This is a genomic window from Streptomyces sp. DH37 (assembly GCF_029813835.1).
GTDB lineage: Bacteria > Actinomycetota > Actinomycetes > Streptomycetales > Streptomycetaceae > Streptomyces.
Map to the genome: position 1 here is coordinate 1 of NZ_JARVKV010000003.1, position 113,143 is coordinate 113,143.

At 72.7% G+C, this 113,143-nt stretch carries 105 protein-coding genes, 3 tRNA genes and 1 riboswitch (1 of these 109 cut by a window edge); of the genes, 45 read left to right on the forward strand and 63 right to left on the reverse strand.

The genetic code is table 11. The annotated features are described in order from the left end of the window. Positions 1–41 precede the first annotated feature (41 nt). The 9 genes from QC029_RS02100 to QC029_RS02140 all read right to left on the reverse strand — a co-directional run bounded on the left by QC029_RS02100 (position 42) and on the right by QC029_RS02140 (position 9,552). Complete coding sequence (locus tag QC029_RS02100) at positions 42–605, reverse strand: bacterial proteasome activator family protein (protein WP_279553563.1); 564 nt, start codon at positions 603–605, stop codon at positions 42–44. 101 nt (positions 606–706) lie between these two features. After that, positions 707–1,432: a hypothetical protein gene (locus QC029_RS02105; protein ID WP_279553564.1), complete on the reverse strand. Its 726-nt coding sequence runs from the start codon at positions 1,430–1,432 to the stop codon at positions 707–709. A 65-nt stretch (positions 1,433–1,497) separates the two neighbouring features. Further along, the gene (locus QC029_RS02110) at positions 1,498–2,487 is read right to left on the reverse strand and encodes an NAD(P)H-quinone oxidoreductase (RefSeq protein WP_279553565.1); all 990 of its coding nucleotides are present in this window, start codon (positions 2,485–2,487) and stop codon (positions 1,498–1,500) included. A gap of 10 nt (positions 2,488–2,497) precedes the next feature. Next, entirely contained in the window at positions 2,498–3,559 is a 1,062-nt protein-coding gene (locus QC029_RS02115; RefSeq protein WP_279553566.1) for a TrkA family potassium uptake protein, read from the reverse strand. 4 nt (positions 3,560–3,563) lie between these two features. Then, positions 3,564–4,934, reverse strand: a complete 1,371-nt coding sequence (locus QC029_RS02120) for a molybdopterin molybdotransferase MoeA (protein ID WP_279553567.1) — start codon at positions 4,932–4,934, stop codon at positions 3,564–3,566. After that, on the reverse strand, positions 4,931–5,881 hold the full coding sequence (locus QC029_RS02125) for a DUF6457 domain-containing protein (RefSeq protein ID WP_279553568.1): 951 nt from the start codon (positions 5,879–5,881) through the stop codon (positions 4,931–4,933). The genes QC029_RS02120 and QC029_RS02125 overlap by 4 nt, the downstream gene beginning before the upstream one ends. A 34-nt stretch (positions 5,882–5,915) precedes the next feature. Then, positions 5,916–7,319, reverse strand: coding sequence for a dihydrolipoamide acetyltransferase family protein (locus QC029_RS02130; RefSeq protein ID WP_279553569.1), 1,404 nt, complete (start codon positions 7,317–7,319; stop codon positions 5,916–5,918). Continuing rightward, positions 7,319–8,413: an alpha-ketoacid dehydrogenase subunit beta gene (locus tag QC029_RS02135; RefSeq protein WP_279553570.1), complete on the reverse strand. Its 1,095-nt coding sequence runs from the start codon at positions 8,411–8,413 to the stop codon at positions 7,319–7,321. The genes QC029_RS02130 and QC029_RS02135 overlap by 1 nt, the downstream gene beginning before the upstream one ends. Beyond that, positions 8,410–9,552, reverse strand: coding sequence for a thiamine pyrophosphate-dependent dehydrogenase E1 component subunit alpha (locus tag QC029_RS02140; protein WP_279553571.1), 1,143 nt, complete (start codon positions 9,550–9,552; stop codon positions 8,410–8,412). The genes QC029_RS02135 and QC029_RS02140 overlap by 4 nt, the downstream gene beginning before the upstream one ends. A 178-nt stretch (positions 9,553–9,730) precedes the next feature. Between QC029_RS02140 and QC029_RS02145 the strand changes: the two genes are divergently transcribed. Further along, positions 9,731–10,231 carry an Lrp/AsnC family transcriptional regulator gene (locus tag QC029_RS02145; RefSeq protein WP_279553572.1) on the forward strand — a complete coding sequence of 167 codons (501 nt, stop codon included), beginning with the start codon at positions 9,731–9,733 and terminating at the stop codon, positions 10,229–10,231. Positions 10,232–10,321: 90 nt separating this feature from the next. Here the strand turns inward: QC029_RS02145 and QC029_RS02150 are convergent, their stop codons facing one another. After that, positions 10,322–10,954 (reverse strand): TetR/AcrR family transcriptional regulator, encoded by a 633-nt coding sequence (locus QC029_RS02150; RefSeq protein WP_279553573.1) that lies wholly within the window; start codon positions 10,952–10,954, stop codon positions 10,322–10,324. 180 nt (positions 10,955–11,134) lie between these two features. Between QC029_RS02150 and paaN the strand changes: the two genes are divergently transcribed. Beyond that, positions 11,135–12,847, forward strand: coding sequence for a phenylacetic acid degradation protein PaaN (gene paaN / locus QC029_RS02155; protein ID WP_279553574.1), 1,713 nt, complete (start codon positions 11,135–11,137; stop codon positions 12,845–12,847). A gap of 36 nt (positions 12,848–12,883) precedes the next feature. Here the strand turns inward: paaN and QC029_RS02160 are convergent, their stop codons facing one another. Continuing rightward, on the reverse strand, positions 12,884–13,429 hold the full coding sequence (locus tag QC029_RS02160; RefSeq protein ID WP_279553575.1) for a CGNR zinc finger domain-containing protein: 546 nt from the start codon (positions 13,427–13,429) through the stop codon (positions 12,884–12,886). Positions 13,430–13,560: 131 nt separating this feature from the next. Between QC029_RS02160 and QC029_RS02165 the strand changes: the two genes are divergently transcribed. Both QC029_RS02165 and QC029_RS02170 read left to right on the forward strand, forming a co-directional pair. Then, the gene (locus QC029_RS02165) at positions 13,561–14,037 is read left to right on the forward strand and encodes a VOC family protein (protein WP_279553576.1); all 477 of its coding nucleotides are present in this window, start codon (positions 13,561–13,563) and stop codon (positions 14,035–14,037) included. A 68-nt stretch (positions 14,038–14,105) separates the two neighbouring features. Beyond that, the gene (locus tag QC029_RS02170; RefSeq protein WP_279553577.1) at positions 14,106–15,065 is read left to right on the forward strand and encodes a pyridoxamine 5'-phosphate oxidase family protein; all 960 of its coding nucleotides are present in this window, start codon (positions 14,106–14,108) and stop codon (positions 15,063–15,065) included. Positions 15,066–15,146: 81 nt separating this feature from the next. Here the strand turns inward: QC029_RS02170 and QC029_RS02175 are convergent, their stop codons facing one another. The 3 genes from QC029_RS02175 to QC029_RS02185 form a co-directional block, all read right to left on the reverse strand. Further along, complete coding sequence (locus QC029_RS02175; protein WP_279553578.1) at positions 15,147–15,818, reverse strand: TrmH family RNA methyltransferase; 672 nt, start codon at positions 15,816–15,818, stop codon at positions 15,147–15,149. Then, on the reverse strand, positions 15,815–17,071 hold the full coding sequence (locus QC029_RS02180) for an HTTM domain-containing protein (RefSeq protein WP_279553751.1): 1,257 nt from the start codon (positions 17,069–17,071) through the stop codon (positions 15,815–15,817). Before QC029_RS02180 ends, QC029_RS02175 begins: the two co-directional genes overlap by 4 nt. A 170-nt stretch (positions 17,072–17,241) precedes the next feature. Beyond that, positions 17,242–17,829: a DUF5819 family protein gene (locus tag QC029_RS02185; RefSeq protein ID WP_279553579.1), complete on the reverse strand. Its 588-nt coding sequence runs from the start codon at positions 17,827–17,829 to the stop codon at positions 17,242–17,244. On the opposite strand from QC029_RS02185, the gene QC029_RS02190 reads away from it, so the two are divergent. The 6 genes from QC029_RS02190 (at position 17,810) to QC029_RS02215 (ending at position 21,798) form a co-directional block, all read left to right on the forward strand. Beyond that, positions 17,810–17,998: a hypothetical protein gene (locus QC029_RS02190; protein WP_279553580.1), complete on the forward strand. Its 189-nt coding sequence runs from the start codon at positions 17,810–17,812 to the stop codon at positions 17,996–17,998. The genes QC029_RS02185 and QC029_RS02190 overlap by 20 nt on opposite strands. Before the next feature lie 219 nt (positions 17,999–18,217). Then, positions 18,218–19,216: a 1,2-phenylacetyl-CoA epoxidase subunit PaaA gene (gene paaA, locus QC029_RS02195; RefSeq protein WP_279553581.1), complete on the forward strand. Its 999-nt coding sequence runs from the start codon at positions 18,218–18,220 to the stop codon at positions 19,214–19,216. Further along, positions 19,213–19,500: a 1,2-phenylacetyl-CoA epoxidase subunit PaaB gene (gene paaB, locus QC029_RS02200; RefSeq protein ID WP_279553582.1), complete on the forward strand. Its 288-nt coding sequence runs from the start codon at positions 19,213–19,215 to the stop codon at positions 19,498–19,500. The genes paaA and paaB overlap by 4 nt, the downstream gene beginning before the upstream one ends. After that, positions 19,497–20,219 (forward strand): 1,2-phenylacetyl-CoA epoxidase subunit PaaC, encoded by a 723-nt coding sequence (gene paaC, locus QC029_RS02205; RefSeq protein WP_279553583.1) that lies wholly within the window; start codon positions 19,497–19,499, stop codon positions 20,217–20,219. Before paaB ends, paaC begins: the two co-directional genes overlap by 4 nt. Then, positions 20,216–20,734 carry a 1,2-phenylacetyl-CoA epoxidase subunit PaaD gene (gene paaD, locus QC029_RS02210; protein ID WP_279553584.1) on the forward strand — a complete coding sequence of 173 codons (519 nt, stop codon included), beginning with the start codon at positions 20,216–20,218 and terminating at the stop codon, positions 20,732–20,734. Before paaC ends, paaD begins: the two co-directional genes overlap by 4 nt. Beyond that, a complete protein-coding gene (locus QC029_RS02215; RefSeq protein WP_279553585.1) occupies positions 20,731–21,798 on the forward strand; it encodes a 2Fe-2S iron-sulfur cluster-binding protein in 1,068 nt (355 codons plus the stop codon). The genes paaD and QC029_RS02215 overlap by 4 nt, the downstream gene beginning before the upstream one ends. Before the next feature lie 57 nt (positions 21,799–21,855). On the opposite strand, the gene QC029_RS02220 is transcribed toward QC029_RS02215, so the two are convergent. From QC029_RS02220 to QC029_RS02235, 4 genes are all read right to left on the reverse strand, one after another. Beyond that, positions 21,856–22,197 (reverse strand): rhodanese-like domain-containing protein, encoded by a 342-nt coding sequence (locus QC029_RS02220; RefSeq protein ID WP_279553586.1) that lies wholly within the window; start codon positions 22,195–22,197, stop codon positions 21,856–21,858. 101 nt (positions 22,198–22,298) lie between these two features. Continuing rightward, complete coding sequence (locus tag QC029_RS02225) at positions 22,299–23,108, reverse strand: hypothetical protein (RefSeq protein WP_279553752.1); 810 nt, start codon at positions 23,106–23,108, stop codon at positions 22,299–22,301. Between the two features lie 274 nt (positions 23,109–23,382). Continuing rightward, positions 23,383–24,783 carry a DUF2252 domain-containing protein gene (locus QC029_RS02230; RefSeq protein WP_279553587.1) on the reverse strand — a complete coding sequence of 467 codons (1,401 nt, stop codon included), beginning with the start codon at positions 24,781–24,783 and terminating at the stop codon, positions 23,383–23,385. Positions 24,784–25,029: 246 nt separating this feature from the next. Continuing rightward, positions 25,030–25,113 (reverse strand) — tRNA-Leu (locus QC029_RS02235). A 315-nt stretch (positions 25,114–25,428) separates the two neighbouring features. Between QC029_RS02235 and QC029_RS02240 the strand changes: the two genes are divergently transcribed. From QC029_RS02240 to pknB, 6 genes are all read left to right on the forward strand, one after another. Beyond that, positions 25,429–26,235, forward strand: coding sequence for a DUF3662 and FHA domain-containing protein (locus QC029_RS02240; RefSeq protein WP_279553588.1), 807 nt, complete (start codon positions 25,429–25,431; stop codon positions 26,233–26,235). 10 nt (positions 26,236–26,245) lie between these two features. Next, the gene (locus QC029_RS02245; RefSeq protein ID WP_279553589.1) at positions 26,246–26,746 is read left to right on the forward strand and encodes an FHA domain-containing protein; all 501 of its coding nucleotides are present in this window, start codon (positions 26,246–26,248) and stop codon (positions 26,744–26,746) included. Positions 26,747–26,771: 25 nt separating this feature from the next. Then, the gene (locus QC029_RS02250; RefSeq protein ID WP_279553590.1) at positions 26,772–28,388 is read left to right on the forward strand and encodes a PP2C family serine/threonine-protein phosphatase; all 1,617 of its coding nucleotides are present in this window, start codon (positions 26,772–26,774) and stop codon (positions 28,386–28,388) included. A 13-nt stretch (positions 28,389–28,401) separates the two neighbouring features. Then, positions 28,402–29,817, forward strand: coding sequence for an FtsW/RodA/SpoVE family cell cycle protein (locus tag QC029_RS02255; protein WP_279553591.1), 1,416 nt, complete (start codon positions 28,402–28,404; stop codon positions 29,815–29,817). Then, on the forward strand, positions 29,814–31,280 hold the full coding sequence (locus tag QC029_RS02260; protein WP_279553592.1) for a penicillin-binding transpeptidase domain-containing protein: 1,467 nt from the start codon (positions 29,814–29,816) through the stop codon (positions 31,278–31,280). Before QC029_RS02255 ends, QC029_RS02260 begins: the two co-directional genes overlap by 4 nt. Positions 31,281–31,406: 126 nt before the next feature. Continuing rightward, positions 31,407–33,419: a Stk1 family PASTA domain-containing Ser/Thr kinase gene (gene pknB, locus QC029_RS02265; protein ID WP_279553593.1), complete on the forward strand. Its 2,013-nt coding sequence runs from the start codon at positions 31,407–31,409 to the stop codon at positions 33,417–33,419. Between the two features lie 135 nt (positions 33,420–33,554). On the opposite strand, the gene QC029_RS02270 is transcribed toward pknB, so the two are convergent. The 5 genes from QC029_RS02270 to QC029_RS02290 all read right to left on the reverse strand — a co-directional run bounded on the left by QC029_RS02270 (position 33,555) and on the right by QC029_RS02290 (position 37,298). Further along, complete coding sequence (locus tag QC029_RS02270; protein WP_279553753.1) at positions 33,555–34,298, reverse strand: class E sortase; 744 nt, start codon at positions 34,296–34,298, stop codon at positions 33,555–33,557. Positions 34,299–34,341: 43 nt separating this feature from the next. Then, a complete protein-coding gene (locus tag QC029_RS02275; RefSeq protein ID WP_279553754.1) occupies positions 34,342–35,439 on the reverse strand; it encodes a class E sortase in 1,098 nt (365 codons plus the stop codon). A 140-nt stretch (positions 35,440–35,579) separates the two neighbouring features. Beyond that, entirely contained in the window at positions 35,580–36,233 is a 654-nt protein-coding gene (locus tag QC029_RS02280) for an aminodeoxychorismate/anthranilate synthase component II (RefSeq protein WP_279553594.1), read from the reverse strand. Beyond that, entirely contained in the window at positions 36,230–36,415 is a 186-nt protein-coding gene (locus tag QC029_RS02285) for a hypothetical protein (protein WP_279553755.1), read from the reverse strand. Before QC029_RS02285 ends, QC029_RS02280 begins: the two co-directional genes overlap by 4 nt. 130 nt (positions 36,416–36,545) lie before the next feature. Continuing rightward, positions 36,546–37,298 (reverse strand): DUF881 domain-containing protein, encoded by a 753-nt coding sequence (locus tag QC029_RS02290; RefSeq protein WP_279553595.1) that lies wholly within the window; start codon positions 37,296–37,298, stop codon positions 36,546–36,548. Between the two features lie 163 nt (positions 37,299–37,461). Here QC029_RS02290 and crgA point away from each other — a divergent pair, with 163 nt between their 5' ends. Then, the gene (gene crgA / locus QC029_RS02295; protein WP_279553596.1) at positions 37,462–37,719 is read left to right on the forward strand and encodes a cell division protein CrgA; all 258 of its coding nucleotides are present in this window, start codon (positions 37,462–37,464) and stop codon (positions 37,717–37,719) included. Between the two features lie 262 nt (positions 37,720–37,981). Here the strand turns inward: crgA and QC029_RS02300 are convergent, their stop codons facing one another. Next, a complete protein-coding gene (locus tag QC029_RS02300) occupies positions 37,982–38,872 on the reverse strand; it encodes a rhomboid family intramembrane serine protease (RefSeq protein WP_279553597.1) in 891 nt (296 codons plus the stop codon). Positions 38,873–39,116: 244 nt separating this feature from the next. Then, the gene (locus tag QC029_RS02305; RefSeq protein WP_279553598.1) at positions 39,117–39,644 is read right to left on the reverse strand and encodes a peptidylprolyl isomerase; all 528 of its coding nucleotides are present in this window, start codon (positions 39,642–39,644) and stop codon (positions 39,117–39,119) included. Positions 39,645–39,844: 200 nt separating this feature from the next. Here QC029_RS02305 and QC029_RS02310 point away from each other — a divergent pair, with 200 nt between their 5' ends. Further along, a complete protein-coding gene (locus QC029_RS02310) occupies positions 39,845–40,501 on the forward strand; it encodes a DUF5324 family protein (protein WP_279553599.1) in 657 nt (218 codons plus the stop codon). Positions 40,502–40,666: 165 nt separating this feature from the next. Here QC029_RS02310 and QC029_RS02315 read toward each other — a convergent pair. After that, positions 40,667–40,739 (reverse strand) — tRNA-Ala (locus tag QC029_RS02315). Positions 40,740–40,868: 129 nt separating this feature from the next. Between QC029_RS02315 and QC029_RS02320 the strand changes: the two genes are divergently transcribed. Then, the gene (locus QC029_RS02320) at positions 40,869–41,420 is read left to right on the forward strand and encodes a DNA-binding protein (protein ID WP_279553600.1); all 552 of its coding nucleotides are present in this window, start codon (positions 40,869–40,871) and stop codon (positions 41,418–41,420) included. A gap of 52 nt (positions 41,421–41,472) precedes the next feature. Beyond that, the gene (locus QC029_RS02325; protein ID WP_279553602.1) at positions 41,473–42,891 is read left to right on the forward strand and encodes a serine/threonine-protein kinase; all 1,419 of its coding nucleotides are present in this window, start codon (positions 41,473–41,475) and stop codon (positions 42,889–42,891) included. 104 nt (positions 42,892–42,995) lie between these two features. On the opposite strand, the gene QC029_RS02330 is transcribed toward QC029_RS02325, so the two are convergent. The 12 genes from QC029_RS02330 to dnaA all read right to left on the reverse strand — a co-directional run bounded on the left by QC029_RS02330 (position 42,996) and on the right by dnaA (position 59,622). Continuing rightward, complete coding sequence (locus QC029_RS02330; RefSeq protein WP_279553603.1) at positions 42,996–44,276, reverse strand: hypothetical protein; 1,281 nt, start codon at positions 44,274–44,276, stop codon at positions 42,996–42,998. A 20-nt stretch (positions 44,277–44,296) separates the two neighbouring features. Then, positions 44,297–46,249 (reverse strand): VWA domain-containing protein, encoded by a 1,953-nt coding sequence (locus QC029_RS02335; RefSeq protein WP_279553604.1) that lies wholly within the window; start codon positions 46,247–46,249, stop codon positions 44,297–44,299. A 203-nt stretch (positions 46,250–46,452) separates the two neighbouring features. Beyond that, entirely contained in the window at positions 46,453–46,587 is a 135-nt protein-coding gene (locus tag QC029_RS02340; RefSeq protein ID WP_217655894.1) for a DLW-39 family protein, read from the reverse strand. Between the two features lie 234 nt (positions 46,588–46,821). Continuing rightward, positions 46,822–46,895: transfer RNA gene (locus QC029_RS02345), tRNA-Ile, on the reverse strand. 94 nt (positions 46,896–46,989) lie between these two features. Further along, the gene (locus QC029_RS02350; protein WP_279553605.1) at positions 46,990–47,553 is read right to left on the reverse strand and encodes a DUF3566 domain-containing protein; all 564 of its coding nucleotides are present in this window, start codon (positions 47,551–47,553) and stop codon (positions 46,990–46,992) included. Positions 47,554–47,671: 118 nt separating this feature from the next. Further along, entirely contained in the window at positions 47,672–50,323 is a 2,652-nt protein-coding gene (gene gyrA, locus QC029_RS02355) for a DNA gyrase subunit A (protein WP_279553606.1), read from the reverse strand. Between the two features lie 40 nt (positions 50,324–50,363). Continuing rightward, on the reverse strand, positions 50,364–52,460 hold the full coding sequence (gyrB, locus tag QC029_RS02360; protein WP_279553607.1) for a DNA topoisomerase (ATP-hydrolyzing) subunit B: 2,097 nt from the start codon (positions 52,458–52,460) through the stop codon (positions 50,364–50,366). Between the two features lie 455 nt (positions 52,461–52,915). After that, complete coding sequence (locus tag QC029_RS02365) at positions 52,916–53,440, reverse strand: DciA family protein (RefSeq protein ID WP_279553608.1); 525 nt, start codon at positions 53,438–53,440, stop codon at positions 52,916–52,918. Positions 53,441–53,541: 101 nt separating this feature from the next. After that, positions 53,542–54,663: a DNA replication/repair protein RecF gene (gene recF, locus QC029_RS02370; RefSeq protein WP_279553609.1), complete on the reverse strand. Its 1,122-nt coding sequence runs from the start codon at positions 54,661–54,663 to the stop codon at positions 53,542–53,544. A 16-nt stretch (positions 54,664–54,679) separates the two neighbouring features. Then, positions 54,680–55,615: a phosphogluconate dehydrogenase (NAD(+)-dependent, decarboxylating) gene (gnd, locus tag QC029_RS02375; RefSeq protein WP_279553610.1), complete on the reverse strand. Its 936-nt coding sequence runs from the start codon at positions 55,613–55,615 to the stop codon at positions 54,680–54,682. A gap of 189 nt (positions 55,616–55,804) precedes the next feature. After that, positions 55,805–56,935, reverse strand: a complete 1,131-nt coding sequence (gene dnaN / locus QC029_RS02380) for a DNA polymerase III subunit beta (RefSeq protein WP_279553612.1) — start codon at positions 56,933–56,935, stop codon at positions 55,805–55,807. Between the two features lie 872 nt (positions 56,936–57,807). Next, positions 57,808–59,622, reverse strand: a complete 1,815-nt coding sequence (gene dnaA / locus QC029_RS02385; protein ID WP_279553613.1) for a chromosomal replication initiator protein DnaA — start codon at positions 59,620–59,622, stop codon at positions 57,808–57,810. Positions 59,623–59,999: 377 nt separating this feature from the next. Between dnaA and rpmH the strand changes: the two genes are divergently transcribed. The 9 genes from rpmH to QC029_RS02430 all read left to right on the forward strand — a co-directional run bounded on the left by rpmH (position 60,000) and on the right by QC029_RS02430 (position 66,263). Further along, positions 60,000–60,137 carry a 50S ribosomal protein L34 gene (gene rpmH / locus QC029_RS02390; protein ID WP_003949374.1) on the forward strand — a complete coding sequence of 46 codons (138 nt, stop codon included), beginning with the start codon at positions 60,000–60,002 and terminating at the stop codon, positions 60,135–60,137. A 35-nt stretch (positions 60,138–60,172) separates the two neighbouring features. Further along, positions 60,173–60,565: a ribonuclease P protein component gene (gene rnpA / locus QC029_RS02395; protein WP_279553614.1), complete on the forward strand. Its 393-nt coding sequence runs from the start codon at positions 60,173–60,175 to the stop codon at positions 60,563–60,565. Further along, positions 60,562–60,849 carry a membrane protein insertion efficiency factor YidD gene (gene yidD / locus QC029_RS02400; protein ID WP_279553615.1) on the forward strand — a complete coding sequence of 96 codons (288 nt, stop codon included), beginning with the start codon at positions 60,562–60,564 and terminating at the stop codon, positions 60,847–60,849. The genes rnpA and yidD overlap by 4 nt, the downstream gene beginning before the upstream one ends. A 12-nt stretch (positions 60,850–60,861) precedes the next feature. Next, positions 60,862–61,947, forward strand: coding sequence for a membrane protein insertase YidC (gene yidC, locus QC029_RS02405; RefSeq protein ID WP_279553756.1), 1,086 nt, complete (start codon positions 60,862–60,864; stop codon positions 61,945–61,947). Between the two features lie 14 nt (positions 61,948–61,961). Next, positions 61,962–62,459: a R3H domain-containing nucleic acid-binding protein gene (locus QC029_RS02410; protein WP_279553616.1), complete on the forward strand. Its 498-nt coding sequence runs from the start codon at positions 61,962–61,964 to the stop codon at positions 62,457–62,459. After that, complete coding sequence (gene rsmG / locus QC029_RS02415) at positions 62,456–63,187, forward strand: 16S rRNA (guanine(527)-N(7))-methyltransferase RsmG (RefSeq protein WP_279553618.1); 732 nt, start codon at positions 62,456–62,458, stop codon at positions 63,185–63,187. The genes QC029_RS02410 and rsmG overlap by 4 nt, the downstream gene beginning before the upstream one ends. A gap of 230 nt (positions 63,188–63,417) precedes the next feature. Beyond that, positions 63,418–64,491 carry a ParA family protein gene (locus QC029_RS02420; protein ID WP_279553619.1) on the forward strand — a complete coding sequence of 358 codons (1,074 nt, stop codon included), beginning with the start codon at positions 63,418–63,420 and terminating at the stop codon, positions 64,489–64,491. Then, positions 64,488–65,600: a ParB/RepB/Spo0J family partition protein gene (locus tag QC029_RS02425; protein WP_279553620.1), complete on the forward strand. Its 1,113-nt coding sequence runs from the start codon at positions 64,488–64,490 to the stop codon at positions 65,598–65,600. The genes QC029_RS02420 and QC029_RS02425 overlap by 4 nt, the downstream gene beginning before the upstream one ends. 45 nt (positions 65,601–65,645) lie before the next feature. Further along, a complete protein-coding gene (locus tag QC029_RS02430) occupies positions 65,646–66,263 on the forward strand; it encodes a GNAT family N-acetyltransferase (protein WP_279553621.1) in 618 nt (205 codons plus the stop codon). 69 nt (positions 66,264–66,332) lie between these two features. Here the strand turns inward: QC029_RS02430 and trxA are convergent, their stop codons facing one another. From trxA to QC029_RS02465, 7 genes are all read right to left on the reverse strand, one after another. Continuing rightward, positions 66,333–66,656: a thioredoxin gene (trxA, locus tag QC029_RS02435; protein ID WP_279553622.1), complete on the reverse strand. Its 324-nt coding sequence runs from the start codon at positions 66,654–66,656 to the stop codon at positions 66,333–66,335. A gap of 42 nt (positions 66,657–66,698) precedes the next feature. Then, the gene (gene trxB / locus QC029_RS02440; RefSeq protein WP_279553623.1) at positions 66,699–67,703 is read right to left on the reverse strand and encodes a thioredoxin-disulfide reductase; all 1,005 of its coding nucleotides are present in this window, start codon (positions 67,701–67,703) and stop codon (positions 66,699–66,701) included. 127 nt (positions 67,704–67,830) lie between these two features. Then, positions 67,831–68,829: a hypothetical protein gene (locus QC029_RS02445; RefSeq protein ID WP_279553624.1), complete on the reverse strand. Its 999-nt coding sequence runs from the start codon at positions 68,827–68,829 to the stop codon at positions 67,831–67,833. Continuing rightward, positions 68,826–69,572 (reverse strand): RNA polymerase sigma factor SigM, encoded by a 747-nt coding sequence (gene sigM / locus QC029_RS02450; protein ID WP_279553625.1) that lies wholly within the window; start codon positions 69,570–69,572, stop codon positions 68,826–68,828. Before sigM ends, QC029_RS02445 begins: the two co-directional genes overlap by 4 nt. Positions 69,573–69,617: 45 nt before the next feature. Beyond that, the gene (locus QC029_RS02455; protein WP_279553626.1) at positions 69,618–71,384 is read right to left on the reverse strand and encodes a protein kinase family protein; all 1,767 of its coding nucleotides are present in this window, start codon (positions 71,382–71,384) and stop codon (positions 69,618–69,620) included. A gap of 129 nt (positions 71,385–71,513) precedes the next feature. After that, positions 71,514–73,781 (reverse strand): murein biosynthesis integral membrane protein MurJ, encoded by a 2,268-nt coding sequence (gene murJ / locus QC029_RS02460; RefSeq protein WP_279553627.1) that lies wholly within the window; start codon positions 73,779–73,781, stop codon positions 71,514–71,516. Positions 73,782–73,836: 55 nt separating this feature from the next. Further along, positions 73,837–76,290: a DUF6049 family protein gene (locus QC029_RS02465; RefSeq protein WP_279553628.1), complete on the reverse strand. Its 2,454-nt coding sequence runs from the start codon at positions 76,288–76,290 to the stop codon at positions 73,837–73,839. Between the two features lie 265 nt (positions 76,291–76,555). Here QC029_RS02465 and QC029_RS02470 point away from each other — a divergent pair, with 265 nt between their 5' ends. Beyond that, the gene (locus tag QC029_RS02470) at positions 76,556–77,968 is read left to right on the forward strand and encodes a CCA tRNA nucleotidyltransferase (RefSeq protein WP_279553757.1); all 1,413 of its coding nucleotides are present in this window, start codon (positions 76,556–76,558) and stop codon (positions 77,966–77,968) included. On the opposite strand, the gene QC029_RS02475 is transcribed toward QC029_RS02470, so the two are convergent. From QC029_RS02475 to QC029_RS02485, 3 genes are all read right to left on the reverse strand, one after another. Further along, positions 77,940–79,280, reverse strand: a complete 1,341-nt coding sequence (locus QC029_RS02475) for an MFS transporter (RefSeq protein WP_279553629.1) — start codon at positions 79,278–79,280, stop codon at positions 77,940–77,942. The two genes, QC029_RS02470 and QC029_RS02475, sit on opposite strands and share 29 nt — an antisense overlap. 104 nt (positions 79,281–79,384) lie before the next feature. Continuing rightward, positions 79,385–80,866: a glycosyltransferase family 87 protein gene (locus QC029_RS02480; RefSeq protein WP_279553630.1), complete on the reverse strand. Its 1,482-nt coding sequence runs from the start codon at positions 80,864–80,866 to the stop codon at positions 79,385–79,387. Between the two features lie 137 nt (positions 80,867–81,003). Next, positions 81,004–83,664, reverse strand: a complete 2,661-nt coding sequence (locus QC029_RS02485; protein ID WP_279553631.1) for a transglycosylase domain-containing protein — start codon at positions 83,662–83,664, stop codon at positions 81,004–81,006. A gap of 442 nt (positions 83,665–84,106) precedes the next feature. Here QC029_RS02485 and QC029_RS02490 point away from each other — a divergent pair, with 442 nt between their 5' ends. Together QC029_RS02490 and QC029_RS02495 are read left to right on the forward strand one after the other, a co-directional pair. Further along, positions 84,107–84,721, forward strand: a complete 615-nt coding sequence (locus QC029_RS02490; protein WP_279553632.1) for a PadR family transcriptional regulator — start codon at positions 84,107–84,109, stop codon at positions 84,719–84,721. A gap of 75 nt (positions 84,722–84,796) precedes the next feature. Then, a complete protein-coding gene (locus tag QC029_RS02495) occupies positions 84,797–85,879 on the forward strand; it encodes an inositol-3-phosphate synthase (protein WP_279553633.1) in 1,083 nt (360 codons plus the stop codon). A 118-nt stretch (positions 85,880–85,997) separates the two neighbouring features. On the opposite strand, the gene QC029_RS02500 is transcribed toward QC029_RS02495, so the two are convergent. From QC029_RS02500 to QC029_RS02510, 3 genes are all read right to left on the reverse strand, one after another. Then, on the reverse strand, positions 85,998–87,029 hold the full coding sequence (locus QC029_RS02500; RefSeq protein WP_279553634.1) for an alanine racemase: 1,032 nt from the start codon (positions 87,027–87,029) through the stop codon (positions 85,998–86,000). An 89-nt stretch (positions 87,030–87,118) separates the two neighbouring features. After that, positions 87,119–88,237: a peptidoglycan bridge formation glycyltransferase FemA/FemB family protein gene (locus QC029_RS02505; RefSeq protein ID WP_279553635.1), complete on the reverse strand. Its 1,119-nt coding sequence runs from the start codon at positions 88,235–88,237 to the stop codon at positions 87,119–87,121. 136 nt (positions 88,238–88,373) lie between these two features. Next, positions 88,374–88,676 carry a hypothetical protein gene (locus QC029_RS02510; RefSeq protein WP_279553636.1) on the reverse strand — a complete coding sequence of 101 codons (303 nt, stop codon included), beginning with the start codon at positions 88,674–88,676 and terminating at the stop codon, positions 88,374–88,376. Positions 88,677–89,013: 337 nt separating this feature from the next. Here QC029_RS02510 and rpsF point away from each other — a divergent pair, with 337 nt between their 5' ends. The 4 genes from rpsF (at position 89,014) to rplI (ending at position 90,749) form a co-directional block, all read left to right on the forward strand. Next, on the forward strand, positions 89,014–89,304 hold the full coding sequence (gene rpsF, locus QC029_RS02515) for a 30S ribosomal protein S6 (protein WP_279553637.1): 291 nt from the start codon (positions 89,014–89,016) through the stop codon (positions 89,302–89,304). Between the two features lie 110 nt (positions 89,305–89,414). After that, entirely contained in the window at positions 89,415–89,978 is a 564-nt protein-coding gene (locus QC029_RS02520; protein ID WP_279553638.1) for a single-stranded DNA-binding protein, read from the forward strand. Between the two features lie 69 nt (positions 89,979–90,047). Further along, a complete protein-coding gene (gene rpsR / locus QC029_RS02525) occupies positions 90,048–90,284 on the forward strand; it encodes a 30S ribosomal protein S18 (protein ID WP_100200861.1) in 237 nt (78 codons plus the stop codon). Positions 90,285–90,302: 18 nt separating this feature from the next. Next, positions 90,303–90,749, forward strand: coding sequence for a 50S ribosomal protein L9 (gene rplI / locus QC029_RS02530; protein ID WP_279553639.1), 447 nt, complete (start codon positions 90,303–90,305; stop codon positions 90,747–90,749). A gap of 100 nt (positions 90,750–90,849) precedes the next feature. Here rplI and QC029_RS02535 read toward each other — a convergent pair whose 3' ends face one another. Continuing rightward, positions 90,850–92,196 (reverse strand): MATE family efflux transporter, encoded by a 1,347-nt coding sequence (locus QC029_RS02535; protein WP_279553640.1) that lies wholly within the window; start codon positions 92,194–92,196, stop codon positions 90,850–90,852. 451 nt (positions 92,197–92,647) lie between these two features. Here QC029_RS02535 and dnaB point away from each other — a divergent pair, with 451 nt between their 5' ends. Next, positions 92,648–94,150 carry a replicative DNA helicase gene (dnaB, locus tag QC029_RS02540; protein WP_279553641.1) on the forward strand — a complete coding sequence of 501 codons (1,503 nt, stop codon included), beginning with the start codon at positions 92,648–92,650 and terminating at the stop codon, positions 94,148–94,150. 90 nt (positions 94,151–94,240) lie between these two features. Here dnaB and QC029_RS02545 read toward each other — a convergent pair whose 3' ends face one another. Next, positions 94,241–94,807, reverse strand: a complete 567-nt coding sequence (locus QC029_RS02545) for a dihydrofolate reductase family protein (protein WP_279553642.1) — start codon at positions 94,805–94,807, stop codon at positions 94,241–94,243. A gap of 327 nt (positions 94,808–95,134) precedes the next feature. Here QC029_RS02545 and QC029_RS02550 point away from each other — a divergent pair, with 327 nt between their 5' ends. Then, on the forward strand, positions 95,135–95,857 hold the full coding sequence (locus QC029_RS02550) for a helix-turn-helix domain-containing protein (RefSeq protein ID WP_279553643.1): 723 nt from the start codon (positions 95,135–95,137) through the stop codon (positions 95,855–95,857). Here QC029_RS02550 and QC029_RS02555 read toward each other — a convergent pair. Continuing rightward, complete coding sequence (locus QC029_RS02555) at positions 95,854–96,279, reverse strand: VOC family protein (RefSeq protein WP_279553644.1); 426 nt, start codon at positions 96,277–96,279, stop codon at positions 95,854–95,856. The two genes, QC029_RS02550 and QC029_RS02555, sit on opposite strands and share 4 nt — an antisense overlap. Before the next feature lie 235 nt (positions 96,280–96,514). On the opposite strand from QC029_RS02555, the gene QC029_RS02560 reads away from it, so the two are divergent. Together QC029_RS02560 and QC029_RS02565 are read left to right on the forward strand one after the other, a co-directional pair. Further along, entirely contained in the window at positions 96,515–96,967 is a 453-nt protein-coding gene (locus QC029_RS02560) for a GNAT family N-acetyltransferase (protein WP_279553645.1), read from the forward strand. Between the two features lie 127 nt (positions 96,968–97,094). Further along, a complete protein-coding gene (locus QC029_RS02565) occupies positions 97,095–98,570 on the forward strand; it encodes a serine hydrolase (RefSeq protein ID WP_279553646.1) in 1,476 nt (491 codons plus the stop codon). Between the two features lie 83 nt (positions 98,571–98,653). Here the strand turns inward: QC029_RS02565 and QC029_RS02570 are convergent, their stop codons facing one another. Further along, positions 98,654–99,598, reverse strand: coding sequence for a GNAT family N-acetyltransferase (locus tag QC029_RS02570; protein ID WP_279553647.1), 945 nt, complete (start codon positions 99,596–99,598; stop codon positions 98,654–98,656). A 612-nt stretch (positions 99,599–100,210) separates the two neighbouring features. On the opposite strand from QC029_RS02570, the gene QC029_RS02575 reads away from it, so the two are divergent. Both QC029_RS02575 and QC029_RS02580 read left to right on the forward strand, forming a co-directional pair. Continuing rightward, a complete protein-coding gene (locus tag QC029_RS02575; RefSeq protein ID WP_279553648.1) occupies positions 100,211–101,608 on the forward strand; it encodes a globin domain-containing protein in 1,398 nt (465 codons plus the stop codon). Between the two features lie 71 nt (positions 101,609–101,679). Then, positions 101,680–102,690: a pyridoxamine 5'-phosphate oxidase family protein gene (locus QC029_RS02580; protein WP_279553649.1), complete on the forward strand. Its 1,011-nt coding sequence runs from the start codon at positions 101,680–101,682 to the stop codon at positions 102,688–102,690. A 153-nt stretch (positions 102,691–102,843) separates the two neighbouring features. Here the strand turns inward: QC029_RS02580 and QC029_RS02585 are convergent, their stop codons facing one another. The 5 genes from QC029_RS02585 to QC029_RS02605 form a co-directional block, all read right to left on the reverse strand. After that, the gene (locus tag QC029_RS02585) at positions 102,844–103,377 is read right to left on the reverse strand and encodes an NUDIX domain-containing protein (RefSeq protein ID WP_279553650.1); all 534 of its coding nucleotides are present in this window, start codon (positions 103,375–103,377) and stop codon (positions 102,844–102,846) included. A gap of 257 nt (positions 103,378–103,634) precedes the next feature. Beyond that, complete coding sequence (locus QC029_RS02590) at positions 103,635–104,789, reverse strand: cystathionine gamma-lyase (protein ID WP_279553651.1); 1,155 nt, start codon at positions 104,787–104,789, stop codon at positions 103,635–103,637. Next, positions 104,786–105,748 carry a fructosamine kinase family protein gene (locus QC029_RS02595; protein ID WP_336621554.1) on the reverse strand — a complete coding sequence of 321 codons (963 nt, stop codon included), beginning with the start codon at positions 105,746–105,748 and terminating at the stop codon, positions 104,786–104,788. The genes QC029_RS02590 and QC029_RS02595 overlap by 4 nt, the downstream gene beginning before the upstream one ends. Then, positions 105,745–106,305: a low molecular weight protein-tyrosine-phosphatase gene (locus QC029_RS02600; RefSeq protein ID WP_279553654.1), complete on the reverse strand. Its 561-nt coding sequence runs from the start codon at positions 106,303–106,305 to the stop codon at positions 105,745–105,747. Before QC029_RS02600 ends, QC029_RS02595 begins: the two co-directional genes overlap by 4 nt. Positions 106,306–106,411: 106 nt before the next feature. Further along, positions 106,412–106,789 (reverse strand): phage holin family protein, encoded by a 378-nt coding sequence (locus tag QC029_RS02605; protein ID WP_279553655.1) that lies wholly within the window; start codon positions 106,787–106,789, stop codon positions 106,412–106,414. Between the two features lie 56 nt (positions 106,790–106,845). Here QC029_RS02605 and QC029_RS02610 point away from each other — a divergent pair, with 56 nt between their 5' ends. After that, positions 106,846–107,163, forward strand: coding sequence for a cupin domain-containing protein (locus QC029_RS02610; RefSeq protein WP_279553656.1), 318 nt, complete (start codon positions 106,846–106,848; stop codon positions 107,161–107,163). A gap of 172 nt (positions 107,164–107,335) precedes the next feature. Beyond that, positions 107,336–107,551: a DUF5326 family protein gene (locus tag QC029_RS02615; protein ID WP_279553657.1), complete on the forward strand. Its 216-nt coding sequence runs from the start codon at positions 107,336–107,338 to the stop codon at positions 107,549–107,551. 60 nt (positions 107,552–107,611) lie between these two features. On the opposite strand, the gene QC029_RS02620 is transcribed toward QC029_RS02615, so the two are convergent. Next, the gene (locus QC029_RS02620) at positions 107,612–109,039 is read right to left on the reverse strand and encodes a YibE/F family protein (protein ID WP_279553658.1); all 1,428 of its coding nucleotides are present in this window, start codon (positions 109,037–109,039) and stop codon (positions 107,612–107,614) included. 73 nt (positions 109,040–109,112) lie between these two features. Beyond that, positions 109,113–109,247: riboswitch (TPP riboswitch) on the forward strand. Here QC029_RS02620 and thiC point away from each other — a divergent pair. After that, positions 109,241–111,022, forward strand: coding sequence for a phosphomethylpyrimidine synthase ThiC (gene thiC / locus QC029_RS02625; RefSeq protein ID WP_279553659.1), 1,782 nt, complete (start codon positions 109,241–109,243; stop codon positions 111,020–111,022). It overlaps the preceding riboswitch by 7 nt. A 211-nt stretch (positions 111,023–111,233) precedes the next feature. On the opposite strand, the gene QC029_RS02630 is transcribed toward thiC, so the two are convergent. Together QC029_RS02630 and QC029_RS02635 are read right to left on the reverse strand one after the other, a co-directional pair. Continuing rightward, positions 111,234–112,163 carry a hypothetical protein gene (locus tag QC029_RS02630; RefSeq protein ID WP_279553660.1) on the reverse strand — a complete coding sequence of 310 codons (930 nt, stop codon included), beginning with the start codon at positions 112,161–112,163 and terminating at the stop codon, positions 111,234–111,236. Positions 112,164–112,400: 237 nt separating this feature from the next. After that, positions 112,401–113,143 carry the 3' portion of a hypothetical protein gene (locus tag QC029_RS02635; protein WP_279553661.1) on the reverse strand. 64 nt of this gene lie beyond the right edge of the window, so the window shows 743 of its 807 coding nt (coding positions 65–807); its start codon lies beyond the right edge, outside the window — the gene reads right to left on this strand; the stop codon is at positions 112,401–112,403.

The following is a 113,143-nucleotide window of genomic DNA, read 5'->3' on the forward strand; positions in this document are numbered from 1 at the left end:
GCCCGCCTCGTCCAAGGGGTCCGGGACTGCCCGGAGGCAGCTCAGAGGTAGGGGCCGGAGCGGACCTGGCCGCGGCCCTCGCCGTCGTCGTCGGGCAGCACGCCCGCCGGGAGCGCCCGGCGCATCTGCTCGAGCTGGGCGCGGGCCGCCATCTGCTGGGCGAACAGCGCCGTCTGGATGCCGTGGAACAGGCCCTCCAGCCAGCCCACGAGCTGGGCCTGCGCGATGCGCAGCTCGGCCTCGGTGGGCACCGCGTCGTCGGTGAACGGCAGCGAGATCCGCTCCAGCTCCTCGATCAGCTCGGGCGCCAGGCCGTCCTCCAGCTCCTTGACCGAGCTGGCGTGGATCTCCTTGAGCCGGGCGCGGCTGGCCTCGTCCAGAGGAGCCGACTTGACCTCCTCCAGGAGCTGCTTGATCATGCTGCCGATCCGCATGACCTTCGCGGGCTGCTCGACCATCTCCGTCACGGGGACCTCGCGCGGCTCCTCCCCGGAGCCGCCGTCCCCGCCCTTCGGAGCGGCGGTGCCGCCGAGGGCCATCCCGTCCGGTCCGACGACCAGGACCTGCTGGCCCTCCTGCGAGCGTTCGTTCATCGGCTGTGTCATACCCCCCATTCTGCATCGCCCGTCCGGGCGTCCGCCGGGCGATCCCCCGGGGCGGTCCCGGAGGCCGTGCGGACACCGCCTCCGGGACGCCCCCGCGCCCCTCAGCGGCGCAGCCGCAGGGCGAACGACGCCAGGCCCAGGCCGAGGAAGGTCAGTCCGGCGCCGAGCGGCAGCACCGGCAGCAGCTGCCCGCCGGTGGCGGGCGTCGCGCGGCTCTCGCTGTACCTCCGGCCGCCCTCGCCGTCGTCGTAGACGTAGTCGTCGTACTGGCCGCCGGTGCCCGCGCGCTGGTCGCTGATCTGCTCGGTCCACCCCTGCGGGCTCTGCCGCGACGTGCCCGGCGGCTCGGCGGACGCTCCGTCGTCGGGGCCGTCGGGGTCGTCGCGGCCGTCGGGCTTCCGCTCTCCGCGGTCGTCCCCGCCGTCCCCGTCCCCGCCGGGGGCCGTGCCGGACGGCTCACCGGAGGGCTCGCCGGAGGTGGGCTCCGGCGTGGGCGTGGGATCCGGGCCGGGGGAGGAACCGCCGCCCGGCGGCCACGGCGGCAGGGAGGGCCACGAGGGGCGCGACGGCTCCTCCTCCGGGTCGTCCGGATCCCGCGGTTCGTCCGGGTCCCCGCTCTCCTCCGGGTCGCCCGGGTCGTCCGGGGAGGAGGTGGGGGAGGGCTTGCCCGGCTTCTCCGGCTTGTCCGATCTGGGCTCCACGCCCTCCCGCGCGCCGCCGGAAGCGGCCCCCACGGCCGCCGTCTGCTGGGAAGCCAGGGCGACCGGTGCCGGGACGAGCACCATCGCGCAGGCCAGCAGGGTGATCGCGGCTTCTCTCACCGCCAAGCCCCCTCCCGTACCAAGCATCCAATGGTGTAACAAGCGTCACACGAACGCGCGGGTCCGGCATCTCAGACGGTGAGAACGACCTTGCCCACGTGACCGCTCTCCTCGAGTACCCCGTGGGCCCGGGCGGCATTACTCATCGGCACGGTCCGGTCCACGACGGGCCGGACCCGCCCCGCCGCGATCAGCGGCCACACGTGCTCCCGCACCGCCGCGACGATCTCCGCCTTCTCGTCCAGGGGACGGCCGCGCAGGGAGGTGGCCGCGATCGTGCCGGACTTGGCGAGCAGCGCCCCCAGGTGCAGTTCGCCCCTGACCCCGCCCTGGAGGCCGATGACCACGATCCGGCCGCCCCGGGCGAGCGCCTTCACGTTCCGCTCCAGGTACTTGGCGCCCATGATGTCCAGGACCACGTCCGCGCCGCGTCCGCCGGTGGCCGCCCGGACCTCCTCGGCGAAGTCCTGCTCGCGGTAGTCGATCAGGACGTCCGCGCCCAGTTCGGCGCAGCGCGCCAGTTTCTCCGGACCGCCCGCGGTGACCGCCACCCGCGCGCCGACGGCCTTGGCGAGCTGGATCGCCATGGTGCCGATGCCGCTGGCCCCGCCGTGGACCAGCAGGGTCTCGCCGGGGCGCAGCTTCGCGAGCATGAAGACGTTCGACCACACCGTGCACGCGACCTCGGGGAGGGCCGCGGCGGCGACGGGGTCGAGCGGGCCGTCGGGGGTGTCGGGCAGCGGCAGGAGCTGGCCGTGCGGCACCGCGACCTTCTCGGCGTACCCGCCGCCCGCGAGCAGCGCGCACACCCGGTCGCCGACCCTCCAGCCGCCCACGCCGGACCCCAGCGCGGCGATCCGGCCCGCGCACTCCAGTCCGGGGTAGGGCGAGGCGCCGGGCGGCGGGTCGTAGAAGCCCTGCCGCTGGAGGACGTCGGCGCGGTTGACGGCGCTGGCCGCCACCTCCACCAGGACCTCGCCCTCGCCGGGCACGGGGTCGTCCACCTCGGTCCAGGCCAGGACGTCGGGGCCGCCGGGTTCGGTGATGGTGATCGCGTGCATGGGGGTGACGCTACCTCCGCGGGTTTTCCGAGGGGATGACGGTGGTGGAGGGCGAGGCGCGGCGGATGACGACGAGGCGGTCGGTCAGCTCCAGGACGGCCGCGTCCGGGTCGTCGTAGCCCAGCACCCGGTGGCCGCGCACCACGGAGACCACCAGGTCCTTGCACTCGCGCGGGGAGTGGCCGGCCTCCGCCTTGGTGACCGGGCGCTCGGTCAGGTTCAGGCCCGTGCCCTGGTGGATCAGGTCCTCCATGACCGCGCCCGCGCTCGGGCTGAGCATGGACATGCCGAGGAGGCGGCCGGCGGCACTGGCGCTGGTGATCACGGAGTCGGCGCCGGACTGCCGCAGCAGCGGCGCGTTCTCCTCCTCGCGCACCGCCGCGACGATGCGCAGGTTGCGGTTGAGCTGGCGGGCGGTGAGCGTCACCAGGACCGCGGTGTCGTCGCGCTGGGTGGAGATGACGACCTGGGCCGCGCGCTGGAGCTCCGCCTTCAGCAGGACGTCGCTGCGGGTCGCGTCGCCGACGACGCCGGTGTAGCCGTCGGCGTTCGCCGCCTCGACGACCTTGCGGCTCGGGTCGATTATCACGATCCGCTCCCGGGGGACCCCGGTCGAGATGAGCGTCTCGGCCGCGGAGCGGCCCTTCGTGCCGAAGCCGATGATGACGGTGTGATCGCGCAAGGAGGACCTCCAGCGGGCCAGGCGCCACTGCTGGCGCGTCCGCTCGGCCAGCACCTCCAGGGTGGTGCCGATCAGGATGATCAGGAACAGGACGCGCAGCGGGGTGATGACCAGGACGTTGACCAGCCGGGCGCTGTCGCTGGCCGGGGCGATGTCGCCGTAGCCGGTGGTGGAGAGGCTGACGGTGGTGTAGTAGAAGCAGTCCAGCAGGGAGACGTTGCCGTCCACGTTGTCGCTGTAGCCGTCGCGCTCGAGGTAGACCAGCATGGCCGTGGCGCACAGGACGGCCAGCGCCGCCAGCAGTCGCCGCAGCACCTGGCGCAGCGGCCCGGCGGCGGGCTCGGGGAGCTGCACGAAGTGCTGCAGCTCTTCGGGCGAGGTGTGATTCATTCCGTCACGCCCACGGGAGTCTCAGGAGGTGTACGCCGGCGCCGGTGGGGGCGCCGCCGGGCGGTACGACCGCGAGGGCGGTGGCCGTCGCGATGCCGCGGAGCATCGCGGGACCGCTGAAGCGCAGCGGCCGTACGCCCCTGCCATCCTGCACGACCGGGACCAGCCGGGTGTCACGGGGGTGGCCGTGGACCTCGCCGAGGAGGGGGGCGTCCGGCGGCCGGGGCGCCGGGCCGTCCCGGCCGTCGGACGGCTCCCCGGCGCCGGTGGCGGCCCGCAGCAGCGGTTCGGCGAGGGTGAGCAGCCCGGACACGGCCGCCAGCGGATTGCCGGGCAGCCCGACCAGGTGCGCCCCGGCGGGCAGCCTCGCCAGCAGCATCGGGTGGCCGGGGCGCACCCGCACCCCGTCGACCAGCAGCTCCGCCCCCAGGCGGCGCAGGGCGGGGTGGACGTGGTCGACGGGGCCGGCGGCCGTGCCCCCGGTGGTGACGACGAGGTCCGCGGTGGTCCCCGCCAGCGCGGCGTGCAGCGCCCCGGCGTCGTCGCCCAGGCGGCGGGTGGCGGTGACCTCGGCGCCCAGGGCCGCCAGCCAGGGGCCGACCATGGGGCCGAGCGCGTCGCGGACGCGGCCGCCCTCCGGAAGGCCGGAGGCCAGCAACTCGTCGCCCAGCACCAGGACTTCGGCGCGGGGGCGGCGTACGACCGGCAGTTCGTCCCAGCCCGCGGCGGCGGCGAGGCCGAGCACGGCGGGGGTGACCGGCGTACCGCCGGGCAGCAGGTGGTCGCCCGTCCCGCACTCCTGGCCGCGCGGGCGGATGTCGGCGCCGTGCTGGGGCGCCCTGGGGGCGCGCAGCCGCCGGTCGCGGACCTCGCCGTGCTCGGAGCGCAGTACGGCGGTGGTGCCGGGCGGGATGCGGGCGCCGGTGGCGATGCGGACGGCGTGGCCGTCCGGGAGCGGGGACGGGGAGTCGTCGCCGGCCAGGACGCCGTGGCAGCCGCCGGCGGGGCCGGCCAGCTCCCACGGGCCGGGGCCGGAGACGGCCCAGCCGTCCATGGCCGAGGTGTCGAACGCCGGCAGGTCGGTGAGCGCGGTCAGGGGGGCGGCGAGGCGGTGGCCGAGGGCCGCGTCCAGGGGCACGGCGGCGGTCTCGGGCCGCCGTCCGGCTCCGGCGCGGGCGGCGGCGGCGCGGGCGGCGGGCCAGTCGTGGTGCCGCGCCCGGTGGGCCGGGCGGTCGGGGCGGTCGGGGCCGGGGCTCCGGTCCTCCCGGCGGCCTTCACCGTGCCCGTCGCGGTGCCCGTCGCGGCGGCCCTCGCGGTGCCCGTCGCGGTGCCCGTTGGCCAGGGCGAGGGCGTCGGCCAGCTCGTCGCCGCTCATCCGGCGTTCGTCCCCTTGCCGCCGTCCGCGGTCCCCCCGCTCCTCCCGTCCCCCTCGGCTTCCGCAGCCTCCGCGGCCCAGCGCCGGGCCAGTCCGGCGGCCTTGCGGGCGGCCTCGGCGACGTCCTCGGGGGTGCCGCCCGCACGCGCCGCCGCGTATCCGACGAGGAAGGTCGTCAGCGGAGCGGCGGGCCGGGCCACGCCGTGGGCGGCATCCCGCGCGAGGTCGAGGAGGGCGGCGGTGTCGACGTCGAGGTCGATGCCGAGTTCGGCCTTGGCGGCGGTGATCCATTCGTTCAGCACACGTCCATGCTCCCTGATCCGGGAGCGGGCCGAGGCAAGATCCTCCCAGGTGTCGCAGTCGCGGGCCTCGTCGGGGCCGGCCGGGGCGACGCGGCGCAGCACGAGCTCGTCGGTGAGCAGCCGCAGGGGGAGGTTCGCCAGCCGCCCGTGCTCGGCGGCGAGCAGGGCCAGTTCGCGGCGGAGGGACTCGGCGCGGTAGGCGCCCAGGAGGGGCTGGGCGCGGCCGTCGTCCACGATCGCGCCGTCCACCCCGTCCGCTCCGTCCACCCCGTCCGCGCCGGTGCCGACGGCGCCGACTGCGCCGACTGCGCCGACTGCGCCGTCGAGAAGTGCCCGTACGGTGGCGGGCGTCAGGAACGGCAGGTCCGCGGAGAGCACCAGCACCGTCTCCCGCCCGGTGCGGCGCAGCCCGGCGTCGAGCGCGGCCAGCGGCCCGCCGCCGGACGGCTCCTCGCGCGTCCACTCCACCGGCCGGGCCGTCGGCCGCCGCGGGCCGACGACCACGGTCCGCGCCGCGTCCGCGCACGCGTCCAGCACCCGGTCGAGCAGCGACCGGCCCCCGACGGTGAGGGCCGGCTTGTCCGTCCCGCCGAGCCGGCGGGCGGCGCCGCCCGCGATGACGACGGCGTCGTACACGTGGGTCATGCCACGAGTATGGCCGTGCCGCCCGCCACGCCGGTTACAGAGTGCGCAGCAGGACGGCCGGTTGCTCGACGCAGTCGGCCACGTACCGCAGGAAGCCGCCCGCCGTACCGCCGTCGCACACCCGGTGGTCGAAGGTGCACGACAGCTGCACGACCTGGCGCACGGCCAGTTCGCCCTCGTGCACCCACGGCTTGGGGGTGATGCGGCCGACGCCGAGCATCGCCGCCTCGGGGTGGTTGATGATCGGCGTGGAGCCGTCCACCCCGAACACACCGTAGTTGTTGAGGGTGAAGGTGCCCCCGGTCACCTCGTCGAGCCTCAGCGTCCCCGCGCGGGCGGACTCGGTCAGCCGGGCGAGCTCCCCGGTGAGTTCGGTCGCGTTCCGGGTGTGGGCGTCGCGTACGACGGGGACGACGAGCCCGCGCTCGGTCTGCGCGGCGAAGCCCAGGTGGACCTCGGGCAGACGGACGATCTCGCGCGCCGCCGTGTCCACCGTCGCGTTCAGCTCGGGGAAGCGGGCGAGGGCGGCCGTGCAGATCCGGGCGAGGAGGGCGAGCAGGGAGATCTTGGACCCCGCGGCGTTCATCGCCCGCCGGGCGGCGAGCAGTTCGGTGGCGTCGGCGTCCACCCAGCAGGTGGCGTCGGGGACCTCGCGCCGGGAGGTGGAGAGCTTCTCGGCGACCGCGCCGCGCAGCCCGCGCAGCGGGATCCGCTCGCCGCGCGCGGCGCCGGCCGCGGCGGGGGCGGGTGCGGCGGGTGCGGTCGCGGCGGAGGCGGGGGACGGCGCGGCCCCGGCCGCCGCCACCGCACGGTCGACGTCGGCGCGCAGGATCAGGCCCCGCGGGCCGGAACCGGAGATCCGCCGCAGGTCGATGCCGTGCTCCCGCGCGAGCCGCCGCACCAGCGGCGAGATCACGGGGACGGGGCCGTCGGCGGGCCGGGCCTCCACGGGCGCGGCGGGAGCCGGGGCCGCCGGAGCCGGGGCCACCGGGGCGGCGGGCGCGGGAGCGGACGCGACGGGCACGCCGTTCGCCGGGCGGACCCGGCGGCGGCGGGCCGCGGGGGCACCCGTGCCGTACCCCACCAGCACGTTCCCGGACTTCTCCGGGGCGCCGGCCGGTCCGTCGGCCGGGGAGCCGGACCGCTCCCCGCGCCCCGCGCCGCCGGCCGCGGCGCCGAACTCGCCGGCGGACGCGCCGACGGCCACCGTGACCAGGGGCGCGCCGACGGGGACCTCGGCGCCCTCCTCACCGAACCGCGCGGTGACCACACCGCCGTACGGGCACGGCACCTCGACCATCGCCTTGGCCGTCTCGACCTCCACGACCGGCTGGTCGACGGCGACGACGTCGCCGACGGAGACCAGCCAGCGGACGATCTCGGCCTCCGTCAGCCCCTCCCCCAGGTCGGGCAGGGTGAACTCGCGGACCTCGGCCATCAGCGGCCACTCCTCTCGGGCGCTCCCGGCCGGCCGGACGCCTCGGGCCGCTCGGTCCACTCCGCCTCCCACTGGAGCCGGGCGACGGCGTCCAGCACCCGGTCCACGCCGGGCAGGTGGTGGCGCTCCAGCATCGGCGGCGGGTAGGGGATGTCGAACCCGGCCACACGCAGCACCGGCGCCTCCAGGTGGTGGAAGCAGCGCTCGGTGATCCGGGCGGCGATCTCGCCGCCCGGGCCGCCGAAGCCGCTGGACTCGTGGACGACCACGGCCCGCCCGGTGCGCCGCACCGAGGCGCAGACGGTCTCGTCGTCGAAGGGCACCAGGGAGCGCAGGTCGACGACCTCCAGGTCCCAGCCCTCCTCGCGGGCGGCCTCGGCGGCCTCCAGGCAGACGGGCACCGACGGCCCGTAGGTGATCAGCGTCGCGGACGTGCCGGTGCGGCGGACCCGGGCGCGGCCGATGGGCTCGACGGCCTCCGGCTCCTCGGGCGACCAGTCGGCCTTCGACCAGTACAGCCGCTTGGGCTCGAGGAAGACCACCGGGTCGTCGGAGGCGATGGCGGCCCGCAGCAGCCCGTAGGCGTCGGCCACGGTCGCCGGGGTCACCACGTGGAGGCCGGGGGTGGCCATGTAGTAGGCCTCGGAGGAGTCGCTGTGGTGCTCCACGCCGCCGATCCCGCCGCCGTAGGGCACACGGATCGTGACGGGCAGCGGCATCTTCCCGCGCGTGCGGTTGCGCATCTTGGCGACATGGCTGAGGAGCTGCTCGAACGCCGGGTAGGCGAAGGCGTCGAACTGCATCTCCACCACCGGCCGCAGCCCGTACATCGCCATGCCGACGGCCGTGCCCAGGATGCCGGCCTCGGCCAGCGGGGTGTCGGTGCAGCGGTCCTCGCCGAACTCCTTCGTCAGTCCGTCGGTGACGCGGAAGACGCCGCCGAGCGTGCCGACGTCCTCGCCGAGCACGTGCACGGCCGGATCCTCGGCCATGGCGTCGCGCATCGCGCGGTTGAGGGCCTGGGCCATGGTGGCCGGCTTGCGGGCGGAGCGGGCGGTCCCGTCCGCGCTCCGCCCGGTGGTCGCGGTCGTCATCGCCCACCCTCCGCTGCGTTCTCGGCGTTCTCGGCGTCCAGCTCGGCGCGCAGCTGCGCGGCCTGCTCCCCGAGCTGCGTGGTCTTCTCCGCGTAGACGTGGTCGAAGAGGTCCATCGGGTCGAGCACCGGGTCCCCGTTCATCGCCTCGCGCAGCCGCGCGGCCATCTCCTCGGCCTCGTCGTGCGCCCCGTCCCGCGTCGCGTCGTCGAACAGGCCGCGTTCGGTCAGCTCGCGCTCCAGCAGCGCCACGGGGTCGTGTTCCAGCCATGCCCCGACCTCGTCGTCGCCGCGGTAGCGGGTGGCGTCGTCGGCGTTGGTGTGGGCGTCGATCCGGTAGGTGACGGCCTCCACGAGGGTGGGGCCCTCGCCCCGCCGGGCGCGCTCGACGGCCTCGGAGAGCACCCGGTGGACGGCCGCGGCGTCGTTGCCGTCCACCAGCCGGCCGGGGACGCCGTAGCCGACGGCCTTGTGGGCCAGTGAGGGCGCGGCGGTCTGCTTGGCCAGCGGGACGGAGATCGCGAAGCCGTTGTTCTGCACGAGGAAGACGGTCGGGGTGCGCCAGACGGCGGCGAAGTTCAGGGCCTCGTGGAAGTCGCCCTCGCTGGTGCCGCCGTCGCCGACCATCGCCAGCGCCACGACGTCGTCGCCCTTGAGGCGGGCGGCGTGGGCGAGCCCGACGGCGTGCGGCAGGTGGGTGGCCAGCGGGGTGGACAGCGGGGCGACGCGGTGCTCGTACGGGTCGTAGCCGGTGTGCCAGTCGCCGCGCAGCAGTCCGAGGGCCTCGGCCGGGTCCATGCCGCGGGCGACGGCGGCGAGGGTGTCGCGGTAGCTGGGGAAGAGCCAGTCGTGCTCCCGGAGCACGAGGGCGGCGGCCACCTCGCACGCCTCCTGCCCGGTGGAGGAGGGGTAGACGGCGAGCCGGCCCTGCTTGGTGAGCGCGGTGGCCTGCCGGTTGTAGCGGCGGCCCCGCACCAGGTGCGCGTACAGCGTCCTGAGCAGCCCGGGATCGAGGTCGGCGCCGGTGCCCAGCAGCCGGTACGGCTCGGAGTCCGGCAGCAGCGGCACGGGGTCCGTGCGCGGCTGCCAGGCGGGCGGCGGCGCGGGGCGGTAGGCGCCTGGCTGCTCCAGGACGGTCATGTCGAGCACCTCCGGGTAGGGGGCATCGGCGGGCAGGGGCCGCGCTGGTTCGGCGCGCCCCCTACCGATTGTTCGGTCGTCGGCGCATTTTGGCTACGGGTGGCATCGCCCTGTGGACAAACGGTTCTGCGCGGCGTGGGATGTCGGCAGGACGTCCATGGAGGGGAGGCGGCAGGCCATGCCGGAAGAACAGATGGCCCCCGAGGCGCCGGAAGGCGACCACCGGCCGGCGGCCAGACCGCTCGACCCGGTCGACCGGTCCATCCTGCGGATGCTGCAACTGGACGGACGGGCGTCGATACGGTCGGTGGCCGAGCGGGTGCACGTGTCGCGGGCCAACGCGTACGCCCGGATCAACCGCCTCGTCGAGGACGGGGTGATCCGCGGCTTCACGGCCCGGGTGGACCACGAGCGCGCGGGCCAGGGCGCCTCGGCCTACATCACGCTGAAGATCGTGCAGAACTCCTGGCGCACGGTGCGCGAGAAGCTCCAGGCGCTGCCGGGCGCCGCGCACATCGCGCTGGTCAGCGGCGACTTCGACGTGCTCCTGCTGGTGCACACCGCCGACAACCGGGCGCTGCGGGAGCTGGTGCTCACCCGCATACAGGCGATGCCGGAGGTGCTGAGCACCCGCACGCTGCTGGTCTTCGAGGAGACCGATCTCGAACCGGAGCCGTGAGCCCGGACCGGACCGACCGGACCGACCGGGCCTCGCGCACCTCGCGGACCGCCCGGACTTCCCGGACCGGCCGGACCGCCCGCTCGCCGCCTACTGCTTGCGCAGCCCCTCGAAGGCGAGCCTCACCACCGCGTCGGCGACCCGCTCGCGGTCCACGGCGTCCCCGGGCTGCGGGCGGTACCACTCCACGATGGAGTTGATCATTCCGAAGAGCAGCCGGGTGGCCAGCCGGGCGTCGAGGTCGGTGCGGAGGTCGCCCTCGGCGGCGGCGGCCTTCAGCAGCCCGGCCACCCGGTGGTCGAACTCGCGGCGGCGCTCCATCGCCCAGCGCTCGGTGCGGGTGTTGCCGCGCACCCGCAGCAGCAGGGTGACGTAGGGCAGCTCGGCCATCAGCACGTCGGCGGTACGGCGGGTGACGTGCTCCAGCCGCTCGATCGCCCGCCCCCGGCCGGCGTCCGGCTCGTCCAGGATCGCGAAGAGGCCGTCGAGCGCGCGGGCTATGGCCCGGTGCAGCAGCTCCTCCTTGCCCCGCACGTGGTGGTAGATGGACGACTTGGAGATCCCCGCCGCGCGGGAGAGGTGCTCCATCGAAGTGCCGTCGTACCCGCGTTCGTTGAACACCCCCACGGCCACCGCGAGGAGCGATTCGGGCGTGTAGGTGTCGCGCCCCGGTGACCTGGCCGGCGACTTGGCCGGCGATCCGGCCGACGGCTTGACTGGCATGGTCCCGATGTTATCCACAGGCGGCCTGCCCCTCTTGCCCCGACCGATCGTTCGGTAGCAGTATCTACCTGTCCGTCCGTCCGCGCACGGTCCGCCCGCGCACGCCGCCCGCACGGTCCGCCCGGGCCCCGTCCGCACGGCACACCGCCGCCCGCCCGCTCGACGAGGAGTTGGTCCCCGATGGCCGCCGCACCCACCCAGGCCCCGCCGCTGACCCCGGCGCGGCTCGCGGAGAAGCACCGCCCGACACTGGACCGGGCGCTGGAGGCGATCCGCTCCAGGGACTACTGGTCCCCCTACCCGGAGCACCCCAAGGCCTACGGCGAGGAGCACGGCTCGCTCGGCGCCGCCGAGGGGAAGGCCGCGTTCGACGCGCTGCTCGGCCGCCGCTTCGAACTGGACCAGCCCGGCACGGACGGCTGGGTGGGGGGCGAGGTCTCGCCGTACGGCGTCGAGCTGGGCGTGGAGTACCCGCACGCCGACGTGGAGGCGCTGCTGCCCGCGATGCGCGCCGCGCTGCCCGCCTGGCGGGACGCGGGCCCGGAGGTCCGGGCGCTGGTGTGCCTGGAGATCCTGGCCCGGATCAACGCGCGCACCCACGAGTTCGCCCACGCGGTGATGCACACCAGCGGACAGGCGTACCTGATGGCGATGCAGGCCGGCGGCCCGCACGCCCAGGACCGCGGTCTGGAGGCGGTGGCGTACGCCTACGCCGAGCAGGCCCGCACCCCGGGTTCGGCGCGGTGGACCAAGCCCCAGGGCAAGCGGGACCCGCTGGAGCTGGTCAAGGAGTTCACACCGGTGCCGCGCGGGATCTCGCTGGTGATCGGCTGCAACACCTTCCCCACCTGGAACGGCTACCCGGGTCTGTTCGCCTCCCTCGCCACGGGCAACCCGGTGCTGGTCAAGCCGCACCCGCGCGCGGTCCTGCCGCTGGCGTTGACGGTGCGGGTGGCCCGCGAGGTCCTGGCCGAGGCGGGCTTCGACCCGAACGCGGTGGCGCTGGCCGCCGAGCGGGACGGCAAGGGCATCGCCAAGGAGCTGGCCGTCCGGCCCGAGGTCCGGATCATCGACTACACGGGCTCGACCGCCTTCGGCGACTGGCTGGAGGCCAACGCCCGCCAGGCCCAGGTCTTCACCGAGAAGGCCGGCGTCAACACGATCGTCGTCGACTCCACCGACGACTACCGGGGCATGCTGGGCAACCTGGCCTTCTCCCTCTCCCTCTACAGCGGCCAGATGTGCACCACCCCGCAGAACCTCCTGATCCCGCGCGACGGCATCGACACGGACGCGGGCCACCGGTCCTACGACGAGTTCGTCGCCGACCTGGCGGGCGCGGTGGACAAGCTGCTGGGCGACGACCAGCGGGCGGTGGCGCTGCTGGGCGCCATCGTCAACCCCGGGGTGCGCGAGCGGTTGGAGGGCGCGGCGGAGCTGGGCGAGGTCGCCCTCGCCTCCCGCGCGGTGGAGCACCCGGAGTTCCCCGGCGCCACGGTCCGCACCCCGGCGATCGTCAAGCTGGACGGGGCGAAGCCGGAGTCGGAGCGGGCCTGCATGGCGGAGTGCTTCGGCCCGGTCTCCTTCGCGGTCGCCGTGGACTCCACGGCCGACGCGGTCGAGCTGCTGCGCCGCACCGTCCGGGAGAAGGGCGCGATGACGGTCGGGGCGTACACCACCTCGCCGGAGGTGGAGCGGCTGGTCGAGGAGGCCTGCCTGGAGGAGTGCGCGCAGCTCTCGCTGAACCTGACCGGCGGGGTGTACGTCAACCAGACCGCGGCGTTCTCCGACTTCCACGGCTCCGGCGGCAATCCGGCGGCCAACGCGGCGCTGTGCGACGGGGCGTTCGTGGCGAGCCGCTTCCGCACGGTGGAGGTGCGCAGGCCGGCGTAGCGCTGCGGGCTGCGGACCGGGGTCCCGCGCCCCGGTTCACTCCCGGCTTCTGGCGTAGTGCCGGGACGCCTTGGCCCGGTTCCCGCAGACCGCCATCGAGCACCAGCGCCGCCTGCGGTTCTGCGAGGTGTCGAAGAAGTGCAGCACGCACTTCGGATGCGCGCAGCGGCGGATGCGGGCCGGGTCCAGGCGCAGCAGCCGCAGATAGTCGTCGACGGCCAGCCAGGCCGCCAGCCAGGCCGCGTCGTCGGTCTCGGGCTCGTCACAGGGTCCGTCGGGTGTCATCACCCGGCGGACCCTTCCGTGTGCCAGGACCTCGTTGAGGCCCTCCCGTACGGCCTCCGGATGGGCGATGGGGTCCGCCGCGGCGGCGGCCAGCACCTCGCGCGCCCGCCGGACGGCGGCCAGCGCCGCCCCGTCGGCCGTACAGCGTCCGGCCAGCCCCGCCGACGCCAGCCAGACCGCGAGGCCGTCGACTCCGGTGAGCAGGTCCCGCTCCGATCCCCCCTCCACCCAGCGGGTGTTGAGCAGGTCAAGGGAGAGCGGTTCACCGATCAGGGGGCGCGGGTCCTCGGCAGGCATGCCCCCATCCTAGCTCTCTAACCCTTATGGATATTCACAGCGGTTGACAGTCGGCATGTCTAACTTTTACGTTCACTTCCAACGGTTAGCCCGGACCGACCGGGCGGCCACCGACGGAAGAGGGAACAGCCATGTCCACCGCGACCGGCACGACCACCGCCCCGGCCTCCCTGCGCACCGGCCACATCGGCCTGAACGTCACCGACCTCGACCGCTCCCTCGCCTTCTACCGGCGGCTCCTCGGCTTCGAGGTCGCCCACGAGGGGCACGACGGCGACCGGCGCTGGGCCTTCCTCGCCCGCGACGGACAGCTGATGGTCACCCTCTGGCAGCAGAGCGCCGGGGACTTCGAGACCGGCCGCCCCGGCCTGCACCACCTGTCGTTCCAGGTGGACACGGTCGAGGAGGTGCGGGCCGCCGAGGCCGCCCTGCGCGAGATGGGCGCCGCGTTCGCGTACGACGGCGTCGTCCCCCACGGCGAGGGCGCCGCCTCCGGCGGGATCTTCTTCACCGACCCGGACGGCATCCGGCTGGAGATCTACTCCCCCTCCGGTGCCGACACCGCGCCCGCCCCCAGCGGCGCCGCACCCACCTGCGGCTTCTTCTAGACAGCGGCTCGGACGGCGGGCTCGGACAGCGGAACGAACGGCGAGAACGGACGAGGGAGGACACCGCGATGAACACCGCGATGACGACACCGGCGACCGAGGGGGCGGCCGTCTACCACCCCGGCGAGCGCGCCGTGCAGCGGCGGGCGGGCGTCACCGACCGGGCCGACCACGTGGGCCGGAGCATCCGCGCCACGGTCCCGCCCGTCGCGGCGGAGTTCCTTGCCGGGCGCCGCATGCTCGTCCTGGGCGGGGCGGACGGCGGGGGCCGGGTGTGGGCGTCCCCGCTGACCGGCCCGCCCGGATTCGCGGCGGCTCCGGACGAGCGGACCGTCACCACCGGCGTACGGCCGCGCCCCGGCGACCCGCTGGCCGAGGCGCTGGCCGCGGGCCCGGTGCGCGTCGGCGCGATCGCCGTCGAGCCGGCCACCCGCCGCCGGATGCGGTTCAACGGCACCGCGCGCCCCGACGGCGCGGGGCTGCGGATCACCACCGAGCAGGTGTACTCGAACTGCCCGAAGTACATCCAGCGCCGCACCGTCACGGAGGAGGACCCGCCGCCGGGGGACGGCGGGTCCTCCTCCCCGGTGCGCGGGGACGCGCTCGACGGCCGGCAGCGCGCGCTGGTCGCCTCGGCCGACACCTTCTTCGTCGCGACGGCCGCGGCGGACGGCTCGGCCGACGCCTCGCACCGGGGCGGCAATCCGGGCTTCGTGCGGGTGACGGCACCGGACCGGCTGTGGTGGCCGGACTACGCGGGCAACTCGATGTACATGACGCTCGGCAACCTCGAACAGAACCCGTCGGCCGGGCTCCTCTTCCCCGACTGGTCCACCGGCGGGTTCCTCCGTCTCACCGGCGAGGCCCGCGTGGACTGGTCCCCGGAGCGCTCGGCCGCCGTTCCCGGCGCCCAGCGGATCGTGGACTTCACGGTCACCGGCGTGGTCGAGTCCGCCGGCGGGTCCGGGCCGCGCTGGGGCGCCCCGGAGTTCTCCCCGGCCAACCCGCCCGTGGCGCACGGGGCCTGAGGGCGCGGGCGCAGGCTCGGCGCGGTGCGGTGGCGGTGCGGGCGGCGCCGGGACCACCGGATGCCGCGACCGGGGCGGGCGTCAGCCGATGTCGGCGTGGGCGCGGATCCAGGCGTGCATGGCGATGGCCGCCGCCGCGCCCGCGTTGATGGAACGGGTGGAGCCGAACTGGGCGATGGAGCAGACGCGTTCGGCGTGCTTCCACGCCTCGTCCGTCAGCCCCGGCCCCTCCTGGCCGAAGAGCAGCACGCAGCGGCGGGGCAGTTCGGTGGTCTCCAGCGGGACCGCGCCGGGGAGGTTGTCGATGCCGATGACCGGCAACCCCTCGGCACGCGCCCGGTCGGCGAGGGAGGCCACGTCGGGATGGTGGGTCACGTGCTGGTAGCGGTCGGTGACCATCGCGCCGCGCCGGTTCCAGCGGCGCTTTCCGACGATGTGGATCTCCTTGGCCAGGAAGGCGTTGGCGGTGCGCACGACGCTGCCGATGTTGAAGTCGTGGTTCCAGTTCTCCACCGCGACATGGAAGTCGTGCCGCCGGGTGTCGAGGTCGGCGACGATCGCCTCGCGCCTCCAGTAGCGGTAGCGGTCCACGACGTTGCGCCGGTCGCCGTGGGCCAGCAGCTCCGGGTCGTACCGCCCGTCCGAGGGCCACGGCCGGGGGTGGGGGCCGACCCCCACCTCCGTGCCGTAGCCCTCGTCGTACTGCGCGGGCTCGTTCCCCACCGCCCGGTCCTCCGTCTCGCCGTCGTTCACCCCACGAGGGTACGCGCGGGGCCGTCGGCTCCGGCCGGCTCCGCCGGCTCCCCCGCCCGCTCCGGCTCGCGCGGGCGCCCGCGGCGCAGCCGTCCCGCGGCCCGCGACGCCCTGGCGCCGACCCAAACCAGGAAGACCGTCGGCAGGAAGACCGCGTCGGCGGCGATCATCGCGAGCGAGAAGAACGGCAGTCCGAGGACGACGGCGATGGAGGCGTGCTCCAGCATCATCACGGCGAGCAGCACGTTCTTCACCCGGCGGTTGAAGAGGGTGAAGGGGAAGGCGACCTGGACGATCACCGTGCCGTAGCTGATCAGCATGATCATCAGACCGCTGCTCCCCAGTACCTCGGCGAGGGCGGGCCAGGGCGCGAAGTAGTCCAGGTGCAGGGGGTAGTAGACGGCGGTGCCGTCCTGCCAGCGCGAACCCTGGATCTTGTACCAGCCGGCGGTCGCGTAGATCAGGCAGACCTCGGCCATGATCACCAGCAGGGCGGCGTTGTGGGTGAGGTTGCCGAGGACGTCCATCAGACGGCGGGCGGTCTCCCTCCACCCCGCCTCCCCGCCGGCGGGCCGGGTGACGTACCACCACAGCCCGTACACCAGCCACAGGCCCCACAGGACGGTCGCCCAGCCGATGTAGAGCACCGGGCCGTCGTCGCCGAACCAGCTCAGCCGGCCGCCCGTGGTGGCCGCCAGCAGGACGGCGCCGAGCACCGACCACAGCGCGATGCCCACCATGTCGGTGCCCTCGGCGCCCGCGGCACCCGTGGCCCCGGAACGCCGGGCGCGGCGGGCGTCGAGCGACCAGACCCGGCCGCAGCGGGTGAACACCAGGTACATCGCCATCAGGTGGATGACGTTGTCGCCGCCGTCGCCCATGAAGACGCTGCGGTTCTGCAGCGACAGCACGCCGATCATGAACAGGACCGACATGGTCCTGGTCCGCCAGCCGACCAGCAGGGCGGCGCTGGAGAGCACCGCGAGGGCGTAGACGATCTCGAACCAGACCGCGCTGTCGGACCACAGCAGCACCGTGAAGGCGTTGTTGTTCGCTATCAGCCGCTCGGCCAGCTCCCAGCTCCACGGGCCGTCCGGTCCGTACAGCTCGCGCCGGTGGGGCCACTCGAAGAGCAGGAAGCCCAGCCAGGTGAGGGAGAAGCCGATCCGGACGACCGCGCTCTGGTACGGGCCCAGCGCCCGGTCGCTGACCCGGACGATGCCGCGCACGACCGCATCGTCGATCCCCGACAGCAGCCGCCGCGACCACGACCGGGCCGACGGGGGAGGCTGCGCGGGGGCCTCTTCCCCGGACGGCCGGGCTCCGGACGGCCGGCCCTCGGACAGTCGGTCCCCGGACAGTCGGTCCCCGGGCGGCCGGGCTCCGGGGACGGCCGGGGCGGGGGAGTCGTTCTCGGACTGCATCACGCGCCCTCCGGGACGTCCGTGCGGTCGACCGGCCACCAGGGCAGCACCCGGTAGGTGGTCTCGGTGCCGAAGCTCTCGCCGCTCCACGGCGGCGGCGCGACCGGCGTGGTCGCCGACCGCACCTGCACGCGCCTGACCTCGCCGCCGTTCAGCTCGGAGCCGAAGCGCGACATCACGATCCGGCGCAGGTACTCCTCGGAGAGGTCGCCGCGCAGCCCGGTGGACCGGTTCTCCGCGTCGTGCGAGCCGGTGAAGAAGTCCCAGGCGCGGCGGAGCTCGTTCTGGTCGGTGTGGCTGGGGAAGGGGTTGCCCCGGATGTTCTCCGTGTCCATGGCCGTCAGGTCCACCCAGCCGGTCCGCTCGGTGGAGCCGTCCGGCCGGGCCACCTCGGCGCGGGCGTGGACGGCGATGTTCTGCTGGAGCGGGTTGGGGGCGAACAGCTTCCAGTTCTGCTCGAACTCCGGGTTGATGTAGTCCGAGACCGTCGAGCCGTACCGCTTGCTGACGGTGTTGGCCGGGGCGACGTGCAGGAAGACCATCGCCAGGTGGACGGCGACGAGCACGGTGACGACCCCCAGCGCCACCGCGACGACGATCCGCGCCGCGGGCGGCAGCGACATCACCCCCGGCGCGCCCTCCGGCACCCTCTCCGACGCCGCTTCCGACGCCGGAGACGACACCGCTTCCGACGCCGGGGGCGACACTCCCTCCGGCACCTCCTCCGACGCCGCCGGGGACGGCGGCGTCCCCTGACGGGTCCGTGCTTGTGGATCCATGCCCTCCCCGATCTCGGGCCCGGTACCGGGCCCGCCCTCACGATCCCCGCGTCGCCGGTCGCGCTCCCCGTGGCCGCCTCGGTCCGGTGCGGCCCTACGAGGTTATCCACAGCCTTGACACCTTGGGGCCCCGACGACCACCATTGAACCGAACGATCGGTCGGTTGGTTCCTCGCCTGGAGCAAGGGAGCTGTGCATGACGACGCTGCTGCCGGAGACGGACCAGGGCGGAGGCCCGGAGGCGTACGAGAGGGCGTTCGACGCGGCGGTCGCCGCGGACGAGCGGATCGAGCCGCGCGACTGGATGCCCGACGCCTACCGCGCGACGCTGGTGCGCCAGATAGCGCAGCACGCCCACTCCGAGATCATCGGCATGCAGCCGGAGGCCAACTGGATCACGCGGGCGCCCTCGCTGCGCCGCAAGGCGATCCTGATGGCCAAGGTGCAGGACGAGGCGGGGCACGGGCTGTACCTCTACAGCGCCGCGGAGACGCTCGGCGTCAGCCGCGACGAGCTGCTGGACAAGCTGCACTCCGGACGCCAGAAGTACTCCTCCATCTTCAACTACCCCACCCTGACCTGGGCCGACGTCGGCGCGATCGGCTGGCTGGTGGACGGCGCGGCCATCACCAACCAGGTGCCGCTGTGCCGCTGCTCCTACGGGCCGTACGCGCGGGCCATGGTCCGCGTCTGCAAGGAGGAGTCCTTCCACCAGCGCCAGGGGTACGAGCTGCTGCTCGCGCTCAGCCGGGGCACCGAGGCCCAGCACGCGATGGCGCAGGACGCCGTGAACCGCTGGTGGTGGCCGTCGCTGATGATGTTCGGCCCGCCCGACGACGCGTCGAAGCACTCCGCGCAGTCCATGGCCTGGAAGATCAAGCGGCACTCCAACGACGAGCTGCGCCAGCGCTTCGTGGACATCTGCGTCCCGCAGGCCGAGTCCCTCGGCCTGACCCTGCCCGACCCGGAGCTGCGGTGGAACGAGGAGCGCGGGCACTACGACTTCGGGCCGATCGACTGGTCCGAGTTCCACGAGGTGCTGCGCGGCAACGGCCCCTGCAACGAGCAGCGGCTGAGCCGGCGGCGCCGCGCCCACGAGGAGGGCGCCTGGGTGCGCGAGGCCGCGGCGGCGTACGCCCGCAGGCACGCGGACGGGCACGGGGAGCGGGACCGCGACGGAAGGGCGACGGCATGACCACCAGCGAATGGCCCCTGTGGGAGGTCTTCGTCCGCAGCAGGCGCGGCCTGTCCCACACCCACGCCGGGAGCCTGCACGCGCCCGACGCCGAGATGGCCCTGCGCAACGCGCGGGACCTGTACACCCGGCGGTCGGAGGGCGTCTCGATCTGGGTGGTGCCGTCGTCCGCGATCACCGCCTCCTCACCCGACGAGAAGGACCCCTTCTTCGAGCCCGCCGCCGACAAGCCGTACCGGCACCCCACCTTCTACGAGGTCCCCGAGGGGGTGCGGCACCTGTGAGCGCCCCGCGCACGGCCGTACTGGCCCTCGGAGACGACGCGCTGGTCCTCTCCCACCGCCTGGGCGAGTGGGCCGGGCACGCACCCGTCCTGGAGGAGGAGGTCGCCCTCGCCAACATCGCGCTGGACCTCCTCGGCCAGGCCCGCGTCCTGCTGTCGATGGCCGGCGACGAGGACGAGCTGGCGTACCTCCGCGAGGAGCGGGCCTTCACCAACGTGCAGCTCGTGGAGCAGCCGAACGGCGACTTCGCCCACACCATCGCCCGCCAGCTGTACTTCTCCACCTACCAGGAGCTGCTGTACGAGCGGCTGGCCGGCGGCGGCACCGGTGACGCCGGACTGGCCGCGCTGGCCGCCAAGGCGGTCAAGGAGGTCGCCTACCACCGCGACCACGCCGAGCACTGGACGCTGCGCCTGGGCGACGGCACCGACGTCAGCCACGCGCGCATGCGGAGCGCGCTGGACGGGCTGTGGCGCCACACCGGCGAGCTGTTCCGGCCGGTGGAGGGCCTGGACGTCGACTGGGACGGGCTGCGCGAGGAGTGGACGCGGCGCGTCACCGCCGTGCTGGAGCGCGCGACCCTCACCGTCCCCGAGGGGCCCCAGAGCAGCCCCTGGGCCGCCGGTGCCGGGCGGCAGGGCATCCACACCGAGCCGTTCGGCCGGATGCTCGCCGAGATGCAGCACCTGCACCGCAGCCACCCGGGGGCGTCGTGGTGACGCCCCCCGCGGAGACGACGGCGCTGGAGGCGGAGCTGCGCGAGATCGCGGGCTCCGTCCCGGATCCGGAGCTGCCGGTGGTGTCCCTGGCCGAGCTGGGCGTACTGCGCGGCCTGCACGTCCTCGCGCCGGGCCGGGTGGAGGTCGAACTGACCCCGACCTACACCGGCTGCCCGGCGGTGGAGGCGATGTCCGCCGACGTCGAACGGGCGCTGCGCGAGCACGGCGTGGCGGAGGTGACGGTCCGCACGGTCCTCTCCCCGCCCTGGACGACGGACGCGATCACCGCCGAGGGACGCCGCAAGCTGGCCGAGTTCGGGATCGCCCCGCCCCGCCCGGGCCGGGGCGCCTCCGCGGACGGCGGCCCGGTCGCGGTGGACCTGGCCATCCGCTGCCCCCACTGCGGTTCGGCCGACACCACTCTGCTCAGCCGCTTCTCCTCCACCGCCTGCAAGGCACTGCGCCGCTGCGCCTCCTGCCGGGAGCCGTTCGACCACTTCAAGGAGCTGACATGAGGTTCCACCCGCTCCGGGTGCGCGAGGTCGAGCGGCTCACGGACGACGCGGCGGCCGTGACGTTCGAGGTGCCGCCCGAGCTGCACGACGCCTTCCGCCACGTCCCCGGCCAGCACGTCACCCTGCGCCGCGAGGTGGACGGCGTGGAGGTGCGCCGCACGTACTCCATCTGCTCCCCCGCCGTTCCGGCGCCCGCCGAGCCGGTGCTGAAGGTCGGCATCCGGCTGGTGGAGGGCGGCGCGTTCTCCACCTACGCCCTCAAGGAGCTGTCCGCCGGGGACACGGTCGACGTGATGCCCCCGATGGGCCGCTTCACGCTGCGCCCGCGCCCGGGGCGCTTCGCGGCGATCGTCGGCGGCAGCGGCATCACACCGGTGCTGTCCATCGCCGCCACCCTGCTGGCCGAGCAGCCCGACGCCCGGTTCTGCCTGGTCCGCACCGACCGCACCGCGGCGTCGGCGATGTTCCTGGAGGAGGTCGCCGAGCTGAAGGACCGCCACCCCGACCGCTTCCACCTGGTGCACACGCTCTCCCGCGAGGAGCGCCAGGCGGGCCTGCCCACCGGGCGGCTCGACGCCGGGCGCCTCGTCGACCTGCTGCCCGCCCTGCTGCCGGTGGCCGACGTCGACGGCTGGTTCCTGTGCGGGCCGCACGGACTGGTCCGGGGCGCGGAGAGCGCGCTGACCGCGCTCGGGGTGCCCGCCTCCGCGATCCACCAGGAGATCTTCCACGTGGACGACGCCTCCCCGGACGCGGGGGAGCGGACCGGCCGCCGCACCGCGCCCGGCGGCTCGAAGCTCACCGCCACGCTCGACGGCCGGATGGGCGTCTGGCCGGCCGGCGGCGGCGAGACGCTGCTGGAGACGGTGCTGCGCAACCGCTCCGACGCCCCGTACGCCTGCAAGGGCGGGGTGTGCGGCACCTGCCGCGTGAAGCTGGTCTCCGGCGAGGTGAGCATGGACCGCAACTTCGCCCTGGAGCCGGAGGAGGTCTCGGCGGGGTACGTGCTGGCCTGCCAGTCACGGCCGGTCACCGAGGCCGTCGAGGTGGACTTCGACGCCTGACGCGCCCGCGGGGCTCCCGCACACCCCCCACGGCCGGCGCACCGACCGCGCCGGACCTCACACCACGTGGGCGGGCCCCTGCCCGTCGTTCACCAGCGGCCTCCCGGCCGCCTCCCAGGCCAGCATGCCGCCGTCGACGTTCACCGCGTCCACGCCCTGCCCCAGCAGGTACCGGGCGACCTGCGCCGACCGGCCGCCGACCCGGCAGACCACGTACACCCGCCGGTCGGCGGCCTTCTCGGCCACCTCGCCGAACCGTTCCACGAACTCGCTCATCGGCACGTGCAGGGCCTCCTCGGCGTGCCCGGCCGCCCACTCGTCGTCCTCCCGGACGTCCAGCAGGAGACCGTCCGACGGCACCGCCGCGGCGTCCACCGACGGAAGTCGGCCGTACTGCATCAGGTCACGCCCCTCTCACCGGCACCGGCCCTCCGGCACCGTCTCGCACACTCGGCACACTCCGGCCGCCGAACGGATCGCCGAACCGGCCGCCCACGAACCTAGCCCGCCCGCCCCGGCCGCTCCCACCGACCCGCCTGTCCCACCTGCCCCGCCTGTCCCGCCTCACCGACCAGCTCGGCCAGACGCGCCTCCTTCTCGGCGATCCGCCCGCGCAGCTGCTCGGCGATCTCCTCCAGCAGGCCGTCCGGATCGTCGTGGGCCAGTCTGAGCATGGAGCCGATCGCGCCCTCCTCCAGTTCCGCGGCGGCCTCGGCCAGCAGCTCCTTGCGCCGCGCCAGCCACTCCAGGCGCGCGTACAGCTCCTCGCTGCGGGCGGCCTCCCGCTCCCCGGGGTCGGGGGGCCCGGCGGCCCACTCCTCGGCCAGCCCGGCGAGCGCCTCCTCGTCCCCGTCGGCGTACGCCTTGTTCACACGGGTCAGGAACTCCTCGCGCCGCTCGCGCTCCGCGTCGTCCTGCACCAGGTCCGGATGGGCCGAGCGCACCAGGTCCCGGTACAGGCGCCGGGCCCGCTCACCGGGCCGCACCCGCTCCGGCGGCCGCACCCGCTGCCCCGTGAGCATCGCGACGGCCTCCGGCGGCAGCCCGGCGGAGTCCATCCACCCCTGGTACAGCTCCTCCACGGCCGGCATCGGCAGGAAGGACGCCCTCGCCTCCTGCGCCCTGCGCAGGTCCTCGGGGTCGCCGGTGCGCGCGGCCACCGCCTCCGCGATCAGGACGTCCAGCTCCTCGATCCGGCCGTACAGCGGACCGAGCCGCTGCTCGTGCAGCCGGGAGAAGTTCTCCACCTCGACCCGGAAGGTCTCCACGGCGATCTCGTACTCGATCAGCGCCGTCTCGGCCGCGCGCACGGCCCGGTCGAGGCGCTCGACGGCCTCCCGATCGGCCTCGCGCGCGTCCTGCGTCTCGTGCCCGGCACGCCGGGCTTCCTGCTGGGCTTCCGGATTCACGGGCTTCCTCGCGACGGCGTTCCACTGCGCCCCCGGCCGGGGCTCCGCGCCGCGCCCGCCGGGGAGGCACCCCGGCCGGACAGCGGCGTCACCCGGCCAGCCTACGGCTCCCGGGGCCCTGACTCACCTGACCCACCCTCCCGGCCCCCGGCTCCGGCCCCGGTCGGCCCCGGCCCTACACCCCCTGCTCGGCCGCCAGCCGCCCGGAGCGCACGGCGGCCACCAGCTCCGCGTGGTCCTTCTCGGTGCGGTCGGCGTAGGCCACGGCGAAGGCGGCCACCGCCTCGTCCAGCTCCTCCGACCTGCCGCAGTAGCCCGCCAGCAGCCGCGGATCGGCGCTGTGGGAGTGCGCACGGGCCAGCAGGGCGCCGGTCATCCGCCCGTAGTCGTCGATCTCCCCGGCCGTCAGCGCAGCCGGATCCACGCTGCCCTTGCGGTTGCGGAACTGCCGCACCTGGTACGGCCGCCCCTGGACCGTCGTCCAGCCCAGCAGCGTGTCGGAGACCACCTGCATCCGCTGCTGCCCCAGCACCACCCGGCGCCCCTCGTGCTCCGGCTCCGGCTCGGCGAAGCCCGCCGACGCCGCGTACGGGCGCAGCACCGAGGGCCGGGCCTCCTTCACCTGGAGCACCAGCGGCTCCCCCCGGTGGTCCAGGAGCAGCACCACGTACGAGCGCGTGCCCACGCTGCCGGTGCCCACGACCCGGAACGCCACGTCGTGGACCGCGTACCGCGCCAGCAGCGGCAACCGGTCCTCCGGCAGCGTCCCCAGGTACTCCGCCAGCGAGGAGGCCACGGCCGCCGCCTCCGCGTCGGAGGCCCTGCGCAGCACGGGCGGGGCGTCGACGAAGACACGGCCGCCGTCCCCGGTCTCCCGGGTGGACTTTGCGGCGAAGCGGGCACTGGTGTTGCGCCGGGCCTTCTCCGCGACCCGCTGGAGGGTGCCCAGCAGGTCGTGGGCCTCGGCGTGCGAGACGAGCTCCTCGTCGGCGACGGCGTTCCAGGCGTCGGCCGCCGGCATCCTCGCCAGCAGCCGCAGGGTGTGCCGGTACGCCCCGGCCGCGTCGTGCGCCGCCGCCCGGCAGACGTCCTCCGCCGCGCCCGCCTCGCGCCCGGCCAGCACCAGCGAGGCGGCCAGCCGCTTGAGGTCCCACTCCCAGGGACCGCGCACGGTCTCGTCGAAGTCGTTGAGGTCGATGGTCAGACCGCCGCGGGCGTCACCGTAGAGACCGAAGTTCGCGGCGTGCGCGTCCCCGCAGAGCTGCGCGCCGACGCCGGTGGCGGGCGTGCCGTGCGCCAGGTCGTACGCCATCAGCCCGGCGGAGCCCCGCAGGAAGGAGAAGGGCGTGGCGGCCATCCGGCCGACCCGGATCGGCACCAGCTCCGCGATCCTGCCGTGGTTGGACTCCTCCACGGCGGCCACCGCGTCCGGCCGCCCCGGGACCGCGGAGAACCCGGCGTGCGCGCGCCTGGGCACCGCCTCCCGCAGCGCCCGGCCCGCCCGTTTCGGCGACTCCGGGCTCCGCCGGTCCGCGAACCCCGGCACGTACGGCAGCCGCTCGGACACGGCCCCCACCCCCTGCGCAACTCCCTGGCGGCCGGCGCCGGTCGGAAACGGCCGGAACCGACCGGTGACGATCAGCGGATCCGAAGGTACCTCCCCGTCCGGGCGACCGTCAGTCCCCGAGCCTCCGTCGGAGCGCCCCGGGAGGCCCCGGCCGATGGGACGGCCCCGAGGGCCCGGAGCCCCGAGGGTCAAGGGGCGCACAACGAAGCGAGCCTCTCACGGTGACTTCCGTCACCGTGAGAGGCTCGCTCTCTGTGCGCGAGGGGGGAGTTGAACCCCCACGCCCTTTCGGGCACTGGAACCTGAATCCAGCGCGTCTGCCTATTCCGCCACCCGCGCATGGGTGCTGCCGCTTTGATTCTCCCACATTCCCGGAGGGCTTCCGTCCGGTCCGGCGGGATCGCCTGGCGACACCCAGAACATTAGCACGCTGTCCGGGGTGGTCTCACACCCGTATCGACCGACCGCGGTTTGGGACACTGGTCCCGTGCCACCTCTACGATCCGTGTGAGGGTTGACACCCGCGCGCCGGGCCCCGGTGGGGAACCAGCCGTTTTCCCCGCGCGTGGATACGATCAGTAAGCAGTATCGGAGGCGACGCGTCGTGTGCGACCGGCGCACTAGAGCCGAGGACGTCGGGGAAGGAGGTGCACCGTGGGAGTTCTGAAGCGCTTCGAGCAGCGTCTCGAGGGTCTCGTCAACGGCACCTTCGCCAAGGTGTTCAAGTCGGAGGTGCAGCCCGTCGAGATCGCGGGCGCCCTCCAGCGCGAGTGCGACAACAACGCCACCATCTGGAACCGCGAACGGACCGTCGTCCCCAACGACTTCATCGTCGAGCTCAGCGCCCCGGACTTCGAGCGCCTCAGCCCGTACTCCGGCCAGCTCGGCGACGAACTGGCCGGCATGGTGCGCGAGTACGCCAAGCAGCAGCGCTACACCTTCATGGGCTCGGTCAAGGTCCACCTGGAGCGGGCCGACGACCTCGACACCGGTCTGTACCGGGTGCGCAGCCGCACCCTCGCCTCCAGCACCTCCCAGCCCCAGCACGGCGCCCCGCCGTCCGGCGCCCCCGGCGGCTACGGCTACCCGCCGCAGCGCCCGGCCGGTCCGCCCCCCATGCCGGCCGGTCCGCCGCCCGGCGGTCCGCCGGCGGCCCCCGGCGGGCCGGTGCCGGCCACCCAGACCCGGCGCTGGATCGAGATCAACGGCACCCGCCACCAGATCTCCCGCCCCACCATGGTGCTGGGCCGCTCCACCGAGACCGACGTGCGGATCGACGACCCCGGCGTCTCGCGGCGCCACTGCGAGATCCGGTCCGGAAACCCCACGACGATCCAGGACCTGGGCTCCACCAACGGCATCGTGGTAGACGGACAGCACACCACGCGCGCTACGCTCCGCGACGGCTCACGCATCGTCGTGGGCAGCACCACGATCATTTACCGGCAAGCCGAAGGGTGAAGCGGGGGCAATGTCAGAGCTGACCCTGACGGTCATGCGGTTGGGTTTTCTCGCCGTACTGTGGCTGTTCGTCATCGTGACCGTGCAGGTCATCAGGAGCGACCTCTTCGGCACCCGCGTGACCCAGCGCGCGGCCCGCCGCGCCGAGGCCCAGCGTCCTCCCCAGCCGCGCCAGGCCCCGCAGCAGGCGGCCCGCGGCGGGCGTCAGCGCCGCGGCGCCCCGACCAAACTGGTGGTGACCGAGGGGTCGCTCACCGGCACCACCGTGGCCCTCCAGGGCCAGACCATCACGCTCGGCCGGGCACACGACTCGACGATCGTGCTGGACGACGACTACGCCTCCAGCCGCCACGCCAGGATCTACCCGGACCGCGACGGCCAGTGGATCGTCGAGGACCTGGGCTCCACCAACGGCACGTACCTCGACCGGACCCGGCTCACCACGCCGACGCCGATCCCGCCCGGCGCGCCGATCCGCATCGGCAAGACGGTCATTGAGCTGCGGAAGTAGTGAACGCGACCATGACGACCGGAGGGTGGGCACCGTGCGGATGTACCCGGAGCCGACGGGCGAGGTGCGCATGAGTCTGTCACTGCGCTTCGCCGCCGGATCGCACAAAGGCATGATCCGCGAGGGCAACGAGGACTCCGGCTACGCCGGCCCCCGGCTGCTCGCGATCGCCGACGGGATGGGCGGCCAGGCCGCCGGCGAGGTCGCCAGCTCGGAGGTGATCTCCATCCTCGTGCAGCTGGACGACGACATCCCCGGCTCCGACATCCTCACCTCCCTCGGCACCGCGGTGCAGCGGGCCAACGAGCAACTGCGCGTCATGGTCGAGGAGGACCCGCAGCTGGAGGGCATGGGCACCACGCTCACCGCCCTGCTGTGGACGGGCCGGCGGCTCGGCCTGGTGCACGTCGGCGACTCCCGCGCGTACCTGCTGCGCGACGGGCGGCTCACCCAGATCACCCAGGACCACACCTGGGTCCAGCGTCTGGTGGACGAGGGCCGGATCACCGAGGAGGAGGCCACCACCCACCCGCAGCGCTCCCTGCTGATGCGCGCGCTGGGCAGCGGCGACCGCGTCGAACCCGACCTGTCCATCCGCGAGGTGCGCGCCGGGGACCGCTACCTGCTGTGCTCCGACGGCCTCTCCGGCGTCGTCAGCCACCAGACGATGGAGGAGACCCTCGCCGGCTACCAGGGCCCGCACGAGACCGTGCAGGAGCTGATCCAGCTCGCCCTGCGCGGCGGCGGCCCCGACAACATCACCTGCATCGTCGCGGACGTCCTCGACGTCGGCGACGACGACACCCTCGCCGGCCGGCTCAACGACACCCCGGTCATCGTCGGCGCCGTCGCGGAGAACCAGCACCAGCTCGGCGACCCCGGCACCCTCCAGACCCCCGCCGCCCGCGCCGCCGAACTCGGCCGCGGCGGCGTGCCCCAGCAGCAGTCGCCCGAGAGCCCGCAGGGCAGCTTCGGCCCGCCCGGCAGCGGCGGCGCGGCCGGGGCCGCCCCGCCCTCCGGGACCTTCGGCGCGTACTCCGACGGCGACTTCTCCAAGCCGCGCAAGCGGTTCAGGTGGCTCAAGCGGATCTTCTTCGCCGCGCTCGTCCTCGGTCTCCTCGGCGCCGGCCTGTACGGCGCCCACAGATGGACCCAGACCCAGTTCTACGTCGGGGCGGAGGGCGACCGCGTCGCCATCTACCGCGGCATCAGCCAGAAGCTGGGGTGGATCAGGCTGAGCGAGGTCGAACGGCACTCCTCGGTCGAACTCAAGTACCTCCCGACCTACCAGCGCAGCGAGGTCGAGGCCGGCATCTCCATGGACAGCCTCGCCCAGGCCGAGACCCGGCTCGGGAAGCTGGAGGAGCAGGCCGAGGTCTGCAAGATCGTCGCCGCGCAGCGCCAGGAGAAGGAGCGCGCGGACGCCGAGGCGGACAAGGACGGCTCCGCCCCCGGCGGCGCCGGGGCGGGCGACGAGGCGGGCGGCGGCTCGGAGCCGTCCGGATCCCCCGGCCCGTCCGCCACCTCCCTCAGCTCCGCCACCAATGCCAGCGACAGCACCAAGAGCTCGACCGCTCCCACCCCCGGCCCCACCCTTCCGGAGGAACAGCAGAGGCTCGCCAAGCAGTGCACCACGTCCTAGGGGGCCGCACTCCATGAGCACCACCAGTCACGCCACCGGCAACACCGGCAGCAACACGACGATCTCCTCCGGGGGGCTGCCCAGCCGCCGCAACACCGAGCTGGCGATGCTCGTCTTCGCCGTGCTGATCCCGGTGTTCGCCTACGCCAACGTGGGCCTGGCCATCAACGGCGAGATGCCCGCGGGCATGCTCGGCTACGGCCTCGGCCTCGGCCTGCTCGCCGGCATCGCCCACCTCGTGGTGCGCAAGTTCGCGCCGTACGCCGACCCGCTGATGCTGCCCGTCGCCACCCTCCTCAACGGGCTGGGCCTGGTCCTCATCTGGCGGCTCGACCAGTCCGAGAGACTCGCGCTGCGCGGAGAGGGTGCCGCGGCCCCCAACCAGCTGATGTGGTCCGCCCTGGGCATCGCGCTCTTCCTCGGCGTGCTGATCTTCCTCAAGGACCACCGCATCCTGCAGCGCTACACCTACATCTCCATGGTCGTCGCGCTGATCCTGCTGATCCTGCCGATGTTCTTCCCGGCGGTCTACGGTGCCAAGATCTGGATCACGATCGGCGGGATGTCCATCCAGCCCGGCGAGTTCGCCAAGATCATCATCGCGGTCTTCTTCGCCGGCTACCTGATGGTCAAGAGGGACGCCCTGGCGCTGGCCAGCCGCCGCTTCATGGGCCTGTACCTCCCGCGCGGCCGCGACCTGGGCCCGATCCTGGTGATCTGGGGCTTGAGCGTGCTGATCCTGGTCTTCGAGACCGACCTGGGCACCTCGCTGCTCTTCTTCGGCCTCTTCGTCGTGATGCTGTACGTGGCCACCGAGCGCACCAGCTGGATCCTGTTCGGCCTCACCCTGGCCGTGGTCGGCGCGGTGGCCGTGGCCAGCTTCGAACCCCACGTCCAGAGCCGCGTCCAGGACTGGCTCGACCCCTTCGCCCACGTCCGCGAGACCGGCGAGCGCACCCAGCCCGCGGAGGCGATGTGGGCCTTCGGCGCGGGCGGCATCCTCGGTGCCGGGCTCGGCCAGGGCAACTCCGACCTGATCGGCTTCGCCGCCAAGAGCGACTACATCTTCGCCACCATCGGTGAGGAGCTGGGCCTGACCGGCGTCATGGCGATCCTGCTGCTGTACGGCCTGCTCGTCGAGCGCGGCATCCGCACCGCCCTGGCCGCCCGCGACCCGTTCGGCAAGCTGCTGGCCGTCGGCCTCTCCGCCGCCTTCGCCATCCAGGTCTTCGTGGTCGCGGGCGGTGTGATGGCCCTGATCCCGCTGACCGGTATGACCATGCCGTTCATGGCCCAGGGCGGCTCGTCCGTCATCGCCAACTGGGCGCTGGTCGCGATCCTGCTGAAGATCAGCGACACCGCGCGCCGGCCCGCGCCCGCACCCGCACCCTCACCCGATGCCGAGATGACCCAGGTGGTCCGATCGTGAACAAACCCCTGCGCCGTGTCGCCATCTTCTGCGGCCTGCTCATGGTCGCCCTGATGATCCGCAGCAACTGGATCCAGTTCGCCCAGGCCGACGAACTGCAGAGCGACAAGCACAACCGCCGCGTCGCCATCGAGCGCTACGGCCAGCCGCGCGGCAACATCATCGTCGACGGCAAGGCCATCACCGGCTCGACCGAGGTCGAGGGCACCGACTTCAAGTACAAGCGGACGTACAAGAACGGCGAGATGTGGGCCCCGGTGACCGGCTACGCCTCCCAGGCGTACGGCGCCACCCAGATCGAGGCCATCTACGACGGCATCCTCACCGGCGACGACGACCGGCTGTTCTTCAACCGCACCATCGACATGCTCACCGGCAAGGACCAGAAGGGCGGCAACGTCGTCACGACGCTGGACGCCGAGGTCCAGAAGGCCGGGTTCGAGGCGATGGGCGACAAGAAGGGCGCGGCCGTCGCGATCAACCCCGAGACCGGCGCGATCCTCGGCCTGATCAGCACGCCGTCGTACGATCCGTCCGTCTTCGCCGGCAGCTCGTCCAAGGACGCCGAGGCCTGGGGGAAGCTCCAGAAGGAGAGCGACGAGGACGAGCCGATGCTCAACCGGGCGCTGCGCCAGACGTACCCGCCCGGCTCGACCTTCAAGGTCGTCACGGCCGCCGCCGCCCTGGAGGGCGGCCTGTACCAGAGCATCGACGAGAAGACCGACTCGCCGGACCCGTACGTGCTCCCCGGCACCAGGACCAACATGGTCAACGACGGCAACCACCCCTGCGAGAACGCCTCGCTGCGCGTGGCCATGCAGTGGTCCTGCAACACCGTCTTCGCGAAGATCAGTCACGAAGTGACCAACGAGAAGATGATCGAGTACTCCGAGAAGTTCGGCTTCAACCAGGAGCACTTCGTCCCGGTCCGTTCCGCCGAGTCCGTCTACCCCGAGGACATCCCCTCGCAGAACGCCCAGGCCGGCATCGGCCAGGCGTCCAACCGCGCCACCCCGCTCCAGATGGCCATGGTCGCCGCCGCCGTCGCCAACGACGGCAAGCTGATGGAGCCGTACATGATGGACCAGCTCGTCGCGCCGAACCTGAACGTCGTCGAGGAGCACAAGCCCAGGGAGATGGGCCAGGCGGTCTCGGGGGAGACCGCGCAGAAGCTCCAGCAGATGATGGAGACGGTCGTCGAGAAGGGCACGGGAACCCCCGCGCAGATCGACGGCGTCACAGTGGGCGGCAAGACCGGTACCGCGCAGCACGGCGAGAACAACGAGAAGAACCCGTACGCCTGGTTCATCTCGTACGCCAAGACCGCCGACGGGTCCACCCCGATCGCCGTGGCGGTCGTCGTCGAGAGCGCCGACGTCCTCCGCGACGACATCGCGGGCAGCAAGCTGGCCGCCCCGGTGGCCAGGGCCATGATGGAGGCGGCTCTCGACGGCAAGAGGTGACCGGGAGGCACCGGTCACGTCAGCGGTCGCGTCCCGGCCTACCACACGGTCCGGGTACCGTATGCCGAGCAGCACCGCCGGACCGCGCAGGGAGACGGTCAGGACGCACGGAGAGGGCTGGAGACTATGGAAGAGCCGCGTCGCCTCGGCGGCCGGTACGAGCTGGGCTCGGTGCTCGGCCGAGGCGGTATGGCCGAGGTCCACCTCGCCCACGACACCCGCCTGGGACGCACCGTCGCGGTGAAGACGCTCCGGGTGGACCTCGCCCGGGACCCCACGTTCCAGGCCCGCTTCCGCCGTGAGGCCCAGTCCGCCGCCTCGCTCAACCACCCGGCGATCGTCGCCGTCTACGACACCGGCGAGGACTACGTCGACGGGATCTCCATCCCGTACATCGTCATGGAGTACGTCGACGGCTCGACCCTGCGCGAGCTGCTCCACTCCGGACGCAAGCTGCTGCCCGAGCGCTCCCTGGAGATGTGCGTCGGCATCCTGCAGGCACTGGAGTACTCGCACCGCAACGGCATCGTCCACCGCGACATCAAGCCCGCGAACGTCATGCTGACGCGCAGCGGGCAGGTCAAGGTGATGGACTTCGGCATCGCCCGCGCCATGGGCGACTCCGGCATGACCATGACCCAGACCGCGGCCGTCATCGGCACCGCCCAGTACCTCTCCCCGGAGCAGGCCAAGGGCGAGACGGTGGACGCCCGCTCCGACCTGTACTCCACGGGCTGCCTGCTGTACGAACTGCTGACGGTGAGACCGCCGTTCGTCGGGGACTCCCCCGTCGCGGTCGCCTACCAGCACGTGCGCGAGGAACCGCAGCCGCCGAGCTCCTTCGACCCCGAGATCACGCCCGAGATGGACGCCATCGTCCTCAAGGCGCTCGTGAAGGACCCGGACTACCGCTACCAGTCCGCCGACGAGATGCGCGCCGACATCGAGGCGGCCCTCGACGGCCAGCCGGTCGGCGCCGCCGCGGCCATGGGCGCGGTCTCCTACGGCGCCGGCGGCTACCACCCCGACGACCAGCCCACCACCGCCCTGCGCGCGGCGGCCCCGCCGTCCGCCCAGACGTCCATGCTGCCGCCGACGCGCGAGGACGACGGCGGCTACGGCTACGACGAGCGGCCCGACCGGCGGCGCCAGGGCGGCGGACGCAACCACCTCTCCACGATCCTGCTGGTCCTCGGCGGCATCCTGGTCCTGGTCGGCGCGGTCTTCATCGGCAAGGTGATCTTCAGCCCCACCGAGAACAATCCGAAGGTGCCCGTCCTGACCGGTGACACCTTCTCCGAGGCCCAGCAGAAGGCCACCAACGCCAGGCTCGAGGTCGTCAAGGGCGCCAGCGAGTTCTGCGAGGAGAAGAAGGGCACGGTCTGCAAGACCGACCCGGTGGCCGGCACCGAGGTCGAGGAGGGCCACACGATCACGCTGATCATGTCCAAGGGCCCCAGCGAGATCGAGGTCCCGGACGTCAAGGGCGAGAACGCCGACGACGCCGAACAGGAGCTGAAGAACGCCAACTTCGAGGTCGAGCGCGCGACGGAGGTCTCGGAGCAGCCCGTCGGAACGGTCATCGAGCAGAACCCGCCGGGCGGCCAGAAGGCCAAGCCGGGGTCCACGGTCACCATCACGGTGGCCGCGGAGGACCCGCGGGTGACCGTGGCCGACGTCACCGGCAAGGACTTCGCGACGGCGGAGGCCCAGTTGAAGGCCCAGGGCTTCGTGGTCGAGAAGGCCGAGCAGGAGAACAGGGAGCAGCCCCCGAACACGGTCCTCTCGCAGACGCCCCCGGGCAACACCAAGGCCGACGCCGGCTCCAAGGTGACCCTGATCGTGGCCAAGGCGCCCGCGGAGGAGCAGGTGGCCGTCCCGGCCATCGCGGCGGGCACGCCGCTCAAGGACGCCCGCAAGGCGCTGGAGGACGCCGGGTTCAGCGTCAACGTGGCGGGCCCCAACGACGACAACGCCATCGCCCTCGGCACCGAACCGCCGGCCGGGACCCAGCTCAAGAAGGGCGAGACGGTCACCGTGCGCACCTTCGGCGGCGGAGGCGGCAACGGCAACAACGGAGGCGGCAACGGCGGCCCGGGCGGCGGCTTCATCGAGGGGATGGTCGGCGGGGACGACTGACCCTGCCGGGCGCCCCGCCGCCCGCGAGCCCGCACGGCACGCCCGAGGGCCCCGACCGGCTGCTGCCGGTCGGGGCCCTCGGGCGTCGTCGGGGCGGGTACGCGCGGTGGCTCGGCGCGCACCGGTCAGCACCGGTCAGCGCAGCTCCTCGGGCGGGGTGCGCTCCTCGTCCACCTTCTCGGTGCGCACCAGCTCGCCCCACACGATGTAGCGGTAGTCGGAGGTGAGGACGGGGGTGCAGGTCGTCAGGGTGATGTACTTCCCGGCCTTCTTCTTCCCCGACTCCTCGGGGACGTCCGCCAGCACGCCGACGTTGTACTTGGAGGTCTTGGGCAGCGTCTCGAAGACCTTGTAGACGTACCAGGTGTCCTCGGTCTCCACGACGATCGGGTCGCCTTCCCTGATCTTGTGGATGTCGTGGAACTTGGCGCCGTGGCCGTCGCGGTGCGCGGCCAGCGAGAAGTTGCCCTTGCCCTCCCACGGCGGCACGGCCTTCACGGGCTCGGTGTAGTAGCCGGCGACGCCCTTGTTCAGCTCCTCGGTGCCGGTGCCCTTCTTGATCAGCACCTCGCCGCCCATCGACGGCACGTGCAGGAAGCCGACGCCGTCCCCGCCCTCGTACTCCTTCTTCCCGGCACCGCCGTCCGGCCCGTCCTGCGCCCAGCTCTCGCGCACCTCGTTGCCGTCGCGTTCGGCCTCGCGGTTGGCGAGCACGTTCGTCCACCACAGCGAGTAGGCGACGAAGAGGCCCAGCACCACACCGGCGGTGATCAGCAGTTCGCCCAGCAGGCTGATGACGGCGGCGAGACACGAGCGTCCGCGGCGGGGGGCGGGGGGCGGAGCCGTCCGCGCACCGTTCTCCTGGTCGATCACTGTCACCCGACGCACCGCCCGCTCTCCTCCGCCGATCCTCCCGCGCAGGCTATCGGACGAGCGCGTCCGGTTTGCCCTCGCTCCGCGGACGCTCCTCGGCCAGTTCGCCCCAGACGATCATCCGGTACTTCGAGGTGAACTCGGGGGTGCAGGTGGTCAGCGTGATGTACCGCCCGGGCGCCTTGAAACCGCCCTGCTCGGGGACGGGTTCGATGACGCTGACGTTCGAGGGCGGGGTGGAGTCGAGACGGCTGGTCATCTCGTAGACGTAGTAGGTGTCCTGGGTCTCCACCACGATCGGATCGCCCGGATCGAGCCTGTTGATGTAGCGGAACGGTTCGCCGTGGGTGTTGCGGTGCCCGGCCACCGCGAAGTTGCCCTTCTCGTCCCAGGGCATCGCCGTCTTCAGGGGCTCCTCGCCGTAGTGGCCGACCATGCCCCGGTCGAGGACGCCGTTCTCGTCGACGCCCTCGGCGACGGGCACCTTCACGTCCAGCTTGGGGATGTGCATGATCGCGAAGCCCTGGCCGGGTGAGAACGCGCCCGGGTCCCGGTTCGCCCCCTCGTCCCCCTGTCCCCGCTCACCCCACTGCTGTTCCAGCTTCTTGGCCTCGTCGCCGGCCTGGAAGCCGGCTATCACGTTCGTCCACCACAACTGGTAGGACACGAACAGCAGCATCACCACGCCGAGGGTGATGAACAGCTCTCCGACGACCCGGCTGGCGATCACCATCGGGCTCTCCCGGTTCGCCCGCTGGGCCCGCCGCCGCGCGGCACGGCCGCCGGCCGGGGGCGGCGACGCGGCCCTCCGGCGCTCCGGACGCACGTCCTCCACCCGGCGCAGCGCCATCGTCTCGTCCGCCGCCGGGAGCCGCGCCTGGCGCAGCGTCATCGTCTCGTCGTCGAGGACGGGCGCCGGAGCGGGCTCGGGGACCGGCGGGACGGGCACGGCGGCCCGGGGCGGGGCCGGGGCCGGAGTCGGGGTCGGGGTCGGCGGGTGCGCCCCCGCGTACGGCTCCGCATGGGGCTCGTACGGCGGCGTGTACGCCTCCGGGCGCGCCTCCCGCGGTGTCTCCCGCGGCATCTCCCCCGGTGCCGGCTCCAGGCCCGGCAACGGGTCGTTCAGCGGGTCGGCGAGCCGTCCCACGGCGGCCTCGAAGGCCTGCTGCTCGGCTTGACCGGTGTAGGCGTCCGGGTAGGCATCGGGGTAGGCGTCGGCGGGCGGACCGGCACGGTGGCGCCCGGTGAGGGGGTCACCTCCGTAGGTGCCCTCCGGACGCAGGGCCGTCACGCCCCGACCACGGGGGCCAACCCCCGTGAGCGCTCCACGGCGCCGGTGTCGCCGCATCGCACGAGCCAGTTGGCGAGCATCAGGTGGCCCCACTCCGTGAGCACCGACTCGGGGTGGAACTGCACGCCCTCCACCGGCAGTTCGCGGTGGCGCAGGCCCATGACGACGCCCGTCTCCGTCCACGCGGTGACCTCCAGCTCCGCGGGAACGGTGGCGGGTTCCACCGCGAGCGAGTGGTAGCGGGTGGCGGTGAAGGGGGAGGGCAGCCCGGCGAAGACGCCCCCGTTCTCATGGCTGACCAGCGACGTCTTGCCGTGCAGCAGCTCCGGCGCCCGGCCGACCACGCCGCCGTACGCCACGGCCATGGACTGCATGCCCAGGCAGACGCCGAAGAGGGGGATCCCGGTCGCGGCGCAGTGCCGGACCATCTCGACGCAGACCCCGGCCTCCTCGGGCGTGCCCGGCCCGGGGGAGAGCAGCACCCCGTCGAAGCCTCCCCCCGGCCTCGCCGGGGAGGTCCCCGCGACCTGCTCGGGGCGGACCTCGTCGTTGCGGACCACCTCGCACTCGGCGCCGAGCTGGTAGAGGTACTGGACGAGGTTGAAGACGAAGCTGTCGTAGTTGTCGACGACCAGGACGCGCGCGCTCATCGGCCCTGCTCCTGTCCGGACCGGCCCTCGTCGACCGTCACGTCGCCGAACGGCAGCAGGGGCTCCGCCCAGGGGAAGACGTACTGGAAGAGCACGTAGACGGCCGCCAGGGCCAGTACGAGCGAGAGCAGCGCCCGTACGAGCGTGTTGCCCGGCAGATGCCGCCAGATCCAGCCGTACATGCCGTGTAGCCGTCCCTTCTGTTGCTCGCGCACCCCAGAGTACGGGTAGGCGGGCTCACCGGGGGGTCCAAGCGGCGCAATGCGTCGGACGCCACCCGGGCCCGGGCGGTGCCCGGGCACCGCCCGGCGTTCAGCCGGCCTCCGGGGCGCCCACCGGGGTGCTCTGGTGCAGGTCGACCGCGCCCGAGTAGCCGGGGAGCGTCACCTCGTCGTGCTCGTCCACCGACCAGCCCAGCCCGTAGGCGTCGACGTACTCGCGGTAGTTGCGGACGGCGGGCGCCCGGTCCAGCGCCTCGCGCATCCGGTCGGTGTCGCCGACGGCGGTGACGGTGTACGGCGGGGAGTACAGGCGGCCCTGGAGGATCAGGGTGTTGCCCACGCAGCGCACCGCGCTGGTGGAGATCAGCCGCTGGTCCATGACCCTGATGCCCTCGGCCCCGCCCGCCCACAGCGCGTTGACCACGGCCTGGAGGTCCTGCTGGTGGACGACGAGGTCGTTGGGCTGGGGCTCGGGGAGGCCGGGCATCCGGGCGACGGCGTCGGGCGGGGCGTCGTCGAGGGTGACGGTGAGCCCGGAGCCGGCCAGCTTCCGGGTGCCCGCGGTCCTCTCCAGCTCCTCGAAGGCGCGCTTCTCGGCCTCCGTGCCGCCGCTGTCGCGCCGGGCGAGGGCGTCGACCTCCCGGCGCAGCCCGTCCACGGAGGCGTTCAGGTCCTCGATGCCGTCGCTGCGGTCCTCGATGAGGTCGGACAGGCGCAGCATCGAGTCGTCGGTGCGCAGATCGGTGCCCTGCGCGGTGTTGAAACTGACCCAGAAGAGGAAACCGGCCAGGGCGAAGACGCCCGCCGTCGCGAGCCGGACGGGCCGGAAGCGGGAATTGGTCACCTTACCCTTGTCTCCTTCCAGCACGCGGAAGTACTACGCTAACGGAATCAGGCATCGTCCCCTCCCCGGCCTCCCGCCGGATCCCGAACCGGACTCCACCGGGGAGAGGGCCGTCACGAACAGGCCCGCGCGGTCACGCAGCGCATCGACAGGAGAGTCCCTCGTGCCGAAGTCACGGATCCGCAAGAAGGACGAGTTCACGCCGCCCCCGGCGAAGCAGAGCACGAGCATCAACCTCACGTCCGGGCGAAGCTGGGTCGCGCCGCTGATGCTGGCGCTGTTCCTGGTCGGACTCGCGTGGATCGTCGTCTTCTACGTGACGACGGGCGATCTGCCGGTCCAGTCGCTCGGCAACTGGAACATCGTGGTGGGCTTCGGCTTCATCGCGGCGGGGTTCGTCGTCTCCACGCAGTGGAAGTAGCCGGCACGACCGTGCGCGGCGGCGTTATCCACAGGTCTTCCACAGCCCTGGGAAAACTTCAGAAGATCTGTGGATAACTTTTCCCGCTTGGCTGTCGTTATGACTGGTGACCCTCGGTAGACGACCGGTTCCACCCCCGTCTCCCTGGGGAAACGCGCCCGCGCACGGCCGCCGACGCTCCTGTCGGCGGCCGCCCACACCATGCACAAGATCCGTCACCTGCTGTGGATAACCTCTGGCCACGGGTCTGCGGGCCGTGCGGTCAGCGTCCGAGCAGCTCCACCGTGCGGATCACGCAGACGGCCGCGATCACCAGCAGCACCGCCGCCATCGTGCCGTACTGCACCAGCGCCCGCCGCGCGCGGGGGGCGTGCACCATCGCGTAGGCGACGACCGCTCCCACCACCAGGCCGCCGATGTGGGCCTCCCAGGCGATGCCGGAGAACCTGAAGGTGATGACCAGGTTGATCGCCAGCAGCACCAGGATCGGGCGCATGTCGTACCTCATCCGCCGCATCAGCACGGCGGTGGCGCCGAACAGCCCGTAGATCGCCCCCGAGGCGCCCAGCGACTCCTGGTTCTGCGCGGCGAGCAGATACGTCAGGGCGCTGCCTCCCAGCGCGGACAGCAGGTACAGCGCCAGGAACCGCCAGCGGCCCAGCGCCGCCTCCAGCTGCGGGCCGAGCCACCACAGCGCCAGCATGTTGAAGCCGATGTGCCAGATCTCCTGGTGCAGGAAGGCGGAGGTCAGCATGCGGTGCCACTCGCCGTCCGCGACCCCGGCCCAGTCGGCCGCGGCCGGGTCGTAGGCGTGGCCCAGCATCGTCAGCGCCCCGACCAGGGACCGGTCGTCGGCCGCCAGCACCAGGAGGAACACCGCCACGTTGATGCCCAGCAGCACCTTGGTGACCAGCCGCGGATCGGCGGCGACGGTGCCGCCCGCCAGGGTGCGCGGCCTGGAGTCGCCCCCCGTACGGCCCCCGCCGGGGCCGCCGCGCACGCACTCGGGGCACTGGTAGCCGACCGAGGCCGGGATCATGCAGTCGGGACAGATCGGCCGGTCGCAGCGGGCGCAGGAGATGCCGGTCTCCCGGTCCGGGTGCCGGTAGCAGTGCGGCACGGCCGGCCGCGACCCGTCCTGCTGGTCCTCCATGGCCACCTCAACGCCCCCTCACGACGGACACGGCACGCTGCACACGGCTGTGGCGTACCCACGGAAACGGAGAACACCGGAGAACGCCGGGGAACACCGAAAACACCGGAGAACGCCGAGGAACACCGAGGAACACCGCCCCACCTGTCCTACGGACGGGCGGGACGGCGGGTTCCCCGGTCGGCCGCCGGGCGGATCCGGCGGTGCCGGCCGCCCGGCGGTGTTCGACGGCGTTCAGCGGCTTTCAGCGGCGCTCGACGACGACCGACTCGATCACGACGTCCTGCAGCGGACGGTCGGTGCGCGGGTTGGTCTGGGTGGACGCGATGGCGTCCACGACCCGCTGGCCCGCCTGGTCGGCGACCTCGCCGAAGATGGTGTGCTTGCCGGTCAGCCAGGCGGTCGGGGAGACGGTGATGAAGAACTGCGACCCGTTGGTGCCCGGACCGGCGTTGGCCATCGCCAGCAGGTACGGCTTGTTGAAGGCCAGGTCCGGGTGGAACTCGTCGCCGAACTCGTAGCCCGGGCCACCGGTGCCGTTGCCCAGCGGGTCGCCGCCCTGGATCATGAAGCCACTGATCACCCGGTGGAAGACCGTGCCGTCGTACAGCCTGTCGGTGGACTTCTGCCCGGTGGCCGGGTGGGTCCACTCGCGCTTGCCCTCGGCGAGTTCGACGAAGTTCTTGACCGTCTTCGGCGCGTGGTCAGGGAAGAGCCGGATGGTGATGTCGCCCTGGTTGGTCTTCAGGGTGGCATAGAGCTGCTCGGCCACGATCTACCTTCCATCTGCACGTTCGGAACCCCCCGATCCTCGCACAGCCGGACCGTCGCCACCGTTCGGCGGGGCGCCACCGCGGAGATCCGGTATAGCCCGTATGCCCGTTGGGGCATGCCTCGGCACCGTTGGGAAGGCATGATCTCCACCATGGGTGGAAGGCGGAAGACACACGCCACCGATGAGGAGGAGATCCCGTGACCCGCATGGACAGCGTGCGCAGCGCGACCGACAACGCGAGGGAGACCGTGCGGCACGCCGCGGAAGCGGTGGCGCCGAAGGTGGCCCTCGCGGCCGGACAGGCCCGGTCCACCGTGCGTGGGCAGTACGCCGCCCATGTCGTGCCGCGACTGGAGCAGGCCCGCGAGACGCTGCCTCCGGCGGTCGACCTGGCCGCCGCCCGGGCGGCCCACCGCACCCGCGAGGCCGCGCGCGCGGCGAGCGAGTACGCCGGTCCCCGCGTCGAGGCCGCCCGTGCCGCGGCCGGCCCGGTCCGGGAGGCGGCCGTGGCCCGTTCCACCGCGGCCGTCGCCGCGCTGCGCGGGGAACTGACCGCGGAGGACATCCGCAAGCTCGCGCGGCGCAAGGCCCGCCGGGCGCGCACGGGCCGGGCGTTCAGGAAGCTGATGGTGGTCGGCCTCGTCGCCGGCGGTGTGGCGGCCGCCTGGAAGTGGTGGGAGAAGCAGTCCAACCCCGACTGGCTGGTCGAGCCCCCGGCCGCCACCGAGGTCGGCAGCGACGCGGCCCTCATGGAGGGCACCGGCTCCGTCGAGCCGGAGGCCGAGGCCGGGGCCAAGCAGACCGACACCCAGGGCGTTCCCTCCGAGGCCGCTCCGTCGGACGAGGAGCGCTGACGGCGCCCGCCTCCCCGGCGGCCCCGCCGACCGCCTTCGCGCGCCCTCGTACGGCGGCACGACACCGGCCACGGCACCGCACCGGCCACGGCACGGCACGGCACAAAACAGCAGGCCCGGTACCGCGGGACCCATGGGGTCCACCGGCACCGGGCCTGTGTGACGTGGAGCTTAGGGGAGTCGAACCCCTGACATCTGCCATGCAAAGACAGCGCTCTACCAACTGAGCTAAAGCCCCGCCGCTCACCAGAGTACCCAATGACCCGGGTTGGTTCCGACCGGGTATCGCTCCGCGTGCGCCGCCTCCGTAGGATGCTCGGCAAGTTCGCTCCAGCGAAGCGGACACGGGGAGACAGGGGAGAGAGCGATGGACGCAGCACAGCAGGAGGCGACCGCGAGGGCACGGGAACTGCAGAGCCAGTGGTACGGCGAGCCCCTGGGCACCCTCTTCCGCCGCCTCATCGACGACCTCGGCCTCAACCAGGCACGGCTGGCCACGGTGCTCGGACTCTCGGCGCCCATGCTCTCCCAGCTGATGAGCGGTCAGCGCGCGAAGATCGGCAACCCCGCCGTCGTCCAGCGGGTCCAGGCGCTGCAGGAGCTGGCCACCGAGGTCAGCAAGGGCACCGTCACCGCCGCCGAGGCCACCCAGCGCATGGACGAGATCCGCCGCACCGCCGGCGGCAACGTGCTGACCTCCTCCACCCACGTCACCCCGTCCGGCGGCCAGGCGACGACCGTCAAGCGCGTCGTGCGCGAGATCCAGGCGTTGCTGCGCTCGGTCGCGGACGCGGCCGACATCATCGACGCGTCCGACTCCCTCTCCGGCAGCCACCCGGAGCTGGCGGAGTTCCTGAGGGTGTACGGCGCGGGCAAGACCGCCGACGCGGTCCGGCACTACGAGGCGCACCAGGCCTGAGCGCGGCGGACGACGGCAACCGACGGGACAGGGACGAGGCGGGCACGGCGCGATGGGTGAGATCTTCGCTGGTCGGTACGAGCTGGTCGACCCGATCGGGCGCGGCGGCGTCGGCGCGGTCTGGCGCACCTGGGACCACCGGCGCAGGCGCTACGTGGCCGCCAAGGTCCTCCAGCAGAGCGACGCGCACACCCTGCTGCGGTTCGTCCGCGAGCAGGCGCTGCGCATCGACCACCCCCACGTCCTGGCCCCGACGAGCTGGGCCGCCGACGACGACAAGGTCCTGTTCACCATGGACCTGGTCCGCGGCGGCTCGCTCGCGCACCTCATAGGCGACTACGGACCCCTGCCGCCGACCTATGTGTGCGCCCTCCTCGACCAGTTGCTGTCCGGGCTGTCCGCGGTGCACGCCGAGGAGGTGGTGCACCGCGACATCAAGCCCGCCAACATCCTGCTGGAGGCCACCGGCACCGGCCGCCCCCACCTGCGGCTGTCCGACTTCGGCATCGCGATGCGCAAGGGCGAGCCGCGGCTGACCGAGGCCGACTACGTGGTCGGCACGCCCGGGTACTTCGCGCCCGAGCAACTGCTGGGCGCCGAACCGGACTTCCCCGCCGACCTGTACGCGGTCGGGCTGGTGGCGCTGTACCTGCTCACCGGCCGGAAACCGGACTCCCAGGCGCTGGTGGAGGCGTACACGGGCGGGGTGCCGCCGACGCCGCAGGACGTACCCGAGCCGCTGTGGCAGGTGCTCGGCACCCTGCTGCACCCCGATCCGGACGCCCGTTTCCGCACGGCGACGGGCGTGCGGAAGGCGCTGGCGTCCGCCGTGGAACTGCTGTCGACGGACACCACGCTGGAGCAGGAGGTCGTGGAGGTCTTCGACCAGATCGGGCCGCTGCCGCCCGGTTTCGGGCCGGACGGGCCGGAGGAGGGGCGGGACGGCGGTGAGGGCCGGGGCCGGGAGGCCGCCGGGCCCTCCGCGTTCCCGCCCTCGGACACCGGCAGCTTCCACCTCCCCCCGCCCGTGCGGGAGGTGTCCGCCGGGGAACCGCCGCGGGCCCCGGAACGGCCCGCCGCACCGCCGGCCCCGCCGGTCCGGACGCCGGCGCACGGAGCGGCATACGGAGCGGCCCATGGACCGGCGCACGGACCGGCGCACGGGCCGGCCCACGAACCCGCACCGCAGGCGACCACGCAGACGTCCCGTCCGGCCGCCGCGCAGCCGTATCCGCCGTCGTACCCGTACCCGGCGCCGCCCCACACCGGTACGCCCCCGACGCGGCCCTACACGGCCGCTCACCAGCCCTCCCCCTCCGCCGGTCCCGCGCCCGCCGCGCCGGCGCGCACGTCGCACCGCGCCCCCGCGGCGCGCCGGCCGGGGCCGCCCCCGAAGGTGGCGTTCCCGCTCCTGGTGCTCGCCCTGGTCTGCATCGCCGTCGGCGTCTGGGCGCTGACCCAGGCCCCCTGACCCGGGCTCCCCGACCCTGGACGTCCCGGAACGCACTGGAACGCCCCGGAACGCCCCCGGAACATCGGGACTCGGTACCGGTCGGCGCCGACGTCACGCCGACGTCAGCCCCGGGCCGCGCTCCGCCGGGCGAGGAGCGTCCACAGGCCGAGCCCCACCAGCAGCGCGGTCCCGGTCCCGATGCCGGCCCAGCCCACCAGCCGCAGGGTGCCGCCGTTGCCGGCCTCCGCCTGGCTCAGACCCCTGGCCGCGGCTTCGCGGTCGTCCTCGGTGACCGCGAAGCCCGCCTCGGCGGCGTTCCCGTCGTACCCGGGCCCGGGCCCCGGCGTGCCCTCGACCGTGGTGCGCAGCACCACCGGCACCGCGCCGTCGACGGACTCGGCCAGTCCGGCGCTCGCGTGCACCGCGATGTAGTACCAGCCGGAGAAGCGCGTGCGGCCGAGCTCCGTGGCGCCGTCGAAGCGGTTGGCGAAGGCGACGCGCCGGCTCTGCAGGGAGTGCGCGGCGGGCTTGTCCGCCTGGTAGCCCACGCCGTGGGTGCTGATCCGTCCGCGGGCGGTGTTGTAGAAGTCCACCCGGAAGGCGCCGCTGACGTAGGGGGCGTCGTCCTCCCCGGTCCTGGCGGTGCCGAACTCCACTTCGGTGAAGAGCTGCTGGCCCCAGTCGAGCGGCACCTTGTAGAAGCGGGTCTCACCCGGCCGCAGCCGGTCGCTCCAGTTGCCCTCGTCCATGCCCGGGGCGTCGTTGAACCCGGTGCCGCCCTCGATGGGCCTGGCCTCCCCCGGCGGCGGCCCCGGCGGGACGGGCGTCTCGGCCGCGGGCGGGGTGTCGGGGACGGGCTTCCTCAGCCCCGGCTCCCGCATGAAGCGGATCTCCAGCGGCCAGCGGGTGGGGTCGGAGGTCCCCGCGCTCTCCCGCTCCACGGAGAAGTGGTAGACCCCCCGCTTCTGGCAGTAGCCGTCCTCCCTGATCATGCGCCAGGCGTGGTCGGCGATCGGCCGGGCGGAGCCGTCGCCGCCGAAACTCACGTCCGCGTCGCCGCAGTTGGTGCCGTCCGTGGCCTCCAGGACCACCTTGATGCCGTCCATGCCGTTGACCCGGCTGCCCGGTTCCGGCAGGGCGACCGCGGATATCCAGGCGTTGGAGGTGTCGTCCAGCGTGACGCTGTAGTACCTCCGCTCGCCCGGCCCGATGTCGTCGGTGTAGACGCCGGGTTCGATGGCCGGGCCGTGGGCGCTGCTCTCACGGCCCTCGACGGGCCGGGCGCCGGGGGCCGTCTCGTACGCGGGCAGGTCGTCCGGGCCGGCCGCCCGCGCCGCCACCGCCGTGCCCGGCAGGGCGGCGACCGCGCACAGCGCCGCCGTGGCGGCCAGTCCGCTCCTCACCGTGCGCCCCGTACGCCCCTTCACCACGCGCCACCCCTCGTCGTCCCGTTCGTGCCGTCGCCCCCGGCCTCCGCCGTACGTGCCGCCGTACGCCTGCGCGACCGTGCGTACGCCGCGGCCAGTACGGCCGCCAGCACCGCTCCCGCGCCGCCCGTCGCCGCGGCGACGGCCGGACCGGACCATCCTGCACCGCCGGGGCCGGAGCTGTCGCGGGCGGCCCCCGCCGCCCGCTCCCGCACCGCGGGCGCGCCGTGCTGCGGCCCGGTCCTCTCCTCGCCGATCACCGCCACCCGCAGGACGAAGCCGACGGCGACGTTCTCGGCGAGCCGCGCGGCGTTCGGGTCGAGGCCGACCCCGATGTAGTACTCGCCCGCGCGCCGCACCGGCACCGCGCGGGCCTCGTCCTCCCAGCGGTTGGTCCACGCCACCGGCACCGTCCCGTTGGACACCGCCGCCGGCTCGCCCCGGTAGAGGGCGTCGGTGTCGAACTCCGAGGTGGGGCGGACGGGCACCCGGGTGGGGCCGTACACGTCGGTGCTCACGTACGTCAGCACCCCGGCCGGGTCCTCGACGGTCGGCTCGTTGCCGAACTCCACGTCGTACCGCAGCTGCTGGCCCCAGCCGACCCGCACCCGGTACCAGCGGGTCTGGGCGGGCAGCAGTTCGTCGCGCCACACGCCGGGGCCGACGCGGCGGGCGTCGTTGAAACCGGTGCCGCCCTCGACGTCGCGCGGCGGGGAGGTGGGCAGGGGCGCGTCCTCGCCGCCGGGGCCGTAGTCGGGCTCGGAGTGCGCCGGGACGGTGCCCTCGGCGAGCGGCTTCTCGGTGGCGAACAGCAGCTCGATCGGCCAGCGGCCCCGGTCGGAGTCCGGCCGGGAGTGCCGTTCGACCTCCAGCAGGTAGCGGCCGGGCCCGTCGCAGCCGCGGTCGCCGCCGGCCGAGGGGACGCGGCTGACGGCGGCGGTGACCGGCATGGCTCCGGCGCCCTGCCCGAAACGGCCCCAGGCGCTGTCGCACCGCGGACGGTACCTCTCGTCCCGGACCAGGGTGAGCCGGAGCCCGTCCGTGGAGGCGGCCGGCACCCCGGGCTGGGGCACGGCCGTCACCGCGAGGTCGTCGGCGGCGGAGGCGGTGGAGTCGCCCAGTTCGGCGGCGTACCAGCGCTTCTCGCCGGGGCCGATGGTGTCCGTGTACTGGCCGGGGGTGATCGTGGGGGCGTCGTCCGCGGTCCGCCCGCCGGTGATCCGCTCGCCCTCCAGCCGGTAGCCGCCGGCGGAGAGCCGCGAGGCGCGCTGGAGCTGGCGGGCCAGGGCCTCCGCGTCGGGCGCGTCGTAGTACGAGCCGTGGCCGGCCGCGGCGACGCACCTGAGCTGCTCGCGGGCCTCTCCGTCGACCTGGAAGCCGATGGCGTCGATCCGCAGGGTCGCCGAGGAGGGGCCCTTCCCGCCGAGCTCCTCGGCGACCTCGCACGGGTCGGGGGTGCCGCAGGTGTCCTCGCCGTCGGAGACCAGCAGGATCGTGCGGCGGTCCCAGGAGCCCTCGGGCGCCCGGGGCAGGTCCTCGGCGGCCCTGCGCAGCGCCAGTCCGATCGGGGTGTCGCCCCTGGGCTCCACCCCGGCGACGGCCCGCTTGATCGCGGCGCGGTCCAGCGGCTCCACCGGCCGCACCAGACGGGTGTCGGTGCAGCCGCCCGGCCGGTCGGCGCCGTAGACCCGCAGTCCGGTGGGGTGGCCGTCGGGGAGGGCGTCGACGACCGTGCCCACGGCGCGCCGGGCGGCCTCGATGCGGGTCCCGCCCGAGCCGTCGTCCTCGGCCATCGAGCCGGAGGAGTCCAGCACCATCACCAGGGAGCCGTTGTCATCCGCAACCGTCCGTTGGGCCGCCGGAGCCGCGGCGGCGGGCGGGGCGGCGGCCAGGGCCAGGAGCGTCCCGCCCGTCAGTACCGCGGCCATACGGCGGTGGCGTCGTGTCATGGCTTGCTCCCCCTCGGTGCACCGCGTCCGGCGGCTTTGCGTAAGCACCGTACTTATTTGCTAACGCACATTCAAGGGGTCTGCCGCCACGGCCTCGCGACACGTCCCGCCGCGCGTCCCGCCGCGCGTCCCGCCGGGCCCGGGGACGGCGAGGCCCCGGCCGGGAGCCGGCCGGGGCCTCGCGCCAAGTACCGGGATGCTCTTCAGACGCCCGAACCTGCGGGCACGGAGTCGGTCGCCTCCGTCCACAGATCCTGCTCGGCGCGGTCCGCCTGGATCTGGCGGTACACGAGGAGCCCGCCGACGGCGGCCAGTGCGATCAGGAGAAGCTTCTTCACCGCGCTACCTCGTCCTTCATAGACGTTGGGACCTACTGGCGCCCGATGATACCCAAGCGAACACTCCGGCAGGGCAACCGACCCGGGCGCACGGCGCTCCCCGGGCCGCCCGTCACCGCAGGTCCCGCCGGGCTTCCCGGCGCGGGCGGCACACCCCGTGCGGGCCCGTACCGGCCCCGTACACGCCGAACGCCCGGCCCCTCCGAGGAGGTTCCGGGCGTTCGATCCGCCGTGTGGGGCTAACAGGACTTGAACCTGTGGCCTCTTCCTTATCAGGGAAGCGCTCTAACCGTCTGAGCTATAGCCCCGCGCTGCACCGAAAGATTAGCGCACTTCAGCCGCGTGCCAAAATCGCGTCGGCCCGCGACCGCTCCGGTGCGGCGCCCGGGAGGATCCCGGAGGTCACTCGTCCTCGGCGAGCGTCACCTCGACGCCGCCCACGAGGCCGGCCGACATGTTGTAGATGAAGGCCCCCAGCGTGGCCAGCGCCGTCATCAGCACCACGTCGATCACCGCGATGAGGGAGGTGAAGGTCAGCACCCGGGGCAGGGACAGGAAGCCCTGGAGGTCGAAGCCCCCGCCGCCGTCCGAGGACGTCGCCTCGCTGACCGTCCCGCCGACGGCCGCGAACACCCCCATGGCGTCCATGACCATCCACAGGACGGCCACCGCGACGACGGTGCAGATCCCCAGGGCTATCGACAGCAGGAAGCCGACCTTCATCACCGACCACGGGTCGACCCTGGCCACCTTCAGCCGCGCCTTGCGCGTCCTGGGCACCGTACGGGCGCCGGTGCGCGAGCGGCGCATGACGTCCTGCTGGAGGTCGCCCTGCTGGTCCTGAGCGGACCGCGGCGGCGGTGTGGCGCCCGGCGGGGCCGGGTACGCCTGCGGCGGTTGGTGCGGCTGCGGCGCGCTCGCGTGCGGCTGGGCCTGCGGCTGCGGTTGCGGGTGGGCACTGGTCACGGTTGTTCCCCCACGGTGGGATTCGCCCTGTCGTCGAGCGCCGTCAGCGGCCGGCCCACGGGCGCCGCCGTCATCGTTGCCGCCCCTGGCGGCGCCCGCGGTTCCACTCACGGTCTGTCTACTCCTCGTTGTCCGGAGCCGCCTCGGCGGCCGTCTCCGGGGAAGACGCCTCCACGGCCTCCTCGGTGCCGTCACCGGCGCCGAATTCCGCATCGACCTCCTCGGCCTCCCGGCCGGCCTCGGCGTTGCGTGCGATGCCGACCACGGCGTCGCGCTTGCCGAGGTTGATCAGTTGGACGCCCATCGTGTCACGACCGGTTTCCCTGACCTCGGCGACCCGCGTACGGATCACGCCGCCGCCGAGGGTGATGGCGAGGATCTCGTCCGCCTCCTCGACCACCAGAGCCCCCACCAGCGAACCGCGGTCCTCCACGATCTTGGCCGCCTTGATGCCCAGACCGCCACGGCCCTGCACGCGGTACTCGTCCACGGCCGTGCGCTTCGCGTACCCACCATCGGTGGCGGTGAAAACGAACGTACCGGCCCGCACCACGTTCATCGAGAGCAGTTCGTCCCCCTCGCGGAAGCTCATGCCCTTCACGCCCGAGGTGGCGCGCCCCATCGGGCGCAGCGCCTCGTCGGTGGCGGTGAACCGGATCGACTGCGCCTTCCTGCTGATCAGCAGCAGGTCGTCGTCGGGCGAGACCAGCTCCGCGCCGATCAGCTCGTCCTCGCCGCCGCCCTCCAGCTCCCGGAGGTTGATCGCGATGACACCGCCGGAGCGCGGCGAGTCGTAGTCCTTCAGCGGGGTCTTCTTCACCAGGCCCGACTTGGTGGCCAGCACCAGGTACGGCGCGGCGTCGTAGTCGCGGACGGCCAGGATGCGGGCGATCGTCTCGTCCGGCTGGAACGCCAGCAGGTTCGCCACGTGCTGCCCGCGCGCGTCCCGGCCGGCGTCCGGCAGCTCGTACGCCTTCGCCCGGTACACCCGGCCCTTGTTGGTGAAGAACAGCAGCCAGTTGTGCGTGGTGGTGACGAAGAAGTGGTCGACGATGTCGTCCTCGCGCAGCTTCGTGCCGCGCACGCCCTTGCCGCCGCGCTTCTGCGAGCGGTAGTCGTCGGTCTTCGTCCGCTTGACGTAGCCGCCGCGCGTGATGGTGACGACGATGTCCTCCTCGGCGATCAGGTCCTCGATGGACATGTCGCCCTCGAAGGGCACCAGCTTGCTGCGCCGGTCGTCGCCGTACTTCTCGACGATCGCGGCCAGTTCGTCGCTGATGATCCGCCGCTGCCGCTCGGGCGAGGCCAGGATCGCGTTGTACTGGTCGATCTTCGCCTGGAGTTCGTCGTGCTCGGCGGTGATCTTCTGCCGCTCCAGGGCGGCCAGGCGGCGCAGCTGCATCTCCAGGATCGCGTTCGCCTGGATCTCGTCGATCTCCAGCAGGCCCATCAGGCCCTCGCGCGCCACCTCCACGGTGTTGCTGCGCCGGATCAGGGCGATGACCTCGTCGATCGAGTCCAGCGCCTTGAGGAGGCCGCGCAGGATGTGGGCGCGCTCCTCGGCCTTGCGCAGCCGGTAGCGGGTGCGGCGGACGATGACGTCGACCTGGTGCGAGACCCAGTTGCGGATGAACGCGTCCAGCGACAGCGTGCGCGGCACCCCGTCGACCAGGGCCAGCATGTTGGCGCCGAAGTTGGTCTGCAGATCGGTGTGCTTGTACAGGTTGTTCAGCACGACCTTGGCGACCGCGTCCCGCTTGAGGACGATCACCAGCCGCTGGCCGGTGCGCGAGGACGTCTCGTCGCGGACGTCCGCGATGCCGGCGATCCTCCCGTCCTTGACCAGCTCGGCGATCTTCAGGGCCAGGTTGTCCGGGTTGACCTGGTACGGCAGTTCGGTGACGACCAGGCACTGGCGGCCCTGGATCTCCTCCACCTCGACCACCGCGCGCATCGTGATCGAGCCGCGGCCGGTGCGGTACGCCTCCTCGATGCCCTTGCGGCCCACCACCAGCGCGCCGGTGGGGAAGTCGGGGCCCTTGATGCGCTCCAGCAGCGCGTCTAGCAGCTCCTCGTTGGTGGCCTCGGGGTGCTCCAGGTACCACTGGGCGCCGGCGGCCACCTCGCGCAGGTTGTGCGGCGGGATGTTGGTGGCCATGCCGACCGCGATGCCCGCCGAGCCGTTGACCAGCAGGTTGGGGATGCGCGACGGCAGGACCGTCGGCTCCTGGTTGCGGCCGTCGTAGTTGTCCTGGAAGTCGACGGTCTCCTCGTCGATGTCCCGGAGCATCTCCATGGCCAGCGGCGCCATCTTGCACTCGGTGTAGCGCATGGCCGCCGCCGGGTCGTTGCCCGGCGAGCCGAAGTTGCCGTTGGAGTCCACCAGCGGCATCCGCATCGACCACGTCTGGGCCAGGCGGACCAGGGCGTCGTAGATGGAGGTGTCGCCGTGCGGGTGGTACGTGCCCATCACGTCGCCGACGACGCGGGCGCACTTGTAGAAGCCCTTCTCGGGCCGGTAGCCGCCGTCGTACATCGCGTACAGCACGCGGCGGTGCACCGGCTTGAGACCGTCGCGCACGTCCGGCAGCGCACGCGAGACGATCACGCTCATCGCGTAGTCGAGGTACGAGCGCTGCATCTCGGTCTCGAGGCTGACCGGCTCCACGCGGTGCCCGGCGCTCTCGTCGACTACGGGGGTGCCCGGGGGAGGCGAGAGGGGCGCGGGGGCGTCCCCTTCGATCGGGGCAGGGGTGGTCTCGTCGGCCATTGCTGGTCAATCCCTTTCGCTGAAGCGGCGTACGGCCGACTCAGATGTCGAGGAAGCGGACGTCCTTGGCGTTGCGCTGGATGAACGAGCGGCGCGACTCCACGTCCTCGCCCATCAGGATCGAGAACAGGTCGTCGGCGGCGGCCGCGTCGTCGATCGTCACCTGCCGCAGCACCCGGTGGGCCGGGTCCATGGTGGTGATGCGCAGTTCCTCGGCGTTCATCTCGCCCAGGCCCTTGAAGCGCTGGACCGAGTCGTCCCTGATCCGCTTGCCCTGCTCGCGGCCGAGGCGGATCAGGCTGTCGCGCTCGCGGTCGGAGTACGCGTACTCGAACTCGTCGCGCGACCACTTGATCTTGTACAGCGGCGGCTGGGACAGGAAGACGTGCCGGGCCTCGACCAGCGGCCGCATGAAGCGGAACAGCAGTGTCAGCAGCAGGGTGTTGATGTGCTGGCCGTCGACGTCGGCGTCCGCCATCAGGATGATCTTGTGGTAGCGGAGCTTCTCGATGTCGAAGTCCTCGTGGATCCCGGTGCCGAAGGCCGAGATCAGCGCCTGGACCTCCTGGTTCTGCAGGACCTTGTCGATCCGCGCCTTCTCCACGTTCAGGATCTTGCCGCGGATCGGCAGGATGGCCTGGTACTGCGGGTTCCGGCCGGACTTCGCCGAGCCGCCCGCGGAGTCGCCCTCGACGATGAAGATCTCGCACTTGGACGGGTCGTTGGACTGGCAGTCGCTCAGCTTGCCCGGCAGCGACGCCGTCTCCAGCAGGCCCTTGCGGCGGGTCAGGTCCCGCGCCTTGCGGGCCGCGACGCGCGCGGTGGCCGCCTGGATGCTCTTGCGGATGATGTCCGCGGCCTCGTTGGGGTTGCGGTCCAGCCAGTCGCTCAGGTGCTCGTGGACGACCTTCTGGACGAAGGTCTTCACCTCGGCGTTGCCCAGCTTCGTCTTGGTCTGGCCCTCGAACTGCGGCTCGCTCAGCTTCACCGAGATGATCGTCGTCAGGCCCTCGCGGATGTCCTCGCCCGTGAGGTTGTCGTCCTTCTCGCGCAGCAGCTTCTTGTCCCGTGCGTAGCGGTTGACCAGAGCGGTCAGCGCGGCCCGGAAGCCCTCCTCGTGGGTGCCGCCCTCGTGGGTGTGGATGATGTTCGCGAAGCTGTAGACACCCTCGGTGTACTGGGTGTTCCACTGCATCGCGATCTCCGCCGAGAGCATCCGCTCCTTGTCCTCCGCCTCGAAGTGGATCACCGAGGGGTGGACGGGCTCGCCCTTGCGGGAGTTGAGGTGGCGGACGAAGTCGACGATGCCGCCCTCGTAGTGGTAGCGCACGTGCCGGGGCTTGTCGTCCTCGGCGGTGTCCACGGTGTCCGCGCCCGCCGTCTGCTTGGCCGCCGCCCGCTCGTCGGTCAGGGTGATCGTCAGGCCGCGGTTGAGGAAGGCCATCTCCTGGAAGCGCCGCGAGAGCGTCTCGAAGGAGTAGTCGGTGGTGTCGAAGATGTCGCCGTCGGCCCAGAACGAGACCGTCGTGCCGGTCTCGTCGGTGGCCTCGTGCCGCTGGAGGGGAGCGGTGGGCGCGCCCATCTTGTACTCCTGCGTCCAGCGGTAGCCGTCGGTCTTCACCTCGACCGCGACCTTGGTGGACAGCGCGTTGACCACCGAGACGCCCACACCGTGCAGCCCGCCGGAGACCGCGTAGCCGCCGCCGCCGAACTTGCCGCCCGCGTGCAGCACCGTCAGCACGACCTCGACGGCCGGCTTGCCCTCGGAGGGCACGATGCCCACCGGGATGCCGCGGCCGTTGTCCACGACCCGCACGCCGCCGTCGGCGAGCAACGTCACGTCGATGGTGTCCGCGTGGCCGGCCAGCGCCTCGTCGACGGAGTTGTCCACCACTTCCTGCACGAGGTGGTGGAGACCGCGCTCACCGGTGGACCCGATGTACATGCCGGGCCGCTTGCGGACCGCGTCCAGGCCCTCCAGGACCGTGATCGCACTGGCGTCGTACGACGTCTCGCCGCCACCGGCTCCGGAGGCGGGCGGGGTCGCGGACGGGACAGGGGACTCCCCGCCGGAAGCAGGGATGGTTTCGTTGGAGTTGCCGGAATCGGCCACGAAGCGCCCTTTCTGGCACAGCACAAGCCTCCCCCTGCGACCGGAGGGAAGGGTCCCTGGGGACCCCGTCCGCACGGCAGGAGCGGCTGCGTCGTTCGACATGTTCCGCAGTAAGGCGGGTGTGTCTCCAGTCTACCGGTACCACTGACATCGATGGGGGTTTGCGGGTACCTGGGGCCGCATGTGCCGCCCTGAACCGGCGTCCGCCGACTCCCCATATGCGGACCGGGCCCTCAGGACGTTCACGACGGCCCTCAGCGCTTCGGGATGTCAATGGCCCATCACTGTGAGCGGCCTCACGGAACAGTGAGTTCCGCTTCCTTCTCCGCGCTCGGATCCCAGCCGGGACCCCGGCCCGGACTCCCGCCCGGATCCCGCCCTGACTCCAGCCCGCATCCCGCCGGAGAACGGGGCGGCGGAACGGGAGGAAATGGGACGAATCGTGGGCGGGAACGGGTGGACCGGTGGGCCCGCGCCCGTCATCCGTAGGTGTCCCCCGGCCCCCGGCTGCCCGGCGCGCGCAGCGGACCGTGCCGGGTGTCCGGCGCCTCCGGCCCCCGCACCCTGATCAACTTCACCGTCCCCTGCCCGAGATCGGCGTTCAGCCGCGCCACGAGCTGCGGCGCCAGCAGCCGCACCTGCGTCGCCCACGCCGTCGAGTCGCAGCGCACCGACAGCACCCGCGCCTGCTCGTCGTACGACTGCGGCAGGCAGTGCCGCGCCAGGTCCGGCCCCACCAACTCCGGCCAGCGGCCCATCACGCCGCCGACCGCCATCGGCATCTCCCAGCCGCGCTCGGTCTTCAGCCGCTCGATCGCGGCTCCCAGCGGCAGCGGATCGCGGCCGTCCCGCCGCGCCCCCGACCGCAGACCGCCGCCGGTGCGCGCCTGGCGCTTCTGCCGCGCCGCCGCACCGCGGGCCCGCGCCTGCTCCCGGGCCGCCCGCAGCGCGACCCTGGCCAGGTCGACGCCCGACGGCTCCGCGGACGGTCCCGGAATCCTCACCTCCGACGACCCCGGAAGCCGTACGGGTTCGCCGGCGGACCGGTCGGCGGCCTCATCCGGACGGTCCGGACGGTCCGGGAGGCCCGGACGCTCGCCCCGCCTCACAGCCGGGTCACCTCCCCGTCGCCGACCGCGTACCGCGCCCCCGCCAGCAGCCCGGGGACGTCCTCCTCCACCGCCGCCGTCACCAGCACCTGCTCGCCGTGCGCCACCAGCTCCGCCAGCCTCTCCCGCCGCTTCGCGTCCAGCTCGGCGAAGACGTCGTCGAGCACCAGCACCGGCTCGTTCCCCTCGCCGCGCAGCAGGTCGTACGAGGCCAGCCGCAGCGCCAGCGCGTACGACCACGACTCGCCGTGGCTCGCGTACCCCTTGGCGGGCAGCTCCCCCAGCCTCAGCACGAGGTCGTCGCGGTGCGGGCCCACCAGCGTCACACCGCGCTCGATCTCCTGGCGGCGCGCGTCCGACAGGGCGGCCAGCAGCCCCTCGTACAGCTCCTCGCGCGTACCGCCCTCCACCGGGGAGCGGTACTCCATCACCACCGGCCCGCCGCCGGGCGCCAGCCGCTCGTACGCCTTGTCCGCCAGCGGGCCCAGCGCCGCCACCAGCGCCGTCCGGTGGGCCAGCAACTCCGCGCCGGCCCGTGCCAGGTGCTGGTCCCACACGTCCAGGGTGGACAGCGCCCCGCCGCCGGAGCCGCCGCCGTGGCGGCGCGCCATCGCCGCCGTCTTCAGCAGGGTGTTGCGCTGCCTGAGCACCCGGTCGTAGTCCGACCGCACCCCCGCCATCCGCGGCGACCGCGCCGTCACCATCTCGTCCAGGAAGCGGCGGCGCTCCCCGGGATCGCCCTTCACCAGCGCCAGGTCCTCCGGCGCGAACAGCACCGTGCGCACGATGCCCAGCACGTCCCTCGGCCTCACCTGCGAGGAACGGTTGATCCGGGCCCGGTTGGCCCTCCCCGGATTCAGCTCCAGCTCCACCAGCTGCTGCCGGTCCCCCTGGCGCACCACCGCCCGTACGACCGCGCGGTCGGCGCCCTGCCGCACCAGCGGCGCGTCGGAGGACACCCGGTGGCTGCCCAGGGTCGCGAGGTAGCCGACCGCCTCGACGAGGTTGGTCTTGCCCTGGCCGTTCGGGCCGACGAAAGCGGTGACGCCCGGATCGAGCGGAACCTCGACCCGGGCGTAGGACCGGAAGTCGGCCAGCGACAGATGCGTGACGTGCATCGGACCCTTGCGCCGGTCAGCCGCCGACGGGCGGGACGACGTCCGCGCCCGGCGCGTCGGCGCCCTTCTCGCCGCCGGCCGCGGCGGTCACGGCGTGGCCGCCGAACTGGTTGCGCAGCGCGGCGATCATCTTCATCTGGGGGGAGTCGTCCTGGCGCGAGGCGAAGCGCGCGAACAGCGACGCGGTGATCGCGGGCAGCGGCACGGCGTGGTCGATCGCCGCCTCCACCGTCCAGCGGCCCTCCCCGGAGTCGGCCGCGTAGCCGCGCAGCGCCGCCAGGTGCTCGTCGTCGTCCAGCGCGCGGACGGCCAGGTCCAGCAGCCAGGAGCGGATGACCGTGCCCTCCTGCCAGGAGCGGAAGACCTCGCGGACGTCGGTCACCGCGTCCGCGGCCTCCAGCAGCTCCCAGCCCTCGGCGAAGGCCTGCATCATCGCGTACTCGATGCCGTTGTGGACCATCTTCGCGAAGTGGCCCGCGCCCACCCTCCCGGCGTGCACGGAGCCGAACTCGCCCTCCGGCTTGAGGGCGTCGAAGACCGGCTGCACCTTCGCGACGTTCTCGGCGTCGCCGCCGTACATCAGCGCGTAGCCGTTCTCCAGGCCCCACACGCCGCCGGAGACGCCGCAGTCCACGAAGCCGATGCCCTTGGCCGCCAGCTCCTCGGCGTGCCGCTCGTCGTCGGTCCAGCGGGAGTTCCCGCCGTCCACGACCACGTCGCCGGGGGAGAGCAGCTCGCCCAGCGCGTCGACCGTCGACTGGGTCGGGCCGCCGGCCGGGACCATCACCCACACCACGCGCGGGGCCTTGAGCGAGTCCACGAGTTCCTCGAGGCTGTGGACGTCGGTGAGGTCCGGGTTGCGATCGAATCCGACGACGGTGTGGCCTGCGCGGCGGATGCGCTCGCGCATGTTGCCGCCCATCTTGCCGAGACCGACGAGACCGAGCTCCATCAGGGGCGCCTTTCTTCGGTGTCCTGGTGTTGCGTACCCGGGTACGAGCCTACGCCGGAGGGGGCGGCGCACAGCTGCGGGCACACTCCGCTCGTATGCGCGCGAGCGGGCCCGGGAACCGGGGAACCTCCCCGGCGGCCGGACCGGCACGCCGCCGGCCCCGGCCGGGGGGCGGCGGGCTCCCCCGGCTCAGCCCGACAGCCGCACCGGCATGATCAGGTACTTGTACGCCTCGTCCGCCTCCGCGTCCATCGCGGGCCTGCCGCTCAGCAGCGCGGGCTTGGTCGAGGTCGTGAAGGACAGCTGCGCGACCGGGGCGTCGATGGCGCTCAGGCCCTCCAGGAGGAAGCCGGGGTTGAAGGCGATCGAGATGTCGTCGCCCTCCAGCTGCGCGTCCACACGCTCCACGGCCTGTGCGTCGTCGCTGGAACCGGCCTCCAGGATCAGGACGCCCTGCTCGAAGGTGAGCCGCACCGGGGTGTTCCGCTCGGCCACCAGCGACACGCGCTTGACCGCCTCCACGAAGGGGGCGGTCTCGATCACCGCGACCGAGTTGAACTCCGTCGGGAACAGCGTGCGGTACTTGGGCAGGTCGCCCTCGAGCAGCCGCGTCGTGGTCCGCCGGCCGTTGCCCTCGAAGCCGATCAGGCCCTCGCCCGCGCCGGAGCCGGACAGCGCCAGCGTCACGTCGTCGCCGCCGCTGAGCGACTTCGCCGTGTCCAGCAGCGTCTTGGCCGGCACCAGGGCCACCGCGGAGGCGTCCGGCGTCTCCGGCTTCCACAGGAACTCGCGGACCGCGAAGCGGTAGCGGTCGGTGGACGCCAGGGTGACGGTGTCGCCCTCGATCTCGATCCGCACACCGGTGAGCACCGGCAGGGTGTCGTCGCGTCCGGCGGCGATGGCGACCTGGGCGGCGGCGGCGGCGAAGACCTCGCCGGGGACCGTGCCGGTCGCGCTCGGCATCTGGGGAAGGGCCGGGTACTCCTCCACAGGCAGTGTGTGGAGCGTGAACCGCGAGGATCCGCAGACGACGCTCACCCGTACACCGTCTGTGGAGATCTCCACCGGGCGGTTGGGGAGGGCACGGGAGATGTCGGCCAGCAGGCGGCCGGAGACGAGGACCGTCCCGTCCTCCTCCACATCGGCCTCCACCGAGACCCGCGCCGAGACCTCGTAGTCGAAGCCGGACAGGCTCAGCGAGCCCTCCTCGGCCTTCAGCAGCAGGCCCGCGAGGACCGGCACCGGGGGCCGGGCCGGCAGGCTGCGGGCCGCCCAGGCCACCGCCTCCGCGAGGACGTCGCGCTCCACCCGGATCTTCACTTAAGCCGCCTCCCGCTGTTGCTGGCTGCTCGCCTTGCTGGTCTTCGTCGTCGGCTGGTCGCCGGGGACCAGTCTGACGCACACCGCTGACAGCCGGGGCGGGTCGGGGTCAAGTCGCCGGGAGGGGCGCGGAGCCCGGCCGGACCGAGTTGTGCACAGGGCCCGTTTCCGAACGAAGTCGGAGCTTTATCTCTGTGGTCGTAGTAGTAGGGCCTGTGGAAACCGGGGATAACTCGATCCGCGCAGGTCAGGCCGGAAGTTTTGTCCACCGCCCCTGTGGGTGGGGACGTGGACGGAAGGGGCGTTCCTGTGGACACCGGAAAGTTCTGCACACCCGATGCACAGCGATCCGTGACTTCTCCCCAGGGCTGCCCACAGTTTTACCCACCTTCTCAACAGCCCAACCCAGCCCCTTCGTGTGACGCCTTTCACACGTAGCGGTGACAGAGTGCGCCATGTTGTCGAACAGTGGACAGCCCTGTGGAGAAGCAGGTGGAAGCTGTGCACAACACGGCCGGGGCTGTGGGCGGGCGGTGGACAATCCGATCCGCCGCCTGTGGGCGCATTCTGGATCCACAGCCTGTGGACAACGTTCGACCACAGATCCCCAGGCACCTGACCTGGCCCATTCGATCATCGAGCGGTGTGCCTGTGGACGCTATCGGGACAACCCGGCGGTCCCCAGAGTGTGGACGGAGGAAAGTCGGCGAATCTGTGGACCACTCCTCTTCCGGCCTGTGGATTCGAACAGCGAGAAGCCCCCCGGGAGACCTCCCGGGGGGCTTCCGCGGCCCGCGCGGCGGCGGGGAACGGCCGCCGGCAGGGGGCCGGCCGCTGCCGGACGCCGTCGGACGCCGTTCCCCGCCGCCGCGTCAGGCGTTCTTGATGCGGTTGGTCAGCTCGGTGACCTGGTTGTAGATGGACCGCCGCTCGGCCATCAGCGCGCGGATCTTGCGGTCGGCGTGCATGACGGTGGTGTGGTCCCGGCCGCCGAACTGGGCGCCGATCTTCGGCAGCGACAGATCGGTCAGCTCGCGGCACAGGTACATGGCGATCTGCCGGGCGGTGACCAGGACGCGGCTGCGCGAGGAGCCGCACAGGTCGTCCACCGTCAGCCCGAAGTAGTCGGCGGTGGCGGCCATGATGTTGGTCGCGGTGATCTCCGGGGCGGCGTCCTCGCCGCCGGGGATGAGGTCCTTCAGGACGATCTCGGTCAGGCCCAGGTCGACGGGCTGCCGGTTGAGGCTGGCGAAGGCCGTGACCCGGATCAGCGCCCCCTCCAGCTCGCGGATGTTGCGCGAGATCCGGGACGCGATGAACTCCAACACCTCCGGCGGCGCGTTCAGCTGCTCCTGGACGGCCTTCTTCCGCAGGATCGCGATGCGCGTCTCCAGCTCCGGCGGCTGGACGTCGGTGATCAGCCCCCACTCGAACCGGTTGCGCAGCCGGTCCTCCAGGGTGACCAGCTGCTTGGGCGGCCGGTCGGAGGAGAGCACGATCTGCTTGTTGGCGTTGTGGAGGGTGTTGAAGGTGTGGAAGAACTCCTCCTGCGTCGACTCCTTGCTCGCCAGGAACTGGATGTCGTCGACCAGCAGGATGTCCATGTCGCGGTAGCGCTTGCGGAACGCGTCCGCCTTGCCGTCGCGGATGGAGTTGATGAACTCGTTGGTGAACTCCTCCGAGCTGACGTACCGCACCCGCGTGCCCGGGTAGAGGCTGCGCGCGTAGTGCCCGATGGCGTGCAGCAGGTGCGTCTTGCCCAGCCCGGACTCGCCGTAGATGAACAGCGGGTTGTACGCCTTGGCCGGCGCCTCGGCCACGGCCACCGCGGCGGCGTGCGCGAAGCGGTTGGAGGCGCCGATGACGAAGGTGTCGAAGAGGTACTTCGGGTTCAGCCGGGCGGTCGGCTCGCCGGGACCGGTCGCGGGCGCGGGCTGGGCGGCGAGCGGGCCGGGGGCGCCGCTGGGGGCGGGCAGCTGCGGGGGGTCCGGCCGGCCCGTGCCCCGGACGCCGTCGTAGCGCGGCACCGGCGGCTGGTCGTAGGGGGACGCGCGGTGCCGGCCGTCGTAGGAGGGCGGCTCGTACGACGGGGCCTGCGACTGGTACGGGTCGCGCGGCGGCTGCCAGGCGTCCGGGTCCTGCGGGCGGGGCCATGCGCCGGGCTGGTGCTGCTGGGGCGCGTGCGGGTAGTCCGGGTACGCGGGACGCGCGCTCGGCAGGTCGAGCTCCGGCTGCCGGTCCTCGTGCTGGGGACCGTGCTGGGGGCCGTGCTGCCGGGCGTGCCGGCCGCCGTGCCGGGGGGCGTCGTAGCGCGGCTCGTCGAAGTGCAGCGGCTGCTGGTGCGGCGCGGGCTGGTGGTGCTGCGGCGGCTCCGGGGAGGCCGGCGGCGCGGGGGGCGCCGGCGCCTGGGACTCCGGAACCGGCCCGGTGACGGTGATCGCGAGGCGGATGGGCTGCTGGCACTCGCGGCTGAGCGCGTCGGTGATCAGCGGGGAGAGCCGCCCCTCCAGGACGCCCTTCGCGTACTCGTTGGGCACGCCGAGCAGCGCGGTGCCGGACACCAGCACCAGGGGCTGGCAGTCTTTGAGCCACCGCTGGTCCTTGGCCTCGACTCCCTGGCCGTCGGCGAGGAGCTGTTCCAGCACGCGTGGCCACACTGCGGCAAGATCGGCAGGTAGGTCAGCCACAGGGCACGCTCTCTCACTCGCTGGGTGGGGGGTTGTTCGGGCTTCGACAGTCCCACCCGTGTGTGGTGCTCGGGACGGTCGGGAAGAAACGGAAGTTCGGCCACGGTAGTCAGCGCGGCGCGTGCGGTTCAAGTCGTTGTCCACAGGCTGTGTACAGAACCCCCCGGCTGGCTCTGGTTTGACCTGATGGCGTGGGCGCGCGTACCGTAACCAGGTCGAGTTGTCGATGGCTGCTGCCGCCTGCCTCCGATGGGCAAGATCCTGGTGATCATAGAAGCGGTGCACTCGGGCGTTGCGAGCTACTCGTGGGCGCACGGTGACAGCCAGTCGGCGCCCCACGCGTCTCGTTGAGACACAAGAATTCCTGGAGTCCCCGAGTGAGCAAGCGCACCTTCCAGCCGAACAACCGCCGTCGTGCGAAGACCCACGGTTTCCGGCTGCGCATGCGGACCCGTGCCGGCCGCGCGATCCTGGCGTCCCGCCGTGGCAAGGGCCGCGCCCGTCTGTCGGCCTGACCAGAGCCTGACCAGTCAGACCGCGGGTCCGTGACGTGCTGCCCACCGAGAACCGGCTGAGGCGGCGCGAGGATTTCGCGGCCGCGGTACGCCGAGGGCGTCGGGCCGGGCGCCCGCTCCTCGTCGTCCATCTGCGCAGGGGGTCCCCCCGGAGCGATTCCGGGGGACGTACGGACCCGCACGCGGCGGAGGGAGTCGTCCCTCCGGCGCGTGCGGGTTTCGTCGTGAGCAAGGCCGTGGGCAACGCGGTGGTGCGCAACCGTGTCAAGCGTCGGCTGCGTCACCTTGTCCGGGAGAGGCTGGCGACTCTGCCGCCCGGTAGCCTGATGGTCATACGGGCGCTGCCCGGTGCGGGCGAGGCGGACCACGACAGGCTGGCCCGTGATCTGGACACCGCACTGCAGCGGCTGCTGGGAGGCCCGTCGTGAAGTACCCGCTGCTGTGGTTGATCAAGTTGTACCAGTGGACCATCAGCCCGCTGCTCGGTCCGGTGTGCCGGTACTACCCGTCGTGCTCGCACTACGGCTACGAGGCCATCCGGCGACACGGTGCGGTGAAGGGAACGGCGCTGACCGCCTGGCGCGTTCTGCGTTGCAACCCGTGGTCCCCCGGCGGGGTCGATCACGTTCCCGCCCGGAAGCACCCGGTCTGGCACCAGCGGCTGCGCGACCGCTGGCAGCACCGGACCCACTCCAATGCCCAAGGAGCCTGACTCGTGGACACGATCGACACGATCCTCGGTCCTCTGTATACCGCTGTTTCCTGGATCATCGTCCAGTTCCACAAGCTGTACAGCCTCGTCTTCGACGAGGACAGCGGTTGGGCCTGGGGTCTGTCCATCGTCTCGCTGGTGATCGTGATCCGCATCGCCCTGATCCCGCTCTTCGTGAAGCAGATCAAGGCGACGCGGAACATGCAGGCGATCCAGCCGAAGATGAAGGCGATCCAGGAGCGCTACAAGAACGACCGGCAGCGCCAGTCGGAAGAGATGATGAAGCTGTACAAGGAGACGGGCACCAACCCGCTCTCCAGCTGCCTTCCGATTCTCGCGCAGTCCCCGTTCTTCCTGGCCCTCTACCAGGTGCTGAACAAGATCGCCAACAACCAGGCGGTCGGCGTCATGGACGCCGGGCTGGTGGACAGCGCCCGTAACGCCCACATCTTCGGGGCCCCGATCGCGGCGCGGTTCATGGACAGTGCCGACAAGGTCGCCGCGCTGGACGCCACGCTGACCGACGTCCGCGTGGTCACGGTCATCATGATCCTGCTGATGTCGGCGTCGCAGTTCTACACGCAGCGCCAGCTGATGACGAAGAACGTCGACCTGACGGTGAAGACGCCGTTCATGCAGCAGCAGAAGATGCTGATGTACGTCTTCCCCATCATCTTCGCCGTCTTCGGCATCAACTTCCCCGTCGGTGTCCTCGTCTACTGGCTGACCACCAACGTGTGGACCTTCGGGCAGCAGATGTACGTCATCAAGCGCAACCCGACGCCGGGCTCGCTGGCCTACAAGCAGCGTCAGGAGAAGCTGCGGGCCAAGGGCAAGATCAAGGAGGACCCGGCCGAGGTCGAGGCCAAGAAGGCCGTCGAGGCCGCCCGCGCCAACCGGCAGCAGCCCAAGCGCCAGACCAAGGCCCAGCGCCAGGCCGCCGCGGCCCAGGCGGAGGCGAAGAAGACGACCGGGCAGAAGCACTCGCTGACCAAGGAGGCCTCCCAGGACTCCTCGGCGCGGCCCGGGCAGCAGTCGAAGAAGAAGCCCGGACAGCGCAAGGGCTCGCAGCGGCCCAAGCACCCGTCCAAGAAGTAAGAAGGAGTCCACTCGTGACGGACACGACCGCAGAGGGCGCCGACACCCTGACCCGCCTCGAGCAGGAGGGTGAGATCGCGGCCGACTATCTCGAGGGGCTCCTCGACATCGCGGATCTCGACGGTGACATCGACATGGACGTCGAGGGCGACCGTGCCGCGGTGTCGATCATCAGTGACGGAGAGAGCCGGGACCTGCAGAAGCTCGTCGGCCGGGACGGTGAGGTGCTGGAGGCCCTGCAGGAGCTGACCCGGCTCGCGGTGCTCCGTGAGACCGGTGACCGCAGCAGGCTGATGCTGGACATCGCCGGCTACCGCGCCCGCAAGCGCGAGGAACTGTCGGAGCTGGGAACCAGGACGGCCAAGGACGTGAAGCGCACCGGCGAGCCGGTGAAGCTGAGGCCGATGACGCCCTTCGAGCGCAAGGTCGTGCACGACGCGGTGGCCGCGGCGGGGCTGCGCAGCGAGTCCGAGGGCGAGGAGCCGCAGCGCTGCGTGGTCGTGCTGCCGTGACGGACTCCGTGTCGTCGACCCTTCCTCCCGCGCCCGAGGTGGCGCGGGAGGTTTTCGGTGACCGCTTCGCCGACGCGGTCCGCTACGCGGAGCTGCTGGCGGAGGTGGGGGTCAAGCGCGGGCTGATCGGACCGCGCGAGGTGCCGCGGCTGTGGGAGCGCCATCTGCTGAACTGCGCGGTGCTCTCCGAGGTCGTCCCCGAGGGAGTGACGGTCTGCGACGTCGGCTCGGGCGCGGGGCTGCCGGGCATTCCGCTCGCGCTGGTGCGGCAGGACCTGAGGATCACGCTGCTGGAGCCGCTGCTCCGGCGTACGACCTTCCTGCAGGAGGTCGTCGAGCTGCTGGGGCTGGACCATGTGTCGGTGGTGCGAGGGAGGGCCGAGGAGGTCCTGGGGTCGCTGCCTCCGGTGCACGTGGTGACGGCTCGGGCGGTGGCTCCGCTGGATCGGCTCGCCGGCTGGGGCGTACCGCTGCTGCGGCCGTACGGCGAGATGCTGGCCCTCAAGGGGGACACGGCGGAGGAGGAGCTGAAGGCGTCGCGCGTCGCGCTCCAGAAGCTCGGCGCGGTGGACTCCTCGGTGCTCCGCATCGGCGAGGGACTGGTGGAGCCGACGGCCACCGTGGTGCGGGTGGAGGTCGGCGAGAGCCCGGGCGGGGTGCGTTTCGCCGCCAAGAAGGCGAAGGCGGCCCGGACGGGACGCTCGCGGAGCGCGCGTCGTCGGCGGTGATCCCCGGGTGGAGTCCCGTTACTCCGTAGAGTCGCCATAGAAGGATCATGCGGAGTGTCGCCGCGCCCCGGGGTGGGCGTGGATGCATCGTGCTTCCCGTGAAACGTCGCTTCCTGAATGGAATCATCCGTCGAGGGCGCGCGGCTGACGCGTCGAGCCCATCCGAGCCCCGCTCCGGTGTGGATTCATCCACAGGTGAGCGGGGCTCGCTGGTTCCCGACCCGGAGGACATGGCAGGCTCTTCTCATCGCGAGCCTGATGTCGAGGAGAGTGAACCGTTGCGGTCCGACGGCCATATTGCGGGACCGATGACCGATCCGGTCCCGGGTCCCCGTTCTGAAACGGCGGATGTTTCACGTGAAACGATGAGTGAGACTCCGCCTCCCATGGACGCCTCCCCCCGGTACGACGGGGATGCCTCCGCCCCCGTCGGCCGTGCCGCTCAGCAGGCGGTCGAGGCGATGAACCGTGCCGGTGAAGGCCTGCCCAGGCCCGAGGAGACCCGGGTGATGGTGGTCGCCAACCAGAAGGGCGGGGTCGGCAAGACCACGACCACGGTCAACCTCGCCGCCTCCCTCGCCCTGCATGGCGCCCGGGTCCTGGTGATCGACCTCGATCCCCAGGGCAACGCGTCCACGGCTCTGGGGATAGACCACCACGCCGAGGTCCCGTCGATCTACGACGTTCTGGTGGACAGCAGGCCACTCTCCGACGTCGTCCAGCCGGTACGGGAGGTGGAGGGGCTCTTCTGCGCCCCGGCCACGATCGACCTCGCCGGTGCGGAGATCGAGCTGGTGTCGCTGGTGGCGAGGGAGAGCCGTCTGCACAAGGCGATCTCCGCGTACGAGCAGCCACTGGACTACATCTTCATCGACTGCCCGCCCTCGCTCGGCCTGCTGACCGTCAACGCGCTGGTCGCCGGCGCGGAGGTGGTCATCCCGATCCAGTGCGAGTACTACGCGCTGGAGGGCCTGGGGCAGCTCCTGCGGAACGTCGAGCTGGTGAAGGGGCACCTCAACCCCAAGCTCCACGTCTCGACGATTCTGCTGACGATGTACGACGGCCGTACGCGGCTGGCCTCCCAGGTGGCGGAGGAGGTGCGTGGGCACTTCGGCAAGGAGGTCCTGCGGACCAACATCCCGCGGTCGGTGCGCATCTCGGAGGCGCCCAGCTACGGGCAGACGGTTCTCACTTACGACCCGGGTTCCAGCGGTTCGCTCTCCTACCTGGAGGCAGCCCGGGAAATCGCGCTGCGAGGCGTCAGCAAGCAGCAGGAACAGCACATGGTGGAGGGGACTCAGTGACGGAACGACGTAGAGGGCTGGGTCGAGGGCTCGGCGCGCTGATTCCCGCGGCGCCGACGGGACCGGACGACAGCGTCAGCCCCGTGGTGGGAGAGAACGGTGCGCTTTCGCCGACCGCGGTTCCGGTGCTGACTCCGGGACGCGGGGTGGCGGCGGCCAAGGTGGCCGTTCTACCGGACCGCGACGGGCAGCACGGGAACGACGTTTCACGTGAAACCGAGCCCGCCGACAGCGCGGAGGGCGGCGAGGTCGCAGGAGCTCACTTCGCCGAGGTGCCGATCGACGCGATCACGCCGAACCCCCGGCAGCCGCGTGAGGTGTTCGACGAGGACGCCCTGGCGGAGCTGGTGACCTCCATCCAGGAGGTCGGCCTCCTCCAGCCCGTGGTCGTCCGGCAGCTGGGCCCGGAGCGGTACGAGCTCATCATGGGAGAGCGGCGCTGGCGGGCCTGCCGGGAAGCCGGTCTGGAGCGGATCCCGGCGATCATCCGGGCCACGGAGGACGAGAAGCTCCTCCTTGACGCCCTGCTGGAGAACCTGCACCGGGCGCAGCTGAATCCGCTGGAGGAGGCGGCGGCGTACGACCAACTGCTGAAGGACTTCAACTGCACCCATGACCAGTTGGCCGACCGGATCGGCCGCTCGCGTCCCCAGGTCTCCAACACGCTCCGGTTGCTGCGGCTCTCACCGTCGGTGCAGCGTCGTGTGGCGGCCGGGGTGCTGTCGGCGGGGCATGCACGTGCCCTGCTGTCCGTGGAGGATTCCGAGGAGCAGGACCGCCTCGCCCACCGCATCGTGGCCGAGGGGCTGTCGGTGCGGGCGGTCGAGGAGATCGTGACCCTGATGGGCACGAAGTCGAAGGGCAGGACCAGGGCCCGAGGGCCACGGGCCGGCAAGCGGATCTCCCCCGCACTGGACCATCTGGCGAGCCGCCTCTCCGACCGCTTCGAGACCCGGGTGAAGGTGGACCTGGGCCAGAAGAAGGGGAAGATCGTGGTCGAGTTCGCTTCCATGGAGGACCTGGAGCGAATCCTGGGCCAGTTCGCGCCCGGTGAGAACCAGCTGCTGGAGCAGCAGCTCGCGCGAGGAGACGACGACAGCGCCGAGTGAGTTCAGGAGCGCTGCCTCATGACGCCCCATGGATACGATGTCTCCATGGGGCGTCAACTCGTTCCGCTCACTCTGGACAACCTGCCGGACCTTCCGAAGCGCTGCCGCAGGTGCGTTTTCTGGGAACTCGATCCTGTCAGCGGTGATGCCGCGGTGAAGGCGGGCCGACCTGATCTGGAGAAGGAAGCCTGGATATCGGCGGTGCTGCTGGAGTGGGGATCCTGCGGGCGGCTCGTCTATGTCGACGACGTGCCGGTCGGCTTCGTGCTGTACGCGCCACCCGCGTATGTGCCGCGCTCGACGGCGTTTCCCACCAGTCCGGTCTCGCCGGACGCGGTGCAGCTGATCACCGCCTGGCTCATGCCCGGGTACCAGGGGCAGGGCCTGGGCCGGGTCATGGTGCAGACCGTGGCCAAGGACGTGCTGCGGCGGGGCTTCAAGGCGATCGAGGCGTTCGGGGACGCACGGTGGAAGGAGCCTGCCTGTCTGCTCCCCGCCGACCACCTTCTCGCTGTGGGCTTCAAGACGGTACGTCCGCACCCTGCCTATCCACGGTTGAGGCTGGAGCTGAGGACGACGCTTTCCTGGAAGCAGGACGTGGAACTGGCGCTCGACCGGCTTCTGGGAGCGGTGCAGAAGGAGCCCGCCCTCAGGCCGCTGTGACCCCTGGAGCGATGGGAAAGACGACGGGCCCGACCCCGGGGTGGGGACGGGCCCGTTCCACGTGGAACGTCAGGCGATGAAGTCGGACAGGTCGCGCTCGATCGCGGCCTTGGGCTTGGCGCCGACGATGGTCTTCACGACCTCGCCGCCCTGGTAGACGTTCATCGTCGGGATGGACATGATCCCGTACTTGGCGGCCGTGGCCGGGTTCTCGTCGATGTTGAGCTTGACGACGGTGAGCTTGTCGGCCTGCTCCTCGGAGATCGCCTCCAGCGAGGGGGCGATCTGACGGCACGGACCGCACCAGGCCGCCCAGAAGTCGACCAGGACGGGCTTGTCGCTCTTGAGGACGACGTCCTCGAAAGTGGCATCGGTGGCGGTCACGGTGGCCATGGTGATCTCCTTGTTTCTCGGGGTGGGGTGATGGGAGGGGGGTCAGAGTGCGGCGGCGGCGGTGGCGGCCTGGTCGGTCTTCTCCGGTTCGGCGACGTGCTTCTCGGGGGCGTCGACCAGAGCGGCGAGGTAGCGCTCGGCGTCCAGGGCAGCCGCGCAGCCGGTGCCGGCGGCGGTGATGGCCTGGCGGTAGGTGTGGTCGACCACGTCGCCGGCGGCGAAGACGCCGGGGATGGTGGTGCGGGTGGAGGGCGCGTCCACCGTCAGGTAGCCCTCGTCGTCCAGGGCGAGCTGGCCGCGGAAGAGTTCGGTGCGCGGGTCGTGGCCGATGGCGATGAACAGCCCGGTCACCGGCAGCTGGGAGGCGGCGCCGGTGGTGGTGTCGCGCAGGGTCACTCCGGCCAGCTTGCCGCCGTCGGCGTGCAGCTCGGCGACCTCGCTGTTCCACGCGAAGTCGATCTTCTCATCGGCGAAGGCCCGCTCCTGCATGGCCTTGGACGCCCGCAGGGTGTCGCGGCGGTGGACGATGGTGACCTTCGAGGCGAAGCGCGAGAGGAAGGTGGCCTCCTCCATCGCGGTGTCGCCGCCGCCGACCACGGCGATGTGCTGCCCCTTGAAGAAGAACCCGTCGCAGGTGGCGCACCAGGACACCCCGCGGCCGGAGAGCTCGTCCTCGTGCTCCAGGCCGAGCTTGCGGTGGGCGGAGCCGGTGGCGACGATGACCGCCCGGGCGCGGTGGACGGTGCCGGCCGAGTCGGTCACCGTCTTGACCTCACCGGTCAGGTCGACGGCGGTGATGTCGTCGGGAACGAGTTCGGCGCCGAAGCGTTCGGCCTGGGCGCGCATGTTCTCCATCAGGTCCGGACCCATGATGCCGTCGCGGAAGCCGGGGAAGTTCTCCACCTCGGTGGTGTTCATCAGCGCGCCGCCGGCAGTCACCGAGCCTTCGAAGACCAGCGGCTTGAGGGCGGCGCGGGCGGTGTAGAGCGCTGCGGTGTACCCCGCCGGCCCGGAGCCGATGATGATCACGTTGCGGACGTCGCTCACGGGAGTCTTCCTTGTCTGCCGATGGGTTTGCCGATGCCTGTCTGGAGCGGGGCCTCAAGGAGGCTCACCCCATCCAACGCATCCTAAGAGGCGGGCATTCCCGCCCGTGGTAGCGCGCGCTGACCCCTCAACGCGGGTAGGTGCGGGTGGTGAGGATCGTGCCCGGGCTGGAAGGCGCCTTGTCGACGCAGTCGGCGTCGACTACGTAGGCGTCCACCCGTGAGTCGTCGTCCCCGTGCGGCAGAACCACGATGTACGCCTGCCGCCCTTCGTGGACGCCCATGCCGACGGCCAGGGGCGCCTCACCACGGTTGATGCCCGCCCGGACGCACAGCGGCACCGCGGACGCAGGGGTGCCCGGCGACTCGGGGCTTGCCTTGGTGCTGAAGTCGGGGGCGTCGGATTCGGCCTTTCTCAGACTTCCCTGGCTCTCCCGCCCCGGCTCCCCCGTCCCGTTGCCGGCGAGAAGGGAGCGTACGCGTGCCTCCAGCGCCTCGTCGGTCCGGTCGCTCCCGGCGGCGTCCGAGGCGGACTCCTCCTTCGCATGGCCGGAGGAGGAACCCCCTCCCAGGTCGGGAAGGAACAGGGCACCCAGCGTGAGGAGGGCTGCCGCGCCCGCGGTACCGAGCAGCGCGGTACGCCGGCGCCGCGGGCGCCTGCCGCCGGACCGCCCCGGGCCACCGGCTCCTCGCGGCCGACCGGCGGGTCGGCCGGTGGAGCGTCCCGCAGTCCGGTCGGGGTGGACCGTTTCACGTGAAACGACATCCCGGCCGTCCGTTCCACGTGAAACAATGCTGGGCTCGTCACCTGAGGAGGGAGGCGGGGAGGCGTTCCGGATTCCGTCCCCGCCAGGTGCGGAAGCGTCGAGCAGGGCCTCGGCGGCCAGAGCGGCGTCGATGCGGCCCGCTACGTCGGACGGCATCCGGACCGGCCCCGGAAGGGTGCCCAGCGCACTGCGGATCTCCTCCAGGGATGTCCGTACGTCCGTGCACAACTCGCAGTCCGACAGATGGGCGCGCACATCGGCCGATCGCTCCGGGGAGAGCAGCCCTTCGGTGAGATCGGAGATCTCGGTGACCTCAGGGTGCCCGTCCATACCGAACGACGCGGAAGACGCGGATGTCATGTGTGTTCACCTCCGCCCTTCACGACCCCGGTGCCTGGTTTCCCTCTTGCCGGTGGGACGGACGCCCCCTGCGCCCGGTTCCTTCCCCCGGCGTTCGGCCGGCTACCCCCTGCCGGGCCCTCCGAGCGTAGATGCTTCACCAGAGGCAGTAGCCGGGCCCTGCCGCGGGCACAGCGACTCTTGATGGTCCCGACGGCGACGCCGAGGATACGGGCGGCCTCGGCGACCGGGTAGCCCTGCATGTCGACGAGGACGAGCGCCGCCCGCTGCTCCGGCGGCAGCTCGGAGAGCGCGGCGATGAGCTGGCGGTGGAGGTCCTGACGCTCGGCGGGCACGGCGGCGGACTCGTGCGGCTCCAGGAGCTGCTCCAAGCGCTCGGGCTCGGCGATGGGAGAGGTCCGGCGGCTGGCGGCCTTGCGGGCGCGGTCCAGGCAGGCGTTGACGGTGATGCGGTGCAGCCAGGTGGTGACGGCGGACTGGCCGCGGAAGGTGTGGGCGGCCCGGTAGGCGGAGACGAAGGCGTCCTGGACGGCGTCAGCCGCCTCCTCGCGATCCCCCAGGACGCGCAGGGCGACGGCCCAGAGCCGGTCGCGATGACGGCGCACGATCTCACCGAAGGCATGCGGATCGCCCGCGACATGGCGGGCGAGAAGCTCCCGGTCGTCGACTCTGCGGGTGTCGTCGGGATCGCCCGCACCCCCCGTACCGCCGCCGACGGCTCCGTCCGTCACCTCGTCGCCCACCCGCCGATCGCCTCCCTAGGCCGCTGCGTCCACGGGCGGCCTCGGTCAGCTGAGGACCTCGACCTCCGTGATGCGGCCACGGTAGTTGCCTCCCTCGGCTGGGGGGAGTTCTGTGAGCCACACCAGGACGTACCGTGTTTCGATCGGTTTCTTGGCCCGGAGTTCGACCTCGGTGCCGGATCCGCTGCTGACCCTGCTGAAGTCGCTCAGCGAGGACGGCATTTCGGCGATGTCCTTCCCCGCGGCCAGGAAGTCGACGGAGGTGGTGCCCCTGAAGTCGACCCTGACGCTACTGACCTGCTGGGACTTGCCGAGGTCGAGAATCAGCCCGACGCCCTCCTTGAGGCCGCCGAACTTCGGGTTCCCGAAGTAGGAGGAGGTCTGCCAGTAGGTGTTCGGATCGCTGTCGAGCACGGCGGCGACGTCGTCGCCGTTCTCCGAGCCGTCACTGCCGGACGGATCGAAGTCCTTGACGAGGGAGATCTCGATGGGCCGGCCCGTGGGAGCGGCTTCGGGCTGCTTCTGCTGCTCGATCCGGCTCTGCTGAGGGTCCGTCACCGAGGAGTCGCCCTTCATCAGGGTGTCGGCCAGCTGCCAGCTCCCCAGCCCCAGCGCCGCGATGAGCAGCGCGGAGACGCTCCACTTCAGCAGCTTGCCGGTGCGGCCGGGCAACGCCGGAGGCGCGGTCGGCGCGGCCACGGTGGGCGGGCCGACCGGACCCGCGGGAGGACGGGTGGCCGGGGCGCCGTAGCCCTGCCGGAAGGCGGGGCGCTGGTACGGCGGCGGCGCGGCGAAGTCGGGCTCCGGCGGACGGATGCGCGGCAGTGCGGCGATCGCCTTGGTCAGCTCCTCCGGGGTGGCGCAGGGCTGCTCCTGGCGCGAGGCGGTGGCGCCGTTGTTGACCATCGCGCGCATGGCCAGCTCGGAGAGCCCGCGGTGCACTCCGGCGCGCACCTGGTCCGGGGGGACCAGGGAGTCGCCGGTCAGCTCGGCCATGCCGCTGAGGCCGTAGGCGTCCTCGCTGTAGGGCCAGCGCTGGGTGAGGGAGGCGTAGAGCAGGGCGCCGATCGCTTCGGTGTCGGTGCGCTGGGGGTGGTCGGAGGTGATGCCGCGCAGGGCGGCGTTCACCGCGAGACCGCGGATGCGGTACTGGCCGGCGGCGGTGCGCAGCACACAGCCGGGAGTCAGCCGCAGATGCGCCAGCCCCTCGCGGTGGGCGGCGGCCATCGCCTGGGCGACCTGGGAGACGAGCTGGTACGCCTCGTGGGTGGGAAGGGGACCGGAGGCGAGGAGGGTGGCGAGGGAGGTGGCGTCCGGAAGCCACTCGTGGACGACGTAGACGAGGTCGCCCTCCTCGACCGCGTCCAGGACCTGGACGAAGCGGGGATCGCCGAGGAGGGCCGCGGAGCGGGCCGCGGCGAGGACGGGCCGGGCGCGCGGGTGGTCGGCCGCGAGGAGGTGGACTCCGACGGCGCGGCGCAGTTTCTCGTCGACGGCGCGCCAACTGCTGAAGCCGTCCAGGCGGGTGACGCACTCCTCCAGACGGTAGCGCCGGGCGAGCTTGTGGCCGCTGTGCAGCTCGGGTGGCTGAGGCGGCTGCGAAACCGGTGTCACCGTGTCGGCGGGCTGTGTTCCGGTGCCCCCGGTGTCCGCGGTACGGGCGGCCTCCGCCGCTGCGCTGTCATCGCCGTCCTGGTCCGTGGAACCGTCGGCCGTGGCCCGCTCAGCCGCGGTGTTCGACGGCTTCTCCTCGCCGTCCGCCCCGCTGCTCTCGTCGGCCACGTCGACGGCAGCCGTACTCCGTTCCGCCACCGTCGGTCCTGCCTCCCCATCCGTTGCAGCCTGTTTCCCAACACAGCCAGAGACAATTGTGCCCACAGTCCGTCGCTCTGCACGACACGCGGGTGGGGTCGAAGGTTGTGCGACGGACGCCGGAGCCTCTCAGCGGCCGAGCTTCGCGCGGACCATGCCCATCATGGCGGTCAGCTCCTCCACCCGCATACGCCGGGCTGCCAGAACGAAGACCACCCCCAGCGCCAGGCCGCCCGCGACCAGGGCCGCGGCGCCGCCGAGGAAGCCGGCGCCGAGCGCCTGGACGACGGCGTAGGCGATCCCGCCGCCGACGAGAGCGGCCGGAACGGCGGCTCCGCAGAGCCTGGCGTAGGTGCGGACGACGCGGGAGCCGTCCAGGTCGCCGCCCAGCCGCCTGCGCAGCCGCTTCCACGCGACGCCGACGCCGACGGCGTACGCGAGGCCGTACGCGGCGGCCATCCCGGCGACCGCCCAGCGGCTGGGCAGCAGCAGGAAGGCGAGCACGGAGCCCGCGGCGTTGCAGGCGGCCACGATCACCGTGTTGTAGAAGGGGGTGCGGGTGTCCTCGTAGGCGTAGAAGCCGCGCAGGACCACGTACTGCACGGAGTACGGGATCAGGCCGAGGCCGAAGGCCATCAGGATGTAGCCCATCGAGACGGCCGCGTCGACGGTCGCGGAGGAGTACATCAGCAGGCACATCGGCACGCCGAGGGCCACGAAGGAGAAGGCCACGGGCACGATGGCGACGGCCGAGGTCCGCAGTCCGTGCGAGATGTCGTCGCGGACGGCGGCCGGGTCGCCGTCGTGTGCGGCGCGGGAGATCCTCGGCAGCAGGGCGGCCATCACCGAGACGGTGATGATGGCCTGCGGCATCTGCCAGATCAGCTGGGCGTTGCTGTAGCCGAGGATGCCGGTGCCGTCGTGGCCCTCCGCGGAGGCCGCCTTGCCCGCCCAGGTGGCGAGCTGGGTGACGACCAGGACGCCCGCCTGGTTGGCCAGGACGAACAGGAACGTCCACTTGGCGAGACGGGCGGCCTTGCCCAGGCCGTGGCCGCGCCAGTCGAAGCGCAGCCGGATGCGGAACCCGGTGGCACGCAGGTACGGGATCATCGCCAGGGCCTGGACGACCAGGCCCAGGAGGGTGCCGACGCCGAGCAGCCGGACGCCCTCGGGAGGAATGGTCCCCACGCTCATCCCGGAGGCCCGGGCCGTGCCGTAGACCCAGATGAACAGGCCGAAGGTGGTGATGATGACGACGTTGTTCAGGACGGGGGTCCACATCATCGCGCCGAAGCGGCCACGGGCGTTGAGGATCTGGCCCATGACGACGTGGATGCCCATGAAGAAGATCGTCGGCAGGCAGTAGCGGGCGAAGGTGACCGCCACGTTGTTGGCCGCCGGATCGTCGGCGATCTGCACGGACAGCGCCCGGACCAGCAGCGGCGCGCCCAGCACGGTGAGGGCGACCAGGCCGCCGAGGACCACCATGACCAGGGTGAGCAGACGGTTGGCGTACGCCTCGCCGCCGTCCTCGTCGTCCTTCATGGCGCGTACGAGCTGCGGCACGAAGACGGAGTTCAGACCACCGCCGATGGACAGGATGTAGATCATCGTCGGCAGCGTGTACGCCACGGTGTAGGCGTCACCGAGGATGGCGGCGCCGAGCGCGGCGGTGATCACCAGGGTGCGGACGAAGCCCGTGAGCCGGGAGACCATCGTGCCGGCGGCCATGATGGCGCTGGACTTGAGGATGCCGCCGCCGCGGCGGGCGGGCTTGCCCGTGGCCGGGGGAGGCGGATCCTCGGCGGCGCCCTCCGTTTCGGACACCACCTGCGGCGGCGGCGGCGGAGGCGCGGCGGCGGCGAACGGGGGCTGCTGCGGGCCGGGAGGCTGGGGTGGCGCGTACGGTTCCTGCGCTCGGTGGGCTCCGGTCCCGGGTGCCTGCTGCTGGGGCTCTCGGGGCTCCCAGGGCTCCTGGTAGCCCTGCGGTGCGTATGCCTGCTGCGGTCTGTACGGCTCCGGCGCCTGGTGGTGCGGGTACGGCTGTCCCTGGGGGGCCTGCGGCTGCTGGGGCGGTGTGTGCGGCTGGTGCTGCTGGGCCGGGGGAGCCTGCTGCTGGTCGCGGAAGAGGTGGGCGAAGGCGTCGTCGCGGGCGCGGGCGCCGTCCTCCTCCGCCCCCCTGTTCAGCATGTCGTCCACGCCCGTGAAGCGCACCGTCGCCGAATCGCCGCCCGGCTGCGGCTTCCGGTAGGCGCCCCGGGGGGCGGGGTGGGAGGCGTTCCGGCCGTACGGGTCCTGCCGGTACGGGTACTGCTCCTGCGGGTCCTGGCCGCCCGGGGCGGCCGATCCCCCATCGCCGGGCGCGTCACCGCGGTCACGGTCGTACGGCGCGTTCATCGCTGCAACCCCACCTCATCGTCCGCGGCCGTCTTCCCCGGCCCCGACAGCTCGCTCAACGGTCCACCTTCTCACCCACGCCGGAGGGGCCGCGACGTCCGGTTCCGGTGTCCTCGGGGAGGTCACCCGCCTGCCCGCTCCCGGCCTCCCCGCCGGAGCCCCCCTCGGAGCCCTCATCGGTGTCCCCTGCGGCCTCCGCGGCCTCCGCGGCCTCCGCGGAGCCCTCCGGCTCCCCGGAGCCCCCGGCGCGCGGCTCCAGCGGGGCGTCCGGGTCAGGCCGGTCGCCGGCGCGCTTGCGCTGGGTGTACATCCGCACTCCGGCCAGCACCACGAGCAGGACGCCACCGGAGATCACCAGCATCACCGCGGAGGTGATCTCGGTGACCTCCACCTGGAACCTCATCTTCTCGCCCCAGGGGTCGCCGTCCTCGGTGTAGAGCCGGGCCTCGACCCAGGTACGGCCGTTGGCCTTGGCGGTGGTGGGGACCTTCACCGACTGGCTGTGCCCGCCCTCGACCCTCACCGGCTGGGCCTCGCCGACGTCCAGGCCGATCCGGCGCCCGGAGGTCAGCCGCAGCTCCAGGTTCTCCACATCCTGGATGAGGTTGTTCTGCACGGTCACCGGGATGGTGGCGCTACGGCCGGACAGCTTCATCTCCGACTTCTGGACCAGCCGGACCCCGCCCGTCAGCTCCTTCAGGTAGTCGTGCACCGAATCCCGGTACTCCGCCGCCTCCTCGCGGTCGCCGCGCCAGGAGGTGGACATCGAGCGGTGGAGCGCGTTGCTGAAGGGGGTCTCCACCCGGGTGGGGTCGGACAGGATGCTCTTGAAGTCGTCGAGGGTGTTCCGGATGGCGCGGATCTCCTCGAAGGCCTCGGTGCGCATCTCCCGCTTGCGCAGCGAGGACGGGTAGGAACCCTGGCCCGGCACCGTGCGGCTCGCCCGCGGGTCGGGCTCGGCCTTCGCGGCTTCGGCCAGGCTCACGAACTCCGCCCAGCCCCCGCTCAACTGGAGCGAGTCGAGCGCGGCGGCCATCGTCCGGGCCTGGCTGGTGGTGGGCATCCGCTGGGGGGCCACCACGATGCTGCGCTGCCGGTCCGGCTGCTGCGCGGTGATCGACTGGGTGTGGGCCAGGAACCACTGCACGGCCCGCACCGAGTTGTCCGCCCGCGTCATGTCCCCCTGGAACAGCTTCGACAGCCGGGCGTCCGCCACGATCGCCGTGGTGCCGCCGCCGATCGGCCGGGCGGCGGTGGGGGTGTGGTTCAGCGCACCGGACTCGCGCATGCTGTCGCTGCGGGTGATGACGTTGTGGGCGCCCGCGGAGGTGGCCACGGAGACGATGGAGGGATCGACGGCGCCCTCCACGGGCCAGGCGAAGTCGGTGCTGGTCTCGGTGAGGAGGGTGGTCTTCACCGTCATCCGGCCCAGATCGGTGGCGGGGCCCAGGTGGCTGAGCGCGCCGGACACGTTCTTGCCCCGGTGGGCGAGGGAGGCCAGGTCCGGGTCGCCGAAGGGCAGGGCCACGACCTCCTCGTCCTCCACCGCCTGCCGGAGCTCGTGCAGCCACCTGCGCGCGTTGTTCTGACCGCGGCCGACGACCTCCTCGCCGTCGTCGTTCAGCACCTTGTAGCTGTTGGTCATCGCCTCGACCGAGGCCAGCAGGTCCGGGTCGACCACCCAGGTGACCGGCAGATCCTTGCCGAGGGCGACCATCTGCTGGAGCCGTCCGCCGGGCGCGATCTCGGCCCCGAGGTCGTCGTCCATGAAGACCGGCATCCGTCGCTGCTCTCCGGACTCGGTGCGGGCGGTGACGTGCGCGGAGGAGATCAGCGGCCACAGGAAGGTCAGCTGCGTCGCCTTCCCGGGCGCGGACGGCTGCCACGGCAGGGGGGTCCTCTCGATGCCCAGGACGCGCTCGTACGCCTCGCCGGCCATCTGCCCCGACAGCGAGACCCCGAGCTGGTACACCCCGGGCTCGTCGAACGGCAGCTTGTCGGCCGGCACGCTCAGGGTGAAGGAGAAGCCGGATCCCGCCGGGAGGTCACCGATCTCCACGGTTCCCCTGCCGCCGATCTCCTCCCCGTCGACGCCGGGGACGTAGGCCGCGCGCGAGTCGGCCCGGTCGATCGCGCTGCGCGTGTCCAGCCGGGCGCCGGGGCGCAGCGCGACCTTGGCCTCGGTGATGTCCGAGGAGGTCCTGTTGCTGACGCGACCGGAGACGGTGACGGTGTCCCCCTTGCCCGGCGCCGAGGGCGTGAGCCCGCTGATGGAGATCGTGGCCGTACGGGACTCGTCGGCGGTGGGAGCCGCGGGGGCCGCCGGGGACGAGGGCGCCGAGGGCGCCGAGGGAACGGCGGCACCGGCCCGGGGAAGGGGCTGGAACACCCCGGCCAGCAACGGTACGGCGGTCACCAGTACGGCCGCGCAGCGTCCCAGCCGGCGGCGCCGGGCAGGAGCGGTGGGGGTCCCTGGGGTCTCTGCCGCCTCGGCCACGTACTCGTCCATCCTGTCCGCCGGTCGTCCGGTACCGGTGTGCTGCCGGTCTGTCACTGGTCTGCTGCTGGTCTGACGCACCCAGATGCTAACGATCCCCGCCGGGTGTGAGTGCCGCGGAGCCGTCCATCGAGGGGGAGGCGGCCGGCGGGCCGAGGGCAAGGGGGGAGGACCGGGAGGGCAGGGCCACGTACCCTGTTCTGCTGTGCCGAACGCCAACACTGACAGCCATCCCCAGCAGCAGGCCCACGGGCCCACCCGAGGGGCTCCTCCGGCGGTGCTGGGGGAAGCCCAGCGCAGAGCCGTGAGCGAGCTGCTGCGGGTGTCCCCCGTCGCCGACGACCTGGCCCGCCGCTTCAAGGATGCCGGATTCACGCTGGCCCTGGTCGGCGGTTCCGTGCGCGACGCGCTGCTGGGCCGACTCGGCAACGACCTGGACTTCACCACCGACGCCCGACCGCAGGACATCCTGGCCCTGGTCCGGCCGTGGGCGGACGCGGTGTGGGAGGTGGGCATCGCCTTCGGCACGGTGGGTTGCCGCAAGGAGAACTACCAGATCGAGGTGACGACGTACCGGTCGGAGTCGTACGACCGCACCTCGCGCAAGCCCGAGGTCTCCTACGGCGACTCCATCGAGGAGGACCTCGTACGCCGGGACTTCACCGTCAACGCGATGGCGGTCGTGCTGCCCGAGAAGACCTTCGTCGACCCGCACCGGGGCCTGGACGACCTGGCGCGCCGGGTGCTGCGTACGCCCGGCACCCCAGAGGACTCCTTCTCCGACGACCCGCTGCGGATGATGCGGGCCGCCCGTTTCGCCGCCCAGCTCGGCTTCGAGGTGGAGGGCGAGGTGGTCGCCGCGATGACGGCGATGTCCGAGCGGATCGGCATCGTCTCGGCGGAGCGTGTGCGGGACGAGTTGAACAAGCTGGTCCTCGCCGACCACCCCCGTCGCGGCCTGGAGCTGCTGGTGAAGACCGGGCTCGCCGACCGGGTGCTGCCCGAGCTGCCCGCCCTGCGTCTGGAGCGCGACGAGCACCACCGGCACAAGGACGTCTACGAGCACACCCTGACCGTGCTGGAGCAGGCCATCGACCTGGAGGAGGACGGCCCGGACCTCACCCTGCGGCTGGCGGCCCTGCTGCACGACATCGGCAAGCCGAGGACACGCCGGTTCGAGAAGGACGGGCGGGTCTCCTTCCACCACCACGAGGTGGTGGGCGCGAAGATGACCAAGTCCCGGATGACCAAGCTCAAGTACCCGGGCGAGATGGTGAAGGACGTCTCGCGCCTGGTCGAGCTGCATCTGCGCTTCCACGGCTACGGCACCGGCGAGTGGACCGACTCGGCGGTGCGGCGCTACGTCCGTGACGCCGGACCGCTGCTGGACCGGCTGCACAAGTTGACGCGCTCGGACTGCACCACGCGCAACAAGCGCAAGGCCAACGCCCTGGCTCGCGCGTACGACAGCCTGGAGGAGCGGATCGCGCGGCTGAAGGAGCAGGAGGAGCTGGACTCCATCCGCCCGGACCTCAACGGCAACGAGATCATGGAGGCCCTGGGGCTGGGGCCCGGCCCCGAGGTGGGCGAGGCGTACCGGTATCTGCTGGAGCTGCGACTGGAGAACGGACCGATGGGGCGGGAGGCGGCGATCGACGCCCTCAGGCAGTGGTGGGCCGATCGGAGCTGACCGTACCGCCGCGCCCCTCACGGTGGCCGTCACCCTGTTTCACGTGAAACATGGCGGCGGCCACCGTCGCGTACAGGGCCGTCACCGTCATCACCAGGGCCGGTGAGCGGCCGTCGGGCGGAAGCATCAGGGCCGCCACGCCCGCGGCGCCGACGAAGGCGACGTTGAAGAGCATGTCGTACAGCGAGAAGATCCGCCCCCGGTAGACGTCGTCCACCGAGGACTGCACGATCGTGTCCGTGGTGATCTTCGCGCCCTGGGTGGCCAGCCCCACCGCGAAGGCGGCGCCCAGGACCGGGACGGGTGAGAAGGACAGCGTCAGCACGGGCACCAGTACCACCGCCCCCGCGGCGCACAGCGTGATCCAGCCGAACCGGCCGGCGCGCTGTACGGCCCAGGGAGTGAGGACGGCCGCCGTGAAGAAGCCCAGTCCGGAGACGCCCACGGCCAGCCCCAGCAGCGCCATGCCGCCCGGCGTGCTCCCGTCGCCGTCGCCGGCGCCACTGTCCCAGGCGTATCGGCACAGCATCAGCACCATCACCGTCAGCGCGCCGTAGCAGAAGCGCAGCAGCGCCATCGAGGCGAGCGACTGTGCGGCCGGGCGCCGTTCCCCCAGGTGTCGTAGCCCGGCCACCAGACCACGCGCGACATCGGCGACGGCGGCGACCACCCTGGTCCGGACGGCGGCATCCGGTCCGAGGGACTCGCGGCCGATCCGGAGCGCGGCCAGGGCGCCCAGCAGATAGAGTCCGGCGCCGACGGCCACCACCGTGGCGTCCGCGCCCGCGCCGTCCGGCGCGGGGATCCGCACGAGGAAGGCGAGCCCGCCTCCCGCCGTGGCGGCCAGAGTGCCCGCGGTGGGCGACAGGGAGTTCGCCATCACCAGCCGCTCACCATCCACCACATGCGGCAGTGCGGCCGAGAGCCCGGCAAGGACGAAGCGGTTGACGGCGGTGACGGAGAGCGCGGCGAGGTAGAACAGCCACAGCGGCACCGAGGCCAGCACCAGCGCCGCGGTCGCGGTGGCGAGCACGGCGCGCAGCAGGTTGCCGTACAGCAGTACCTGCCGCCGCTGCCACCGGTCGAGCAGCACCCCGGCGAAGGGGCCGAGCAATGAGTACGGCAGCAGCAGGACGGCCATGGCGGAGGCGATGGCGGCGGGAGAGGTCTGCTGCTCGGGCGAGAAGACCACATAGGAGGCGAGCGCGACCTGGAAGACGCCGTCGGCCGACTGGGACAGCAGCCGGACCGCCAGCAGCCGGCGGAAGCCGGAGAAGCGCAGGAGCACGCGCAGATCACGCACAACAGCCATGCGGTCAGCCTCACACATCCATCCGCACCGCAGGCGCGGCGGGCCCGGAACGCCGCCGATCCCGGTGATGTTTCACGTGAAACGCGGAACGGGCGGAGCGCGCCTCATCCCTCGCGGGCGCGGAGCTCCCACCCCGTCGCCGGGCTCTGGACCTCCTGGGGAGCCGTATGCCGGTGCGCCCGGCGGCCGAGGGTGAAGACGTCGGGCGCGCGGTCGAGAACGCCGCCGGACGGGTCGTCGGAGCCGTCGCGGCGGACCACGTCGCGGTCCGGCCTGAGGATGTCCCGCACCACCACGGCGCAGAGGTACAGCGTGCCCAGCAGATGGAGCATGATCGCGAGCTGGTAGCCCTCGGTGGGCAGGCCCTGGCGGTCCTCGCCGCTGCCCGTGTAGGCCAGGTAGAACCAGATGCCGAGGTAGTACATCACCTCGCACGCCTGCCAGATCAGGAAGTCGCGCCAGCGCGGCCGGGCCAGTGCGGCCAGCGGGATGAGCCACAGCACGTACTGCGGCGAGTAGACCTTGTTGGTCACGATGAACAGGGCGATCACGAGAAAGGCGAGCTGGGCGAAGCGCGGACGCCGCGGAGCGCGCAGGGTGAGCACGGCGATCGCGGCGCAGCCCAGGAGCACCAGCAGCATGGCGTAGGTGTTGGCGTCCTCCAGGGACGCGCCGGTGCGCTGCGAGATGATCAACCAGAACGATCCGAAGTCGATGTTCCGTTCCTGGCTGAAGGTGTAGAACTTCCCCCAGCCCTCCGGGGCCAGCAGCATCACGGGAAGGTTCACCGCGAGCCAGGAGAACACGGCCCCGCCCAGAACCGTCCCGAACTCCCTCCAGCGCCCCGCACGCCAGCAGAGCACCAGCAGCGGACCCAGCAGCAGGAACGGATAGAACTTGGCGGCGGTCGCGAGCCCCAGCAGCATCCCGGAGGCGAACGGGCGGCTCCGCGACCACATCAGCATCGCGGCGGCGGTCAGGGAGACCGCCAGCAGGTCCCAGTTGATCGTCGCGGTGAGCGCGAGGGCCGGGGCGAGTGCGACCAGCAGGGCGTCCCAGGGCCGTCGCCGGTGAGTACGGGCGACGCACACCACCAGGACGGCGGCGCAGACCATCAGCATCCCGGCGTTGACCATCCAGTAGATCTGCTGCCGCTGCATCATCTCGCCGCCCTGCGGGGTGAGCCAGGACGCCACTTCCATGAACACCCCGGTCAGCACCGGGTACTCCAGGTACTCCATCCCCCCGGAGACGTCCTGCGGGATGCGGTCGAAGTACGGCGTGAGGTCGGCGGCGAAGCCGCGGCCGGTGTACAGGTGCGGGATGTCGGAGTAGCAGGCGTGCACGTACTGGCTGGTCGCCCCGCGGAACCAGCCGCTCTCGTAGCAGGGCAGCTTCTGCGCCATGCCGAGCGCGAACATCCCCAGCGCCACCAGCAGCACGACCCGCACCGGCGTCCACCAGGACCGCCCGGTCAGCGCACGCCTGCCGGCCGGTCCGCCGATCAGCTCGCTGCCCGCGGCGGCGATCTCGTCCTGAACGGTGGGCCGTACCGGTGCCTGCTGGTCCTGGTGCGCGCTCGTCATGGGGCACATCCTGCCGCATGAGGGGTCGGCCCGACCGTGTCCTCCATGCCTTCCGCCCCCGGAAAAGCCGGAAGCGGCGCCGTTTCCGGCGCCGCTTCCCTGCTGTTCTCCCTCAGAGCGCGGGATGGGTACGGATGTCAGCCGTCGCCGTTCTGACCCCAGATCCCGCCGTTGTTGCCGTTTCCGCCGTTGCCGTTTCCGCCGGTTTCCGTGCCGCCGGTTTCCGTGCCACCCGTTTCCGTGCCGCCGGTGTCCGTGCCGCCCGTGTCGGTCCCGCCGGTGTCGGTCCCGCCGGCGTCCGTGCCGCCGGTGTCCGTGCCGCCGGTGTCGGTCCCGCCGGTGTCGTCGCAGAACCAGTCGTTGGGCCGGCAGCTGTTCGACGGAGGCGCGGACGGCGTCGACTGGGAAGGAGACGGCGACGCGGACGGCTCCGGCTCCTCGCTCTGGGACGGCGACGCGGACGGCTCCGGCTCCTCGCTCACCGACGGCGACGGGGACGGCGCGCCGATCTGGTCGATCTTCTTGCCGACCGGAGAGGGCTTGGGGAAGCCCTTCACCGGCGTCCCCTTGAGCGCGTCCTTCATGTACGCCGTCCACACCTCGGTGGGCAGCCGGCCACCGTGGATGGACTTGAAACCACCCGTGCCGTTCATCGACAGCAGCGTGCCCTCGTCAGGGTCCGTGCGGAACAGCGTGACCGCGGTGGACAGCTGCGGGGTGTACCCCACCCACCAGGCGGACTTGTTCTTGTCGGTGGTACCGGTCTTGCCCGCCGCGGGACGGCCCAGCTCCTGGGCCCTGGTGCCCGTGCCGTGCGGCTTCTCGATGACGCCGCGCAGCACGTCGGTGATGTTGTCGGCGATGTCGGAGTCCATCGCCGTCTCCTTCTGCGGCTTCTCGAAGCCCGGCTTCTCCTCGCCCTCGTACTCCACCTTCGTCACCGAGTAGGTGTCGACGTGGGTTCCGGAGGCGGCGAAGGTGGCGTAGGCGTTGGCCATCTCGATGGCGCCCGGAGTGGAGGTGCCCAGCGCGAAGGACGGGTTGAGGTTCGGGTCGAAGCTGTCCTTCTCGATGCCCGCGCTCGCCGCGACGTCCCGTACCTTGTCCATGCCCACGTCCATGCCGAGCTGGACGAACGGCGTGTTGGCGGACACCTCCATGGCCCTGCGCAGGGTGACGTAGCCGTGGTCCTTGTCGGCGTCGTTCACCTGGTAGAAGGGGTTGCCCTCCTTGTCCAGGTAGTCGCTGCCGTCCTGTGTCTTGACCTTCAGCTTGTTGTTGCCGTTGTACTCGCTGCTCGGCGCGACGCCCACGCCGTCGCTCTTGTACGTGCCGTGCTCCATGGCCGCGGCCAGGACGAACGGCTTCCACGTCGAGCCCACCGGGACGCCCAGGGTGTCCGCGTTGTTGGTGAAGTGGCCCTTGTCGAAACCGGGGCCGCCGTAGAGGGCGACGATCCTGCCCGTGCCCGGCTCGACCGAGGCCGCTCCGAACTGGACGAACTTGTCCGTCTCCGGGTCCTTCTCGGGATCGATGTACTGATCGGTGACCTTCTTGACCGCCTTGGCCATCGCCGCGGTCTTCTTCTTGTCGAAGGTCGTGTGGATCTGGTAGCCGCCCTGGTCGAACTGCTGCTTGCTGATGTTCAGGGTGGACTTGACCTCGGCCTCGGCGATGGCCGCCAGGTAGCCGGTCTGGCCGTTGAGCCCGGACTGGGCCTTGCGCGGAGCCACCTTGGGGAACGTGTACTCGTCCCGCTCGCTCTGGCTCATCATCTTCAGGTCGACCTGCCGGTCCATGACCCAGTTCCAGCGCTTTATGGCACGTTCGCGGTTCTGCTTGGGCTTGGAGTTCGGTCCCACGCCACCGGCCGGGTCGTACAGGTCGGCGCCCTTGAGGACCGTGGTGAGCAGTGCGCTCTCGGCGGGCGTGAGGTCCTCGGCGTTCTTCTCGAAGTACGCCTGGGAGGCGGCCTGGAGACCGTACGCGCCGCGGCCGTAGTAGCTGGTGTTGAGGTAGCCCTGGAGGATCTCGCGCTTGTCCATCTTGGCGTTGACCTTGATGGAGATGAACAGTTCCTTCACCTTGCGGCTGAGCGTCTGCTCCTGGCTCAGGTAGTTGTTCTTGACGAACTGCTGGGTGATGGTCGAGCCGCCCTGGGTGTCGCCGCCCGTGGCCATGTTGAACACCGCCCGGCCCACACCCATCGGGTCGATGCCCTTGTCGTCCCAGAAGGTCGCGTTCTCCGCGGCGACGACCGCCTGCTGCATCGACCGGGGAATGTCTTCTATCTTCAGGTTTTGCCGGTTGGTCTCGCCGGCCCTGGCCATCACCGTGCCGTCGGACCAGTAGTAGACGTTGTTCTGCTGGAGCGCGAGGGCGTTCTTCTCGTCCGGGACCTCGACCATGGCCAGCGCCAGTCCGCCCAGGCCGATCAGCATGCCCATGAACGCCAGGGCCAGGCCGGTGATCAGCTTCCAGGACGGCGTCCAGCGCCGCCAGCCGTTCCTGCCGGACCTGGGGTAGTCGATGAAGCGCTTCTTCTCCGGCTCGTAGCGTCCCCGGCCGCGGCCGACGACCGTGACGTCGCCGGAGGCGTCGGCCGCGCGACGTCTGCCGCCGCCGGCGCGCTGTGCCGCGCGGCGCGCCTCGGCCCGGCCGCCGTAGGGGCGGTCCGAGGGCATGCCGTGGGAGCCAGGGGTGGAGCCATACGGCTGTGCGGCGCGCCGACCGCCTGACGGCGGCTGCGCGGCGCGCCGGCCACGCGACTGCGGTGGCTTACGACGGTGCTCGCTCATGTGGAACAGCTACTCCTCGGGCAGGCGCTCGCGCCTGAAGGCGGCAGTGTACTTCCAGTCCCCCGAAGTGCGGCCCGCCCACGTTCCCAGAACTGGCCGCACTGCACCCGGGACGAGGACGCGTCCGACGCCTCGTTGGTTCCCGGTGGCGTTCTGCACAGCGGACAGACTACGCAGGCCCAAAAACCTCTAATTCCGGTATTCGGAAGAAAGAGGACGGTTGAGCTGTCACGAACGGCCGATGTGAAACCGCTCACTCCCCCTCCGGGGCGGGTCCCCTTGTCGCGTTCGCAGAGGCGTTCTATCGTCAGCGCTATCGCCACGATGTATCGACTCGATACATCGGTGAGAGACAATGGCAAGAGACGAGGACCGGACGCGAGTCCGGGCGGCCGCCCGCGGACGGGCCGGCCGGCGGACACCGACGGAAGGAGTGACGGCGATGGGCAGGCGCTCGGGCATCCTGGAGTTCGCCGTCCTCGGGCTGCTCCGCGAGGCGCCCATGCACGGTTACGAGCTGCGCAAACGGCTCAACACCTCGCTGGGCGTCTTCCGGGCCTTCAGCTACGGCTCCCTCTACCCCTGCCTCAAGACGCTGGTCCAGCGGGGATGGCTGGCCGAGGAGCCCGGTGACGAGCCCGAGGACTCGCTCACGGCGCCGCTCACCGGCCGCCGGGCCAAGATCGTCTACAGACTCACGGCCGAGGGCAAGGAGCGCTTCGAGGAGCTCCTCTCCCAGACCGGACCGGACACCTGGGAGGACGAGGGCTTCGGCGTCCGCTTCGCCTTCTTCGGCCAGACCTCGCGCGACGTGCGGATGCGGGTGCTGGAAGGCCGCCGCAGCCGTCTGGAGGAGCGCCTCGCCAAGATGCGCGCCTCCCTGGCCCGCACCCGGGAGCGTCTGGACGACTACACCCTCGAACTGCAGCGACACGGCATGGAGTCCGTGGAGCGCGAGGTCCGCTGGCTCAACGAACTCATCGAGAGCGAGCGGGCGGGGCGCGATCACCACCGGGGGGAGACCCCGCCCGATCCGTCCGATGACACCACCGCGTGAGGACCCGCACCACGCGGGTCCGCACGGAGACAACCGTCGGAAACGACACGGAACACACACAGGGAGCAACCGCCAATGGGTTCGGTTCGCGTAGCCATCGTCGGCGTGGGCAACTGCGCCGCCTCGCTGGTGCAGGGCGTCGAGTACTACAAGGACGCCGACCCGAAGAGCCGCGTGCCGGGTCTGATGCACGTGCAGTTCGGCGACTACCACGTCTCGGACATCGAGTTCGTGGCCGCGTTCGACGTGGACGCCAAGAAGGTGGGCCTGGACCTCGCCGACGCCATCGGCGCCAGTGAGAACAACACCATCAAGATCTGCGACGTCCCCACCTCCGGCGTGACCGTCCAGCGCGGCCACACCCTCGACGGCCTGGGCAAGTACTACCGCCAGACGATCGAGGAGTCGGCCGATGAGCCGGTCGACGTCGTCCAGGTGCTGAGGGACCGCGAGGTCGACGTCCTGGTCTGCTACCTCCCGGTGGGTTCCGAGGACGCCGCGAAGTACTACGCGCAGTGCGCCATCGACGCCAAGGCCGCCTTCGTCAACGCCCTGCCGGTCTTCATCGCCGGCACCAAGGAGTGGGCGGACAAGTTCACCGAGGCCGGTGTCCCGATCGTCGGCGACGACATCAAGTCCCAGGTGGGCGCCACCATCACGCACCGCGTGCTGGCCAAGCTCTTCGAGGACCGCGGCGTCGTCCTCGACCGCACGATGCAGCTCAACGTCGGCGGCAACATGGACTTCAAGAACATGCTCGAGCGCGAGCGCCTGGAGTCCAAGAAGATCTCCAAGACCCAGGCCGTCACCTCCCAGATCCCCGACCGGGACCTGGGCGAGGACAACGTCCACATCGGCCCGTCGGACTACGTGGCCTGGCTGGACGACCGCAAGTGGGCCTACGTCCGCCTCGAGGGCCGCGCGTTCGGCGACGTCCCGCTGAACCTGGAGTACAAGCTGGAGGTCTGGGACTCCCCGAACTCCGCCGGCGTCATCATCGACGCCTTGCGCGCCGCGAAGATCGCCAAGGACCGCGGCGTCGGCGGCCCGATCCTCTCGGCCTCCTCGTACTTCATGAAGTCCCCGCCGGTCCAGTACTTCGACGACCAGGCGCGGGAGAACGTGGAGAGGTTCATCCGCGGCGAGGTGGAGCGCTAGGACGCACGGCGCCGGGTGCCGGGGCGCCCGGCCGCGCACCACGGCGAGGGGCCCGGACACGTTCTCGTGTCCGGGCCCCTCGCCGTGCGCCGCGCCGTCCGCGCGCGGCCGTGCCGCCTCAGATGTCGACCAGCCGGTCGTACTGCGTCGTGGTGTGCCGCAGGATCGCCACCAGCTCGTCGCCGACCTTCGGCTCCGCCGCGTCCTCCGGCACGAACAGGATCGACACCTGCATGTGCGGCGGCTCGGCGAACCAGCGCTGCTTGCCCGACCACACGAAGGGCGACAGGTTGCGGTTCACCGTCGCCAGCCCGGCCCGCGCCACGCCCTTGGCCCGTGACGTCATCCCGTGCATGGCCTTCGGCGCCTCCAGGCCGACCCCGTGCGAGGTGCCGCCCGCCACCACCACCAGCCAGCCGTCGCCCGGCGCCTTCTGCTGGCGGTAGCCGAAGCGGTCGCCCCTGACCACCCGCGTGACGTCCAGCACCGAGCCCCGGTACCGGGTCGCCTCGTGGTCGCCCAGCCACAGCCGCGTGCCGATCCGCGCCCGGAACCGGGTCTGGGGGAACTGCTGCTGGAGCCGCGTGAACTCCTCCGGCCCCAGGTGGCTGACGAACATCGTCTCCAGCGGCAGGCGGGCCGCCCGCAGCCGGTCCATCCAGCCGATGACCTCCTCCACCGCGTCCGTGCCGTCGGTGCGGTCCAGCGGCAGGTGGATCGCGAAGCCCTCCAGCCGTACGTCGTCGATCGCGGTGCGCAGCTTGCCCAGGTCCTCCTCCAGCACCCCGTGCCGCTTCATCGAGCTCATCACCTCGATGACGACGCGCGCCCCCACCAGCGCGTTCACCCCGTCCACCGACGAGACCGTGCGGATCGCCCGGTCCGGCAGCGGCACCGGCTCCTCACCGCGGCGGAACGGGGTGAGCACCAGCAGGTCCCCGCTGAACCAGTCCTTCATGCGGGCGGCTTCGTACGTCGTGCCCACGGCGATCACGTCCGAGCCGAAGCGGGTCACCTCCTCGGCCAGCCGCTCGTGGCCGAAGCCGTACCCGTTGCCCTTGCAGACCGGGACCAGCCCCGGGAACTGCCGGAGCACCGTCTGCTGGTGCGCCCGCCAGCGTTCGGTGTCGACGTAGAGGGAGAGCGCCATGGCCGTACGGAACCTTTCTCATCGGTCCCGGCTGGTTCCGGCGGGCCGTCGGGCCCGCCGGACTCGCCGGACGTGCGTGGAGCAGGGCGTCAGCGGCGCGACATGTAGATGTCGAGCGCCTTGTGCAGCAGCTTATTGAGCGGAAAGTCCCACTCGCCGAGATACTCCGCGGCCTGGCCGCCGGTGCCCACCTTGAACTGGATCAGACCGAAGAGGTGGTCGGAGTCGTCCAGCGAGTCGCTGATGCCGCGCAGGTCGTAGACGCTCGCCCCGAGCGCGTACGCGTCCTGCAGCATCCGCCACTGCATGGCGTTCGACGGGCGCACCTCGCGCTTGTGGTTGGCCGAGGCGCCGTAGGAGTACCACACGTGCCCGCCCACGATCAGCATCGTGGCCGCGGCCACCGCCTCGCCCTCGTGCCGGGCGAAGTACAGCCGCATGCGGTTGGGGTCCTCGGTGTTCAGGGCCTGCCACATCCGCTGGAAGTACGCCAGCGGGCGCGGCCGGAACCGGTCGCGCTCGGCCGTCACCTCGTACAGCTCCTGCCACGCCGGCAGGTCGTCGTAGCCGCCCTGCACGACCTCGACGCCCGCCTTCTCGGCCTTCTTGATGTTGCGCCGCCACAGCTGGTTGAAGCCCTTGTGCACCTCGTCCAGCGACCGGTTCTCCAGCGGCACCTGGAAGACGTAGCGCGGCTGTACGTCGCCGAAGCCGGCGCCGCCGTCCTCGCCCTGCTGCCAGCCCATCCGCCGCAGCCGGTCGGCCACCTCGAACGCGCGCGGCTCGATGTGGGTGGCCTCGACGTCGCGCAGCCGCTTCACGTCCGGGTTCTGGATGCCCGCCTTGATCGCGGCGGCGTCCCAGCGCCGGATCACCACGGGCGGGCCCATCTTCACCGAGAACGCGCCCTTGGACTTCAGGTGCGCCAGCATCGGGCGCAGCCACTCCTCCAGGTTCGGCGCGAACCAGTTGATCACCGGCCCCTCGGGCAGATAGGCCAGATAGCGCTTGACCTTGGGCAGCTGCCGGTACAGCACCAGGCCCACCCCGACCAGCTCGCCGCTCGCGTCGAACCAGCCCAGGTTCTCGGAGCCCCACTCGGCCTTCACGTCCGCCCAGGCGGGAACCTGCATGTGGCTGGCCGATGGGAGGCTCCGGATATACGCCAGGTGCTGCTCACGACTGATCGTCCTCAGGGTCAGGCTCATACGGGGCGCTCCTCCGGCGTACTTCGCAGGGTCTGGCGCGAAGCCTACTGCGGTCGGAACCACCCCGAACGTGCCCATGCGGGGCGATGGCGAGCCGGGTCCGGCCCGCGGCGGGCCGGACCCGGTCGCGGCGCGGTCAGCCGAACAGGCCGCCGTGCGACATCCCCAGGTAGAAGCCGACGGCCGCCGCTCCCATGCTGACGACCAGCGCGAACCGCTCGCCGGTGGTCGCGGAGATCATCTGGCCCCAGCCGCCGCTGACGATCCCCAGCAGCCCGGCCCAGGACGCGATCAGTCCGAGGCCGGGGAAGAAGCCCGTGACGAACGCGATCACGCCGAGCACCGCCGTCACCGCGACGAACCGGTTCTCGACCGGGTGCGGCCGGCCGTCGGTGTTGAGAAGGAAGGAGATCGGGCTCCTCCGTACCGCCTGTGCCATGGGCACCTCCCGCGGAACCGTCCGGACCCCCGGGGGCCGGAACCGTCCTGTGTGTCGAACCTGTCGGTCTTGCGGGGCGACGCCGGGTGACGCCTGTCACATCCCCTGTGTCCAGATTGCGGTGGTCGGGCACCGGATTTCAACCCGAGTGGCGGTGCGGGTACTCTGTACCGTCTGCGCGGTGTCCGCCCATGCCACTCCGGCTCCGGGAACGGACCCGGGACTTCCCGGGGTAACACCCCGGCTGTCAGTGCCGGCCGATACCGTTGCTCACGCATCACGACCCTCCTGCCACGGAACGACCGTGGCCGCCGAGTCCAGAGGAGGTGGGTTCCACATGCGTCACTACGAGGTGATGGTCATCCTCGACCCCGATCTCGAGGAGCGCGCTGTCTCCCCGCTGATCGAGAGCTTCCTTTCCGTCGTCCGCGAGGCCGACGGAAAGGTCGAGAAGGTCGACACCTGGGGCCGTCGTCGTCTCTCGTACGAGATCAAGAAGAAGCCCGAGGGCATCTACTCGGTCATCGACCTGCGGGCCGAGCCCGCGGTCGTCAAGGAGCTCGACCGTCAGATGAACCTGAACGAGTCGGTTCTGCGGACCAAGGTCCTCCGCCCCGAGACCCACTGAGCGCTCCCGCTCAGCGGACCGTAGGGAACCGGTAGCGCCTCCGGCACTCCGGAACCACCAGCACCACAGCATCACCAGCAGCCAGCAGCACCCCGCCGAGAGGTTCACCCATGGCAGGCGAGACCGTCATCACGGTCGTCGGCAATCTGGTCGACGACCCCGAGCTGCGCTTCACCCCCTCCGGTGCGGCGGTCGCGAAGTTCCGCGTCGCGTCCACCCCCCGCACCTTCGACCGCCAGACCAACGAGTGGAAGGACGGCGAGAGCCTCTTCCTGACCTGCTCGGTCTGGCGGCAGGCGGCGGAGAACGTCGCCGAGTCCCTCACCCGGGGCACCCGCGTCATCGTGCAGGGCCGTCTCAAGCAGCGGTCGTACGAGGACCGTGAGGGCGTCAAGCGCACGGTCTACGAGCTGGACGTCGACGAGGTCGGCGCCAGCCTGCGCAACGCCACGGCCAAGGTCACCAAGACCACCGGCCGCGGCGGTCAGCAGGGCGGCGGCGGTGGCGGCTGGGGCGGCGGCCCCGGCGGTGGCCAGCAGGGCGGCGGCGCACCCGCGGGCGACCCGTGGGCGACCGGCGCGCCGGCCGGCGGTCAGCAGGGCGGCGGCGGTGGCGGCTGGGGCGGTGGCTCCGGCGGTTCCGGCGGCGGCTACTCGGACGAGCCCCCCTTCTAGGAGCCCCAGGGGGTTCCGGGAGGGCTGCGCTCACAGGCACAGACTTCTTGAACCAAACGGAGAGAGACAATGGCGAAGCCGCCTGCTCGCAAGCCGAAGAAGAAGGTTTGCGTGTTCTGCAAGGACAAGATCAAGTACGTCGACTACAAGGACACGAACCTGCTGCGGAAGTTCATTTCCGACCGCGGCAAGATCCGTGCCCGCCGGGTCACCGGCAACTGCACCCAGCACCAGCGCGACGTCGCCACGGCCGTGAAGAACAGCCGTGAGATGGCGCTGCTGCCCTACACCTCGACCGCTCGATAAGGGAAGGATGACCGACTCATGAAGATCATCCTGACCAACGAGGTCTCGGGTCTCGGCAACGCCGGCGACATCATCGAGGTGAAGGACGGGTACGCCCGCAACTACCTGCTCCCCCGCGGATTCGCCATCCGCTGGACCAAGGGCGGGGAGAAGGACGTCGAGCAGATCCGCCGCGCCCGCAAGATCCGCGAGATCGCCACGATCGAGCAGGCCAACGAGATCAAGGGCAGGCTGGAGGGCGTCACCGTGCGCCTGAAGGTCCGCGCCGGCGACCAGGGCCGTCTGTTCGGTTCCGTCACCCAGGCCGACATCGCCTCGGCGGTGAAGGCCGCGGGCGGTCCGGACGTCGACAAGCGCCGCATCGAGCTGGACGCCCCGATCAAGACCCTGGGCTCGCACCGCGTGTCGGTGCGTCTGCACCCCGAGGTCGTCGCCAAGGTCGGCGTCGAGGTCGGCGCCGCCTGACGGCACGCGCGACGGTACGGCCACGGCCGTACGGCAGTGACACACAGGGCCGCGGTCCCCGCACGGGGGCCGCGGCCCTGAGCCGTCTCACCGGGGCGCCTCAGGCGCGTACCGCCCCGGTGACGATCCAGCGGCCCGAGCGGGCCCGCAGCCACAGGGTGGCCAGCCGCACGCCCATCATCAGCCCGGCGACCGCCCACCACAGCGCGGTCAGTCCCCCGCCCAGCACCGGAATCGCCAGCGCCACCGGGGCGAACACCACCAGCGTCGCCAGCGCCGCCCACGCCAGGTACGGGCCGTCGCCCGCGCCCATCAGCACCCCGTCCAGGACGAAGACCACCCCCGCGACCGGCGAGGTCACCGCCACCACCAGCAGCGCGGCCGTCAGCCGGTCGTGCACGGCGGTGTCCGGGGTGAACAGCGGCAGCAGCAGCGGGCGCGCCGCGACCACCAGCACCCCCAGCACCACCCCGGAGGCGATGCCCCACTGCACCATCCGGCGGCAGGCCGCCCGCGCCCCCTCGCCGTCCCCCGCGCCCAGACAGCGGCCGATGATCGCCTGCCCGGCGATGGCGATGGCGTCCAGCGCGAAGGCCAGCAGCGACCAGATGGTCAGCGTGATCTGGTGCGCGGCCACCTCGACGTCCCCCAGCCGGGCCGCGACGGCGGTCGCCAGCACCAGCACGGCGCGCAGCGACAGCGTGCGGATCAGCAGCGGCGCCCCGGCCCGGCCGCTGGCCCGGATGCCGGCGGCGTCCGGGCGCAGCGAGGCCCCGTGCCGCCGGGCGCCCCTGACCACCACCACCAGGTAGACGGCCGCCATCGCGCACTGGGCGGCCACCGTGCCCCAGGCCGAACCGGCGATGCCGAGCCCGGCGCCGTAGACCAGGACGAGGTTGAGCACGATGTTGGCGGAGAAGCCGCCGACGGCCACGTACAGCGGGGTCCGGGTGTCCTGCAGTCCGCGCAGCACGCCGGTGGCGGCCAGGACCACGAGCATCGCCGGAATGCCCAGCGCGCTGATCCGCAGGTACGTCACGGCGTACGGCGCCGCGGTCGCGGACGTGCCGAACAGGTCGACGAGCGCGGGTGCGGTGGGCAGTACGGCGGCCACCACCGCCGCGCCGAGCAGCAGCGCCAGCCAGATCCCGTCCATGCCCTGCCGGATCGCGGCGGGCAGGTCGCCGGCTCCGACGCGGCGGGCGACGGCGGCGGTGGTGGCGTAGGCGAGGAAGACGAAGACGTTCACCCCGGTGGTCAGCAGGGTGGCCGCGACGCCGAGCCCGGCGAGCTGCGGGGTGCCCAGATGGCCCACGATCGCGCTGTCGGCCATGACGAACAGGGGCTCCGCGACGAGCGCGCCGAAGGCGGGGAGCGCCAGCGCGATGATCTCGCGGTCGTGGCGGCGTGCCGCGGCGCGTCCGGCGGGCGGGGGAGCGTGTGTCATGATCCGATCCAAACATCCACAAGTAATAGTTGCAAGACCAATGTGACCATTACCATTCCTTACCTGGGGTGAGATCCTCTGCGCCGTTTGTCGCGATCTCGGCGCGGGTCGCGAAGTTTTTCTCCTGCACAGCCGGTGGATGGCAAAAGCACAGGTCAGAGGTTGTGGAAAGGAGGGGCGGCCGACTTCTCCACAGGTCCGTCCCCCGCCCCGTGCACAGGATTCGCCGAGTTCTCCACAGGATGGGGCCGCTCATCCACATGCCCTGTGGATAACCGGATTGGCTGGAGCCTCCCGTGGCCCTACCGTTGTCCGGCGCCCGCCCGCTGTTCCCCTCTTCTTCGCCCCGGTCCACCGGCATGCCGCGACCGGAGAGCGGGCGAGCCCACTGTCAGAGCCGTGCCGTAGGAAAGAGGGGCGCGGGTCGCGAGGAACGGGAGGAGGTGGCGGGATGACGCAGTCCGAGCACGTCGACAGCCCGGCACCCGGTTACGCCGTGGGGGCCCCGGGGCCGGGAGGGGCCGGCCCGGGCGACCACCTCCCCGTCTCCCGCCAGCGTCGCGGCGCCGCGCCGGACGGCGAACGCCACGACCGCGGCCCGGACACCTGGCCGTCGGGCGCGGTGGGCGGCTTCGACCGGATCCCCCCGCAGGACCTCGACGCCGAGCAGTCGGTGCTCGGCGGCATGCTGCTGTCCAAGGACGCCATCGCGGACGTGGTGGAGACCCTCCAGGGCCAGGACTTCTACCGCCCGGCCCACGAGACGATCTACCAGGCCATCCTGGACCTGTACGCCAAGGGCGAGCCCGCCGACCCCATCACGGTCGCCGCCGAGCTGACCAGACGCGGCGAGATCGCCAAGGTCGGCGGCCCCGGCTACCTCCACTCCCTGGTCCAGACGGTCCCCACCGCGGCCAACGCCCAGTACTACGCGGAGATCGTCCACGAGCGGGCCGTCCTGCGCCGCCTGGTCGAGGCGGGCACCCGCATCACGCAGATGGGGTACGCGGCCGACGGCGACGTCGACGAGATCGTCAACTCCGCCCAGGCCGAGATCTACGCCGTCACCGAGCAGCGCACCTCGGAGGACTACCTCCCGCTCGCCGACATCATGGAGGGCGCGCTCGACGAGATCGAGGCGATCGGCTCGCGCAGCGGCCAGATGTCGGGCGTGCCGACGGGCTTCTCCGACCTGGACTCCCTGACCAACGGCCTCCACCCGGGCCAGATGATCGTCATCGCGGCGAGACCCGCGATGGGCAAGTCGACCCTGGCCCTGGACTTCGCCCGCGCCTGCTCGATCAAGCACAACCTGCCCAGCGTGATCTTCTCGCTGGAGATGGGCCGCAACGAGATCGCGATGCGCCTGCTGTCGGCCGAGGCGCGGGTGGCCCTGCACCACATGCGGTCGGGCAGCATGACGGACGAGGACTGGAACCGGCTGGCACGCCAGATGCCCGAGGTCACGGGCGCTCCGCTGTACATCGACGACTCGCCGAACCTGACGATGATGGAGATCCGCGCCAAGTGCCGCCGCCTGAAGCAGCGGAACGATCTGCGGCTGGTCGTCATCGACTACCTCCAGCTGATGCAGTCGGGCGGTTCCCGCCGTCCCGAGAGCCGCCAGCAGGAGGTCTCCGAGATGTCCCGGAACCTCAAGCTGCTGGCCAAGGAGCTGGAGGTGCCGGTGATCGCGCTCTCCCAGCTGAACCGAGGCCCGGAACAGCGCACGGACAAGAAGCCGATGGTCTCGGACCTGCGCGAGTCGGGTTCGATCGAGCAGGACGCGGACATGGTCATCCTGCTGCACCGCGAGGACGCCTACGAGAAGGAGTCGCCGCGCGCGGGCGAGGCGGACCTGATCGTGGCCAAGCACCGCAACGGCCCGACGGCGACGATCACGGTGGCCTTCCAGGGGCACTACTCGCGCTTCGTGGACATGGCCCAGACCTGAGCGGGTGGTGCAGGGTCCCGGACTCCGCGGCCACGTCTCACGAGCGATGGCCACGGCACCCACCCGAGCCGTGAGACGGCGGGAAGCTGCTCAGCGCCTCGTCTCGTACCTGGTCAGGACCACGCCGCCGGGAAACGTCCGCGTCTCCACCAGGTTCAGATTCACCCAGCCGTCCAGCGCGGTGAAGAACGACGTGCCGCCGCCCACCAGGACCGGATGGGTGGCGATCACGTACTCGTCGATCAGCCCGGCCCGCATGGCCGCCCCGGCGAGCGTTGCGCCGCCGATGTTCATCGGGCCGCCGTCCTCGGCCTTGAGCCGGGTGATCTCGGCGATCGCGTCGCCGGTGACCAGGCGGGTGTTCCAGTCGACCCTGTCGATCGTCGAGGAGAACACCACCTTCGGGGTGTCCCGCCAGTTCCGCGCGAACTCGATCTCCGCCGGGGTGGCGTCGGGCTGCCGGTCGCCGGTCGGCCAGTAGGAGCTCATCGCCTCCCACAGTTTGCGCCCGTACAGCGACAGGCCACTCGCCTGCTCGTGGTCGAGCCACCACTGGAACAGCTCGGGGCTCGGCGGTCCGCTCCAGCCGATGTCGTCGCCGGCCGCGGCGATGTAGCCGTCCAGGGTCAGGTTCATGCCGTAGACCAGTTTCCGCATGGCCCAGCCTTCCGTCCGTGGGTGTCCGGCGTGTGGACCGGAGCGGCGCGGGAAACTCATCGGTGCGCGATCCGGGCTCGCCGGTGGCCCCCGGGCTCGGTGCCCAGCGTGGTGTACCCGGCCGACACGGGCAAGCCGCCTGGTCCCGGCCTCGCCCTCGCGGGAGAATGCCACGGATCTGAGACCGACCGCGGGTGACGAGGACGTGGGACGACCGGGAACGCCCACGTCGCGCAGGATCGACGTGCCACGAGCGGCGAGACCCCACATGAGCGGGTTCGAGCGATCCGGTTCGCCGCCCGGCGGCCGGCGGGGGAGGCTGGAGACGTGTACCGGGAGCGGATCTCGCGACGGGTGGACGGCGCGGTGGTGTGGCACCGGGACGCCCCGCCGCAGGCCCGCCGGGTGCGGGTGCTGCCCGACGGGTGCATGGACCTGATCTGGACGCCCGGCGGGCTGCTGGTGGCGGGGCCCGACACCCGGGCCCACCTGGTCGGCGACCCTCCCCCGGGGGTGACCGGATCCGGCGGACGCCTCCACGGCACCGGTTACGCCGGCCTGCGGTTCGCGCCCGGCGCCGCGCCGCGCGCCCTCGGCGTACCGGCGCACGAACTGCGTGACGCGCGGGTGCCGCTCGGCGCGCTCTGGCCGGAGCGCGAGGTGCGGGAGCTGACCGAGCGGGTGGCCGAAGCCCCGGACCGGGGACGGGCGCTGGAGGAACTGGCCGCGGAGAGGCTGCGCCGGACGCCGGAGGACCCGCTGATCCGTGCGGTGGCCGACGGGCTGCGCGCGGGCGGGAGCGTCGCGGCGGTGGCGCGTACGGCCGGGCTCAGCGAGCGGCAGCTGCACCGCCGCTCGCTGGCCGCGTTCGGCTACGGCCCCAAGACGCTGGCGCGGGTGCTCCGGCTGGAGCGCGCGCTGCGCACGGTCCGCTCCGGTGTGCCGCCGGTGTCGGCGGCGGTCCTGGCCGGGTACGCCGACCAGGCCCATCTGTCCCGCGAGGTCCGGCAGTTGGCCGGGACCCGGCTCTCGGAGCTGCTGCCGGGCTAGGCGCCTGACCCGTCCGGCCCGCCTGATCCGTCCGGCAGGGGCGCGAAGAGGGAGACCCCGTTGCCGTCGGGGTCGAGGACGGTGGCGTACCGCTGTCCCCAGAAGGCGTCCCAGGGGGCCTTGTGCCCGGTGTACCCGGCCCGCGTCAGTGCGGCGTACTGCCGGTCGACGTCGGCGGGGTCGTCGCAGAGGAAGGCCAGGCCGATGCGGTCGCCGCCGCTCGGCGGGGTCCAGCCGGGGTCGAAGGAGCGGACGGTGTCGACGGTGTCCCAGGCGATGCGCAGCCCGCCGGGCAGCGCGGCCTCCACATGGGGCTGTCCGTCGGCGTCGGCGGGGATGTCGAGGCCGAGCCGCCGGTAGAACGCGAGGGAGGCGGCCATGTCGGCCACGACCAGGCCGAAGAGATCGAGTCGAGGTGCCATGCGGCCACGCTAGGGGCGCGCCGGGCCGGCGGTCTTGAAGGAATCGGACGCGTCCGGTGGACGGGAGCCGGACGCGAGACGGACCGGGCCCGCACCACCGGGCCCGTCCCACCACGCCCGCCCCACCGCACGGAGCGCGGCGGCGCCGCCGGAGCGGAGGGCCGGAAGGGGCGCGCACACCTGCCCCGTGCCGGGTGGCGCCCGTGCCGGGAGCGGGCGGCATAGGGTGCGGATCATGAGCGACTTCGAGATACGCCCCGCGACGGCGGACGACCTGCGGGCCATCGTGGACCTGCTCGCCGACGACCCGCTGGGCGCCCGCCGGGAGTCCCCCGGCGACCTCGCCCCGTACCGCGCCGCGTACGAGCGCGTCGCCGCCGACCCCCAGCAGCACCTGGTCGTGGCGGTCCGCGGCGGCCGGGTCGTCGGAACGCTCCAGCTCACCGTCGTCCCCGGGCTCTCGCGGCGGGGCGCGAGCCGTTCGCTCATCGAGGCCGTGCGCGTCCACTCCGACGAGCGCGGCGGCGGGCTGGGCACCCTGCTGGTGGAGTGGGCGGTCGAGGAGTCCCGGCGACTGGGCTGCGCCCTGGTCCAGCTCACCTCCGACGCCACCCGCACCGATGCCCACCGCTTCTACGAGCGCCTCGGCTTCACCGCCTCGCACGTGGGCTTCAAGCGGGCGCTCTGACCCGGGCGCCGCGCGGACCGGGTCGTCCACAGGCTGGGGACGGGTTCTCCGTCCGGCGTCGCGGTGCCCAGGGGCGGTGCGGTGGAGAACGCTGGCGTCCACCGGCGTCGCCGGGGAGAGTGGCGGCATGATCACATCCAGCGAAGAACCGGACGCCGGGCTGCTGCCCGGGACCCGTCGCGCACTCCTCCACAGGCTGGCCGTCGCCCAGGCCGAGGGGCGGGTGCCGTCGGCCGTCGGGGCCGTGGTGCGGGACGGGCGGACGGTGTGGACCGGGGCGCGGGGCGGCGACGCCGGGGGTGTGGACGGCGGGGACGGCGGGCCGGACGCGGCACGGGCCGCGGAAACCCAGTACCGGATCGGGTCGATCACCAAGACCTTCGTCGCCGTGCTGGTGATGCGGCTGCGCGACGAGGGGCTGCTCGACCTCGCCGACCCGCTCGGCCGGCACCTCGGCGACGGCCTCGGCGCACCGGACGCACCGGACGCGCCGGACGCACCGGAGGCGGGCGCGATGACGGTCGCCCAGCTGCTGTCCCACTCCTCCGGTCTGGCCGCCGAACCGCGCGGCCCCTGGTGGGAGCGGACGCCCGGCGGCCTGCGCCCCGAGCCGGGGGACCTCTTCGGCGAGCGGCCCCTGCGGCACCCCGCCGGGCGGCGGCACCACTACTCCAACCTCGGCTACGCGCTCCTGGGCGCCCTCGTGGAGCGGCTGCGCGGCGCCCCCTGGTACGACGTGCTGCGCGAGGAGGTGCTCGATCCGCTGGGCATGCGCCGTACGACGCCGCTGCCGTACGAGCCGTACGCGCGGGGGTGGGCCGTGCATCCGTGGGCGGACGCGGTGCAGCCCGAACCGCTCGCGGACACCGGGCGGATGGCGCCCGCCGGGCAGCTGTGGTCCACGGCCGCCGACCTGTGCCGCTTCGCGGCGTTCCTGGCGGCGGGCGACGACCGGGTGCTGGGCGGGGAGAGCCTGGCCGAGATGCGGGCCCCGGCGGTGGCGCCGGAGGCCGGGGCCTGGGACCAGTCCTACGGGCTGGGGATGCAACTGGTGCGCTCCGGCGGCCGGCTGCTGGCCGGGCACACCGGCTCCATGCCGGGCTTCCTCGCCGCCGTGTGGACCGCGCCCGGGGAGCGGCTGGCGAGCGTGGCGCTGGTCAACGCGACCTCGGGCCTTCCGGTGGGCGGCCTGGCGGCCGACCTGCTGGGGATCGTCGCCGAGCGCGAGCCGTCCCTCCCCGAGCCGTGGCGGCCGCGTTCGCAGGCCGACCCGGAGCTGCTGGCGCTGACCGGCCCCTGGTACTGGGGTCCGGCGGCGTTCGCGCTGCGGCTGCGCGAGGGCCGGGCGCTGGAGCTGGTCCCGGTCGGCGGCGCGGGCCGGGCCTCCCGTTTCCGGCCGGAGCCGGACGGCACCTGGACGGGACTGGACGGCTACTACGCGGGCGAGACGCTGCGGGCGGTGCGCGGGGCGGACGGTGCGGTGAGCCATCTCGACCTGGGCACGTTCGTCTTCACCCGCGCTCCGTACGACCCGGACGCACCCGTCCCGGGCGGTGTGGACCCGGAGGGCTGGCGCGCGGAGGGCCGGCGCGCGGACCGGTGACTGCGCGCCGGCCCTGACGCGCGCCGCCCCCGGCGGACGTGCGGGCGGTGCGGACGGTGCGGACGGTGTGGGCGGTGCCGGCGTCAGCCCAGCGCCACCGAGTACGGGGCGAAGCGGCGGTCGAGGTCGCCGGGGACGTCCGGCGCGCCGTGCACCATCACGGTGGTGGTGGAGTCGCCCTCCAGGCCGCGGGCCCGCAGCCAGTCCACCAGCCCACGGTGGTGGAGGTCGGCGTCGTAGCGCAGCGGGCCGTCGACGCGGGAGGCCAGTTCGGTGATCAGGGCCCGAGCGGTGGCCTCGTCCTCGGCGACGACCGGGCCGATCACGGCGGTCCCCTCGTTCGGCCAGACGGCGGCGAAGCCGGTGAGCCCCGTGCCGGGCGGTCGTCCGGGCTCGGCACGGGGCGCGGCGACGACGAAGTGGTCGGCGAAGGACGGCAGCCGGGCGATCAGGTGGGTGCGGTCGGCGCCGAACACCTCGGCGTCCAAGGCGAGTACGGCGGGCAGGTCGGCGGCGGTGGCGTCGCGCACGGGGGCGGACGCGCCGGTGCCGGGTGCGGGGGCGAGGCGGCCGGTGAGCATCACGGTGGTGCCGACGGGCACGAAGCCGAGCCCCTCGTAGAGCGGCCGCCCGTAGGAGGTGGCGGTCAGGAACGCGACGGCGCCCCCGGACTCCTCCAGCGCGTGCCGCATCAGGCGGCGGCCCAGGCCCCGGCGGGCGTGGCGCGCGGCGACCAGCACCATGCCCACGGAGGCGCGGGGGCGCCGGTCCGGGGAGGTGCGCGGCGGTCCGTAGGAGGTGAGGACGTACGCGCCGATCAGACCGCCGTGGGGGTCGCCGTCGGGGGCGTCGACGCCGTAGCCCCGACCGGCGGTCAGCAGCAGCCGCCACTTGTGCTCCTCGCGCGTCCAGCCGCGGTCGGCGGCGAGGTCGAGGCAGGCGGGCAGGTCGGCGAGGGTGAGCCGGCGGACGGGCGGGGCGGAGACGGGCGGGGACGGAGGCGGGGGCGAGGGCCTGGAGGACGTCACGGGCGTCCAGCCTGGCCGACGGACGCCGCGGCGGCCACCGTTTTACGCTCCTCCCGGCCGTTCCGCGGTCCCCGGCCCGCGCGGGAACCGCGGACCGCGGGCATACTCCGGAACGTTCCGGGTATGCGCGTTCGCCGCTTTTCCGGGCGCGTCCGGCCGGAATCCGCAAGCGGGACGGAAAGGGAGCCGGACGTCCGGGGAAGTACGGACGGATCGCTCCCGGCGGTTTTCCCGCCGGCGGTGGGAAAAGTGAAGATCGCGTAGGGGAAGTGTGGGGGGCCCGGGGCGGCGGGCCGGGCCGAGGACCTTTCCCGTCGTGTCTTCCGCACCGGAGACGGGCGCCGTGGCACGGTGATGTCCCCTGGCCGGCAAGGTGGTTGGGGGGTCCACCGCATGCCGTGTGCGCAGGCGCGGACCCGGGCCCGGATGTCCGGAAATTCCGTGGAGTGGCGGAGGTCACGGAATTCGGTGGAACCGCGGGCGGGGCTTGTGTATCGACCGTGCGCCGGTATGGTCGAGTCCACACATCACCGCTCACGATATCCGCAGCCATGAAACGGGGGACTCCGCGCAGGTGGCTTCCGCTTTGTAAGTGACCGGACCGATCGGAAGATGTACGAGGCGAGACAGACCATGGCCACTACGTCGGCGGACAACGAGACCCCCCAGCGCGCGGCCGGCGGGCCCCCCACCGCCGGTGACGGCGGCGGGGGCGGGGACTGGAGCTGGTTCGCCTCGAAGGCGGGGGAGGAGGGGACGGCGCCGCCGTCCCGGCCCGGGCCCGCCGCCGCGCGTACGGCCGCGGGGCCCCGGCCCGGACCCGCGCCCACCAGGCCCGGTCCGGTCCCGGAGTTCACCGCCAACCCCGGCTACGGGCGGTTCGACCCCTCCCGCGACGCGGCGCTGATACGCCGCACCCTGGAGGAGGTGGGGCCGATCTCCCAGGCGGTCACCTCGTACTTCTACGCCCTCCTCTTCACCCGGAACCCGGGCGTGCGCGAGCTGTTCCCCGCCGCCATGGACGCCCAGCGCGACCGGCTGTTCAGGGCGCTGCTCACCGCCGCCGGGCTCATCGACGAACCCCGTGTGCTGGCGGACTTCCTCTCCCACCTCGGCCGCGGCCACCGCAAGTACGGCACCAGGCCCGAGCACTACCCCGCCGTCGGCGAGTGCCTGATCGACGCGCTGGCCCGCTACGCCGTGCGCACCTGGGGCGAGGAGGCGGAGGCCGCCTGGGTGCGCGCCTACACGGCGATCTCCCAGATCATGATCGACGCCGCGGCCGAGGACGAGCGGAAGGCCCCGGCGCTGTGGCACGCCGAGGTGGTCTCGCACGAGATGCGCACCTCCGACATCGCTGTCATCACCGTGCGCCCCGACCAGCCCTACCCCTTCCTGGCCGGGCAGTACGCCAGCGTCGAGACGCCCTGGTGGCCCAAGGTGTGGCGGCACTACTCCCTGGCCTGCGCCCCGCGCTCCGACGGGCTGCTGGTCTTCCACGTCAAGGCCGTGCCCGCGGGCTGGGTCTCGGGCGCGCTCGTCCACCGGGCCCGCCCCGGCGACGTGCTGCGGCTGGGGAGCCCCGCCGGGTCGATGACGGTGGACCACTCCTCCGGCAACGGGCTGCTCTGCCTGGGCGGCAGCACGGGCATCGCGCCCATCAAGGCGCTGGTCGAGGACGTCGCCGGACACGGCCGCGCCCGCCCGGTGGAGGTGTTCTACGGCGCCCGCAGCGACCACGACCTGTACGACCTGGACACCCTGCGCGAGATGGAGCGGCGGCACGCGTGGCTGTCGGTCCGCCCGGTGGTCGAGGGGCCGTCGGACGGGATCGTCGGGCGGCTGCCGGACGCGGTGCGGCGCAGCGGGCCGTGGCACGCGTTCGACGGCTACCTGTCCGGCCCGCCCGGGATGATCCGCAGCGGTGTGGACGCGCTGGTGGTGGCGGGGATCCCCTCCGAGCGCATACGGCACGACTCCCTCGACGGGCTGCTCGCCCTGAGAGGCTGAGGGCGGCGGGCGGACGGGGCGGACGGGGCAGAAGAAGCGGACGCGACAGCGAGACAGGACGGAACCACCACGTGAACCACGACGTGGACGCGACGGAATCGGTCGACGCCACCATGACGCTCCGGACGGTCCGGGTGGCGCCCGGTCTGGACCTGGCGAACCCTGCGCACCCGGCGCACCCGGTCCGTCCGTCATGGGCGGTGGACGAGCCGGAGGCCGCGGCGCCGGACGGGCGGCACCGGCAGGCGACGGCGCTCGCCCCCGCCCCGGCCCCGGAACACGCCCCGGCCCCGGAGCCCGCCCCCGTACGGCCCGGCAGCGACGGTGAGCACGCGGTGCAGCGGCGCCTGGGCACGACCGACCGCGCCGACCGCTTCTACGACGAGCAGATGCTCGACCACCTCAACGAGCGGATGCGCGAGTTCGTCCGGCAGCAGGAGATGTTCTTCCTGGCCACCGCCGACCGGCACGGCGAGTGCGACAACTCCTTCCGCGCCGGACCGCCCGGCTTCCTGCACGTGATCGACGAGCGCACCCTGGCCTACCCCGAGTACCGGGGCAACGGCGTGCACGCCAGCCTCGGCAACATCCAGGAGAACCCGCACCTGGGCATCCTGCTGATCGACTTCTTCCGGGCCCGGATCGGCCTGCACGTCAACGGCCGGGCCGAGGTCGTCGAGGACGCCGAGATGCGGTCGGCCCACCCCGGCCTGCCGACCGACACCGTGCCCGGGCGCCGGGCGCTGGTGTGGGTGCGGGTGACGGTGGAGGAGGCGTACATCCACTGCGCCAAGCACATCCCGCACCTGCAGCGGGCGCCCAAGGGGACCCCGCGCGACTGGGGGACGGACGACCAGCGGCGCAAGGGCGGCGACTTCTTCGGCGTGGCGGGCGGCGCGCGCGAACGCGGGCCCGCCGTACGGCCGCCGCGCGAGCACGCCCCCGCGGGCGGGCCCGGCGGACCGGTGCCGCCCTCCGACGACCCGGCGGCCTGGCGCGCCCACGCCGAGCGGCTGCTGGCCAGGGCCCGCGACCGCCGCGCGGAGGCCGAACCGACCCCGTTCCGGGGCTGGTTCGGCTGAGCCGCCGCCCCGGGTACGGCCGGGGTCCGTCACGCGGTTGCCCGCGAAGGCGGTGACGGCGGCGGCAGTGTTGGTGTCGGCGGCAGTGCCGGCGCCGGTGCCGGTGGGCGGCCGGGCGGACCCGGTCCGCGGGACACCGCCCGGGGCCGTCGCCTAGCCCAGCTCCGGCGCCAGCAGGGCCCGTACGCCCTCGATGTTGGCGTCGAGGTAGGCGCGCAGCGAGGGCGGCACCACCTCCACCGAGGCGATGCCCGCGCGGGTGAAGGGGATGCGGACGGCCTCGTACTCCCCGCGCGGCTCCTCCACCTCCGGGCCGTGGCGGCGCGAGAGGTCCATCGAGGCCAGCCGGCAGACGAAGAAGAACTGCACCTTCACGGCGTCCTCCGCCGCGTCCGCCGCCCCCGGCGCGACGGCCGCCGTGCCGCCTTCCGCGTCCTCCGCCGGGTCGTAGGGGACGGTGTCGACGAAGGCCGGGACCACGTCGGTCACCTTCGCCCCCAACTCCTCGTCCAGCTCGCGGTGGAGGGCGTCGACGACGGTGGCGTCCCCCGGCTCGACGCCGCCGCCCGGGGTGATCCAGTACGGCTCGCGGCCGGGCTTGGTCCGCTTGATCAGGATCATCTCGTCGTCATCGAGGAGGATGGCCCGGGCGGTGCGCTTGACCACGGGGCGCGCGTCGGCGGTCATGGGGAAGGTCTGGCCCGCGCCCGGCCCCGCGAAACCTTCCGCGGCCGCGCGCGGAGCCCCGGACGGACGGGTTCCGACCCGGTGACTGGACAATGACGCTCGGTCAACTAGCCTTGTCCGTGCGCATTCGGCGCGCATCCACACGTGCGTTCCACGCGCGTCGCACGGGGCGGCTTGAGGCACGAGGGGGGAGTCTCAAGCCGCCTCGCGCCCCTGCGCCCCGCATCCTTCCCCGGACTTCCCCAGGTTTCCCCGGGTCAGCCGCGCCCGGCGCTGTCCAGCGCCGCCCGTACGTCGGCGACCAGGTCGGCCGCGTCCTCCACGCCCACCGACATCCTCACGAAGCCCTCCGGCACCGCGTCCCCGCCCCACCGGCCGCGCCGCTCGGCCGTGGAGCGCACCCCGCCGAAGCTCGTCGCGTCGTCCACCAGCCGCAGCGCGGCCAGGAAGCGCTCGGCGAACGCCTTGTCCGGCAGGGTGAAGGAGACCACGCAGCCGAAGCGCCGCATCTGCCGCGCCGCCACCGCGTGCGCCGGGTCGTCCGCCAGTCCCGGGTGCCGTACGCCGCTCACCTCCGGCCGCTCGCGCAGCGCCTCGGCGACGGCGAGCGCGTTGGCCGCCTGCCGGTCGGTGCGCAGCTCCAGGGTGGCCAGCGAGCGGTGCGCCAGCCACGCCTCCACCGGCCCCGGGATCGCCCCGACCGTCTTGCGCCACAGCCGCACCGACGCCGCCAGCTCCTCGTCCCGGCACGTCACGTAGCCCAGCAGCACGTCGCCGTGGCCGGTCAGCGCCTTGGTGCCGCTGGCCACCGCGTAGTCGGCGCCCAGCTCCAGCGGGCGCTGGCCCAGCGGGGTGGCCAGGGTGTTGTCCACGGCGACCAGCGCGCCGCGCTCGTGGGCGGCGTCGGCCAGGCGGCGGATGTCGCACACGTCCAGGCCCGGGTTGGAGGGGGACTCGATCCACAGCAGCGCCGCGCCGTCCAGCGCCTCCAGCTGGGCGTCGCCGCCGGTGGGGGCGGTACGGACCTCCACCCCGTAGCCCTCCAGGCGCTCGCGCATCGGGATCAGCAGGTTGTAGCCGTCCGACGGCAGCACGACCACGTCGCCGGGCTTCGTGCGCGACAGCAGCACCGCGGAGATCGCCCCCATGCCGGAGGCGAAGACGGTCGTCCGCGCCGTACCGTCGCCGGGGGCCTCCAGCTCGCTGATGGCGCGCTCCAGGCCCGTCCAGGTGGGGTTGCCGTCGCGGCCGTAGGTGTAGGGGGCGTCGGCCGGGTCGCCGGGCAGGTGGAAGTGCGCGGCCAGCACCGGGCCCGGCAGCGGCGGCGCGTACGGCTCCTCCTCCGGGAGCCCCGCCCGTACCACCCGCGTTCCCTCGCCCCGCCTGCCCCGCTCGTCCCTGCCGCCCGTCATGCCCGCTCCTCGTCCCTCTCCCCCACCTGCCCGGTCGTCGCCTCCGAGCGTACGTGCGCCGCTAAGCCGAGCGCCGCCCGGGCCGCCGCACCGCAGCGGGCGCCGTAGCCGGGGCCGAAGAGGACGGCGTGCACCAGCAGGTGCTGGAGCTGGTGCAGCGGCACCCGGGCGCTCCGGCCGGGCAGGGGCCGCACCTCCTCGTACGCCGCCAGCAGCCGCCGGAGGTGCGGGCAGCCGAACAGCTCCAGCACCGCCAGGTCCGTCTCGGGGTGGCCGCCCTGCGCGGCCGGGTCGATCAGCCGGGCACGGCCGTCCGCGGACCAGTGGACGTTGCCCGACCACAGGTCGCCGTGGACGACGGCGGGCGGCTGCGGGGGACCGGCCACCTCCCCGCCGTCCGCGGCCAGCAGCTCGCACAGCCGCTCCACGTCCCGGGCGTCCCCCTCCCCGATCCCCCCGCCGTCCACGGCCCGCCGCAGCAGGGGCAGCAGCCGCCACTCGGCGTGGAAGGCGGGCCAGTCCCCGGCCCCCGAGGGCGGCTCGGGCGGCGAGGGCAGGGGCACCGGACCCAGGTGGACGGGGCGCCGGGGGTCCGGGCCGCCCCAGACGGGCGCCGGCGCGGAGTGCAGGGCGGCCAGCTCGCGTCCCAGCCGTTCGGCCTGCGCGGCGCTCGCCGCGCCCGGCTCCACCCACTCCAGCACCAGCACGTCCGCCTCGGCGGCGAGGACGTCCGGCACGGCCACCGCCCCGGTGGAGCGCAGCAGTTCCAGACCGGCGGCCTCGGCGGCGAAGAAGCCCTCGGGGGCGGGATCGAGGGTCTTGGCGAAGACGGTCCGGCCGTCCGCCAGCGCGATCCGGTACGCGTCGCAGACGTCGCCCCCGCTCACGGGCCGCGCCTCCCCGACCGCGGAGCCGGTCAGGGCGGCCACGCGGCCGGCCACGGACCTCCCGTCCGTCACCGCCCCGCCGCCCCGTCCCGGTCCACCGGGCCGAGGGCCGCCCGTACCTCCTCCAGCAGGCCCGGCACGGCCTCCTCGACCAGGGCCAGGCACTCCTCGAAGCCCTCCGGCCCGCCGTAGTACGGGTCGGGCACGTCCAGAGCGCACGGGCCGCCGCCGTCCGGCCCCGGGGCGTACGACCGCAGCAGCCGCACCTTCTCCGCGTGCTCGGGGCCGGGCGCCAGCTCCCGCAGGTCCCGCAGATGGCCCTCGTCCAGGGCGATCACCAGATCCAGCCGCGCGAACCAGTCGCGCCGGAACTGCCGTGCCACGTGCTCGTGCACGTATCCGGCGGCCGTCAGCACCGCGAGCGTACGGGAGTCGGCGTCGTCGCCCGCGTGCCAGCCGCCGGTCCCCGCGCTGCTCACCTCCACCAGCTCCGCCAGCCCGGCCTCCGCCACGCGGGAGCGGAAGACGGCCTCGGCCATGGGGGAGCGGCAGATGTTGCCGGTGCAGACGAAGCAGACGCGGTACGGCGTACGGACGCCGCCGGGGGTGCCGGAGGTACGGGTGCGCATGTCCTCCATCATCGGCGACGCACCGGCCCGCGTCCGCCCCCTCGCGCCTCCTCCTCCTGTCGCCCCCTTCTGTCGCCCCTCTCCGTCGTCTCCCTCCGTCCGGCGGTCACTCGCCGTCGGGCAGCACCACGCTCAGCGCCCACGACACCAGGGAGATCACCAGGGCGCCGAGCACCGCCGTCCAGAAGCCCTCCACGTGGAAGGCCAGGTCGAACTGCTCGGCCAGCCAGGAGGTGAGCATCAGCATCAGCGCGTTGATCACCAGGGTGAACAGGCCGAGCGTGAGGATCAGCAGCGGCAGGGACAGCAGTTTCGTGATCGGCTTGACCACGGCGTTGACGAGGCCGAAGATCAGCGCGACGAGGATCAGCGTGAGGGCCTTGCTCGCGGTGTCGTCACCGGTGAGCGTGATGTCGTCCAGCAGCCAGACGGCGACGGCCAGGGCCACCGCGTTGGCGATCGTTCTGACGAGGAAATTCACCATGTCCGAGATCGTTCCAGAAACGGGGACGGTCGCCTACCGGTGAGGGGTCGAGGCTCATGAAGGCGTTCCGGCTGGAGGAGCTGGAGGCGGAACGGGCCGCCAACGACGGCGCGTACCTGCAGTTCCTGCGGGAGAGGAACATGTCCGTCGGCCTGTACGCCCTGGACCGGGGCCAACTCGACCCGCAGCAGCCGCACGCGCAGGACGAGGTGTACTTCGTCGCCAGCGGCCGGGCGCTGATCACCGTCGGGGACGAGACCACCCAGGTCGCGCGGGGCAGCGTGGTCTACGTGCCCGCCGGGGTGCCGCACCGGTTCCACCACATCACCGAGGACCTGCGGGTCCTGGTGGTCTTCTCTCCCCCGGAGGGCTGACGGCGCGCTCGGGGTTTCCTCAGGGGCCCGGTCAGGGAAGGACCCGGGCCGGGCGGCGCCCGGAAGGGGACCGCCCCGCCTAGCATCGGAGCCGGAAGCACCGGACGCACAGAGGGCGCCGGGCACGCCGGGCACACCGGCACGCCGGAGATTGAGGAAGCGGGTAACGGTCATGGATCTCAAGGGGAGCTTCGCGGCACTGCCGTGGTGGGTGAAGTGGGTCGCGATCCCGCTCATCGCGCTCTTCGTCTTCGGCGGTCTGATCTTCGCCGTCGTCGGCTTCGTCGTGAAGCTGCTCTTCAAGCTGCTGCTCTTCGTGGCGCTGGTCGGCGCACTGGTCTACGTCGTACGGAAGTTCGCCTCGTCGGGCTCCTCCTCGGGCGGCTGACGGCCCCGGAACCGCACCGGCCGGGGCCGGGCGGGCGGCGGGCCGGGGCAGGTCCGCGGCTCAGCGCCGCGCCCGCCGCCTGCCGCCCCGGCCGCGGGCCCGCACCGGCCGGCCGTCCCCGGGCTCCCCCCGGTCCGCGACCGCCACCAGCGCCGCCAGCGCCGTCGTCACCGGCACCGAGGCGACCAGGCCGATCGAGCCGATCAGCGTCCGCACGATCTCCTCGGCCACCAGCTCGCTGGTGGCGACCTGGCCCATTCCGCTCTCCGCTATCGAGAACAGCAGCAGCAGCGGCAGCGCGGCCCCCGCGTACGCCAGCACCAGCGTGTTCACCACCGACGCGATGTGGTCGCGGCCGATGCGCATCGCCGCGCCGTAGAGCCTGCGCCAGCCCGCCCCCGGGTCGGCCTGCCGCAGCTCCCACACCGCCGAGGTCTGGGTCACCGTCACGTCGTCCAGCACGCCGAGCGAGCCGATCAGCACCCCGGCCAGCAGCAGGCCGCGGATCTCGATGTCCGGGTAGAGGCCGTGCACCAGCCCGGTCTGGTCGTCGGTGTTGCCCGACAGCTCCGCCCACCCGATGAACGCCGACCCCAGCAGCCCGATCAGCAGCAGCGACACCAGGGTGCCCAGGACGGCGACGGAGGTGCGGGCGCTGAAGCCGTGGCACAGGTACAGCGTCGCCAGCATGATCGTGCTGCCGCCCACCACCGCCACCAGCAGCGGATTGGACCCCTGGAGGACGGCGGGCAGGATGAACAGCGTCAGCACCCCGAAGCTGACCGCCAGCCCGACCAGCGCCAGCACCCCGCGCAGCCGCCCCACGACCACCACCGCCAGCGCGAAGACGCCCGCCAGCACCGTCATGGGCACCCCGCGCGCCACGTCCACCACGCTGTACTGGAACTCGCGCGGCGCCTTGGGCGCGTACGCCACCACCACCTCCTGGCCGGCGGACAGCCGGCGGGTGGCGTCCGGGGTGACGATCTCCGGGAACGTACGGCCCGCGTCCTTGCCCTCGGTGACCTCGACGGTCGCCCGCAGGCACGCCCCCTTCCCGGAACCCCCCGGCAGGGCGTCCGCGGCGCCCTCGCCCGCCGCGCCGCTCCCGGGCGGCGGCTGCTGGGCGGCGCCCACCGCCGCGCAGTCCACCTCCTCGACCGCGGTGACCCGCGCGCCGAACGTCTGCCGGTCGAAGCCGACACCGCTCGGCGCGTCCTTCCCCTCGGGCGCGCCGCCCGGCCACAGCACCACCAGTCCGGCGAGCACGGCGACGGCGAACGGGACCAGCACCATCGCGACCACCCTGCGCAGCCGCGCCGAGACGGGGGCGGGCGGCCCGTGGTGGTGGCCGTGGGAGTGCCCGTGCGCGCCCGGGTGCCCGTGCGCGTGCGCCCGCGCGGGGTCGGACGACGGGCGCTGGGCCGGCGGGGACGGCGGCACCGGCGGCACCGGCGGGCGGGGTGGCGGGGAAAAGGAGGAGTCCACGGCCCGATCATCGCAGGACGCGGCCCGGGCACCCTGGCGCGCGGCCGGGATCAGCCGTTAGCGTAGGGGCGCTTTTGCACACCGCGGGAGCTCCGAGCACGGGGCTGAGAGGACGCTGACCTCCGTGGACACGCCACGGAGACGGCTGCGTCGACCGCCGAACCTGTTACCGGGTAATGCCGGCGTAGGGAGTTGGGTCTCATGACCACGCAGGACGCACGCACGCCCGAAAACGCCTCCGGGAGCGCCGAAGAGCGCGCGATCGGCTGGCACAAGGGCTATCTGAGCGGTGCGCGCCCCGACATCCGGGTGCCCGTCCGCCGAGTGCACCTCACCAACGGCCGCGACGTGACGCTGTACGACACGTCCGGCCCGTACACCGATCCGAACATCGACACCGACGTCCGCCGCGGCCTGCCGCCGCTGCGGGAGAACTGGATCGTCGCCAGGGGGGACACCGAGGAGTACGCGGGCCGCGAGATGCGGCCCGAGGACGACGGGATCAGGCACACCTCGCCGCGCGGCGGACTGCGCAACCTCGACGCGGTCTTCCCCGGCCGCCCCCGCCTGCCGCGCCGGGGCCGCGGCGGCACCACGGCCGTCACGCAGCTCGCGTACGCCAAGCGGGGGGAGATCACCCCCGAGATGGAGTTCGTGGCCGTACGGGAGGGCTGCTCGCCGGAGCACGTCCGCGACGAGATCGCCGCGGGCCGCGCCGTCCTCCCGGCGAACGTCAACCACCCGGAGATCGAGCCGATGATCATCGGCAAGAACTTCCTGGTGAAGGTCAACGCCAACATCGGCAACTCCGCCGTCACCTCCTCCATCGAGGAGGAGGTGGAGAAGATGACGTGGGCCACCCGCTGGGGCGCCGACACCGTCATGGACCTCTCCACCGGCCGCAACATCCACACCACCCGTGAGTGGGTGCTGCGCAACTCCCCCGTCCCCATCGGCACCGTGCCCCTCTACCAGGCGCTGGAGAAGGTCGACGGCAGGGCCGAGGAGCTGAGCTGGGAGGTCTACAAGGACACCGTCATCGAGCAGTGCGAGCAGGGCGTGGACTACATGACCGTCCACGCCGGCGTCCTGCTGCGCTACGTCCCGCTGACCGCCCGCCGCAAGACGGGCATCGTCTCGCGCGGCGGCTCGATCATGGCGGCCTGGTGCCTGGCCCACCACCAGGAGAGCTTCCTCTACACCCACTTCGAGGAGCTCTGCGAGATCCTGCGCGCCTACGACGTCACCTTCTCCCTCGGCGACGGACTGCGCCCGGGCTCCATCGCGGACGCCAACGACGAGGCGCAGTTCGCCGAACTGCGCACGCTGGGCGAGCTGAACCGGATCGCGAAGTCCCACGACGTGCAGACGATGATCGAGGGCCCCGGCCACGTCCCGATGCACAAGATCAAGGAGAACGTCGACCTCCAGCAGGAGATCTGCGACGAGGCGCCCTTCTACACCCTCGGCCCGCTCACCACCGACATCGCCCCGGCGTACGACCACATCACGTCCGGCATCGGCGCGGCGATGATCGCCTGGTGGGGCACGGCGATGCTCTGCTACGTCACGCCCAAGGAGCACCTGGGCCTGCCGGACCGCGACGACGTCAAGACGGGCGTCATCACGTACAAGATCGCCGCCCACGCCGCCGACCTGGCCAAGGGCCACCCCGGCGCCCAGGAGTGGGACGATGCCCTCTCCGACGCCCGCTTCGAGTTCCGCTGGGAGGACCAGTTCAACCTGGCCCTCGACCCGGACACGGCCCGCGCCTTCCACGACGAGACGCTCCCGGCCGAACCGGCGAAGACGGCGCACTTCTGCTCGATGTGCGGGCCGAAGTTCTGCTCGATGAAGATCTCCCAGGACATCCGCCGCGAACACGGCGGCGACCTCGCCCTGGATCCGGAGGAGGGCATGAGGCGGAAGTCCGAGGAGTTCGCGGCGTCGGGCAACCGCGTCTACCTCCCGATCGCCGACTGATCCCGGCCGCCCGCGGCGGATCCCCGCCCGACCCCGGCCCGGCGCTCCCCGCCGGGCCGGGGGAGCCGTCCGCCGGGCGGGACGAGCATGTCCGGGCGGCCGGGGAGGCGGAAGCGCCGGGCCGGGGCCGTACTCCGCCGCGCGGCGGTCCCGCCGCTGTACCGGGGGGTCACGCCGGCCGCCGGCCGGGCGCGTCGGTGTCCGGTGGACTTCACCCGTTCGAGGGAAGGCCGGCCTGGCCGGCGAGCTTGCCGGTGACGTCCTCGGTCTTCCCGGTGGGGGGCGGGGAGACGTCGACCGAGGTGCCGAAGTCGCTGAACTCGATCACGGTGCGGATCCTCGCGTCCTGCGCGCCCCGCGACGGCGGCTGCGAGTTCGCGTTCGACGTCGCGGCGTCCTTGTCGAGGGAGATCTCGAACTGCTGGCGGCGGATGCGGTCCTGCTCGTCGAGCCACAGGTGCATCGGCAGGGAGTCGCCGAGCTGCTGCCGCAGGCGCTCGGCCTCGGCCGTGTCCTCGCCGGCGAGCTCCTCGACGTCGACGTTCACGCGGTAGTGGGTGGTCTCCGCCCCGCCGACCTTCTCGGTGCCGACGCGGGTGGCGTCGTCCTCCAGCGCCCGGGTGTAGTCGAGCGTCCGGGCCGGGTCGCTGATCCGGATGCCGCCCACGGTGCCGTTGCTCCCGGCGAGTTCCCGCAGGTCGACGCTGATCCACGGCTCGTCGACACCGAGCTGCTCCCGCACGGAGGCCGGCAGCCGCTGGTAGAGGGTCTGGTCCACCACCCGCTGCTCGATCCGCTCGCCGCCGCCCGCCTCGATCGTCATGGCGCTCGTGCCGTCGGTCAGGTCGACGCTGCCGTCGCCGGTGATCGTCTGCTGCTGCCCGCCCATGGCGGCGCGCACCTTCAGCGTCATCTTCGCGGTCCCGGCCGCGACCGTCTTCTCGTGCGCGGTTCGGACGACCTCGGCGGCCTCCTCGTCGCGGCCCTCGGCTCCGCTCCCGGCCTCATCGGCCTCCCGCTCGGTGCCGGCCCCCGTGCCCGAGGACTCCTCCTCGCCGCAGCCGGCGATCAGCGCCGTACCGGCCAGCAGCCCGGCCGCCACCACCGCACCCGTCCTGGTCCTGCGTGACACGCGCGCCATGCGGTCTCCTCCTGCTCCGTGAAGCGGTCTCGTCCGACGCGGTACGCGTTTCCCGGGACAGTCCCGGCAATCGCTCCGAACAGATCGATTCAGGCCAATGAGGGAACGTGAGCAGGGGAGTTGGCGCGATCACACGGTGAACGTCTCGAACGTCCCGCCGTTCGCCGGCGCTCCGGCGGCGCGCCCCGGTCGCCGGGTCCCCCCACGTCACCCGGTGCCGCCCGGTGCCGCCCGGTGTCACCCGGCGGCGCCTCCGGCGGCCTTCGCCGGGTCTCCCGGGTTCCCCTGGTCCCCGGAGTCCCGGGCCAGTTGGCGGCGCAGGCCGTACGCGCCGGCGGCGCCTCCGGCCAGGCCGCCGACGAGCATGCCCGCCAGGGTGCCGGGCTCGAACGGGGACACCCCGGTGAGCAGGCCGCCGGTCCCCGCCACCGTCCACAGGACCAGGACCGCCGCGAGCAGCCGCCGGTACTTCCGGCTGAGGAACAGACGGCGCTCCGGTACCCCGGGGACGTCGGGCAGTTCGGCGGCCGGTCCGGCGAGGGCGGCGCGCGGGCGCTTGAAGTACGCGATGTACAGCCAGCGGCCGCACGGCTCCCAGCCGTCCGGGGCGAGGCGGGCGGACACCTCGTCGCGGTCGCCGCGGCCGACGATCTCACGGCGGTACTCCCAGCGCATCGCGCGGTCCGGGTCGCGGCGACAGACGAACCGGCCGATCCGGTCGACGCGTTCGACCTCCCAGCCCTGGTCGCCGTAGCGGTTCAGCAGCTCGCGGTCGGTGTAGACGTCGCAGGACCAGCGCCACTCCTCGGCGTGCGCGTCGGGCTCCGCGCCGTCCTCGCCGGCGGGTGCGCCGCCCGTGCCGCGGGTGAGCCGCCCGGCGAACTCCTCCACCGGGCCGAACTCCGCCTCGGGGTCGGTGTCGGCGTCCAGCAGGTACTCGTACAGGTCCGTGAGGGTGGCGGTCACCCGCTCCTCGGCGA

Bases quoted from the DNA above. Each gene is read 5' to 3' on its own strand.
- QC029_RS02615 (WP_279553657.1), top strand. From the start codon at position 107,336: ATGGATCTCAAGGGGAGCTTCGCGGCACTGCCGTGGTGGGTGAAGTGG.
- gnd (WP_279553610.1), bottom strand. From the start codon at position 55,615: ATGGAGCTCGGTCTCGTCGGTCTCGGCAAGATGGGCGGCAACATGCGC.
- QC029_RS02215 (WP_279553585.1), top strand. From the start codon at position 20,731: ATGAGGTTCCACCCGCTCCGGGTGCGCGAGGTCGAGCGGCTCACGGAC.
- QC029_RS02555 (WP_279553644.1), bottom strand. From the start codon at position 96,279: ATGGCACCTCGACTCGATCTCTTCGGCCTGGTCGTGGCCGACATGGCC.
- QC029_RS02120 (WP_279553567.1), bottom strand. From the start codon at position 4,934: ATGAGCGGCGACGAGCTGGCCGACGCCCTCGCCCTGGCCAACGGGCAC.
- QC029_RS02325 (WP_279553602.1), top strand. From the start codon at position 41,473: ATGGGTGAGATCTTCGCTGGTCGGTACGAGCTGGTCGACCCGATCGGG.
- QC029_RS02145 (WP_279553572.1), top strand. From the start codon at position 9,731: ATGCCGGAAGAACAGATGGCCCCCGAGGCGCCGGAAGGCGACCACCGG.
- paaB (WP_279553582.1), top strand. From the start codon at position 19,213: ATGACCACCAGCGAATGGCCCCTGTGGGAGGTCTTCGTCCGCAGCAGG.
- rpsR (WP_100200861.1), top strand. From the start codon at position 90,048: ATGGCGAAGCCGCCTGCTCGCAAGCCGAAGAAGAAGGTTTGCGTGTTC.
- QC029_RS02520 (WP_279553638.1), top strand. From the start codon at position 89,415: ATGGCAGGCGAGACCGTCATCACGGTCGTCGGCAATCTGGTCGACGAC.
- QC029_RS02430 (WP_279553621.1), top strand. From the start codon at position 65,646: ATGGGGCGTCAACTCGTTCCGCTCACTCTGGACAACCTGCCGGACCTT.
- pknB (WP_279553593.1), top strand. From the start codon at position 31,407: ATGGAAGAGCCGCGTCGCCTCGGCGGCCGGTACGAGCTGGGCTCGGTG.
- paaN (WP_279553574.1), top strand. From the start codon at position 11,135: ATGGCCGCCGCACCCACCCAGGCCCCGCCGCTGACCCCGGCGCGGCTC.
- QC029_RS02610 (WP_279553656.1), top strand. From the start codon at position 106,846: ATGAAGGCGTTCCGGCTGGAGGAGCTGGAGGCGGAACGGGCCGCCAAC.
- QC029_RS02125 (WP_279553568.1), bottom strand. From the start codon at position 5,881: ATGACCCACGTGTACGACGCCGTCGTCATCGCGGGCGGCGCCGCCCGC.
- QC029_RS02600 (WP_279553654.1), bottom strand. From the start codon at position 106,305: ATGCGCACCCGTACCTCCGGCACCCCCGGCGGCGTCCGTACGCCGTAC.
- QC029_RS02320 (WP_279553600.1), top strand. From the start codon at position 40,869: ATGGACGCAGCACAGCAGGAGGCGACCGCGAGGGCACGGGAACTGCAG.
- QC029_RS02220 (WP_279553586.1), bottom strand. From the start codon at position 22,197: ATGCAGTACGGCCGACTTCCGTCGGTGGACGCCGCGGCGGTGCCGTCG.
- QC029_RS02480 (WP_279553630.1), bottom strand. From the start codon at position 80,866: ATGACGAGCGCGCACCAGGACCAGCAGGCACCGGTACGGCCCACCGTT.
- QC029_RS02485 (WP_279553631.1), bottom strand. From the start codon at position 83,664: ATGAGCGAGCACCGTCGTAAGCCACCGCAGTCGCGTGGCCGGCGCGCC.
- QC029_RS02165 (WP_279553576.1), top strand. From the start codon at position 13,561: ATGTCCACCGCGACCGGCACGACCACCGCCCCGGCCTCCCTGCGCACC.
- thiC (WP_279553659.1), top strand. From the start codon at position 109,241: ATGACCACGCAGGACGCACGCACGCCCGAAAACGCCTCCGGGAGCGCC.
- QC029_RS02510 (WP_279553636.1), bottom strand. From the start codon at position 88,676: ATGGCACAGGCGGTACGGAGGAGCCCGATCTCCTTCCTTCTCAACACC.
- QC029_RS02100 (WP_279553563.1), bottom strand. From the start codon at position 605: ATGACACAGCCGATGAACGAACGCTCGCAGGAGGGCCAGCAGGTCCTG.
- QC029_RS02490 (WP_279553632.1), top strand. From the start codon at position 84,107: ATGGGCAGGCGCTCGGGCATCCTGGAGTTCGCCGTCCTCGGGCTGCTC.
- QC029_RS02475 (WP_279553629.1), bottom strand. From the start codon at position 79,280: ATGGCTGTTGTGCGTGATCTGCGCGTGCTCCTGCGCTTCTCCGGCTTC.
- QC029_RS02605 (WP_279553655.1), bottom strand. From the start codon at position 106,789: ATGGTGAATTTCCTCGTCAGAACGATCGCCAACGCGGTGGCCCTGGCC.
- gyrA (WP_279553606.1), bottom strand. From the start codon at position 50,323: ATGGCCGACGAGACCACCCCTGCCCCGATCGAAGGGGACGCCCCCGCG.
- QC029_RS02545 (WP_279553642.1), bottom strand. From the start codon at position 94,807: ATGCGGAAACTGGTCTACGGCATGAACCTGACCCTGGACGGCTACATC.
- QC029_RS02630 (WP_279553660.1), bottom strand. From the start codon at position 112,163: ATGGCGCGCGTGTCACGCAGGACCAGGACGGGTGCGGTGGTGGCGGCC.
- QC029_RS02160 (WP_279553575.1), bottom strand. From the start codon at position 13,429: ATGCCTGCCGAGGACCCGCGCCCCCTGATCGGTGAACCGCTCTCCCTT.
- QC029_RS02245 (WP_279553589.1), top strand. From the start codon at position 26,246: ATGTCAGAGCTGACCCTGACGGTCATGCGGTTGGGTTTTCTCGCCGTA.
- recF (WP_279553609.1), bottom strand. From the start codon at position 54,663: ATGCACGTCACGCATCTGTCGCTGGCCGACTTCCGGTCCTACGCCCGG.
- QC029_RS02280 (WP_279553594.1), bottom strand. From the start codon at position 36,233: ATGAGCGCGCGCGTCCTGGTCGTCGACAACTACGACAGCTTCGTCTTC.
- QC029_RS02285 (WP_279553755.1), bottom strand. From the start codon at position 36,415: ATGTACGGCTGGATCTGGCGGCATCTGCCGGGCAACACGCTCGTACGG.
- QC029_RS02575 (WP_279553648.1), top strand. From the start codon at position 100,211: ATGTACGAGGCGAGACAGACCATGGCCACTACGTCGGCGGACAACGAG.
- QC029_RS02465 (WP_279553628.1), bottom strand. From the start codon at position 76,290: ATGGACGAGTACGTGGCCGAGGCGGCAGAGACCCCAGGGACCCCCACC.
- QC029_RS02505 (WP_279553635.1), bottom strand. From the start codon at position 88,237: ATGAGCCTGACCCTGAGGACGATCAGTCGTGAGCAGCACCTGGCGTAT.
- dnaB (WP_279553641.1), top strand. From the start codon at position 92,648: ATGACGCAGTCCGAGCACGTCGACAGCCCGGCACCCGGTTACGCCGTG.
- QC029_RS02170 (WP_279553577.1), top strand. From the start codon at position 14,106: ATGAACACCGCGATGACGACACCGGCGACCGAGGGGGCGGCCGTCTAC.
- QC029_RS02140 (WP_279553571.1), bottom strand. From the start codon at position 9,552: ATGACCGTCCTGGAGCAGCCAGGCGCCTACCGCCCCGCGCCGCCGCCC.
- QC029_RS02115 (WP_279553566.1), bottom strand. From the start codon at position 3,559: ATGAATCACACCTCGCCCGAAGAGCTGCAGCACTTCGTGCAGCTCCCC.
- QC029_RS02500 (WP_279553634.1), bottom strand. From the start codon at position 87,029: ATGGCGCTCTCCCTCTACGTCGACACCGAACGCTGGCGGGCGCACCAG.
- QC029_RS02560 (WP_279553645.1), top strand. From the start codon at position 96,515: ATGAGCGACTTCGAGATACGCCCCGCGACGGCGGACGACCTGCGGGCC.
- QC029_RS02585 (WP_279553650.1), bottom strand. From the start codon at position 103,377: ATGACCGCCGACGCGCGCCCCGTGGTCAAGCGCACCGCCCGGGCCATC.
- QC029_RS02335 (WP_279553604.1), bottom strand. From the start codon at position 46,249: ATGACACGACGCCACCGCCGTATGGCCGCGGTACTGACGGGCGGGACG.
- QC029_RS02420 (WP_279553619.1), top strand. From the start codon at position 63,418: ATGGCAGGCTCTTCTCATCGCGAGCCTGATGTCGAGGAGAGTGAACCG.
- QC029_RS02130 (WP_279553569.1), bottom strand. From the start codon at position 7,319: ATGGCCGAGGTCCGCGAGTTCACCCTGCCCGACCTGGGGGAGGGGCTG.
- QC029_RS02565 (WP_279553646.1), top strand. From the start codon at position 97,095: ATGATCACATCCAGCGAAGAACCGGACGCCGGGCTGCTGCCCGGGACC.
- trxA (WP_279553622.1), bottom strand. From the start codon at position 66,656: ATGGCCACCGTGACCGCCACCGATGCCACTTTCGAGGACGTCGTCCTC.
- QC029_RS02445 (WP_279553624.1), bottom strand. From the start codon at position 68,829: ATGACATCCGCGTCTTCCGCGTCGTTCGGTATGGACGGGCACCCTGAG.
- QC029_RS02255 (WP_279553591.1), top strand. From the start codon at position 28,402: ATGAGCACCACCAGTCACGCCACCGGCAACACCGGCAGCAACACGACG.
- QC029_RS02135 (WP_279553570.1), bottom strand. From the start codon at position 8,413: ATGACGACCGCGACCACCGGGCGGAGCGCGGACGGGACCGCCCGCTCC.
- QC029_RS02110 (WP_279553565.1), bottom strand. From the start codon at position 2,487: ATGCACGCGATCACCATCACCGAACCCGGCGGCCCCGACGTCCTGGCC.
- paaA (WP_279553581.1), top strand. From the start codon at position 18,218: ATGACGACGCTGCTGCCGGAGACGGACCAGGGCGGAGGCCCGGAGGCG.
- murJ (WP_279553627.1), bottom strand. From the start codon at position 73,781: ATGAACGCGCCGTACGACCGTGACCGCGGTGACGCGCCCGGCGATGGG.
- QC029_RS02150 (WP_279553573.1), bottom strand. From the start codon at position 10,954: ATGCCAGTCAAGCCGTCGGCCGGATCGCCGGCCAAGTCGCCGGCCAGG.
- QC029_RS02300 (WP_279553597.1), bottom strand. From the start codon at position 38,872: ATGGAGGACCAGCAGGACGGGTCGCGGCCGGCCGTGCCGCACTGCTAC.
- rpsF (WP_279553637.1), top strand. From the start codon at position 89,014: ATGCGTCACTACGAGGTGATGGTCATCCTCGACCCCGATCTCGAGGAG.
- rplI (WP_279553639.1), top strand. From the start codon at position 90,303: ATGAAGATCATCCTGACCAACGAGGTCTCGGGTCTCGGCAACGCCGGC.
- QC029_RS02495 (WP_279553633.1), top strand. From the start codon at position 84,797: ATGGGTTCGGTTCGCGTAGCCATCGTCGGCGTGGGCAACTGCGCCGCC.
- QC029_RS02590 (WP_279553651.1), bottom strand. From the start codon at position 104,789: ATGACGGGCGGCAGGGACGAGCGGGGCAGGCGGGGCGAGGGAACGCGG.
- QC029_RS02535 (WP_279553640.1), bottom strand. From the start codon at position 92,196: ATGACACACGCTCCCCCGCCCGCCGGACGCGCCGCGGCACGCCGCCAC.